The 87176-nt window shown below is 68.1% G+C and carries 81 protein-coding genes, 6 tRNA genes and 1 pseudogene; 53 read left to right on the top strand and 35 right to left on the bottom strand.

Annotation, left to right across the window (positions count from 1 at the left end):
* Positions 1 to 296: hypothetical protein (locus tag ABZV40_RS32385; RefSeq protein WP_355450069.1), on the bottom strand; the 296-nt coding region annotated here is incomplete at its 3' end.
* Between the two features lie 246 nt (positions 297 to 542).
* On the opposite strand from ABZV40_RS32385, the gene ABZV40_RS32380 reads away from it, so the two are divergent.
* Positions 543 to 9638, top strand: a complete 9096-nt coding sequence (locus ABZV40_RS32380; protein WP_355450066.1) for a hypothetical protein — start codon at positions 543 to 545, stop codon at positions 9636 to 9638.
* Between the two features lie 201 nt (positions 9639 to 9839).
* Here ABZV40_RS32380 and ABZV40_RS32375 read toward each other — a convergent pair whose 3' ends face one another.
* The 4 genes from ABZV40_RS32375 to ABZV40_RS32360 all read right to left on the bottom strand — a co-directional run bounded on the left by ABZV40_RS32375 (position 9840) and on the right by ABZV40_RS32360 (position 13251).
* Complete coding sequence (locus ABZV40_RS32375; RefSeq protein WP_355450063.1) at positions 9840 to 10904, bottom strand: hypothetical protein; 1065 nt, start codon at positions 10902 to 10904, stop codon at positions 9840 to 9842.
* Between the two features lie 50 nt (positions 10905 to 10954).
* A complete protein-coding gene (locus ABZV40_RS32370; protein WP_355450060.1) occupies positions 10955 to 12289 on the bottom strand; it encodes a cytochrome P450 in 1335 nt (444 codons plus the stop codon).
* 549 nt (positions 12290 to 12838) lie between these two features.
* Positions 12839 to 12949: an ATP-binding protein gene (locus tag ABZV40_RS32365; RefSeq protein ID WP_355450072.1), complete on the bottom strand. Its 111-nt coding sequence runs from the start codon at positions 12947 to 12949 to the stop codon at positions 12839 to 12841.
* Positions 12946 to 13251: a hypothetical protein gene (locus ABZV40_RS32360; RefSeq protein WP_355450057.1), complete on the bottom strand. Its 306-nt coding sequence runs from the start codon at positions 13249 to 13251 to the stop codon at positions 12946 to 12948. Before ABZV40_RS32360 ends, ABZV40_RS32365 begins: the two co-directional genes overlap by 4 nt.
* Before the next feature lie 298 nt (positions 13252 to 13549).
* Between ABZV40_RS32360 and ABZV40_RS32355 the strand changes: the two are divergent.
* Positions 13550 to 13783, top strand: a pseudogene (locus ABZV40_RS32355) (alpha-L-rhamnosidase N-terminal domain-containing protein); the annotation flags it as partial.
* A gap of 166 nt (positions 13784 to 13949) precedes the next feature.
* Here ABZV40_RS32355 and ABZV40_RS32350 read toward each other — a convergent pair.
* Positions 13950 to 14471, bottom strand: coding sequence for a hypothetical protein (locus ABZV40_RS32350; RefSeq protein ID WP_355450075.1), 522 nt, complete (start codon positions 14469 to 14471; stop codon positions 13950 to 13952).
* A gap of 485 nt (positions 14472 to 14956) precedes the next feature.
* On the opposite strand from ABZV40_RS32350, the gene ABZV40_RS32345 reads away from it, so the two are divergent.
* Positions 14957 to 15838, top strand: a complete 882-nt coding sequence (locus ABZV40_RS32345; protein ID WP_355450054.1) for an SAM-dependent methyltransferase — start codon at positions 14957 to 14959, stop codon at positions 15836 to 15838.
* A 205-nt stretch (positions 15839 to 16043) separates the two neighbouring features.
* Here ABZV40_RS32345 and ABZV40_RS32340 read toward each other — a convergent pair whose 3' ends face one another.
* Entirely contained in the window at positions 16044 to 18101 is a 2058-nt protein-coding gene (locus ABZV40_RS32340; RefSeq protein ID WP_355450051.1) for an Hsp70 family protein, read from the bottom strand.
* A gap of 539 nt (positions 18102 to 18640) precedes the next feature.
* Here ABZV40_RS32340 and ABZV40_RS32335 point away from each other — a divergent pair.
* Entirely contained in the window at positions 18641 to 19411 is a 771-nt protein-coding gene (locus tag ABZV40_RS32335; protein WP_355450048.1) for a discoidin domain-containing protein, read from the top strand.
* 55 nt (positions 19412 to 19466) lie between these two features.
* Here the strand turns inward: ABZV40_RS32335 and ABZV40_RS32330 are convergent, their stop codons facing one another.
* From ABZV40_RS32330 to ABZV40_RS32310, 5 genes are all read right to left on the bottom strand, one after another.
* Complete coding sequence (locus tag ABZV40_RS32330) at positions 19467 to 19856, bottom strand: hypothetical protein (protein WP_355450045.1); 390 nt, start codon at positions 19854 to 19856, stop codon at positions 19467 to 19469.
* A 459-nt stretch (positions 19857 to 20315) separates the two neighbouring features.
* Positions 20316 to 20387: transfer RNA gene (locus ABZV40_RS32325), tRNA-Val, on the bottom strand.
* A 56-nt stretch (positions 20388 to 20443) separates the two neighbouring features.
* A complete protein-coding gene (locus ABZV40_RS32320) occupies positions 20444 to 20866 on the bottom strand; it encodes a TIGR02611 family protein (protein WP_355450042.1) in 423 nt (140 codons plus the stop codon).
* 22 nt (positions 20867 to 20888) lie between these two features.
* Complete coding sequence (locus ABZV40_RS32315) at positions 20889 to 21671, bottom strand: anti-sigma factor (protein WP_355450040.1); 783 nt, start codon at positions 21669 to 21671, stop codon at positions 20889 to 20891.
* Complete coding sequence (locus tag ABZV40_RS32310; RefSeq protein WP_355450037.1) at positions 21668 to 22288, bottom strand: sigma-70 family RNA polymerase sigma factor; 621 nt, start codon at positions 22286 to 22288, stop codon at positions 21668 to 21670. Before ABZV40_RS32310 ends, ABZV40_RS32315 begins: the two co-directional genes overlap by 4 nt.
* A 256-nt stretch (positions 22289 to 22544) precedes the next feature.
* Here ABZV40_RS32310 and ABZV40_RS32305 point away from each other — a divergent pair, with 256 nt between their 5' ends.
* The 10 genes from ABZV40_RS32305 to ABZV40_RS32260 all read left to right on the top strand — a co-directional run bounded on the left by ABZV40_RS32305 (position 22545) and on the right by ABZV40_RS32260 (position 29735).
* The gene (locus ABZV40_RS32305; protein ID WP_030466274.1) at positions 22545 to 22970 is read left to right on the top strand and encodes an SsgA family sporulation/cell division regulator; all 426 of its coding nucleotides are present in this window, start codon (positions 22545 to 22547) and stop codon (positions 22968 to 22970) included.
* Between the two features lie 107 nt (positions 22971 to 23077).
* A tRNA-Gly gene (locus ABZV40_RS32300) sits at positions 23078 to 23150 on the top strand.
* A gap of 42 nt (positions 23151 to 23192) precedes the next feature.
* Positions 23193 to 23264 (top strand) — tRNA-Cys (locus ABZV40_RS32295).
* Between the two features lies 1 nt (position 23265).
* Positions 23266 to 23337: transfer RNA gene (locus tag ABZV40_RS32290), tRNA-Val, on the top strand.
* A gap of 157 nt (positions 23338 to 23494) precedes the next feature.
* A tRNA-Gly gene (locus tag ABZV40_RS32285) sits at positions 23495 to 23567 on the top strand.
* Between the two features lies 1 nt (position 23568).
* Positions 23569 to 23640 (top strand) — tRNA-Val (locus ABZV40_RS32280).
* Between the two features lie 161 nt (positions 23641 to 23801).
* Positions 23802 to 24410, top strand: a complete 609-nt coding sequence (locus ABZV40_RS32275; protein ID WP_355450033.1) for a TIR domain-containing protein — start codon at positions 23802 to 23804, stop codon at positions 24408 to 24410.
* A complete protein-coding gene (locus tag ABZV40_RS32270) occupies positions 24395 to 26035 on the top strand; it encodes an ATP/GTP-binding protein (RefSeq protein WP_355450030.1) in 1641 nt (546 codons plus the stop codon). Before ABZV40_RS32275 ends, ABZV40_RS32270 begins: the two co-directional genes overlap by 16 nt.
* 11 nt (positions 26036 to 26046) lie before the next feature.
* A complete protein-coding gene (locus ABZV40_RS32265; protein WP_355450027.1) occupies positions 26047 to 26652 on the top strand; it encodes a hypothetical protein in 606 nt (201 codons plus the stop codon).
* Positions 26649 to 29735: a DUF87 domain-containing protein gene (locus ABZV40_RS32260; RefSeq protein WP_355450024.1), complete on the top strand. Its 3087-nt coding sequence runs from the start codon at positions 26649 to 26651 to the stop codon at positions 29733 to 29735. Before ABZV40_RS32265 ends, ABZV40_RS32260 begins: the two co-directional genes overlap by 4 nt.
* A gap of 43 nt (positions 29736 to 29778) precedes the next feature.
* Here the strand turns inward: ABZV40_RS32260 and ABZV40_RS32255 are convergent, their stop codons facing one another.
* The gene (locus ABZV40_RS32255) at positions 29779 to 30399 is read right to left on the bottom strand and encodes a hypothetical protein (protein ID WP_355450021.1); all 621 of its coding nucleotides are present in this window, start codon (positions 30397 to 30399) and stop codon (positions 29779 to 29781) included.
* Positions 30400 to 30619: 220 nt separating this feature from the next.
* Between ABZV40_RS32255 and ABZV40_RS32250 the strand changes: the two genes are divergently transcribed.
* Both ABZV40_RS32250 and ABZV40_RS32245 read left to right on the top strand, forming a co-directional pair.
* Positions 30620 to 30790 carry a hypothetical protein gene (locus tag ABZV40_RS32250; RefSeq protein ID WP_355450019.1) on the top strand — a complete coding sequence of 57 codons (171 nt, stop codon included), beginning with the start codon at positions 30620 to 30622 and terminating at the stop codon, positions 30788 to 30790.
* A 102-nt stretch (positions 30791 to 30892) separates the two neighbouring features.
* On the top strand, positions 30893 to 32074 hold the full coding sequence (locus tag ABZV40_RS32245; protein WP_355450016.1) for a helix-turn-helix transcriptional regulator: 1182 nt from the start codon (positions 30893 to 30895) through the stop codon (positions 32072 to 32074).
* Here the strand turns inward: ABZV40_RS32245 and ABZV40_RS32240 are convergent.
* The gene (locus tag ABZV40_RS32240) at positions 32065 to 34947 is read right to left on the bottom strand and encodes a BTAD domain-containing putative transcriptional regulator (protein WP_355450013.1); all 2883 of its coding nucleotides are present in this window, start codon (positions 34945 to 34947) and stop codon (positions 32065 to 32067) included. The two genes, ABZV40_RS32245 and ABZV40_RS32240, sit on opposite strands and share 10 nt — an antisense overlap.
* Before the next feature lie 150 nt (positions 34948 to 35097).
* On the opposite strand from ABZV40_RS32240, the gene ABZV40_RS32235 reads away from it, so the two are divergent.
* From ABZV40_RS32235 to ABZV40_RS32195, 9 genes are all read left to right on the top strand, one after another.
* Positions 35098 to 35670, top strand: a complete 573-nt coding sequence (locus tag ABZV40_RS32235) for a hypothetical protein (protein ID WP_355450010.1) — start codon at positions 35098 to 35100, stop codon at positions 35668 to 35670.
* 88 nt (positions 35671 to 35758) lie between these two features.
* A complete protein-coding gene (locus ABZV40_RS32230; protein WP_355450007.1) occupies positions 35759 to 36697 on the top strand; it encodes a hypothetical protein in 939 nt (312 codons plus the stop codon).
* Between the two features lie 278 nt (positions 36698 to 36975).
* Positions 36976 to 38097 (top strand): extracellular solute-binding protein, encoded by a 1122-nt coding sequence (locus tag ABZV40_RS32225; protein WP_355450005.1) that lies wholly within the window; start codon positions 36976 to 36978, stop codon positions 38095 to 38097.
* Positions 38098 to 38192: 95 nt separating this feature from the next.
* Positions 38193 to 39011, top strand: a complete 819-nt coding sequence (locus ABZV40_RS32220; protein ID WP_355450002.1) for an ABC transporter permease — start codon at positions 38193 to 38195, stop codon at positions 39009 to 39011.
* A complete protein-coding gene (locus tag ABZV40_RS32215; RefSeq protein WP_355449999.1) occupies positions 38999 to 39781 on the top strand; it encodes an ABC transporter permease subunit in 783 nt (260 codons plus the stop codon). The genes ABZV40_RS32220 and ABZV40_RS32215 overlap by 13 nt, the downstream gene beginning before the upstream one ends.
* 2 nt (positions 39782 to 39783) lie before the next feature.
* Entirely contained in the window at positions 39784 to 40830 is a 1047-nt protein-coding gene (locus ABZV40_RS32210) for an ABC transporter ATP-binding protein (RefSeq protein WP_355449996.1), read from the top strand.
* Positions 40827 to 41936, top strand: a complete 1110-nt coding sequence (locus tag ABZV40_RS32205; RefSeq protein ID WP_355449994.1) for a low temperature requirement protein A — start codon at positions 40827 to 40829, stop codon at positions 41934 to 41936. Before ABZV40_RS32210 ends, ABZV40_RS32205 begins: the two co-directional genes overlap by 4 nt.
* Positions 41937 to 41943: 7 nt before the next feature.
* Positions 41944 to 42342, top strand: coding sequence for a VOC family protein (locus ABZV40_RS32200; RefSeq protein WP_355449991.1), 399 nt, complete (start codon positions 41944 to 41946; stop codon positions 42340 to 42342).
* Positions 42343 to 43503 carry an MFS transporter gene (locus tag ABZV40_RS32195; RefSeq protein WP_355449988.1) on the top strand — a complete coding sequence of 387 codons (1161 nt, stop codon included), beginning with the start codon at positions 42343 to 42345 and terminating at the stop codon, positions 43501 to 43503.
* A 27-nt stretch (positions 43504 to 43530) separates the two neighbouring features.
* Here the strand turns inward: ABZV40_RS32195 and ABZV40_RS32190 are convergent, their stop codons facing one another.
* Positions 43531 to 44259, bottom strand: a complete 729-nt coding sequence (locus ABZV40_RS32190) for a GntR family transcriptional regulator (protein ID WP_355449985.1) — start codon at positions 44257 to 44259, stop codon at positions 43531 to 43533.
* A 33-nt stretch (positions 44260 to 44292) separates the two neighbouring features.
* Positions 44293 to 44826, bottom strand: coding sequence for a UTRA domain-containing protein (locus ABZV40_RS32185; RefSeq protein WP_355449982.1), 534 nt, complete (start codon positions 44824 to 44826; stop codon positions 44293 to 44295).
* Positions 44827 to 45026: 200 nt separating this feature from the next.
* On the opposite strand from ABZV40_RS32185, the gene ABZV40_RS32180 reads away from it, so the two are divergent.
* Genes ABZV40_RS32180 through ABZV40_RS32170 form a run of 3 tightly spaced genes read left to right on the top strand, consistent with a single transcriptional unit; the run spans position 45027 to position 46681 of the window.
* The gene (locus ABZV40_RS32180) at positions 45027 to 45356 is read left to right on the top strand and encodes a hypothetical protein (RefSeq protein WP_355449979.1); all 330 of its coding nucleotides are present in this window, start codon (positions 45027 to 45029) and stop codon (positions 45354 to 45356) included.
* A gap of 42 nt (positions 45357 to 45398) precedes the next feature.
* A complete protein-coding gene (locus tag ABZV40_RS32175) occupies positions 45399 to 45794 on the top strand; it encodes a Scr1 family TA system antitoxin-like transcriptional regulator (protein WP_355449976.1) in 396 nt (131 codons plus the stop codon).
* A gap of 2 nt (positions 45795 to 45796) precedes the next feature.
* Entirely contained in the window at positions 45797 to 46681 is an 885-nt protein-coding gene (locus ABZV40_RS32170; protein ID WP_355449973.1) for a helix-turn-helix transcriptional regulator, read from the top strand.
* A gap of 135 nt (positions 46682 to 46816) precedes the next feature.
* Here ABZV40_RS32170 and ABZV40_RS32165 read toward each other — a convergent pair whose 3' ends face one another.
* Positions 46817 to 48307, bottom strand: coding sequence for a hypothetical protein (locus ABZV40_RS32165; protein WP_355449971.1), 1491 nt, complete (start codon positions 48305 to 48307; stop codon positions 46817 to 46819).
* A 92-nt stretch (positions 48308 to 48399) separates the two neighbouring features.
* Between ABZV40_RS32165 and ABZV40_RS32160 the strand changes: the two genes are divergently transcribed.
* A complete protein-coding gene (locus ABZV40_RS32160; protein WP_355449967.1) occupies positions 48400 to 48999 on the top strand; it encodes a DUF305 domain-containing protein in 600 nt (199 codons plus the stop codon).
* A 3-nt stretch (positions 49000 to 49002) separates the two neighbouring features.
* Here ABZV40_RS32160 and ABZV40_RS32155 read toward each other — a convergent pair whose 3' ends face one another.
* Positions 49003 to 49329, bottom strand: coding sequence for an antibiotic biosynthesis monooxygenase (locus ABZV40_RS32155; RefSeq protein WP_355449964.1), 327 nt, complete (start codon positions 49327 to 49329; stop codon positions 49003 to 49005).
* 79 nt (positions 49330 to 49408) lie between these two features.
* Here ABZV40_RS32155 and ABZV40_RS32150 point away from each other — a divergent pair, with 79 nt between their 5' ends.
* Positions 49409 to 49999: a helix-turn-helix domain-containing protein gene (locus ABZV40_RS32150; protein WP_355449961.1), complete on the top strand. Its 591-nt coding sequence runs from the start codon at positions 49409 to 49411 to the stop codon at positions 49997 to 49999.
* On the opposite strand, the gene ABZV40_RS32145 is transcribed toward ABZV40_RS32150, so the two are convergent.
* Both ABZV40_RS32145 and ABZV40_RS32140 read right to left on the bottom strand, forming a co-directional pair.
* On the bottom strand, positions 49992 to 50816 hold the full coding sequence (locus tag ABZV40_RS32145; protein ID WP_355449959.1) for an SDR family NAD(P)-dependent oxidoreductase: 825 nt from the start codon (positions 50814 to 50816) through the stop codon (positions 49992 to 49994). The genes ABZV40_RS32150 and ABZV40_RS32145 overlap by 8 nt on opposite strands.
* 3 nt (positions 50817 to 50819) lie before the next feature.
* The gene (locus tag ABZV40_RS32140; protein WP_355449956.1) at positions 50820 to 51728 is read right to left on the bottom strand and encodes an SDR family NAD(P)-dependent oxidoreductase; all 909 of its coding nucleotides are present in this window, start codon (positions 51726 to 51728) and stop codon (positions 50820 to 50822) included.
* Between the two features lie 71 nt (positions 51729 to 51799).
* Here ABZV40_RS32140 and ABZV40_RS32135 point away from each other — a divergent pair, with 71 nt between their 5' ends.
* The 5 genes from ABZV40_RS32135 to ABZV40_RS32115 all read left to right on the top strand — a co-directional run bounded on the left by ABZV40_RS32135 (position 51800) and on the right by ABZV40_RS32115 (position 56328).
* Positions 51800 to 52711 carry a LysR family transcriptional regulator gene (locus tag ABZV40_RS32135; protein ID WP_355449953.1) on the top strand — a complete coding sequence of 304 codons (912 nt, stop codon included), beginning with the start codon at positions 51800 to 51802 and terminating at the stop codon, positions 52709 to 52711.
* Positions 52712 to 52789: 78 nt separating this feature from the next.
* Positions 52790 to 53683, top strand: coding sequence for an ABC transporter ATP-binding protein (locus ABZV40_RS32130; RefSeq protein ID WP_355449950.1), 894 nt, complete (start codon positions 52790 to 52792; stop codon positions 53681 to 53683).
* A gap of 40 nt (positions 53684 to 53723) precedes the next feature.
* Positions 53724 to 54392, top strand: a complete 669-nt coding sequence (locus tag ABZV40_RS32125; RefSeq protein ID WP_355449947.1) for an ABC transporter permease — start codon at positions 53724 to 53726, stop codon at positions 54390 to 54392.
* 9 nt (positions 54393 to 54401) lie between these two features.
* Positions 54402 to 55556, top strand: coding sequence for a sensor histidine kinase (locus ABZV40_RS32120; RefSeq protein ID WP_355449944.1), 1155 nt, complete (start codon positions 54402 to 54404; stop codon positions 55554 to 55556).
* A 139-nt stretch (positions 55557 to 55695) separates the two neighbouring features.
* Entirely contained in the window at positions 55696 to 56328 is a 633-nt protein-coding gene (locus ABZV40_RS32115) for a response regulator transcription factor (protein WP_355449941.1), read from the top strand.
* A 66-nt stretch (positions 56329 to 56394) separates the two neighbouring features.
* Here ABZV40_RS32115 and ABZV40_RS32110 read toward each other — a convergent pair whose 3' ends face one another.
* The 9 genes from ABZV40_RS32110 to uraH form a co-directional block, all read right to left on the bottom strand.
* Positions 56395 to 56643 (bottom strand): hypothetical protein, encoded by a 249-nt coding sequence (locus ABZV40_RS32110; RefSeq protein WP_355449939.1) that lies wholly within the window; start codon positions 56641 to 56643, stop codon positions 56395 to 56397.
* Positions 56609 to 57691 carry an XdhC family protein gene (locus ABZV40_RS32105; RefSeq protein WP_355449936.1) on the bottom strand — a complete coding sequence of 361 codons (1083 nt, stop codon included), beginning with the start codon at positions 57689 to 57691 and terminating at the stop codon, positions 56609 to 56611. The genes ABZV40_RS32110 and ABZV40_RS32105 overlap by 35 nt, the downstream gene beginning before the upstream one ends.
* A 53-nt stretch (positions 57692 to 57744) precedes the next feature.
* On the bottom strand, positions 57745 to 59151 hold the full coding sequence (locus ABZV40_RS32100; protein WP_355449934.1) for an NCS2 family permease: 1407 nt from the start codon (positions 59149 to 59151) through the stop codon (positions 57745 to 57747).
* 161 nt (positions 59152 to 59312) lie between these two features.
* Complete coding sequence (locus tag ABZV40_RS32095; protein WP_355449931.1) at positions 59313 to 59774, bottom strand: nucleoside deaminase; 462 nt, start codon at positions 59772 to 59774, stop codon at positions 59313 to 59315.
* A 30-nt stretch (positions 59775 to 59804) separates the two neighbouring features.
* Positions 59805 to 61991, bottom strand: coding sequence for a molybdopterin cofactor-binding domain-containing protein (locus ABZV40_RS32090; protein ID WP_355449928.1), 2187 nt, complete (start codon positions 61989 to 61991; stop codon positions 59805 to 59807).
* Positions 61988 to 63343: an 8-oxoguanine deaminase gene (locus ABZV40_RS32085; RefSeq protein ID WP_355449925.1), complete on the bottom strand. Its 1356-nt coding sequence runs from the start codon at positions 63341 to 63343 to the stop codon at positions 61988 to 61990. Before ABZV40_RS32085 ends, ABZV40_RS32090 begins: the two co-directional genes overlap by 4 nt.
* Entirely contained in the window at positions 63340 to 63801 is a 462-nt protein-coding gene (locus tag ABZV40_RS32080; RefSeq protein WP_355449922.1) for a (2Fe-2S)-binding protein, read from the bottom strand. Before ABZV40_RS32080 ends, ABZV40_RS32085 begins: the two co-directional genes overlap by 4 nt.
* Positions 63792 to 64652, bottom strand: coding sequence for an FAD binding domain-containing protein (locus ABZV40_RS32075; protein WP_355449919.1), 861 nt, complete (start codon positions 64650 to 64652; stop codon positions 63792 to 63794). Before ABZV40_RS32075 ends, ABZV40_RS32080 begins: the two co-directional genes overlap by 10 nt.
* Positions 64653 to 64654: 2 nt before the next feature.
* Complete coding sequence (uraH, locus tag ABZV40_RS32070; protein ID WP_355449916.1) at positions 64655 to 64969, bottom strand: hydroxyisourate hydrolase; 315 nt, start codon at positions 64967 to 64969, stop codon at positions 64655 to 64657.
* A 128-nt stretch (positions 64970 to 65097) separates the two neighbouring features.
* Here uraH and ABZV40_RS32065 point away from each other — a divergent pair, with 128 nt between their 5' ends.
* From ABZV40_RS32065 to ABZV40_RS32045, 5 genes are all read left to right on the top strand, one after another.
* Positions 65098 to 66537, top strand: coding sequence for a PucR family transcriptional regulator (locus ABZV40_RS32065; RefSeq protein WP_355449913.1), 1440 nt, complete (start codon positions 65098 to 65100; stop codon positions 66535 to 66537).
* 9 nt (positions 66538 to 66546) lie between these two features.
* Positions 66547 to 66801, top strand: a complete 255-nt coding sequence (locus ABZV40_RS32060; RefSeq protein WP_355449910.1) for a hypothetical protein — start codon at positions 66547 to 66549, stop codon at positions 66799 to 66801.
* 66 nt (positions 66802 to 66867) lie between these two features.
* On the top strand, positions 66868 to 67191 hold the full coding sequence (locus ABZV40_RS32055) for a hypothetical protein (RefSeq protein WP_355449908.1): 324 nt from the start codon (positions 66868 to 66870) through the stop codon (positions 67189 to 67191).
* Positions 67192 to 67241: 50 nt separating this feature from the next.
* Positions 67242 to 67976, top strand: a complete 735-nt coding sequence (locus tag ABZV40_RS32050; RefSeq protein WP_355449905.1) for a hypothetical protein — start codon at positions 67242 to 67244, stop codon at positions 67974 to 67976.
* A 120-nt stretch (positions 67977 to 68096) separates the two neighbouring features.
* Entirely contained in the window at positions 68097 to 68939 is an 843-nt protein-coding gene (locus ABZV40_RS32045) for a helix-turn-helix transcriptional regulator (RefSeq protein ID WP_355449902.1), read from the top strand.
* Here the strand turns inward: ABZV40_RS32045 and ABZV40_RS32040 are convergent.
* On the bottom strand, positions 68876 to 69217 hold the full coding sequence (locus ABZV40_RS32040) for a TetR/AcrR family transcriptional regulator C-terminal domain-containing protein (protein ID WP_355449899.1): 342 nt from the start codon (positions 69215 to 69217) through the stop codon (positions 68876 to 68878). The genes ABZV40_RS32045 and ABZV40_RS32040 overlap by 64 nt on opposite strands.
* Here ABZV40_RS32040 and ABZV40_RS32035 point away from each other — a divergent pair.
* From ABZV40_RS32035 to ABZV40_RS32010, 6 genes are all read left to right on the top strand, one after another.
* The gene (locus tag ABZV40_RS32035; RefSeq protein ID WP_355449896.1) at positions 69216 to 69803 is read left to right on the top strand and encodes an FAD-dependent monooxygenase; all 588 of its coding nucleotides are present in this window, start codon (positions 69216 to 69218) and stop codon (positions 69801 to 69803) included. The genes ABZV40_RS32040 and ABZV40_RS32035 overlap by 2 nt on opposite strands.
* A 96-nt stretch (positions 69804 to 69899) precedes the next feature.
* Complete coding sequence (locus tag ABZV40_RS32030; protein ID WP_355449893.1) at positions 69900 to 70799, top strand: superoxide dismutase; 900 nt, start codon at positions 69900 to 69902, stop codon at positions 70797 to 70799.
* A 225-nt stretch (positions 70800 to 71024) separates the two neighbouring features.
* Entirely contained in the window at positions 71025 to 73355 is a 2331-nt protein-coding gene (locus tag ABZV40_RS32025; protein ID WP_355449891.1) for a nitrate- and nitrite sensing domain-containing protein, read from the top strand.
* Positions 73352 to 73786, top strand: coding sequence for a roadblock/LC7 domain-containing protein (locus ABZV40_RS32020; RefSeq protein WP_045312938.1), 435 nt, complete (start codon positions 73352 to 73354; stop codon positions 73784 to 73786). Before ABZV40_RS32025 ends, ABZV40_RS32020 begins: the two co-directional genes overlap by 4 nt.
* The gene (locus ABZV40_RS32015; RefSeq protein ID WP_355449888.1) at positions 73786 to 74151 is read left to right on the top strand and encodes a DUF742 domain-containing protein; all 366 of its coding nucleotides are present in this window, start codon (positions 73786 to 73788) and stop codon (positions 74149 to 74151) included. The genes ABZV40_RS32020 and ABZV40_RS32015 overlap by 1 nt, the downstream gene beginning before the upstream one ends.
* The gene (locus tag ABZV40_RS32010) at positions 74132 to 74716 is read left to right on the top strand and encodes an ATP/GTP-binding protein (RefSeq protein ID WP_355449885.1); all 585 of its coding nucleotides are present in this window, start codon (positions 74132 to 74134) and stop codon (positions 74714 to 74716) included. The genes ABZV40_RS32015 and ABZV40_RS32010 overlap by 20 nt, the downstream gene beginning before the upstream one ends.
* Positions 74717 to 74857: 141 nt before the next feature.
* On the opposite strand, the gene ABZV40_RS32005 is transcribed toward ABZV40_RS32010, so the two are convergent.
* Positions 74858 to 75565 carry a class I SAM-dependent methyltransferase gene (locus ABZV40_RS32005; protein ID WP_355449883.1) on the bottom strand — a complete coding sequence of 236 codons (708 nt, stop codon included), beginning with the start codon at positions 75563 to 75565 and terminating at the stop codon, positions 74858 to 74860.
* Between the two features lie 23 nt (positions 75566 to 75588).
* Positions 75589 to 75993, bottom strand: coding sequence for a nuclear transport factor 2 family protein (locus ABZV40_RS32000; protein WP_355449880.1), 405 nt, complete (start codon positions 75991 to 75993; stop codon positions 75589 to 75591).
* A gap of 71 nt (positions 75994 to 76064) precedes the next feature.
* Here ABZV40_RS32000 and ABZV40_RS31995 point away from each other — a divergent pair, with 71 nt between their 5' ends.
* The gene (locus ABZV40_RS31995; RefSeq protein WP_355449878.1) at positions 76065 to 76952 is read left to right on the top strand and encodes a LysR family transcriptional regulator; all 888 of its coding nucleotides are present in this window, start codon (positions 76065 to 76067) and stop codon (positions 76950 to 76952) included.
* Here the strand turns inward: ABZV40_RS31995 and ABZV40_RS31990 are convergent, their stop codons facing one another.
* From ABZV40_RS31990 to ABZV40_RS31980, 3 genes are read right to left on the bottom strand one after another with little or no spacing between them, the layout of a single operon-like run.
* On the bottom strand, positions 76953 to 77816 hold the full coding sequence (locus tag ABZV40_RS31990; protein ID WP_355449876.1) for a 3-hydroxybutyryl-CoA dehydrogenase: 864 nt from the start codon (positions 77814 to 77816) through the stop codon (positions 76953 to 76955).
* Positions 77809 to 78708, bottom strand: a complete 900-nt coding sequence (locus tag ABZV40_RS31985) for an NAD-dependent epimerase/dehydratase family protein (protein WP_355449874.1) — start codon at positions 78706 to 78708, stop codon at positions 77809 to 77811. Before ABZV40_RS31985 ends, ABZV40_RS31990 begins: the two co-directional genes overlap by 8 nt.
* Complete coding sequence (locus tag ABZV40_RS31980) at positions 78708 to 80243, bottom strand: amino acid permease (RefSeq protein WP_355449872.1); 1536 nt, start codon at positions 80241 to 80243, stop codon at positions 78708 to 78710. The genes ABZV40_RS31985 and ABZV40_RS31980 overlap by 1 nt, the downstream gene beginning before the upstream one ends.
* Before the next feature lie 125 nt (positions 80244 to 80368).
* On the opposite strand from ABZV40_RS31980, the gene ABZV40_RS31975 reads away from it, so the two are divergent.
* The 6 genes from ABZV40_RS31975 to ABZV40_RS31950 all read left to right on the top strand — a co-directional run bounded on the left by ABZV40_RS31975 (position 80369) and on the right by ABZV40_RS31950 (position 87022).
* Positions 80369 to 81709 (top strand): glutamine synthetase family protein, encoded by a 1341-nt coding sequence (locus ABZV40_RS31975; protein WP_355449869.1) that lies wholly within the window; start codon positions 80369 to 80371, stop codon positions 81707 to 81709.
* A complete protein-coding gene (locus ABZV40_RS31970; protein WP_355449866.1) occupies positions 81696 to 82388 on the top strand; it encodes a gamma-glutamyl-gamma-aminobutyrate hydrolase family protein in 693 nt (230 codons plus the stop codon). The genes ABZV40_RS31975 and ABZV40_RS31970 overlap by 14 nt, the downstream gene beginning before the upstream one ends.
* Complete coding sequence (locus ABZV40_RS31965; RefSeq protein WP_355449863.1) at positions 82385 to 83737, top strand: aldehyde dehydrogenase family protein; 1353 nt, start codon at positions 82385 to 82387, stop codon at positions 83735 to 83737. The genes ABZV40_RS31970 and ABZV40_RS31965 overlap by 4 nt, the downstream gene beginning before the upstream one ends.
* A 29-nt stretch (positions 83738 to 83766) precedes the next feature.
* Positions 83767 to 84534, top strand: coding sequence for a 3-oxoacyl-ACP reductase (locus tag ABZV40_RS31960; protein ID WP_189254840.1), 768 nt, complete (start codon positions 83767 to 83769; stop codon positions 84532 to 84534).
* Positions 84534 to 85229: a GntR family transcriptional regulator gene (locus ABZV40_RS31955; RefSeq protein WP_355449859.1), complete on the top strand. Its 696-nt coding sequence runs from the start codon at positions 84534 to 84536 to the stop codon at positions 85227 to 85229. Before ABZV40_RS31960 ends, ABZV40_RS31955 begins: the two co-directional genes overlap by 1 nt.
* Positions 85230 to 85375: 146 nt before the next feature.
* Positions 85376 to 87022, top strand: coding sequence for an AMP-binding protein (locus ABZV40_RS31950; RefSeq protein WP_355449856.1), 1647 nt, complete (start codon positions 85376 to 85378; stop codon positions 87020 to 87022).
* Positions 87023 to 87176 lie beyond the last annotated feature (154 nt).

The following is an 87176-nucleotide window of genomic DNA, read 5'->3' as shown; positions in this document are numbered from 1 at the left end:
TTGTTGGCCTTGACGGGGTCGTCCACGAGTTTGTCGCTGACGGTCGAGCTGTGTCTTCCGGTCAGGCTTTTTATCTGTTTGACAGCGGTTCCGGCCAGTATGCGGTTGTGAGTTCTGAGGCTGACTGGAAGGTGTCGGGAGCCGGAGACGGTCGGCGGTTGACTGACCAGGAGATCATCGCGCTCAGTACCGCTTACTGCGCCGCCCGTCCCGACGCCGATGTGAAACAGGTTGTAGAGGTCATTCGCGCGCGCGGTGGTATAGGCGATGACAAGAAGATACTCACCCTGGTCCATAAGGCCAAAGGGACTCAACAAAGGTCTTGTAACCGAAAGTTGGCGTCGTCCAATGCGAAGATCGACGAAGAGGCCCGGAAGTACCTTAGGAATAATCCGGATGAGACCTCCGTGCGGAGCGTTGTCCGCGCGCTTCGCGCGGTGGGGCTCAGGGGTGGAGAAAAGCGATTGACGGAATGGGTAAACGGTCTGATGTGGTGTGCGAAGGTGTCGAAGCGTTATCCGGCGGGGCCGGGGTGGAGAGGGTTGCCTGAGTATGAGAAGGCTGTTTGGCGGAACGAGGCGAGTGAGCTTGTGCGCAAGTTCGCGGTTTATCCGGTGTCGGGTGGGGTTGAGACCGAGGAGAGCGAGCGGCAGAGGGGGAATTTCGAGTTTGTGGTGGATGTGGTCGCGGAGTGGAGGGCGCGGCAGGATGCGCAGGGGTCTTTTGACGATGTGGATTGGGATGGTGTGGCTGAAGAGCTGGTGAAGATGGCGCCGTTGCCGCTGGTGCGGGAGGAGCTTGCCGGTGGTGCTGGGCCTGATGGTTCTGGTGGGCGTGTGACGGGTTCGGGGGTTGTGGGTGGTGGGTCGGAGGTGGTGGCTGCGCCGAGGGCGAAGAGGCCGAGGTTGTCGGTGCTGAGGCCGGCGGAGTGGTTGTCGGGCGAGCAGGTGCGGGTGGTGCGGGAGTTGGGGGTGGAGGTGGTGGGGGTTGGTGGTGGTGGGGATGGTTTTTTCAATGCTGTGGTGGTGGCGGTTCCGTGGCGGGTGTGGGGTGCCCGGCTGGATGGGCTGGGGTTTGAGCCTAGTGTGCTGGGGTTGCGTGAGGCGGTGGCTGGTGCTGTTGAGGAGTCGGACGAGGCGGGTGTGTCGCCGGAGATGGCGGAGGGGATTCGCACTCGTGGTTGGTGGGGGGATGGTGCTGGTGATGTTGTTCCGTCGCGGGTGTCGTCGGTGCTGGATGTTGATCTGCGTGTTGTTGGCCTTGACGGGGTCGTCCAAGGGTTCGTCGCTGACGGTCGAGCTGTGTCTTCCGGTCAGGCTTTTTATCTGTTTGACAGCGGTTCCGGCGAGTATGCGGTTGTGAGTTCTGAGGCTGACTGGAAGGTGTCGGGAGCCGGAGACGGTTCGCGGTTGACTGACCAGCAGATCATCGCGCTCAGTACCGCTTACTACGCCGCCCATCCCGACGCCGATGTGAGACAGGTTTTCGCTGTCATTCGCAGGCGCGGTGGTACGGGCGATGACAAGAAGATGCGCCCCCTGGTCCATAAGGCCAAAGGGACTCAACAAAGGCCTTATAACCGAAAGCCGCCGGCGTCGTCCAATGAGAAGATCGACGAAGAGGCCCGGAAGTACCTTAGAAATAATCCGGATGAGACCTCCGCGTGGAGCGTTGTCCAGGCGCTTCGCGCGGTAGGGCTCAGGGGTGAAGAAAAGCGATTGACGGAACGGGTAAACCGTCTGATGTGGTGTGCGGAGGTGTCGGAGCGTTATCCGGCGGGGCCGGGATGGGTGAAGTTGCCTGAGGAGGAGAAGGCTGTTTGGCGGAACGAGGCGAGTGAGCTTGTGCGCAAGTTCGCGGTTTATCCGGTGCCGGGTGGGGTTGAGACCGAGGAGAGCGGGCTGCAGAGGGGGGATTTCGAGTTTGTGGTGGATGTGGTCGCGGGGTGGAGGGCGCAGGCGAATGCGCAGGGGGTTTCTGCCGGGGTGGATTGGGATGGTGTGGCTCAAGAGCTGGTGGAGATGGCGGTGGCTGGTCAGCAGGACATTGATGCCGGTGCCGGTTCCAGCGCGGGTTCTGGTGGGGATGTGGGTGGGTGGCGTGAGGAGGCGTTGAAGCGGTATCCGGAGGGGGCGGGGTGGGAGAAGTTGTCTGATGAGGGGGTGAGGAAGTGGCGGAAGCAGGCGAGTGGGTATGTGGGCAAGTACGCGCACTATCCGGCGTTGGTGGAGTCTGAGACTGCGAAGGACAGGCGGCAGAGGGAGGGTTACGAGTTTGTGGTGGATGTGGTCGCGAAGTGGATGGTGCGGGATGGGCATGAGACTTTCGGTGAGGCGTATTGGGATGGTATGGCTCGAGAACTGGTGGGGATGGCGTTGTTGGAGGAGCGGCGCGGGGGGGTGAAGGGGGGTGCTGGGCCTGGGAGTTCTGGTGGGGGTGTGGCGGGGGCGGAGGTGGTGGGTGAGTCGTCGCGGTCGGCGGGGTCGGCGGTCGTGAGAGACGGGTCGAGCGCAGCATCCTCAGCGCCCCGGACCGGCGGGTCACCGCTCAGGGTTCCGCGCACCCCCAGCCCCCGGCGCTCCGCAAGCGCGCACAGCCGGTCCGGCTCAGAACGCCGGTCCGGTTCAGAACAGCTGCGCCGGGGTTCCCCGGCTTCGAGTGGCCGCCTGACTCCTTCATCAGGCCGACGACTTCCATCCTGGACAGCTCCGTGGGTGGATCCGGCAGACACGATCCGCATGGAGCGCGCACGGCGTTATCAGCCTGAGATGGTCGGCGACCCGGACTTCTCCGGTCTGCGCACGTCGCTGAAAGACCAGATCAAGGCTTTGAAAGAGGATGTGAAGAAGTGGGAGGCGTGGATCGACACCACGTTCTCCGATGCGAAGCTCAAGCAGCTCGGCCGTTCTCTCGACGGTGTCCTCGAGTTCAGGGATGACTTCGAGATCGGGGTCAAGACGACCGGCATCGGTCCACCGCTGGACGCCGTCGACCGCAGCGCCGACCTCAAGAACACGGAGAAGGTCGAAGAGGACAAGGACGTTTCGGCCGACCAGATCACGTCCACACCGCTGAACCCGTTGCAGGGCACCATTCCCGCCGGACCGGTGAACATCTCGTTCGCCATCCGCGGGGCCATCGGCAGCGCGTCGGAACGGCGTACAGCGACGAAGGAGACAGCGCTGGAGTCGGTCGGGGTCAGCCAAAAGGACGCCCAGGTGACCGAATCGCGGCACGACGTCCGCTACCGATTGACGATCAAGCCGCCTAAACCGTCGGAACCGGTGGAGTGGTCGAAGTTGGTCAAGATGACGTTGTCGTGGCCGACGCTTGATGACACCGCTGTCAGCGTGGCTTCGGAGAGCAGTCGGCCGAGTACTCCGCTGACACCGGTGGGATCACCGGACACGTTGGCATATCCTGACTTCACGGTCGAGACCGACGCGAGGGCGAGGGCGATTGCCCACGCCAGGTTCGAGAGCGTGCTAAAGGCACTCACGCACGTCCGGTTCGCAGGCATCGACGCCGTGTTCAGCGGGATCAAGGCGAGGCTCGATCTGAGCCCGTCGGATCCTGCGGTTGAGGCGCTCAAAGGCTGGCTGGACAGCCTCGGTGTCAAGCACGGAACCAGCCTCGTCACCGGTGGAATCGTCTCCGCCACGTTCAACTTCAGCAACCACCGGAAACCGATCAAGATCATGATCGGACGGGAAAAGCTGCCTGAGCACCACAGAAGGCACAGTTCCTCCGGCTCGGCACAAACCTCGAAGCGGTCGGTGGAGCACGTCCGATCGCTCAGCCAGGAGCACTCGGTCGCGCAGAGCGGTACTCAAGAGGCCGCCTACGACCTCGGCGTGAGCTTCGGTGAGGCCGTCGCGGAAATGCTGGGTGCGAAGCTCGAAGCCGGTCTGTCCTACGGCAGGTCGAACGAGAACCTCGCGGAACAGATGTCCGGGCTCCGGCACGAGCTCACCGAGAGCGTCACCGGCGAGTTCATCCAGGTGCCCATCGTGTTCCCGTTCGTGGTGACGACGGAGGAGGTGGGCGGCCAGAGCCACCTCGCTCCACCGGACACCGGCAGGGAGCTCCCGATCCGGCTCCACCGCCGCAGACCCAGTCCGCTGACCGCGGCGTTGCACATCGACGGTGCGGCGTTGCTGTTGCTGGCTCCTGAGGCCGCCGACGACGCGCCCGTCAGGGAAGAAGGGGATTCTTCCGGGCTGAAGGTCGAAGAGGTACCTGACTACTCGTACGGCCAAGGGCGGTTCCCCGAGCTGATCCGCGAAGGAATCATCGATCGGGTCGTGCAGGAACTCTATGCACGAGAACTCGTGTCCAGCGCGGATGACGCTCGTCTCGTCCAGCAACGGCTGCGCGGCTTCCTCAAAGACCCGAAGGCGGTCTTCGGCGGCGACCCGAAGCGTTTTCCGTTGCGCGGTATGGACAAGGACCTGTTCTTCCGCGGCACGGTCGACAAGAGTCTCGGCAGATACAAGGGAGTGGCGCCGCGCAGGGACCTGGCCGGCTTTGTCTCGGCCAGCAAGAAGATGACGATCGCGCATGACCGCCGACGTTCAGGAGGCTTCAAGATCGCTGTCGAAGGCGAGGCCGGAATCGCCGACCTCAGCGGGGAAATCGAGACGACACGCACCTACCAGCAGCGCGGCCAGCTGATAGAAGCGGTGGAGGAAGAGCAAGCGTGGACCGGGGGTGTTCCGGTGCACCTCTACGAGTTCCCAGCGGAGATCGAGGTGAGGACCGGTACGGACTGGGCTCACCTCGACGAGCCGATCGAGTGGAGGGAACAGTCGTCGGACACCCAGGAGTCGCAGTCCGCCGGCTTGAGGCCGACCATCGCGGCCAAGGTGGAGATCGCGGTTCGGCAGCGTCCAGGGAAGGAGGCGGAGATCGGTCCGCACGACGCCGAGGCCGAGACCCCCTGGATCGACGCGGACGCTCCGACGACACTCATTCCGCGCTTCCGGCGGCCGGCCGACCTGCCGAAGAGGTTCGAAGTCGACTCGGTGGTCACGATCGCGGACATGGGCTCGGAGACGGCGAACATGCTCCTCGTTCCCGAATCGAACGACCTGCAGAACAGGCTGATGGAGCTCGCGAAAATGCCGGTGCTGGGCAAGGCCCCGGTACCGCTCGGCGGAACAAGCGCGGACTACGGTGACCAGGACGCCTCGCGGAAAGCACTGGAGCACTGGACCAGCTGGCAGTCGAGGCAGGGACGTCTGGGGCTGGCTGAAGGGCCCGGTGACGAGCTGACGCTGGAGAACTACAACGACGGCGGCCGCGTGGCGAAGTTCGAGCTCGGCAGCCGGAGGATCACCGGCACGGCGAAGCTCTCCACCACCTACGGCAACGCTCGGATTCTTCGCATCGATCCCGCACACAAATTCAGCCGCACCGTGGTGACCCACACGACTCTCGAGTCAGGCGAGGAACGCCAGACGTCGCCCACCGCGACCTTCAGCGCGGGCGCCGGGCTGGGCGACGTGGCCAAGGCGCAGAGCAAGGCGGTCCTCGCGTACCAAACCGAGTCGAAGACCATCGAGACCTCCACGGTCGTCACGCGGTTGACGGTCAGCTGGGTCGAACACAGCTATCTGATCGAGTTCGACGCGCAGCACCTCTTGTCGACGTCGGCTCATCACAGCTGGACAGACCCTTTCGGTGGACACCACGACGAACCTGTGGTGGAGAAGAGCAGACGCAAGCACGTGCCGCAGGCCGTGAAACTGTGGGTTCCCGCCAGCGAGATCCCGACGATCGGGGTGCTCAGTTCGCACGACCTGGACCACAACCTGCGGCCGGAGGATCGCGAGGCTTACAGAGCTCAGAACACCGAACAGCCTGAGCCTGTGGAGGTGTCCGAGACCGCCGGCCAGGCCACCGTCGCGGACCAGCCGACTGCGGATCATTCGGCGGACCGGATCGCGGACCTGGACCTCGCGCTGGGGATACCGGAGCCGCTGCGACCGGACATGACGCTCAAGATCATGGAGGAAATGCGGGCGCAGCTGCGCGAGTACGAGCAGACGATCAAGGATGCCGGGATCCGCGGCCAGTACGCGAGGCTGCACGACGAGATGGTGCAGGCCTTCGGTACGCGACTGGAGCTCAACGGACCCACGACGCTGACCAACATGCTCAACGGCGGCGTTCCTCTGTTCGGTGAACGGTTGGGTGAATCGGGCAAGCTCGAGCAGATGATCGTGGTGCGCGCCACGCGCACCGACAGCGGACGCCTGAGCCGGCTCCGCGAGTTCGGGATCAAATCCGAGGTCACGACGATCAGGAAGAAGAACCGCGGCAGCCGTTCGAACTGGAGCAAGGCAGCCGGTGTCGCTCTGCCACCCACGATGCCCGAATGGATCGGCTCCAAGCTGACCGACGACAAGCTCACCCCCAAGGTCGCGCTGTCGGGCGAGGTGATCCGCGGGACGGAGAGCAGGTCGGTGTCGGAGCACATGGTGACCTACGAATGGTCCGGTGAGGCCGCGCGGCACAGCAACGGACTGATGATCGACGTGCAGGCGCGTCCTTGGGCACGCTCCGGTATGTATCGCAAGCACGTTCCCGGGCTGCGCCAGGACCCTGTGCACGACGTGCATGACCTTGCCGGGTTCGCGTTGCCCTCGGCGATCCAGACGTCGGTACCGTCCGTTCTGGGGCCACACCAGGCTCCGCTGGCCTCGGTGGACACTCCGCTGAGCGAGTCGACGAAGGGCGCTGAGCTTCCTGAAGACGCCACGATCCAGGCGTTGCCTTTCCAGGCCCAACAGCTCCACCAGTACCTGATCGAACTGGTTCCCGGCCTCAACGCCCGCCGCGCTTACACGCTGCTCGCCTCGACGACCTCGACCCAGCTCACCAACCACTTCACCGCGGGCTTGTCCCCTGACGGGTATGTCGTCGATGTCGGCAGCAGATCCGTCGCCACCGCGAAGATCTCCTTCGACCTGGGCAAGCGGGAACTCCTGCGCGAGATCCCGAACGCGAAAATCAACAAAGGAACGTCCACGACGAACAGCACTCACAGGCTGGACGGTCAGAAGCTGAGCGCTGATGCCGGTTTGTTCGGCGGGCCTCTTGGCAAGGGGATCGTCGAGAAGACGCTCGTCGACAAGCGCCACAAGCCTCCGGAGGGTGAACCGGTGGTCGCGAAGGCGCAACCGGGTAAGGCTTATCTCGTCAGGGCGGAACTGCTCCCGACGGTCGTGCTCGCTCATCGCGACGGCAAGATCTCTGAGCCGTTCAAGCCCGCCCCTGATGGCAGTGACGGGTTCGTGTGGCTGCAGGTGGACGAAGCGGGTGCGCGAGCACTCGGCCTGACGGTGCCCAGTGCGGAGCCGGACGCCGGTGCAGGTGCGAGCACGGCCGAAACCGGTGCGGGTCTGTTCGCCGAGCCCGTGCGGCATGTCGCCAGGCTGGCGTCGACGTACATCGGTGCGACGAGGGGCCTCGACCGCCTGGCGTTGTCACGGGAGGAGCTGACGTCATGGGTCGGTGACGTGGTCGCGATGTCGTCGAGCGCGCTGGAGCAGTTCGATCTGCTCCCAGGCACGTCAGACCTCCTGCGACAGGTCGATGGTGTCCTGCGGGCCGAGCAGGACCCCGATCTCCGCGATCGGTTGCGCACTCTGGTCAACGACGCCGTGCTCGCGGCCACGCTGGCACCTGTCCGTGATGGGGGGCAGGCCAAGGCGTCGAGCGGCGGTCATCGAGCCGTGCGGCCGATCAGCCCTGACCGGCTTGCGCAACTGCTGAGCGATCTCACCGAGCACTTCGGACGAGAGGAGAACCCCTTCACCACCGCTGGTTCGCTCGTGCACGGCATCAGCTACCAGCCCGGCTCCTCGCTGCCGGCCCGGCTGGCCGTGCTCGCGACGGTGAACCTCGACGACGCGGTCCGCCAGAAGGTGCTCCGTGATCCGCTGTTCGCCAGAGTGCTCGCGAACCCCGCGTCGGTCACGGAGGCGCTCTTCGCCTCGGCAGGACACGAGCCCAGGCACTTCCGGACCACCAGTCTCCCGGCCGCGATCAACATGGCGCTACGGGTCCAGACACCGACCATCGTTCCGATGCTGCACGCGGGGGAGGCCGTGGTGAAGGCTGTCGAGGACGGACTGGCCGGTACTTCGATCGCGTTCCGCACCCAAATCGACAGGGTGCTGGGACGTACCCAAGGACAGAGAGTGCAAGACCGGGTCATCGCCGCACGGCAGGAGTTCGCCGCCATCAGGGAGCAAGCCGAGACGATCGTCTCGCAGGCGCACCAGGATCCGGCCTCCTGGAACGAGCTGACCAGCCGGTGGTCGCGCACGATGCAGAAGCTGGCGGCGACCGACCTCACCGGTCCCCTGCTGCCCGTGCTCACACCGGAAGCCGTACCCGGCCATCCACACCTCAGTGCGATCGTCACCACACCGAGGGACGTCGACCACCCGTGGCGCCGCCACGCACGCGCGGACGTGACCGCCTACCTGGCCGCGCTCGGTACCGTGCTCGCACCTGACCCAGATGGATCGCGCTGGGGCAGCGAGTATCGCGCTGACGCCGAGAGCCTCCAGGAACAGCTGTCCAGCTGGTTGACGACAGCCCAATCCCAGTACGACTTCTGGTCGTGGCTCGCGGCGGGGGCCGGGCAGGTTCTGCAGACCGCGGGCGATGCCGTCCACATCCGAGCCGTGCGGGTCGCCGGTCGGGACGTGATCGCGGTCGGCGATCCCCGCCGGTCAGCTCAGGATCTGGTTTCACTCCCGCAGTTCAGCACGATGGCACGAAGGAAGAGCTGGACCGCAGCGGGGTCGCTGTTCGCCGGTGACCTGGCCTCTGAGCCGCACGACAAGCTGAGTCTCGATCTGGACGGCCACACCGCGGCTCGGATTGACGCGGGTGTGTTCATCGGTGCGGATCTGGACAGCGTGATCTCGAACGCGGCACGCTACCTGCCCGCTGAGAACGGGGTGTTCGGTGTCGTTCTCGACCAGGCCGGCGTGCTCGGCCCGAAGGATGTCGAAGCGGTTTTGCGTGCCGCGGGCTGGGAGCCTGACGAGGAGGTGCGGCTCTTCACGGGCACAGGTGATTCCGGAACCCTCGCGACCGAACTCGCTTCGAGGCTCCGTGTCCCCGTCAGCCGGTCCGACGGGGACCGCTGGCGCCGGCACTGGCCCGATGGGCGACAGACGGGTGGTGCCTACGGACTGGACGTGCCGGGCACTGCCGCCTCTCAGTTCGGCCTGACCGCGGCAGCACCTCGAGACTCGGTCTCAGCACCTCGCACGCGGGAAGCGGGAACGCACCTGCTCTCCCAGCTCGACGAGGTTGAAATGATCGGCAGGGCGTGGGAGAAGCTACCTGAAAGTGAAGCCACCGCTCTCATCGAGCGGGCGGAGCAGGTGGTGGCGAGGCACGTGCGGAACCCGCCGGCGGCCGGGGTCGGGACGAAGACGGATGTCGACTACGGCAAGGTCGTCCGGTTGGTGGCTTATCGCTGTTATCAGCAAGACCACGGACTGCTTGAGGGCGGAGATCCTCCGGAAGTGCTCGCCGCGCAGCTGACCAGGGAACTGGGCTTGCTCCCGCCGCGGTGGAGGCGTTCGTCAGCTGCTCGTGGGAACGACTGATCGTCCGGCCCGCTGCAGGACGTGCTCGACGCCACCGCACGCCAGTGGTTTCCGGTCAGTTCGAGTGGCCATCCGGCACACTCCTGGTGACAGCCGGTCGGCGGCTGAGCACTCTCTTGTCCTGGACGTCCGAGTCCTGATCGAGACCGACCGGGGCCGTGGGTGGCGGCGCCGGTTGCACGATGTCGGCCGTCAACCCGCTCAGGACGGAATGTCGTCCTGTCGGCTCACTCCTGTTCTCCCACCGGGTGAAAGGAGGTCGGGGACGTAGGACGGAGCGGATGGGCCGACGGCGGAGAGCTCCTCGAAGGTGCGGAATCGGTCGCTGATCTTCATCCAAGCGATCACGCCGGACATCCAGTCCCTCATGCCGTCGATGTTCGCCCACACGGCCTCGCGTTGTTCCGGCGCGATGTCCAGATCGGCGAGCAGCCGGTCGAGTTCGGATTCCTGGGCGAGGAAGTCGTTCGCCCGCGCTCTGATGCGGTCGATGACCGTGTCCTCGGCTTCCTGCGAGGTGAGCCCCTCGTGGTGGATGAGCACGGCGAGGTAGTTGCTGACGTCGCCGCGGGCGCGTTCTTTGGCTGCGGAGAACACGTCGTTGCTCCAGCAGATGACGTCGTTGGCGGCAAGCAGCAGACTCTGAAACACCGGAGCGTGGTAGATCAGGTCGGGGACCTCACTGCGGGCGGCGAACTCGCTGAGCGCGACGACGTACGGCACTGATCCCGACTGGCGCCGGATGGCCACGTAGACATCGGGAGCCGCCGGTACACCGGCCATCCGCTGCACGGACTCGAGGTGGTAGCCGTCGAAGTTGTCCCTGACCGCCGCGACGAACCGCGTGTGCCAGGCGCCCGACATGTGCGGGAAGGTGCGGCGGCACAGGTCGGCCAGCGCACGGCAGGCCGGTATGTCCGCGTCGGCATCGGAGAGGACTCCCTTGCCGTCAACGATGCGCTCGAGTCGCGCTCTGGCGTTCGCCCACTCCTCTGGGGTGTCGTAGTGGCCCTCACCCGCCTGGTCGTCCATGGACACCAGCCAGGTGATCCACCCCGCACAGACGATCAGGTCGGACAGAGCAGCAAAGGGGTACACGAACGTGCAGCCCTCGCCGATGCGGGCCAGGCTGAGGCGTTCTGCGGCCGCCGGGGTCGGGATCAGCCCCATCCGGCGCGCCCACTGCAGGTTGCGGTCCTCCACCAGCGTTGCATATGGGTTCGTGTGAGCTACGAACGGCAGGGGAATGTCGAGATGCGAACTCATGTGGGCCTCCCTCCACATCGACGCTGGAACACGGGTGAGTTGCTGGTTGGTCAGGTCCTCGCACGTGCGGTCATGACCAGGTTCCTCGGACTCATGACGAGGCTGAGGGACGGCCGTATCCGTGTTCGTGATGGTTCGAGGTGCCAGCGCGCGGTGATCGTCGCCAGCGCGATCACTCCTTCCGCCATGGCGTAGTTGTCGCCGATGCACCGTCGTGCGCCGCCTCCGAACGGAATGAGCGCCGAGCGACCTGCGTGTGAGCGGTCCGGCTCCCACCGGCCGGGGTCGAACCGATCAGGGGCGGGGTACAGGTCTGGCCGGTGGTGGATCACATACGGGCTGTAGATGATGTCCGTGCCAGCGGGGACCTGATACCCGCCCAAGATCGTGTCGCGGCTTGTCTTGCGAGTGAAGAGCCAGCCCGGCGGGTGCAGTCGCAGCGCCTCGGTGAGGACGCGGCCGGTGAGTTCCAGTTGCTGCGCCTCCTCCAAGCCCAGCGTGCGGTCATCTCGGGCGATGGCATCGACCTCACGACACAGCCGATGGTGAAGATCGGCGTCCAGGGACAGCTGGTAAAGCGACCAGGCGAGGGCATTGGCGATGGTTTCGGTGCCGGCGAAGAAGAAGGTCAGGATCTGGCCGATGATCTCCTCGTCCGACGTCCGTCGGTCCTGCCCGTCACCGAGGATGAGCATGGACAGCAGGTCCCGGTGGTCGATCTCGTCCCTCCGGTACTGCTCGATGACCTGTGCGACCAGTGCGCCGAACCCGGCCAACACCCGCGCACTCCGCCGCTTGATGCCGTTCGGCACCCTCTTGAGGAGCGGCGGTGCGAATGCTTCGAAGAGCACGTCGTCTCCCAGCACCGAGAGGTCGGCCAAGGCGTCCCGGAGAGCGGTGTTCAACGTCGGCGACGCACCGGTGAAGACGCTGGCGATCAACGCTTTCCCCGCGAACTTCAGCATCTCGTCAACCACGTCCAGTCGCTGCCCGTCACGCCAGTCGTCGATGTGCTGGACGATCTGCTCACTTGCCACCTGGGCGTAACCCCGCAATCGAGCCCTGGTGAACGCGGGCTGCAGCATGCGGCGCTGCCGACGGTGCTCCGAGTGGGGACAGGCCGCCAGGCCGTTCGCCGTCATCTCGGCGATCCTGGCGAAGATGGGACCGCCGCGATCGAACGTCGCGTCATCACGCAGGACTTCGCTGGTCAGTTGGGCGCTGCACACGACCAGAAAGGCGTTGGAGCCGATCCGAACCCTCACCAGATCGCCGTGACTGGGCAACGACGAGAGAAACCCCAGCGGATTTCGCAGAAGCGCTGGCGCATGACCGACGAGGGGAAGCGATCGAGGCGCAATCGGGATGGCCGAGCCAGAGTCCATGGTCCCTCGCACAAGCCGGTTCGCAACACCGTGAGTTCAATCGTACGCAGGCCGAAGAGCATGGTCCGGCAACGACCCCGTGTGTCAAACGGAACGCCTGAGAGACTACTACGAAGTAGCTGATGGATGCCAGGTCAGGTGTAGTCGGAATGTTGACGTCATACGCGATCGCACCGCGGCTCTGGCCCGGATCTTTCGTGCGGGTGGCGGCCTGGCTTGAGGGTGTGATCGGTGGGTGTTGTGGGTCCGCCTTTCGGTGCTCGGGATCGTTGCGGCGGCCCGTTGTCGCTCGTGGGGATGGGGTTGTGGTTGGTCAGGCCAGTCGCGGTAGGTCACGAGGCGCTGGTGAGCGGTCAGGGCCGGATCATCTCAGGGCGCGTGGGAGGCAAGCCGGAGATGGGTTGCCGGGCGTGGCGCGTCCGTCATCGTAGGCCGCGGTCCACGCGTGCGCGGGGATGCGGGCGAGGCGTGCAACGGCGTGAACCCGAGCGAGTAGCCAAGTTTCCTTCTGCGTAGCCATTTCATGAACTGTGAGTGCCGTTGGCGGCGTCAGTGCGGATGAGCACCTTGCGGCCGACGCGTCTCGGTGGACAGGTGGGTCTTGCCGGTTCCGGGCGGACCGAGGAGCACCACGTTCTCTTCGCCCGCGACGAAATTCAGCGTTCCGAGGTGTGTGATGGTCTCGCGCTTTGGTGACGGATCGTCTGCTGGGCATCGGCATCATCGCCGTGATCCATCTTCTCGAACGAGGTCCCGGCGATGACGTCGTGGCCCCGCCCCGCCGCCTCGGAGCACATCTGTGGGCGCAGGTACTCGAAGAGTCGTTGCACGAGGGCAAACGGCATCTCGCGCTCCAGCGGCGACGCGGCAGCCCAGCCGATCAGAAGCCCGTGTCCGCGTGCCGTCACGAAGGCCACTTCCAGCAGGGCGGTCTTGCCACATCCGATCGGCCCTTCCAGCACCAATGCCGCACCAGCCCCTCGGGTCGGCGTAGAGGTCAACCAGCGCCACCGGCCCCCACGTTCGCCAAGCGCTCGACCTTCCTCAGATCGGTGCTGGCCTTCAACGCCGCCAGGCACAGGGCGATGACCAGACTGGGGCCTCGAGGTCGCTCTGACCGCACTTTTCTGTCGTGCTGCTGGGCATCGGAGGCTTTCGCAACTCACAGCGAGCCGCATCGACCTTCAGCATTCCGAATCAACGAAGATCGACTTTAGAGCTGCCGATGTCAGGGTCTTCGTTCCCTCCAAGGAGCACGTCATGCGCCTGCGCAACCTTGACCTGAACCTGCTCGTGCTCCTGGCCGAACGGGCTGGACCGAGCCAGTCGACGCTGTCCACTGCCCTGACGTCCACCGACGGCGGCCGGACGACGACCATCACCGACGGTTCGTGGCGGTGGTCGGAGAGTCCTGTCACCGGCAACGATCTCTACGACGCCCGGCTGGAGGAGAAGGGGTGGGACAGGCGCCGTTTCGCCGACACGCCGACACGCTGTGCGGACCACGCAAGCTCTGTGCCCAGTGCTGATCGCGAACGACGCACCGCCGATCCAGGGCCGCGCAGGCCCTCGAAGCCACGACGATCACCCAGCAGCACGCCGGAACGCACGTCCACGACTTCGGTCAGAACATCGCAGTTCCCGCTACTCGTGAAGATCCTCACCCGGCGGGGGCCGAGGTCGTACAGGAGCCGAGTGTCGCGTGAAGCCCGGCCCACACCTCGGTCAGCCAGGCGACGGTTGGCTCGCAAGGCTTGCCCCGCACCTCACCTCGTTCGTCCGCCACAGTCGCGATCGTGGCCACGACGAGGCTGATGCACCGCAACCAAGCGTCCGCCTCATCACGTGAGTTCAGCTGGACGACTCCACCGGAGGCAGGAAGCGCGGATGCCATCAGCTGCACCTGCCGGGAAATGTCGCTCAGGCAGGAGCCCGCGGAGAAGCTGAGCACCCAGTCGGGTTCGTGCTGTCCCAACTCGAATCTCAGGATCGTGTCGATCCTGAGATCCTGGCGGAGTTCCGGGGATGGCCACAACGTTCCGTCCGGTGCTGTGATGAAAGAGCTGAGGTGGTGGTCGATCAACTTGGCCAGTCCATCGACGTAACTGCGCAATACGTCGATCTCGTATCCGCTCAGAATGCCGATGTAGGTGGAATCGCCGCAACGGTCCCAACTGATCATCGAATCTCCCTCGGGCAACTGGCGCGCCATGCTTCCGTGAAGCTAGTTTGTGCGTTCTATCGGACGTCTGCAGCCGTTGTCCGAGTATTCGGCCCGTGAGGGCAGAAATTTTGCACGAAACGTTCGCGTTCCGCCGGGCAGAGAGAGCCGGCCGGCATCTCGTCGCACGGCGCCCCGTGCGGTGACCACCATCGACCACGGCCGCCCGGAGTTGTGCGGGGCGTGGAGCGCGTACGGACCTCGCGGTCTCGTGAGTGTCGTTCAAGCAAAGGGCGGCATGGTCTGTTGACAACGTCGGCCTTCACGAAGCCTGGTGGGACACCGCGTCCGGCAGGGAATGGCGGGATGCGCCAATGCGCTGTTGTGGAGCACCACTTCGTTCATCGGCCCGTGCAGTTGTCAGGATGCCGGCACGGTGAAAATGACCGGTTTGTCGGCCGGCGAGGGCTTGTTGCCCGTTCAGACATGAATCTTTGCCCCTATATGTGTTGTGGCGACTTTTCGTGGACCTTGGTGGCAAGCTTCTGGCTGGGCGTGAAGAAAGGTTTGTGGCGGTGAGGTCGAGTCGAGTGGCGAGGGAGTTCTACTCGGTACCCGTGTGCTCCGCGCGAGTGCACGACTACCTTCTGCGCGGCTCGAACAGCTTCAGTGCCGACCGCCGCTACGCGGATTCGTTCGCCGCTGTCCAGCCCAGGGTGCGCAGGCTCCTGCGGACGGAACGGGTGTTCTGGACCAGGGCGGTCTGCTTCATGCTCGATCGCGGCATTCGGCAGTTCCTCGACCTGGGCGCCGGACTGCCCGTGCACGACGGCGAGAACGATCTCGCTCCGTTTCACGGACAGGACGATCAGGTGCGCTTCGTGCACATCGACAGCGATCCAGCGGCGGTGGCGCATGGCAGCATGCTCTTGAGCCGTCGTTCGGACAACCTCTACCTGCAGGCTGACGCCGCTGACGTCGCCCATGTGGTTTCCGCCTGCGTGCAGAGCGGTGCGATCGACGTTCGGAGACCGGTCGGAATTCTCGCGGTCGGGCTCCTGCACCTCATCCCTCCCCGGAGTCGGCCAAAAGCGCTGGTGTCGCGGTACTGCTCGGTGTTCGCTCCCGGGAGCGTCGCCGCGATCACTCACCTCACACCGCGGTTCGGGGGTGAACACCGTGCCGAGGCGGCGAGACTCATCGCGGGACCGGACCGGACGCTCTACCCCCGCAGCAGGGCTGCGGTGCAGCGGATGTTCTCGGGTCTGAAACTGGTCCAGCCCGGTCTGACGTTGCTTTCGCACCTGTGGCGGCCCGGTGTACCGGTCTCGGAGTTCGAGGGGGCACAGGTTGAAGGCTTGCTGGGCGGGCTCGCCGTGACGAACTGACGAGGACGATTCTGGTGTGGTTGAGTGCGCGCCGCTCTCGGCCATGTGCGAGGAGGGTCAGCCGCCGAGTTCACGTGGTGCATGGCAGGTGGGTGGTGCGCAGGCTCGCGAGCCTGACGGCCTCTTTCCGCGGACATCGTCGATCGCACGTCCCGGCCGGTGCTCGGTGACGATGCGCGGGCGTTCTCCGCCCCGACCGGTGGCCTCATCTCAGATCTGTGCACGGTGTGGCCGAAGTGGCCTGAGCAGCCCCCGAGGTCTCCCAGCGCACCTGCGCGAACGTCGCGTCGAAGGTGCCCTTGGTGTAGACGAGGAACGGGATGTCGACGTTGGCCGGGTCAAGGCCCTTCCCCTCGGCGGCAAAACAAGCCAAGGGGATCCTGATGGTCGTCTTCTGCCCCAAGGGCACGTTTCGCAGCACGGAGGTCGCGGTCAGGGTCGCTGCGCACGGGTAGCTGCAGTGCATGGCGATGTCGACCTCGGCGGCGGGCGGTGTCACGACCACCACGTCGAAGGCGAGCGCACCCGACTCGAGGTAGGGGCGGGCGTCCTGCCGTCCCTGCGGATGCTGCAGGTAGAACTGCCCCGGTCCGTTGCCCGTCCAGACAACCCGGCGGCCGTCAGCTTTGCCGTTCACGTCGCCCGGCTGCACCGACAACGCGGGATGCGCGGCAGTTCCTCCGGGGCTGAGCGACGTGCCCGTCCAGTCGAGCTCGGATCCGATCATGCTATGGAACGGGGCGACGTCCTGACCGTCGCGGAGGGCGACGAGCCCCCAGGGATAGCTCTGGGGCGTGACTTCCACGTTGGTGCCCGACTCGCTTTGCTGCGCTGTTCTGCCGATCTGCGTGGTGCCACGCGGCTGAGCGTTCACCAGACCACTACTCATCGCCGCTGAGGTGACCACACCACCGAGCAGCAGCACAGCGGCGGCCACCGCGGCGATCGTCAGTCTCCGGCGTCCGATCGCGGTTCCCTTGCCCTGCTGCGGTGGCGTGTGGCGGTGACCCGCGGGCGGGAGGCCGGGCCTGAAAAGCATGGGCGTACTGATGCCCGAACTCGGTGTCGCCACGGGTGCGTGGTCCGGGATGCCGCCGAGTGGGGCGGGCGTGGCCACCGCAGCGCTGGCGGACATTGACGTCACGGGTGCTGGACGAGTGCGGATCTCCTGCGTGCGGGCGGCGGCTGCGGCGCGGGTATGAGTCGCTTGTGCGCGGACGATCGCCGCAGCACCCAAAGCCACCGTGAGCTTGGGATGCAGACTTACACGCACGGGTCTGCCGAACGTTTGCGACACGGTTTGCCCGATGAGGGGAATGCGGGACGAGCCTCCGGCGAGCAGGACACCGGCAAGTTCAGCCGGGCGCAGGCCGGCGGAGGCGATCGTGCGCAGCAGCGCGTCCGTGGTGACTTCGAGGTGCGGCTTGATCAGGTCGTTGAACTCAAGACGCGTCACGAGCACGTCGCGCGGGCCGTCCGGCAGTTCCAGGTGCACGACCGCGTCCGGCTCCGTGGACAGTTCTTCCTTGGCCTGCCGACACGCCTCCCGCACAGCGGCGAGCACAGGGGTGTGGTCCGGGTCGGCGGGGTCGAGCGCGGAGACCGCTCCATCGAGCCGATCATCGAGGTGAGCCAGGAGCGACTCGTCGAAGTCGATCCCTCCGAGATGCTCGATGCCTTCCGGCGTGCCGAGGATCTCCATCCCGTACTGCCGCGCCCGCAGGATGGTGGCGTCGAACGTGCCGCCCCCGAGGTCGTAGACGGCGACGATCTCGCCTTCGCCGAGCCTGCGCTCGACCGAGTAGTGCATCGCCGCGGCTTCGGGTTCGGTGACGATCTGCACATCGCGCACACCGGCGAGGCGGGGCACCTCCTCGAAGTGCTCGCGCCGGTAGGGACCCCACACAGCGGGACACGTCAGCACCACTGCGCCTGGAGGAGAGCCTTTGACCGCGTTCGCCGTGCTGATCACGTCGCGCAGCTGCGACGCCATCAACGACGCCGGTGACCGGACCACACCACCGAGTGGGCGTGGCGTCGGGTCGGCGAGCCGGCGCTTGTGGGCATGCGAAGCCCTCAACGGGTTCACGGTGGCCTCGCGTTCGGCTTCGTCTCCGGTGAGCAGCACGCCGTTCTCGGCGGCGTAGACCACCGACGACACCGTGACGTTGCGCCCGAGTGGAATGACACGTGTGCCCGTGGCGCCGGACGCCGCGGCAGCGGTGTACGTCGTGCCCAGGTCGACGCCCAATCCGTAGGCCATGGTCAATCTCCATGAGTCGGAACGTGTTGCACCAAAGTCCGATTCAAGTGCGTGACCGCCTCATGGGCGAGACAGCGCGTATGAAGGTGTCGAGAAGACGGCCTGTTCGTGCGGACTTGCACAGCGCTTCCCGGACAGCTGCCCTTTGGGAGAGACGGGCCGTCCCGGCCGCGCCTAAAATCGCCGCGCCTGACGCTCTTCGCGCCGCTGGTCCTCGTTTCGGTTCTGACGTTCGGTTCCTGCGCCGTGCTCCTCCTGGTCGCTGCCGGCCTCGGCGGTGCCGGTGCCGCGCCGGATCCCGCGAGGTGGACTCTCATCAGCGGCACCACGACCTGAGGATCGAGACGATGGTTCTGCCCGCAAGCGCTCGCCGCTGTTGGCAGAGCCCGTTTCACTTCGCACCTGATCTGGGCAGCCGTCTGGAATGCGCCACCGGAACAGCGGGAGTGGGTGATGGCAAAGCCGGTTGGCGTCCTTGAAGTGCGCAGAAGCCGTCAACCTCGGAGGACGATGTGAACGAATGATCACGGGATCGTCCAGTGCGGACGCTTGTGATTGTGAACGACAGCCGTATCCACAGGCACAACGGCGCCGGGATCGGATTCCGCTACTGGGCGAGCGCGATCCGGCTCTCGGGAGTACGGCTGATCGTCAGACTACTGGACTCCGCCAGCAGCACCGGTGACTACGCGCGCAGCGCCGACGTCTACGTGTCCTCCGACGCGGCCGGCTGGACGAAGGTAGCTTCGGTCAGGGCGAGCGGCCAACAGATCGAGCTGGCCTCCTTCCCGACGCAGACGGCTCGCTACCTCAAGGTCGTCAACACCGGCAGCTCCGGCAACTGGTGGTCGATCGCGGAAATCGGCGTATACCACAGGACAGATCCGGATCCAGACCCGGATCCGGGTGCTCCGCTGGTACGGGACAGCTGGTCGGCAACGGCATCCAATGAAAGCCCGTGGCCCAACGACGCACTCGGCCACATCCTCGACGGCGACACCAGCTCCCGGTACAGCTCCGGGACAGGCCAGTACGACGGCATGTGGATCCAGGTGGACATGGCTCTGCCGCAGACCTTCAGCAAGGTCGAGCTGGACTCCGGCAGCAGCAGGGATGACTACGCGCGCAACGCAGACATCTACGTTTCCTCGGATGGAACCAGCTGGACGAAAGTCGCGTCCGTCGTCGGCGACGGCCAACCGGTCCAGGGGGCGTCCTTCCCGGCGCAGACGGCCCGGTACATCAAGGTCGTCAACACCGGCAGCGCCGGCAACTGGTGGTCCATCGCAGAGTTCAACGTCTACCGGTAGCAACCCACACCGAACTCCGAGCCCGGATCAGCCTTCCTGCTGACCGGGCTCGGAGTCATTTTTCGGCCTGGCGCTGCAGCAACAGGCCGATCTCCTCGTGTTGGAGTTCGGCGTCGCCGGCGGTGTTCATCATCAGCTCGCGCGCCAGATCTTGGGCGCTCACCCCAAACCGCTTCCCGGTCTCCATGACCCGCTGCCGCGTCTGCGGGTTGATTCGCTCCGCGGAAGAGTGGTAGATCGCCGCAGGCCGGGTCTGATGGAAGATCAACTGAGGGGCGGCATCGACCTGGTGGCGGAGGTCGCCATCCGGTACCGGAAGCTCGTGGCGGCGGACATCGATGCGATCTTCTGCGACCACGGTTACGGCTTCGACCGCGTGGTTACGTCGGATTCGACCGAGTCGGATCTGGTCGAGCTGGCCGGCTGAAACGTCCAACCGGCTCACACCGCTCTCCTGATCCTGAACTGAAAGTAGGTGCGGCTGCTTCATCCACTGGGTCAACGCCCCGCACGCCCTGCTTGCTCGAGGCCATTCTGTCCGGCAGACGCGGTGCCCGGCCTTGGCTTGGGGTGGTGGCCTGCAGTGCAGTTCAGTGCCGCGAAACTGTGCGTCCTGAACGTGTCGCTCCAGTCAGTGGGCAGGACTCTGGATCTGCTTGATGCAGCGGCAATTTCGCCGTGCGAGGCTGGATGCTGTGAGCGCTTGGGTGGTGGCGAAGAGGTCACCAGTGGCGCAGCGGGTGGCCAGGTTGCTGACCTGCGAATTCAAGAATCTCGGTGACAAGGCGACACGCGGATTCTGCCAGTTGGCGGAGGCGTTCTGCTCCCAGTTCGCTCCCACGTAAGGCAAAGGGTCTGTCGATGATCCTCATCGACAGACCCTTTGACCTGGTGAAACATACTGTGGGCGATACTGGGATCGAACCAGTGACCTCTTCGGTGTGAACGAAGCGCTCTCCCGCTGAGCTAAACGCCCGTGTTCTGTTGTCTTGCTGTCCCGCTCTCGCGGTGTGGCCATAGCTTACAACATCATCAACGAGAACCAAAAATCGGGCTCTGCAACCAGCTCCAGTCGATGCCGAACCAGCCGCCGACCAGCGCGAACGCGTTCAGTAGGTACAGGGTTGCCAGCACGATGGCGCAGACGCCGGCCATCACGAGGGCGCGGACCCAGACGGGCTGGCGCTTGAGCCACTCGACCCAGCGGTCGTAGTAGCGCTTGGCGAACTTCAGGACTCGGCCCGCCCACTCGAACTCCGTGGCGAGGATGGCGAGGCCCGCGAAGACCACCAGCCAGCCCGGGCCGGGGTACGGGATCATGATGATGCCCGTGATCAGCACCAGGCTGCCGATCACGCCGACGCCGATGCGGTAGGCCAGGTTCAGCGCCGGGTTGCGGTGGAACCAGTGGCGCCAGCCCTTGTGTTCGTCGGGCTTCACGTCGGGCTTGGTCATGTGTCGATCATCCTGGTGGGACTCAGGCGGGTGCAACCTGGCCTCCTGCCAGCACCTCCGAGGGCTTCGGTGGGGCTTGGCGGCCCGGTTCGAGCGACACCGCGAACGTCGTGTGCTTGTGCGCGTCGGCCGACCAGGTCAGGAGTTGCGGGTCGGTCGAGCCTGCGCGCACGTCGAACACCGCCAACGGTACCGGCGCTTTCGTACTTGCACCCCAAACCACGTAAACGTGACTCGCGTCGTTGGGCTTGAGGTTCATCGGCATCACCGCGCCGGCGGTGGGGCTCGACAGGACGACGGCCACCTCGTCGCCGGAGCCGGTGCGCAGGACCGCCCTGTTCGTCGCGGGGTCGGCGGCGAGTGAGAGGGCCCTGTTCAGCTGGTCGGAGCGCGACTGGGCGGCAGTCACCTCGGTGGACAGCTGGTTCACGCGCAGGCCCAGGTAGCCGCCGCCTGCCAGGACTGCGGCTGCTGCTGCCGCGGCCAGCAGGACGCGGCCGGTGCGGCGGCGGTGTTGCGGGCGCAGCGGGGTCGGGGCCGCGTGGCGCGGGCCGTGCGGGGTGGGCACGTCCTGCGGGATGTGTTCGATCTGTTCCATCAGCTTCGCGCGCAGGCGGGGTGGTGGCTGCTCCTGGCGGACGGCGCCGCCGATGCCCGCGAGGACCTCCTGCGTCGACCGCACCGTGCGCTGGCACGTGGGGCAGGTCGGCAGGTGGTCGCGGACCACCGCTTCCTCGTCCGGCTCCAAGGAGTGCATCGCCCAGCCGACGGCGAGCTCCTCGTGAGGGCACAACTCGCCGTTCACCGGTTTGCTCCTGTCGTCTCGCCGGTCTCGCCGGCCCACAAGTTCCCCAACGTGCCTCTGAGACGTCTGATCGCCGCGAACGTGCGCGATTTCACAGTCCCCAGTGGCACGCCTGTCAGCTTCGCCACCTCGCACTGCGTGTAGCCGCCCAGATAGGCCAGTGCGATGACTTGGCGCTGCTCTTCCGGCAGCGTGCGCAGAGCCGCTCTGACCTCGGCGCTCACCACGCTCACCAACGCTTCGTGGTCGGAGCCCTCGGCCGGTGGCGAGACGTCGTCGGTGAGGGGAACAGTTCGACGACGCTGCGTGTTCTCCTTGCGTACGGCATCCACCGCGCGGTGGTGAACGAGGGTCATCAACCAGGTGCCGAAACTTCCGCGCGTGGGGTCGAACCTGGCGGGGTGCCGCCAGAGTGCGAGGAAGGCCTCCTGGACGACGTCCTCGGCCAGTTCCGGGTCCACGCAGATGCGTCTGGCCAGCGAATATGCTGGCGTGCCGTACCTGTCGTACAGCTCACCGAACGCCGACCGATCGCCCTGTGCAAGCCTTTGCACGAGCTCGAAATCGGACGGCCGGCCGTCGCGTGACGCGGCGGATGGGCCGGGCGAGTCAGCCACCAGAGATGTCCTCACGTCCAACATTCGCGCAACAGCCGGTACCGGGTTCAGGTTAGACCCAGCAAGATGGGACTGGCTTAACGCGGGCTGACGAGCGAGGAGGACACGGAGCGCGTGCAGACGGTCGCCGTGCGCAGTCAAGCTGACCCGATGGGGTGATCTGCGTCCGATCGGCGAGCGTTCCTCGCCACATGCACGTCACAACTAAGGTGCTCGGTCGTTTCCATGACCGGGAAGGGAGAAGAGGGTAACGACGATGCGCAACGACCACGTGACGCTCCGCTCGACAGCGGTCTTCGACCTGCTGGCGCCGAGGACCCCCGCGGTCCCGGTCCAGGTGGAGCTTCGATACGACACGAAGGACCCGTACGCGGTCGTGGCCGCGTTCCGCACCGGCCGTGCCGGTTGGGTCGAGTGGGTTTTCGCCCGCGATCTGCTCGCCGACGGCCTGATCGCCGACGCCGGTGACGGCGACGTCCGGATCCGCCCCGCCGCCGACGACCCCGAGGTCGTCGTGATCGAGCTGAGCTCGCCGTCCGGCCACGCCATGTTCGAGGCGTCCGCCCAGGAACTCGCCGACTTCCTCGACCGGACCTACGACGTCGTCGTGCCGGGCAACGAGCACCTGTGGGTCAACGTCGATGAGGCGCTCACGCACCTCATCTCGAACGACCTGAGCTGAATAATCCGAGGTAGGGGGCCCGTGAACGCGGTGCGGGTACCCCCGGTGAAACCCGGTTGAACCCCTCGTATAAGGTTTGTTTCAACATCACGAAGTCAGTGATGAACGCGGATGTAGCGCAGTTGGTAGCGCATCACCTTGCCAAGGTGAGGGTCGCGAGTTCGAGTCTCGTCATCCGCTCTGTGAGTCCCCTGTGGGCATCTACTGAGGACTCATGCTCCTGGCGGAGTGGCCGAGTGGCTTAGGCAAGGGCCTGCAAAGCCCTGTACACGGGTTCGATTCCCGTCTCCGCCTCGGACGATTAGCTCAGCGGGAGAGCACTACCTTGACACGGTAGGGGTCACTGGTTCAATCCCAGTATCGTCCATGAGGATCACAGTGGGGCCAGGTGCACAACGCGCCTGGCCCCACTGCCGTTCCAGGGCCTTGCCGGCGGTCTCACCAGGCTCAAGATCAGCCGATTTGGAAGTTCCGGGGCCCGTCGGATAAAGTTCCTCTCGCACCACGGGAAACCGAGGGGCAACGCGGATGTAGCGCAGTTGGTAGCGCATCACCTTGCCAAGGTGAGGGTCGCGAGTTCGAGTCTCGTCATCCGCTCGGACGATTAGCTCAGCGGGAGAGCACTACCTTGACACGGTAGGGGTCACTGGTTCAATCCCAGTATCGTCCACTCGCCTGCAGAAGCCCTCGATCGAACCTGATCGAGGGCTTCTTGCTGTTCGCGGCCGACAGGTATCGCCCAGTTTTTGTCCAATTTTTGGTCGCAAGGGCCAAAAATGCCCACTTTTTTGTCTTTTATCGACCGGGGTCGCACCTCTACCGTTGTGCGCTGTGTCCGGCTATGAGTTCGATTTCTTCATCAGCTACAGCCGTCAGGGCAGTGTGCAGAAATGGCTGCTGAACCACTTTTACAACAAACTCGTCGAGTGCCTTGCCGACGAGTGTGCGCCCGCGCCCAAGGTGTACATGGACCGTCACATGCCGCGCGCCGTGGAGTGGTCGCACAACCTGGCGACCTCGCTGCGCCACAGCAAGATCATGATCCAGGTGATGACGCCGCACTACTTCAGGTCCGGCTGGTGCATGTCGGAGCTGGACAGTATGCGGGCACGGGAGAAGATGCTCGGGCTTGCCAGTACCGAGGTCTCCCAGGGGCTGATCTACCCCATCCTCTACTCCGACTCGGAGAACTTCCCGATCACAGAGCGGATGCGAAAATGGCACGACTTCAAGGAGTACGCGCATCCTGACCCGGTTTATCAGCAGACGGTCGACTACATCCACTTCCACAAAGAAGTGAAGAAGCTGGCGGGTGATCTCGTCGAGCTGATGGAGCAAGCTCCCGATTGGCAGCCGAACTGGCCGATTGTCGAACGCCCCGACCCGATCGTCACCCCGCGCACACCCTTACCGAGGTTCAAGCGATGTCCGGAACCGTGATCACGTTCTACTCCTACAAAGGCGGCGTCGGGCGCAGCTTCACCCTGGCCAACACGGCGGTGCTGCTCGCGCGCTGGGGTTACCGGGTGCTCGCGGTGGACTGGGACCTGGAAGCGCCCGGCCTTCATCTCTACTTCCGGCCGCACCTTTCCCAGATGCCGCCGAGTGGTGTGATCGATCTCGCACACGAGTTCATCCAGAAAGTGGAAATGCCGAGCTCGCACACCGTTCGAGTCAACGTCGAGGGCGGAGTGCTCGACCTGATCGCCGCGGGAAAAGTCGTCGACCACCGGATGGACGCCTCCTACGCGCCCCGGATGCAGGGCATCGACTGGGAGGACCTGTACGAGGACGGGTTCGCCGAGTTCCTGGAGGAACGCCGAGACGAGTGGATCGCCAAGTACGACTTCGTGCTGATCGACAGCCGTACCGGCGTCTCGGACATCGCGAGCATCTGCACCGCACAGCTGCCGGACCGGCTGGTGGTGGTGTTCACCGCCAACGACCAGAACCTCAACGACGTGGTGGACATCGCCCGTCTCGCGGACAGCGCGCGGGACCGGCTGCCCTACGACCGGCCACGCCACCAGGTGATGCCCGTGCTGTCCAGGCTGGACGGCACGGTCGAGTACAAACGGGCCGCGGAGTGGCAGAAGAAGTCCGCGAAGGTCGTCGCCCCGCTCTTCCGCAACTGGTTGGTCAAGAGCGTGCAACCCGACCTGATGCTGCGACATCTCACGGTGCCGTACGTCTCCTACTGGAGTTTCGGCGAACTGCTGCCCGTGCTGGAGGAGCAGTCCCCGTCACCGAACCAGATCTCGTTCGCGCTGGAGACGGTTGCCTCGGTGATCGCGCAGGAGTTCGACCGGACCGATCTGCTGGCGGACAACCGCGACGCCTACGTGGCCGCCGCGCGCTCGCGGCGGCGGAAGTTCGACCTGGACCTGATGGTGTCCAGTCCGAGGACGTTGTGGCGCACGAGCACCGAGCTGATCACCGAGCTGCGTCTGCTCGGGGTGAAGGTGGACAGGTCGGTCTCCGGTGATCCGGGGATTCTCGACCAGCCGGGGGACCCCGCGCAGCATCTCTGTCTCGTCATCGACGGCGGGTTGAGCCGGTGGCAGCTCACGGAGGCGGAACGGTTCGCACGTCGTGCGCTCGGGCCGGACGGTGCGCAGCGGCAGATGTTCTGCCTGGTTGCCCGCGGCACGAACCGCGACCTGCTGCCGGGGTTCCTGCGCAACCTCCAGCACCTGGAGTTCGACCAGTCGCTGCGGCCGGTGCGGGTGGCCAGGAAGCTGTACGACCTGATCAGCGCGACCCCGGCGCCGGAGACCGAGCCGGACCACGAGGCGTTGAGGGACGCCGAGGCGGCGCTGCGCGAGGTGCCGGCACAGGTGCCTTATCCCGCAAGGATCGCGCTCGTCGAGGAAGCGGTGCAGGGACTCGCCGGTGCGCTCGAAGACGGCGACATGGACCTGTTGCGCGACCGGTCGGCCGACCTGCTGCTGTTGAGCAAACCGCACCGCAACGGGACCGGGGTGGCGGTGCCCGAGCAGGTGCGCACCGAGGTGAGCGCACTGCTCGCCCGGATCGAGCGACGAATCAACGCGTTCACGGACTGAAAGGCGGCGTGATGCCGGAGAAGTACGCGACCAGCGCCAAGTCGGCACTGATGGTCATGATGCTGGCCAACCGGGAGGTGCCGAACACGGAGCTGAAGGAGACCTACAAGATCACGCTGCTGCCGAAGGACCGCGACGTGCTGAACCGCGACAAGCTCCTGGAGACGCTGAAGGAGGGGCGGCGGTTCATCCACCGGATCACCGACCGCGGCATCGATTGGTGCATGACCCACCTCGTCGAGAGCGAGCTGCCTCCTCGGGTCGGGCCGCAGGCGCGGGTGAACCAGGAGCTGTTGCGGCGCATGGTTCCGTTCCTGCGCGACCGCGGGCTGCTCGCCGAGGCGATCCGGTCGCGCGGGCTGGAGGAGCTGATCCGGCAGGTCTACCTGGAGCTGGGCGACGGCTACCAGGACTGGGTGCGGCTGGCGAAGATCCGGCCGCGGCTCGACGGCGCTGATCGCGAGGAGGTTGACGAAACCCTGCTGAAGATGGTCAAGGCCGGCACCACCCACCTGGTTCCCGACTCGAACCGCAAGGTGCTGACCGAGGCCGACCACGCGGCGGCGATCCGGATCGGCGGCGAGGACAAGCACCTCATGGCGATCGAGGAATCATGACCGAGCAACTGCGCGAGGCGCTCGCGGTCGTCCGCTTCAACTCGGCCGAGACCCCCGACGACGTGTGGCACGCCTCGCCCTTCCACATCGAGGGTCTGCACACCAGGGCTGAGCACCGCCTCCGTGCGGGCATCGCCGACGCCAGGGCCAGCGTCGGGCCGAGCATCGGTGGCCTGGTGCTGCAGGGGGAGAAGGGCGTCGGCAAGACGCACCTGCTGGGTTCGGTGCGCCGGATGGTCCAGGGGCAGGGCGGCTACTTCTTCCTCGTCGAGGTCACGTCGGGCAAGGCGTTCTGGGACGACGTCGCCGACGCCATGCGCAGTGAGCTGCGCCGGGCCAACGACGAGGGCGACATCCAGCTCACGGTGTTGCTGCGGCAGCTGTGCCTGGGCGCCGACGTGCCCGCGGAGGTCGCGCGGGCGGTGGCGGGCGAGGCGCCGCTGACGCCCGAGCACCTGCGGACGTTCCTCAGTGGACTGCGCACGGTGGACAGCCGGATCGCCGTGGAGTGCGGTGACACGATCCGCGCGCTCGTGCTGTACGCCTCGGAGCACTCGGACGTCGGCAGGTCCTACCTGAAGGGCGTGGACGAGTCGAGTGAGGAACGCAGGCGCTGGGGCCTGCCCGCCGAGTCGAACCCGTCCAGGACGCTCGTGCGGGACATCTCCCGCGTCCTCGCCATGACCGGTCCGTGCGTCATCGCCGTCGACCAGCTGGACACGCTGGTCAACAAGGGACAGGACGTGACCGGCGAGGTGGTGACGAACCCCGAGCTGGTGCAGGAGATCGCCGACATCTCGGACGGTCTGATGCAGCTGCGCGAGACGACGCGGCGGACGATCACCGTGGTCGCGTGCCTGCCCAACACGTGGAGGATGCTGAAGTCGATCGCGAGCGACACCGTGGAGGACCGGTTCACCACGACGCCGATCCTGGCCTCCATCGGCGATCCGGAGATCGGCAGGAAGCTCGTCGAGAAGTGGCTCGGTGTGATGTACCAGCGCAACGGGATCGTGCCGCCGCACTCGACGTGGCCGGTCGCGCCGAGTGCGTTCGACCCGGCGAACTGGTCTGCCCGCACGCCGCGCCAGCTGCTCAAGCGGGTGCACCAGCACGCTGAAGCGTGTTTGTACGGCGAGATCGGGGAGCTGGGCTCGTTCGACGAGCCGCAGCCGGTCGAGGTGGTGACGACGCCGGTTCCCGCCGGGCCGGAACCGGACTACATGGCCGAGTTCGACGCCAGGTTCGCGCACCTGAAGCAGACCGCCGAGATCACGGCCGCGGAGATCAGGCCGCACAACGAGGACGAGGTGCTGCCCGCGTTGCTGCTGGCCGGGTTGAAGTCGTGGATCACCGAGGTCGGCAACGACGACCTGAAGTGGCACCCGGAGCCGCATTCGGAGGACATGCGGCTGCACGCCGGCTTGCGGCTCACGGTCAACGAGGAGCTGGACACCCAGGAGCGCTGGGGACTGCGGTTCATCGCGAGCAGTCACGGCAACCGGGTGCTGCGCAAGTTGCGCGACGCCCGTGCCGCGGCCGAGGGGTCTCGCGGTGGCCGCGGCCGGCATCTGATCATCATCCGCAACGGCGCCAAGGGCTGGACCGGTGCGGTGACCCAGCGGCTCGTCGCCGAGCTGGAGAGCGCGGGCGGGCGGTGCGTCGACATCACGGACGACGACCTGCGAACGTTCAGCGCGCTCAAGGAGATCTGCGCGGTGCAGACGCATCAGCTGCTTTCCTGGCTGGTGGCGCGCAAACCCGCCAGCAGCACCACGTTCCTGCGGTCGGTGCTGCCCGACCAGGAGCGGACCGCGGCGAGTCACCAGGAGACGCGTCCGCCGCCGGAGTCGCAGCCTGAGCGCGCCGGCGAGATCGTGCTCGGGATGGACGGGGAGATCCGGATCGAGCTGGAGTCGTTGCGCAAGCACGCGATCGTGTTCGCGGGGTCCGGCAGCGGGAAGACGGTGCTGTTGCGCCGGATCGTCGAAGAGTGTGCGCTGCAAGGGGTTTCGGCCATCGTGCTGGACCCCAACAACGACCTGGCGCGGTTGGGTGACGCCTGGCCCGAGGTGCCGGGGGAGTGGCGGCCGGGGGACGAGGTGAAGGCCGCCGAGTACCTCGCGGGGACCGAGGTCGTCGTGTGGACGCCGGGGCGGGCGAGTGGGCGGCCGTTGAGTTTTCATCCGCTGCCGGACTTCGCCGAGGTGCGTGGGGACGAGGACGAGTTCGCTGCCGCGGTGGAGGCCGCGGTGGCGCGGTTGGTGCCGCACGCGCGGATTGCGAGCGGGACGAAGTTCGCGGTCAGGGCGCGGGCGGTGCTCAAGGAGGCGCTCAAGCGGTATGCGCTCGGGGATCGGCGTGACCTCAACGGGTTCGTGGAGCTGCTGGCCGAGTTGCCGGACGGGGTCAGCAAGCTGCAGTCGGCGGCGGCGACGGCGGCTGATCTCGCGGAGACGTTGCGGGCCGCGATGGTCAACGACCCGTTGCTCGGTGGGCAAGGGGAACCGAGCGATCCCGGGATGTTGCTGACGCCGTCGCCGGGCAAGCGGGCGCGGGTGTCGGTCATCAGTTTCGTCGGGTTGCCGTCGGACGAGCAGCGGCAGGGGTTCATCAGCCAGTTGCAGCTGGAGGTGTTCGCCTGGATCAAGCGGAACCCGGCGGTGGATCGGCTGCTCGGCGGGCTGATGGTGATGGACGAGGCGCAGACGATCGCGCCGTCGGGTGGGGCCACGGCCAGCACCCAGACGACGATTCTGCTGGCGTCGCAGGCTCGCAAGTACGGGTTGGGGTTGTTGCTGGCCACGCAGGCGCCCAAGGGTGTGCACAACCAGGTGACCGGCAACGCCACGACGCAGTTCTTCGGGCGGCTCAACAGTCCGGCGCAGATCGCCGCGGCCGTGGACATGGCTCGGGCCAAGGGGAGTTCGATCGCGGACATCTCGCGGTTGGAGCGCGGGCGGTTCTACGTCACCGGGGACACGTTCGGGTTCCGGCGGATGCGGGCGCCGCTGTGCCTGAGCCACCATCCGCCGAGTCCGTTGCGGCTGGAGGAAGTGATCGAGCGGGCTCGGCAGCAGTGACGACAAGGGCGGTGTCCCCGAGGGGGCACCGCCCTTTCGCATGTCAGCGCAGCATGTCCTCGATGCGTTGGCACAGCGTGGGGAACAGCTCCGCGGTGCCGCCGAGGACGACGAAGTTCACGGTCCCGTCGCCCTCGACCTGCAGGGCGTAGACCGTGTCGCCCGACCGTTCGACGCGCACGGCGACCGTGGTGTCGCCCAGGTGCACGGTGCCGGACAGGCCGCGCTTGGTGAGCTCGGGCGACGCGGCGGCGAACTGTTCGGCCAGTGCTCGCAGCAGCGGGGTCTCCGGTTGCGCGGCGGTGGGCGCGGGTGCCACCACGGCGGCGACCGACACCCGGTCCCTGCCCGCCGTTTCCGCCGCCTCGACCCTGCTCACCAGGGCGTCCACCAGTCCCTCGTCGGCACGCAGGTAGGTGACGTGCGGCGGTGACGGGACCTCGCCGGTCAGGACCGGCAGCACGTGCTCGTCACCGTTCTGCGCCAACAGTTCGTCCACAGTGGACACGAACGGGACGAGGAAGCGCACCTGAGCCTCCGGCAGGTCGGTGCCCTCCAGCACGGTCAGGCCGCGCTGCCGGCACGCCTCGGCCACCTCGCCGGCCACCGCGCGCTCCTCCTCGGCGAACGACACGGCGATGTCGTAGGTCGCGGACTCGATCACTCGAAACCTCCTCCTCGAAGACCGGCCGGTGGCCGGTCGCGCGGGCAGCATCCACGTCGGGTGTTGACCAGAAGTGGATGAGGAGTGGACGCGTTGACCACCTCGGTGGGCAACGGGAAACACCTGGTTAGGCCGTTTTCGCAGATGAATCCTCGAAGTAGCCCGCAGCACGGCGGGCGGAATTCCGAAATCAGTCTCGATTTCCTTCGGAGGATTCGCCATGTCCAAAATCGTGTCCACTTTCGTGGCCGGCCTCGGCACGCTGGTGACCGCGCTCGCCGTCGCCGCTTCCGTTTCCGGTGGTGTCGCGGCCAACGCGGACGACGCGCCGCCACCTCCCACGACCACCACCGAAACCCCGGACGGCGGCGGCAACCCGTGGTACGGCTGAGTTAGTGCAATTCGCCCCGGTCATTCGGGAGAAAGGCCGGGGCGATTGCGGTCAGCGGGTCGGGGATGGTGTACTCGGAGCACGCCGGAGCGGGAGGCAGTCGTGGCCGGAACTTTTGGTGAGCTGCTGCGCGAACACCGCATTGCCGCGGGGTTGTCGATGGGGCAGCTGGCAAAGCTGATCCATTACAGCAAGGGTTATCTCAGCAAGATCGAGAACGACGTCAAACCGCCGACGCCGACGGTGGCGCGCCTCTGCGACGGCGTGCTGGACGTCGGTGGCCTGCTGATCGAGGCCGCGGCGCTCACCTCTCCCGCGCTCGGCCGAGGTCAGGTGCTGCTCACCGGAACCGCGCTCGGTTCCGGTGAGTTCGCCGGTGGACCGCGGCCGGTGCCGGACGAGCAGGTGATCGCCGGGATGCGCACCTCGTTCGAACAGCTGCGGGGACTGGGCCTGCACACCAGCCCGATGGTCGTCCTCGAACCGCTGAAAGCCTTGCAGCACACGGTGCACGGGCTCGCTCGCGAGAACACCGGACCGGTGGGGACGACGTTGCTTCGGCTCGCCGCGCGCATCGCCGAGTACACCGGCTGGATGAGTCAGGAGGCCGGGGACGAGCAGGGCGCGCTGTGGTGGACGCGGCACGCGTCGGAACTGTCCCGCGCCGCAGGGGATCCGGACATCGCGAGCTACGCGTTCGTGCGGGAGTCCGGGCTCGCGCTCTACCGGCAGGACGCGGCCGCGACGATCAACCTGGCCCAGCAGGCGCAGTGGATCGGCCGGGCCGGTGCACGCGTTCTGGCGCTGGCCGCACGACGGGAGGCGCAGGGCCACGCGCTCGCGGGAGACCGGTACGCCGCCGAGATCGCGTTCGACCGCGCCAGGACGCTGCTGACCGCCGCCCAGCCCGACAGCCCGTACCCGGCGTTGGGTCCCAGCACGCCCGAGCCGCTGGAATTGGCCAGGGGATGGGCCTTGTGCGATCTCGGGCTCAACACTGAGGCCGTAACGGTGCTGGACCGCCAGCTCGCGCGAGTGCCGGTCACCTCACGACGTACCAGGGCGCGCTACGGCACGCGAAGAGCGCTGGCCCACGCGTTGTCGGGCGAGGTCGACGAGAGCTGCCGGACGTTCGCCGCCATGATCGACGACGTGGCGCACGTCGACTCGGCGACCATCAGGACGGATCTGCGGCAGCTGGCCAAGACCCTGGGCAGGTGGCACAACCACGGCGCGGTCCGGGAGATCTCCCCTGACCTGAAACGACTTCTGGGTCACCGCTGACCGCACGCGCAGGTCAGCTCCGCTCGTTCGGCCCGAACCTCCTCCGCCTCGCGCTGGTCGAGCTGCGCCGACAACGCCTCGGCCGCGTTCCAGTGCGGTACGGCCTCGGAATGCCGGCGCAGGGCGTGCAACACCCGTGCGACGCCGATTTCGCCGCGGGCCTGGTGCATGCGGTTGCCCGAGGCCACGTCGAGCAGTGACCGGTAGTGCCGCAGGGCCGCGGTCAGGTCGCCACCGTCGCGAGCGGTGGCGGCACGGTCGTAGAACAGCCTCGCGCGCAGGTCCGCGTCGGCCACGTCGGCGGCGGCAGCGGCGGCCAGCTCGTGGTGGTGCAGGGCTTCGCCCAGGCGGCCGGCGAGCCGGTGGGCGTCGGCGATGTTGGTCAGCGCGTACGCGGCCACGCAGGCGTCCCCGAGCTCGACCGCGATCTCGTGCGCCTCCAGGTGGTCGGGAATGGCCTCGTCCAGGAACCCGAGGTGCTGCCGGTTCGCGCCGAGGTTGTTCAACGCGTGCGCCAGACCCTGCTGGTGGCCGATCTTGCGCAGGATCTCCACCGCGGCCTCGTTCTGCCGCAACGCGACCTCGTACCGGCGGTGCTGCTCGTTGAGATAACCGAGCATGCTCAACGCGTGCGCGCGGCCGCGCAGATCTCCGCACTGCTCGTACTTCGCCAGCGCGGCCTCGAAGTGCCGCATGGCCTCGTCGTGGTCGCCGAGCGACATCGACGACATCGCGAGCATGCACAAAGCCGCGGCCTCACCCGCCACGTTGCCGAGACGGGACCACCTGCTCAGCGCCTGCTCGGCGAACCCGTGCGCCTCGGTGTGGCGGCCCAGCCGGTTGACGGAGGCGGACAGGTGCAGCAGCACGTGCGCCTGGCCGTTGTCGTCCTCCGCGTGCACGGACTCGACGGCCTCGATCCAGTCCTGGAACCGGTTCGCGGTGTTGAAGTGCCGCCAGATCAGCGCCGCCAGCCGCCACGCGTGGTCGGGTCCGGCGTGCCGGATCGCGGCCATCAGGTTGTCGCGCTCGGCGTTGATCCACGCCAACGCCTTGTCCTCGCTGGAGAACGTGAGGCCCAGCGGGCTCTCGCGGTCCACCGAGGGCTGGATGGTCCGGTCGAACGGGTAGGCGGCCCGCACGGCGTTCGCGAGCGTGACGAGGTAGAAGTCCAGCAGCCGCACCAAAGCGTCCGCCGGTGCGTGTTCCAGTGCCGCGAACTCCTTGACGGAGTCGAGCATCTGGTAGCGGTCGGGCGCGATCTCCTCCAGCAGGCAGACCTCGTGCAGGTCGTCCAGCAGCTTGCGGGTGTCGGCGACGTCGCGACCTGCGAGTGCAGCCGCGCCGACGAGATCGACGTGAGGGCCGGGCAGGTGCCCGAACAGCCGGAAGACCTCCTGCTGCCGTTCGTCGAGCAGCCGGTAGGAGGCGTGCACGGCGGCGGCACCGTCTTGCCGCCACGGCACGTTCTCGTCCATCAGGTCGAGCAGGTGCTTCAACGACCACTTGTCGTGCCTGCGCAAGGCCGCCGCTGCGATCGTGATCGGCATCGGCAGGTACCCGCAGCGCTTCACCAGTCCCGCCACGTCCGCCGGCCTGCCGCCCCGGACCGGGTCGGTGAGCCTGCGGAACAACGCCGTGGCGTCGCTCGGCGGCAGCGGGCCCAGCCGCACGTGCTCGCTGATGTCCGGCTCGCCCATCCGCCTGCTCGTCACGACGGCGAAGCAGTCGCGCGCTTCGGGCAACAGCGGCCGGATCTGGTCGGGTGAGACGGCGTTGTCCAGCACCACCAGGGTTTTCGTGCCGTACAGCTGGGACTGGTAGACCGTCACCTTGCGCCCCACGGTGTCCGGGATCTGTTCGGCCGGCACGCCCAGCTCGGTGAGCAGCTGCGTCAGCGCGTCCGACACGGACATCGGTGCCACGTTCGGTGTGAACCCGTTGAGGCGCAGCAGGATCTGGCCGTCCGGGAAGCGGTGGCGCAGGCGGTGCGCGGCCTCGACGGCCAGGCCGGTCTTGCCGACGCCGGGCGCGCCGCTGATCCACACCGCGCGGCGTTCGCCGGTGCCCGCCGCGGCGGCCTCGATCTTCTCCAGCTCGCCGGTCCGGCCGGTGAAGCCGCCCGGACGGGACGGCAGCGAGCTGACCGGCTCGCCCCGCCGCGCGCGTTCCGCGAGGTTGCGCAGCACGGTGCCGGGTTCGAGGCCGAGCTCGGCGAGTGCGGTGGTCGCGCCGTCGAAGATCTTCAGGGCGCCGACCCGGTCACCACCCGCGATCAGCGCCCTCATCAGGAGCTCCGCGTACTTCTGGTGGTCGGGCGCGGTGCGGACGGCGCGTCGCATCCGGTCCCTGGCCGACCGGTGGTCACCGACGGCCAGCTCCAGCTCGGCCAGGTCACCGAGTGCGTCGTGGTAGCTCTCGTCCGGCAGGATCACCTCGGCGCCGCCGACCCGGTCGATGTCGATGTCCTCCAGGAACCGGCCGCGCCACAACGCCACCGCCGTCCGCAACAGGTCGATGGCTCCGCGCTGGTCGTTGTCCCGCAACGCCTGGGCGGCTTCCTCGCGCAACCGGTCGAACCGCACGGTGTCGATCTGGTTCTCGTCGACGCGCAGCACGTACCCGGTGGGAGTCGTGTCGATCAACGCGTCGGTGGCCTCGAACGCCGATCGGATCCTCTTGATGTAGCTGCGCACCAGCGTCTTGCGCTCCGGCTGGTCGGGCCACACGATCTCGGTGATCCGTTCGGGTGACACGGGTTTGTTCGCGTGTAAGAGAAGCACGACGAGAATGAAGCGTTGCTGCTGGTCGCCCAAGGAAACCGAGGTGTGCTCGTGCCACGCCTCCAGCGGACCCAGCATTCGGAACTCCACGCCGTCCTCCTCGGTGTTCGAGCTTCTGTCTGGGAGGAATGTCGCGCAAGGGCCCTTTGGCGTGTCAGCGAATCAGCTTTTTGTCCACGATCGATCAACACGATTCGGTAACCGTTCTCCTTGTCACGTGTCGTGGTGAGGGGGAAACGGATGGTGCGCGAAGTGTTGCCCTGCTACGTGGTCTGCGACGTATCGCTCTCGATGGCCAACCACATCGACGAGGTCAACGCCGGAATGCGCGAGTTCCGCGGTGCGGTGCACGCCGATCGGCGGGCCGCCGTGCAGATTCGGCTCTGCGTGGTGGTTTTCGCGGAAAGCCCGCTGGTGGTGCAGCCGCTGCGGGCCGCGATCGACCCGCCGGAAACTATTACACCGCGTCAGGAATCAGGTTCCGACTTCGGCTCCGCATTCACTCTTCTGCGCGTCACCATCGAACGTGACGTGCGAAGCCTGAAAGCGCAGCGGATCCGGGTGCGCCGGCCGGTGCTGTTCTTCATCTCCGACGGCAGGGCGACCGATCCCGCGTGGCCCGCGGCGTTGGCGCAGCTCACCGCCACGGCGTCGGGCCCGGAGATGATCGCGTTCGGGCTCGGTGCCGTCGATCCGGCGACGCTGGACCGCATCGGCACCACGCGCGTCTTCCTCGGTCGTGACGGCGTCCGGGTCGGCATCGCGCTCGTCTCGTCGGTGGCCCGGACGACCCTGCGTCCGGACCACGTGTGACCGATCCACGGCGTGTCCACTTCTCGTCCACATGCCCGACGCAACCTGCCTCCGCCGCACGTGAGCACGCAAGGGGAGGAGAGCGGAGATGACGACGACGCACGCCAGACTGGTCCACGAGCTGAAGACCCTCCGGAAGGGAAGGGGTGTGCACGGACGGATCGTGGGCCGCGTTGGACCGGACCTGGCCGCCGCGTGCGGGATCACCAGGGCCGACGGCCAGTCCGCCGCGAGGCAGAAGCTGGTCACGAGGCTGACCGAGCTGGTCGAGCAGCTCCCCGACGACCTGCAGCTCGCGGCACGGGCGGCGTTCGGCCTGATCCCCGACGTCCGCCACCCGCTCTACCAGGAACGGGTGAACTGGGTGGCCGCCGAGATCGACCGCGACTCCCGCACCGTGCGCCGCCGCGTCGACGAGGCCGTCGACCAGCTGGCCGAACTGGCCGCCACGACCACGCGCCGTGCCACCGGCGGGTGGCACACCGCCGAGCTGTCCGTGGCCGTGGCGCTCGACCAGGGGCAGCCCGAGGTGCTGGAGCGCTACCAGGTCGTGGTCGACCAGGACGGCGTCGACCAGCTGGAGTTCGCCGCCGTGTTCCCCGTGCGCAGGCGCGACGTGGACGTGCACCTGCTCTACGGCGGCACGCTGCGGGACCGCTCCGCCACGCACGACCGCCCCGGCTTCACCCTGCTGCCCGCCGAGCCGCTGGCGCGCGGCGAGACCCACGACTTCGCGATCCGGTACCGGCTGCTGAGCCGTGACGTCATGCACCCGTGCGTGCTGCACGTGCCCGAACGGCCGTGCGAGGTGTTCGACCTGCGCGTGCGGTTCGAGCACGACCGCAAACGGTTGGTGCGGACGTTCGACGGGGTGCTGCAGCGGGCCGGCGCCGAGCCGAGCGGGAGCCAGCACACCCCTGACCGGGCCGGGGAGATCCACCTGCGGTTCCGGCGGCTGCTGCCGGGACTGCTGTACGGCGCCCGGTGGGGCGGGTCGGCGGTGTGCTCGGCGCGGCGTGCTTCCTGAGCGGGCGCGGTGGCCAGTTGAGACGGCTGGTCGAGGAAACCGGGCTGGTCGCTTCGGGCGGAGCGCAACCGGGACTTCGTCCACAAGCGACGGCACCTGACCACCGCACTCGTCCACGCGGACCCGGCGACCGGGCTCACCGGACGCCACCTGGACGAAGCTCGGAAAGCATTCAGTCGCAACCCGTAGGCACCCGAGAATTCACCGTAGGAGTCGAGAAGGTCTCAACCGGCGCGGCTGGCTTGACAACGAAAGCATCCCGCGCGAATCCTCCGCCTGTGCTGAAGCGAGGGAACGTCACCACGAAACTGATTGGTGTCGGCGCGTTGGTGCTGGCGGTGGCCGCCTGTGGCGCCCCGCCCGCCAAGGAGACGCAGACCACAGCCGCCGGGACCGCCAAGTCGGCGAGTGACCTCGGTGGCATGGACAAGCTGGTCGAGGCCGCCAAGAAGGAGGGGAAGCTCAACGTCATCGCGCTGCCCCCGGACTGGGCGAACTACGGTGAGATCATCAAGGCCTTCGAGGCCAAGTACGGCATCAAGGTCGACTCCGCGCAGCCGGACGCGTCCAGCCAGGAAGAGATCAACGCCGCCAAGCAGCTCAAGGGCAACGACCGCGCGCCCGACGTGTTCGACCTCGGTCTGAACGTGGCACTGGCGAACAAGGACCTGTTCGCGCCGTACAAGGTCAGCACCTGGGACGACATCGCCAAGGAGCTCAAGGACGCGGACGGCGCGTACTACGGCGACTACGGCGGCTTCATGTCGATCGGCTACGACGCCGCCAAGGTACCGGCGCCGACGAGCGTGAAGGACCTGCTCAAGCCCGAGTACAAGGGCAAGGTCGCGCTCAACGGCGACCCGACGCAGGCCGGTGCCGCGTTCAACGGTGTGGTCATGGCGTCGCTGGGCAACGGTGGTTCCGCCGACGACATCGCGCCCGGTGTCGAGTTCTTCAAGCAGCTCAAGCAGGCCGGCAACTTCCAGCCGGTCGACCCCTCGCCCGCGACGATCGAGTCCGGCCAGACGCCGGTCGTGATCGACTGGGACTACACCAACGCCGCCCAGACCGAGAAGCTCAAGGGCAAGATGGACTGGAAGGTCGTCGTCCCGGCGGAGGCCCAGCTCGGCGCCTACTACAACCAGGCGATCAGCAAGGACGCGCCGCACCCCGCGGCAGCGCGCCTGTGGCAGGAGTTCCTCTACTCCGACGAGGGCCAGAACCTCTACCTGAAGGGCATGTCCCGCCCGGTCCGCCTGGACAAGATGGGTGACAAGGCGGACAAGGCCGCGAAGGACAAGCTGCCCAAGACCGACGGCAAGCAGGTGTTCCAGACGCAGGCCCAGGCCGACAAGGCCAAGGCCGTCCTCACCGCGACCTGGGCGCAGGCCATCGGATGACCTCAGTCGCTCCCGTAGCGACGACGCCCGGCGGTTCCACTCCGAGCAGGAGTGGGGCCGCCGGTCGGCCATCTGCGGCCGCTTGGCTCGTCGCGGTGCCGTTCCTCGCGTTCGTCGGCATCTTTCTCGTCTACCCCACGATCCTGGTGCTGTTCGGTGCTTTCCAGGACTCGAACGGTGGCCTGACGCTCGACAACCTCACTACCCTGTTCACGGGTGTCGTCTTCGACGCGTTCGTGCGCAGCATCGAGCTGTCCGCGCTCACCGCGGTCATCGGCGCGGTCTTCGGCGCGCTGCTCACGTGGGCCGTCGCGGTCGGCAACCACGAGGGCATGCTGCGGCGCGTGGTCGTCGCGGCGTCCGGTGTGCTCGCCCAGTTCGGTGGTGTGCCGCTGGCGTTCGCGTTCCTCGCGACGATCGGCTTCGAGGGTCTGGTCACGAAGTTCCTGCGCGACAACGTCGGCATCGACATCTTCGCCGGCAGCGCGTGGCTGTTCGACCTGCCCGGCCTGACGCTCGTCTACACGTTCTTCCAGATCCCGTTGATGGTCATCGTGTTCCTGCCCGCGCTGGACGGTCTCCGTCCACAGTGGCGGGAAGCGAACGCGAGCCTCGGCGGCACCAGCTGGACGTACTGGCGGCACGTCGGCGGCCCGATCCTCACGCCGCCGTTCCTCGGCGCGCTGTTGCTGTTGTTCGCCAACGCCTTCAGCGCCTACGCCACGGCCGCCGCGCTCGTCTCGCAGGGCAGCCCGATCGTGCCGTTGCAGATCCGCGGCTTCCTCACCGGCGAGGTCGTGCTCGGCCAGGAGAACCTCGGCAAGGCGCTCGGCCTGGGCATGGTGATCGTCGTCAGCATCGCGATGGGCGTGAACGTGCTGCTGCAGCGGAGGGTGGCCAAGTGGGTTCGCTAGTCAAGCAGCGCGTTCTGCGCACCGTCGTCCTGCTGGTGCTGGGCATCTACTTCATCCTGCCGCTGATCGCGATGGCGGAGTTCTCGACGCGGGGCAAGGGCGGTAGCCGCAGCCTGGAGTCGTGGACGTCCATCGTCGACGACGAAGGGCTGATGGAAGCGCTCGTCAACTCGCTGCTGCTGTCGGTCACGTCAGCGGTGCTGATGCTGGTGCTGCTCGTGCCGACGATGGCGTGGATCCGGTTGCGGCTCCCGCAGCTGCAGCGGCTGGTGGAGTTCCTCTGCCTGCTGCCGTTGGCGATTCCCGCGATCGTGCTGGTGGTCGGCATGGCGCCGCTGTATGCGTGGGTGAACTACTTCCTCGGCGACTCGCCACTGACGCTGACGTTCGCCTACACGGTCCTGGTGCTGCCGTTCGCGTACCGCGCGATCGACGCCGGACTCGCCGCGATCGACCTGAAGACGCTGTCCGAAGCCGCGCGCAGCCTCGGCGCGTCGTGGTTCACGGTGCTGTGGAAGGTCGTCGTACCGAACATCCGCGTGGCACTCATCGGCGCTTCGCTGTTGAGCGTTGCATTGGTGCTCGGCGAGTTCACCATCGCGTCGCTGCTCAACTTCGACACGCTGCAGGTGCAGGTCAACCTGCTCGGCAAGCGCAACGCGGGCGTGTCCATCGCGGTGTCGCTGCTGAGCCTGCTCTTCGCGTTCGTCCTTCTGTTCGCACTTTCCTACGTCGGCCAACGGCGCCGTCAGACCGTGGTCGAGGAGTGAAAATGGGCCATCTGGAACTCAAGGGGCTGCGCAAGTCGTTCGGCGGCAACACCGCGCTGGACGGCCTCGACCTCGACCTGGCCGAGGGCGAACTGGTGTCGCTGCTCGGCCCGTCGGGCTGCGGCAAGACGACGGCGCTGCGGATCGTCGCGGGCTTCGAGACCGCCGACTCCGGCACGGTCACCGTGGGCGGCAAGGACATCACCCGCGTGCCGGCCAACAAGCGGGACATGGGCATGGTCTTCCAGGCCTACAGCCTCTTCCCGAACATGACCGCGGCGCAGAACGTCGCGTTCGGCCTGAAGATGCGCAAGGCCGACGCCAAGAAGGCCGGTGAGCTGCTGGAACTCGTCGGGCTCTCGCACCTCGGTGGCCGTTACCCGCACCAGATGTCCGGTGGCCAGCAGCAACGGGTGGCGCTGGCGCGCGCACTCGCGATCCAGCCGCGCGTGCTGCTGCTGGACGAGCCGCTGTCCGCATTGGACGCCAAGGTCCGCGTGAACCTGCGCGACGAGATCCGCCGCATCCAGACCGAGCTCGGCATGACGACGCTGTTCGTCACGCACGACCAGGAGGAGGCGCTCGCCGTCTCCGACCGGGTCGGCGTCATGTCGCACGGCCGCCTGGAGCAGCTGGACACGCCGTCCGTGGTGTACCGGGAACCGAAGACCGCGTTCGTGGCGCAGTTCGTCGGCGTCACGAACAGCATCGAGGCCAAGGCGGAAGGCGCGGCCGTGGTCGTCAACGGCGTGACCGTCGCCGCCGAGCACGACCAGCCGTCCGGCAGCGACGTGCGGGTCATCGTGCGGCCGGAGGACATCGGCGTTTCCGCGCACGACGGCGATGCCCAAGATGATTCAATACAGCGCAAGATCGTCGGAGATGTGCTGACCCAGTCGTTCCTCGGGCCGGTCACGCGGATCTCGGTCAGGGTGGGGGAGCAGGTGCTGCGGGTCGACCAGCCGTCCAACCAGGCGGCGGCCTACCAGCCCGGCACGCGGGTGGCGCTCGACCTCACCGAGTCAAGGATCATGGTGGTCGCCGGATGATCAGAAAGCTCCTCGCGCGCGACACGGCGGAGACCCACCGGGTCGCGACGCCGTTGGAGCTGTTGTTCGACCTCAGCTTCGTGGTGGCGGTCGCCCAGGCCGCCGCCTCGTTGCACCACGCCGTGTCCGAGAACCACATCGGGCACGGCGTGCTCGCGTTCTGCATGGCGTTCTTCGCGTTGTGGTTGCCGTGGCTGAACTTCACGTGGTTCGCCAGCGCGTTCGACAACGACGACACGCTGTACCGCATCATCACGATGGTCCAGATCGCCGGCGTGCTGATCATCGCGTCCGGCATCCCGCGCGTCTTCGAGCACGACGACTACCGCATCGTGGTCAGCGGGTACGTCGTCATCCGGCTCGCGATGGTCGCGCACTGGCTGAGGGCGTCGCGGGACAACCCCTCGCACAGGAACTGCACGCGCCGGTACGCCATCGGCATCGCCGGCATGCAGGTGCTCTGGGTGCTGTGGGTGGTGGTCGCCCCGCCGAGCCTGCAGCTGCCGTTGTGGGTGCTCTTCATGATCGGTGAGCTGCTGGTTCCGGTGTGGGCCGAGCGGGCCGTGGCCACCACGTGGCACCCGCACCACATCGCCGAACGGCACGGGCTCTTCACGCTGATCGTGCTCGGCGAGTCGATCCTGTCGGCCACCACGGCGTTCCAGCAGGGCTTCGACAGCGGGATCAACCTCGTCTCGCTCGCCGCCGCCGGCCTGATCATCGTCTGCTCGGTGTGGTGGATCTACTTCGAGGCGCCGACCCACCTGCACTCGATGAAGAAGGCGTTCCTGTGGGGCTACGCGCACCTGTTCATCCTCGGCTCGATCGCTGCGCTCGGTGCCGGTCTCGCGGCCGCTGTGGACTACGACCTGCACCTCTCGCACGCGCCGGGCACGGCGATCGCCGCGTTCACGACGGTGCCGCTCGCGATCTTCTTCCTGTGCGTCTGGTACGTGCAGGACTGCCCGGCGCAGGCGGGGCCGCGCAAGTACCTGCTGCCGCTCGGCTCGGTCGCGGTGCTCGCTGCGACGTTCGGACCAGCGCCGATCCACGTCACGGCGGCGATCGCGGCGGTTGTCGTGGTCCTCACACGCCTGGTGCGATGATCAGCGCATGACCACCGGTGTTCGTGAACTCCGCCTAGTCGTCACCGCCGCCGACTACGACGAGGCCCTGCGCTTCTACCGCGACGTCCTCGGCCTGGAGCAACGGGCGGCGTTCGCGTCCGACGGCGGGCGGGTCACGATCCTGGAGGCGGGCCGGGCCACGCTGGAGATCACCGACCCGCCGCACGCCGAGTTCATCGACCAGGTCGAGGTCGGTCAGCGGGTCGCCGGGCACATCCGGGTGGCGTTCGAGGTGGACGACTCCGAGCGCACCACCCGTGAGCTGGAAGCCGCGGGGGCCGAGGTGATCGCGGAACCTACGCGCACGCCGTGGAACTCGCTCAACGCCAGGCTGAAGGCGCCGGCGGGGCTGCAGCTCACGTTGTTCCAGGAGCTGGGCGAGTAGATGACGATCTCCGCTGCCGGCTACCGCGATCTCGCGAACCGGGACGTGCTCGCGTGTGCCGTGGTCACGGTCGCCGCGAAGTTACCGATGTCGATGACGCCGCTGATGATGGTGTTCCTGACCAGGGACCTGCCCGGCGGTTACGTGCTGGCGGCGTCGCTCACCGCCGTGTACGTGCTGGGGGAGCTTCTCGGCGCGGCACTGCTGGGGCTGCTGCTCGACCCGTCCCGGATGCGCGGCCAGCTCGCGGCCGGACTGGTGGTGGGGGCAGGCGCGTTCACGACGCTGGCGCTGACGACCAACGTGACGGTGCTGGTGATCGCGGCGTTCGTCGCGGGCGCCGGGCCGTCGACGACGCCGGGCGGGCTGCGCGCGATGCTGCTCGGGCTGGTGCCGGACGCGTTGGTGCCCAAGGCGATGGGCTTCGACGCCATGATCACGCAGGTGGTGTGGGCGGTGGCGCCCGCGCTGGTCACCGTGCTGGCGTTGAGCGTCGACCGGCGTGCGCCCGTCGTGGTGTCGGTCAGCCTGATCTGCGTCGCGGCGTGGCTGGTGTTCATCCTGCCGCGCGGGCACGTGACTTCCCGTTCCGCCTCGGCGAAACCCCGTGTCGTCGCGTCGGCGTGGCCGATCTACCTGGTCAGCGCGGCGGCGCTGGCGCAGCTGGCGGTCGCGGAACTGGTGCTGCCCGCGTTGCTGGAGCACCGGGGGATCGGCATCGGCTGGATCGGGCCGCTGCTCACGGGGTTCGCGGCGTGCAGTGCGCTGGGCGCGGTGCTGTACGGGCTGCGGCCGTGGCCGGGATCGTTGCGCGCCCAGGGTCTGGTGCTGCTCGTCATCACCGCGACGTGCGTCGGCGCGGTGGCGTTGTTCCCGAACCTGCCCGGGATCGCGGGCGCGTTGCTGGCGGCGGGGTTGTTCCAGTCCGGCGTGCTGGTGACGCGGAGCCTGGTGCTGCGCGAACGGCTTCCGGTCGGCGCGCACGCGGCCGGGTTCTCGATGATGTACGCGGTGACCGGCGCCGGGTACGGGTTGACGGCCGTGGTCGCCGCGTGGGCGTTGGACGTCGGGTCGCCGATCTGGGCGGTTTTCGGTGGTGTCGCGGTGACTTTGGTCCTCACAGCGGTCAGCGCGGCTGCCGAACGACGGCAGCCGCGCTGAACTGGGCCCCAACACCTCGCCGCGGCTCTATCCGGACTTGGGCTCGACCGTCTGGTGATAGAGGAGTTCGTATCGGTGCCCGCCCTTGATGAGGACGGAAGCTTCGACAGGGTGTTCGTTGTCGCTGTAGACGACCCGTAGTTGCCGGATCACCGGTGTTCCGTCAGGAAGGTCGAGTGTCTCGGCTTCCTGCACGGTCGGAGGACGCGCCGAAATCCGATCGACGAAGGCTCGCTGGGGGAATCCGAGCTCCGCGAGCACCTGGGGAGCGCCTCCGCGGATCTTCGCCGGATTGGCGAGGCTGCTGTCGGCGGCGATGTCGGTGGGGTAGTACGACGTGGACAACTCCACCGGTTGGTCGTCGTGGAAGAGGATCCTGGTGCGAGCGATGGCTGTTCCGCCCGGTTCCAGCCGCAACCCGTCGACAACGTCCGCAGGTGGCACAACGGTGTCGACGCCGAGCACCTGGTACCGCCAACGGCCTGGTTGGGGTGCAATGTATGCGGCGGCGTCGATGACGAACGGCTGCCGATCGCGGACATAGACGCCCTTGCCGACGCGGCTGTCGAGGAAGCCTTCGTCCTTCAACGCCTTGAGCGCGTGCTGAATGGTCGCGTTCGCCACACCGTACTGCGCGACGAGCTGTGCGGTGGACGGCAGTTGCGTACCTGGACTCAGATCACCACGCATGATCAGATCGCGCAGCTCCGCTGCGACCTGCTGGTGCCGGGGCCGGGTGTCACGTGCGCGGGGCAAAGCCAGCTCCTCGTTGAAGCGTCGTCAGAGCGGTCATGGCGTCAGCTCGTAACGCAACCGTCGCCCGTCGGCCACCATCGTCATCACGCTGGCTTCGACAGGAAGATCATCCTCGGTGAACAAAGTGCGCGCGAGCAGCAGCACACAGGACGGGGCATCGAGTTGCAACATCGTCCGTTCAGCTGAGGTGGCCAGGCGCGCGCTCACATCTTCGCGGACGTGGCGAGGCGGGTGACCGAGCTCGGTCAGGAGAGCTACCGCCCCGCCGGGGATCTTGCGGGGCTCAGCCAGTCGGGTGCCCCGAGCGATGGTCGCGGGATAGTACGAGTCAACGAGTTCGACAGGCTGGTCGTCGAACAGCATGACGCGGCGTCTGACGACCACCGGTTCGCCTGGCGACAAGCCGAGCATGTGGGCGATGGTTGCGCAGGCGGCCATCTCGTTCACGCTGAGCAGCTTCTGCGTTCCCGTGCCGCCATGTTCCGCCGCCTCCGCACCCCAGACGTCGCCGCGTTGGCCGCTCACGTACGGCATGGACACACTCGTCCACGGGTCGGCGTTCGTCATCGCTCGCCCTCCTGGGTCTCACGGTTGGTGGATGTCCCGCCGCTGACCTTAGTCGTAGGGCAGCAAGGTTACCGCTCCCAATCTTGTCGCCTTTCGGATATTGCAGTAAGGTTGTGCCGAGGTGCTGCACATCTGTCAAGCGGTCCGTGCTCGGTTCGGTCTCGACACCGAGTCGGCCAGAAGCTGAAGGGCGTGAAGCCATGGGCAATCTGGTTTTGTTCTCCGAGTTGCGCCGACGACTCGTGGAACACCTGGACCTGATGTCACGGATCGCCGCTGAAGGCGATGGCGCATCTGCCTTGTCGATGGCGAGGCAGGAGGTTCCGAGGCTGGTGGCAGCGTTGCGCGTGCTCGTTGACGAACATCAGCCGGACGAGAACGGCTGCTGCAAGAAGTGTCGCCGTGGACCGATCTGGCGGAGGGTGTCGTCACCCTGCCGCATGTTGCTCAACGTTCACCTCGCGGCCGAGGCGGCAACAGCGACAACGCAGGAGCGCGCGTGCTGGCGGCCGAAGCGCCACCGGGCATGAACGTCGAAGTGGATTCACGGATCAAGAACAGGTTGATGGCACATGGTGTTGGTGGCGCGAGTGATGGCGGACCAGCTGGAGCATGTGGAGGAGCTGAACGAACTGCCTGGGTTCGAATTCCGAGTAGTGGACGGTGAATCAAGGCCGTACTTCGGCCAGAGCGCTTCGTTCACGATGATGCGGTTCGTCGAGAAACGCTTCGACGGTGTCGTCCTCCTGCACACCCTGCACGGCGGTGACACCTGGCTCGAGTCCGTGGCCGAACGCGAGCCGTACGAACGCGCACTGACCGCATTCGACGGCGCTCTCAGATCCGAGCAGGAGTCCGCGTGCCGACTCGGCCACGCCTCACTACGTCTTCGGGATCCATTGCCGGGTAACGACTCTGGAGACCAGCAGCGGAATCTGCGGCTGGTTACCGCTCAGACGGGGAGGTAGTCATGCCGAAGCGGTTCTCCACCGCGCGTGGTCGCGAGTTCGGCGCCGGGCTGCGAGCAGCCATCAGGGGGGCCGGTCTGACCTCGCGCGCCGCCGCTGACATCGTGGATTGGGACGAGGCCAAGGTTTCGGACGTGGTGAACGGCAAAGGTGGCGCTACCCAGCTCGAAGTCGCCGTCCTGCTGGGCGTCTGCCGCGTGAACGCTGATGAAGTCGCCCACCTGTTGTCGCTCTACGGCGAGACCCACATCCTGGGCTGGTGGCAGCAGCACGGCAGGTGCTCGCCCATCCAACTGCGCACCGTCGTCGAACACCTGAAAGTGGCCACGACATTGATCAGCTGGCACACCCACATGGTGCCCTTGTTCCTGCAAACGACCGACTACCTGCGAGAGGTGCTACGGGCATCCTCTACTGCGCCCGCCGACGAGCTGACCAAGCGGGTACAGGCGCAGCTGGCGATGCAGGCATCGGTCCGGCGCAACGTGAGGTGCACTCACTTCATCCATGAGTTGGCGCTACACCTCAGGGTCGGTGGTGCCGAGGTGCACCTCGGGCAGCTGTTGCACCTGTTGTTCATGGCGAACCGGCCGAACGTCACGATCCGGATCGTGCCCGCGGCACACGGTGCGCATGCCGGCCTGGCAGGGCCGTTCACCCAGCTGACCTTCGCCAAATACGAGTCGTTGGTGTGGGTTCAGACCGAGAACTCCAGCCTCCTCGCCGAGGCGAAGGCCGCTGTCGACGGTTACGACACGGTGGTTCACGCGCTTGAGGAACAGAGCTTGGACGAAGCCGAGTCAACCGCGTTGATCACCCGCTTGTACGAGACCTTGCAACCTGCTCACGACGAGACGGTCACGGCGAAACGCGTTCGACTGAGCTGATTCCGCCTGGGGTATCAAGACTTACACCGACGGCAACCAGAAGGTGATCAACCGGCTCGATGGTGTGGCGGTGACTTTGTCCTCACAGCGGTCAGCGCGGCTGCCGAACGACGGCAGCCGCGCTGAGCTCGGGCGTTACCAGCGGTAGAAGTTGCCCTGCGTCTGCACGTTCAGCTCGTCCGTGCGGAAGAACTTCGCCGGGAACGTGCGCGGGTCGCGCATGTCGATCACGTCGAAGCCGCGCTGGATCTCCGACGAGTAGATGTAGCCGTTGTAGTAGTACGTGGACCACGTGCCGCCGACGACGTTGCCGGGCTGCACGCCGTACTCGTAGAAGCCGATCTCACGCGGCTTGCTGGAGTTCGTGAAGTCCCACACCGAGATGCCGCCCTGGTACCAGGACTGCACCATGATGTCCTTGCCGGGCACCGGGATCAGCGAACCGTTGTGCGCGACGCAGTTCTCCGTGTCGGCCTGCATCCGCGGGATCTTGTAGTAGGACTTGAACACGAGCTTGCGGTTCTTGCCCTTGCCCTCGATGTCGTAGATGCCGTTCGCGCCGCGGTTCGGGCCGATCTTCTCGTTGCACGTCGCCGCGCCGCCGCCACCGAGCTCGTCGGTGAAGACGACCTTGGTGCCGCTGTTGTTGAACGTGGCCGAGTGCCAGAACGCGAAGTGCGCGTCGTCCTGCACCCGGTTCAGCTCCACCAGGTTCTCCCGGTCGGAGATGTCCCACAGCACGCCGTCACCCATGCACGCGCCCGCCGCGAGGTCGAGCTGCGGGTAGACGGTGATGTCGTGGCAACCGGTGGTGGCCGAGGTGTAGCCGGTCTCGACCGTGCCGGTGTGACCGGGGTTGCCGCCGTCCGGGAACAGCACGGGCTTCTTGATCACGGAGGCCTGCGCCGGGTTGTGCACCGGAACCTTGACGATCGAGATCTTGTCGTGCGGCGGCTGGCAGTCCGGGAACGAGGCGCTGGGCGAGTAGGACGAGACGTAGAGGTAGACGCTCTTGCGGTCCTTCGCCGGCACCAGCGTGTGGGTGTGCGAACCGCAGTCGGTCTCGACGGCCGCGACGTACTTCGGGGCCTTCTTGTCGCTGATGTCGAAGACCTTGATGCCCTCCCACGACTCCTTGACGGAGGCGGGCTGCGGCACGCTGTTGCAGGAGTTGTCGTTGCGGGACGAGTCGGTCGACAGGAACAGCAGGTTCCCGTACACCGAGACGTCGTTCTGCGATCCGGGGCAGAGCACCTGGCTCACGATCTTCGGCTTCCGCGGGTTGCGGATGTCGTAGATGGTGAAGCCGTTGTAGTTGCCCAGGAACGCGTAGTTGTCCTGGAACGCGAGGTCGGTGTTTAGCGCCGAGGTGGTGTCGAACGGGGCCTGCTTGGGCAGGCTTCCCACCTTCACCATGTTGCGGCTCCGGCTGACCTCGTTCTCGCCGGGAATGCCGGTGGTGCCGTCGGCCCGCGCCTCCAACTGGGCCTGCGACAGGCCCGCTCCGTCGGCGGGAAGGTCGGGCTCGGCCAGGGCCGGTGCCGTCAACGTTGACAACGTCAGCGCGAGCGCCCCCAGAATCGCCAACGGCGCTCTGCGCCGCCGGGCCGTTGCGCGTGAAGTCACAGCTTTACCCCCTCATTACGGGTTGGTGAGGGGGAGTATGACCGTTTCGCCTTGCTAAGGGCCAGCGTCTTTCGGAGGGTATTGTCTGGTTCATGCGTTCTGGGGTCGCGGTGATTGCGCTGGTAGTGGCGTTGGCGGGCTGCACTTCCGAGCCGGAGGCCGCACCGGTCATCGCACCGGGCACACCCGGCGGGGCCGCGCAGACGCTGGCGCCCTCTGACGTTTCCGGCGCCGTCGCGGCACCGCCGAACGACGCCGATCGCCTTTACGTGGCCATGATGATCGTCCACCACGAGCAGGCGCTCGCGATGACCCGGTTCGTGCCCGACCGTGCGGAGAACGCGACGGTGAAAGGCCTGGCGGACCGCATCCGGTACAGCCAGGAGCCGGAGATCGGTGCCATGAAGCAGTGGCAGCGGGTCAACAACGACATGGGCTCGCACGGCGACCACGGTTCGATGCCCGGTATGGCCACGCAGGAGCAGTTGACCGCGCTGGGTGCCGCGCGGGGCAAGGACTTCGACCGGATGTTCCTGGACCTGATGATCAAGCACCACGAGGGTGCGATCAAGATGGCGACGGACGTGAAGTCGGCCGGTACCAACGTTCAGGTCGAGGAGATGGCGGACGACGTGATCGCCGTCCAGACCGACGAGATCAACCGGATGAAGGCCCTGCTCCCCACGCTGTGAGCACTACTCGGCGCGCTGCTGCGGCAGCACCAGGTCCTCCGCGTGCTGGAAGGTCTCGACGGCGTTGCCCGTGACGTGCCGGGCGATGCCGCGGTTGCGCTTGTGCGCCTCGCGGAACGAGTCGGACGCGACCCACGCGCGGAAGTGCTCCTCGGACTCGAACTCGTTGACCGACACGTACGGCTGGTCGTCGCGGGTCGGCTTGAGCAGCGTGCTGCGCAGCAGGCCGGGCACGCCGGGGAGGAACGTCCGCATGTTGCTGCGGAAGTGGGCCTCGAACTCCTCGGCCCGTTCGGCGGGCACGAACAGCCGGTTCGTCGCGATGAACATGAACTCTCCTTGATTCCGACGCTCTGTCGGGAACTATTCCAACACTCCGTCGGGAAAGCAAGCGCGCTACGATCCCGGTGTGCCGAGGATCAGCGCTGACACAGTGGCCGAGCACCGCGCCAACCGGTTGCGCGCCCTGCTGGACGCCGGGCGCGAGATCGTGGCGACCGAGGGAGCGGAGGCGTTGACGCTCGCGTCACTCGCCAGACGCGTGGGGCTGTCCCGGCCGAGCCTCTACGAGTACTTCCGGTCGCGCGAGGAGCTGGTCGCCGCGATCGTGTCGGACGCGCTGCCCGAGTGGGCGGACAAGCTGGAGGACGCGGTCAACAGCGCCACGTCCGTGCCGGCCAAGATCGAGGCCTATCTGCGCACCGAGCTCGCGATCATCACCGACGGCAGCCACGGGGCGGTGGTCGCGTTGTCCGCGCACGCGTTGCCCGACGCCTCACGAGAGCAGATCCGGGCCGAGCACGAACGGTTGCTCGCGCCGTTGGCCGGTGTGTTCAAGACCGCCGGGGTGCGGCGCGCGGAGCTGCGGGCGATGCTCGTGCACGCCATGGTGGAGGCGACCTCGCGGATGATCACGCCGGGCCGCACCGAGCACAACGAGGCGGTCATCCAGACGTTGCTCGACCAGGTCGTGCACGGGCTGGACCAGCGGATCAGCTGAACGGAACCACCTCGCCGGCGCGGACCAGCTCGCCGTGGTGCCCGGGTTCGACCGGGTCCTGGGCCAGGTCCAGCAGTGCGGTGGCGGCCTGCGCCGGGGTGGGGGCGGCGCTCACGTCCCACCACAGCGCGGAGGTCGGCGTGTTGATCATTCCTGGGCAGACCGAGGCGATCAGGACGCCGCGTTCCAGGTCGGCCTGGCGGCGTTGCCGCGCCAGCACGCGCACGGCCGCGACTTGGCCGATCTTCGACGGGATGTTCACGAAACCGGGCCACGCGCCCGCCTTCGCGCGACCGTCCTTCACCTCGTCGCGCCAGCGCGCGATCTGCTCGTCGATCTCGTCCAAAGTGGACGGACTGGTGAACCTGTGGTGCAGCACCGGTGCCAGGTGGTGGAGCGTGCCGAGCGAGCTCGCGACGATCAGCAGCCTGCCGTCGTCGTTCAGCATCGGTGCGAAGGCCCTGAGCAGTCTCGTGGTGCCGAAGTTGTTGACCTGGGTGTAGGTGTCGATGATCTCGCGCGGGTCGTCGCCGGGGCCGACGCGCATGACGGCGTTGCCGAACACGATGTCTATGCCGCCGTGGCGTTGCTCGATCTGCGCGGCCAGCCGGTCCGGCGCGTGGGGATCGGTGAGGTCCAGCAGCTCACCGCGGACCCTGGCGCCGCCGCCGGGCATCGACTGGACTGCGGTCGTGACGCGGTCCACGTCCCGGCCGGTGAGGTAGACGGTGTCGGTGGGCCGCAGGCGTTGTGCGAGCCCTTCGACCAGGGCGAGTCCGAGGCCTTGGGTGGCGCCGGTGACGAGTGCGACTGTCATGGGTCATGCCTTCGCGAGGAGGGTTTCGGAGTACGTCCACAGGCGGGCGGCGTTGTCCGGGTCGAGGGCGTAGCGGGCGACGCCCTGCAGCGGTGGGGCTTCGCCGCGGCGGTCGACGGTCCTGGCCTCGTTGCAGTCGGCGGGGTAGCGGCCGCCGACGCCTTCCAGCAACGGTGAGGTGGCGGCGAGGACGGAGGTCGCCGCACCCTGCTGCGGGGTCTTGAAGAGGCCGGGGTCGACGGTGCCGGTGCCGCGTCCACCGGTGTGGCGTTGGAGGTTGGTGAGGATCGCGCCCGGCATGACGGCGTTCGCGGTGATCCCGTCCTGTGCCCAGCGGCGGGTCGCCTCGACCGCGAACAGGACGTTGGCGGTCTTGCTTTGGCCGTAGGCGCCCCACGGGTCGTACGGGCGGAAGGCGTAGCTGACGTCGTCGAAGACCACCGGGGAGATCATGTGGCCGCTGGACGTGACGGCGACGATGCGGGCGCCCTCCCGTGCGAGCGCGTCGTGCAGGCCCGTGGCGAGGCTGAAGTGGCCGAGGTGGTTGGTGGCGAACTGCCATTCCCAGCCCTGCTCGGTGTAGCGCTCCGGGCAGGCCATCACGCCGGCGTTGTTGACCAGGACGTGCAGCGGGCCGTGCCAGTTCCTCGTGAACGCGTCGACGGACGCGAGGTCGGTCAGGTCGAGATGTGCGACGTGGACGTTGCCGCCGATGTCCCCGGCGGTTTTCTCGCCCGCCGCGGTGTCGCGGACGGCCAGGGTCACCTCGGCCCCGGCCCCGGCGAGGGCTCGTGCGGTCTCGACGCCGATGCTGGAGGCGGCGCCGGTCACGACGGCGCGTTTGCCGGTCAGGTCGATGCCGGCGGTGACCTCGGCGGCGGTGCTGCTGAATCCGAACTGCGTTGTGATCACGGCTTCGACGCTAGGCCCGTTCCGGGCATGCGGGTAGCGAAAGTATCTCAACCGGGGTATGCGTAGACGTCATGGCCTTCACCGATGCGTCGCTGGTCGCGCTGCGGGTGTTCCGCGAGGTGGCTGAGCGCGGGACGCTGACCGCGGCGGCCACCGCCCTGGGCTACACGCAGTCGGCGGTGTCACGGCAGATCGCGGCTTTGGAACGGGCGGCGGGAGTCGAGCTGCTGGAGCGGCGCTACGACGGCGTGCGGCTCACTGCGGCCGGGCGGCTCGTGCTGCGGCGTGCTGCCGTGGTGGTGGATCAGGTCGATGCGGGTGCCCGGGAGCTCGCGGGGTTGCCGGAGCAGGACGAGAGCACGGTGAGGCTCGGCTGGTTCGCCACGGCCGGTGCCTGGCTCGTGCCTCGGGCGTTGCTGGCGTTGGGACGCAGTCATCCCTCGATCACCGTCGTCACGCGCGAGGGGAGCACTCCGGCGTTGGTGCGCGCGCTGCGGGCGGGCACGGTGGACCTCGCGTTGATCGCGTCCGCGCCGCCGTTCCGCGCGCCCGACGACGAGACTCCCGCGCTGGTGATCGACACGCTGGCCGAACGCAGCCTGCGCGTCGCTGTCGCGGCGACGCATCCGTTGGCCCGCAACGACTTCCTCGACATCGCGGATCTGCGGGGACAGCGGTGGATCGCCGGGCCCGGCGACCAGCTGGTGATGGGGGTCTGGCCGGGGCTGGACGAACGGCCCGTCGTCGCGCACACGGCGCGCGACTGGCTGGCGAAGCTGCAGCTGGTCGCGGCGGGATTCGGCATCACGACGGTGCCCGCGGCGCTGGCGTCCGTCGTGCCCGCGGGAGTCCGGATCCTGCCGGTGCGGGGCGGGCCGGCCGAGCAGCGGCGGCTCCTGCTCGCGCGGATGCCCGGACCCGTGCCGGAGCCGGTCGCACGCCTGGCCGAGGCTGTGCGTGCCGCGGTGCTGGAGGCTGAGTAACGGCATCAACCGATCGGTTGATGCCGGTGTCGCCGCCCGATCGATGATCTTCGACCGGCGTTCGCCGAGGCTGGTCGCATGGCAATCATCGAAGTGCGCGACCTCGGGAAGAGGTACGGGCCTCGGGTCGCGGTGGACTCGGTGTCCTTCGAGGTCGCCGAAGGGGAGATCTTCGGCATCCTGGGACCGAACGGCGCCGGCAAGTCGACCACCGTCGAGTGCGTGGCCGGGTTGCGGACACCGGACCGGGGGACCGTGTCGGTGCTCGGCCGGCGTCCCGCGGACGTCCGCGCCGCGATCGGGGTGCAGCTGCAGGCGTCGGAGCTGCCGGAACGGCTGCGGGTGGGCGAGGCGTTGTCGCTGTTCTCGTCGTTCTACCCGTCGCCGGTGGACTGGTCCGAGCGGCTGGGGCTGACCCCGCACCTGCGGGCGGAGTTCGGGCGGCTGTCCGGCGGGTTGAAGCAGCGGCTGTCGATCGCGCTGGCGCTCATCGGGTCGCCGCGGGTGGCGATCCTGGACGAGCTCACGACCGGGCTGGATCCGCAGGCGCGGCGGGACACGTGGTCGGTGATCGAGGACGTGCGGTCGACGGGGGTGACGATCCTGCTCGTCGCGCACTTCATGGAGGAAGCCGCACGGCTGTGCGACCGGGTCGCGGTGTTCCGCGACGGGCGGATCGCCGCGCTGGACACGCCTTCCGGGCTGGTGTCGCGGGTGGACGGTTCGACGCGGGTCCGGTTCGTGCCCTCCGCCGCGGTGGATGTCGCGTCGCTTTCGGCGTTGCCGGAGGTCAGCGACGTGTCGTTCGCGGGGGAGCAGCTGGTGGTGAGCGGGTCGGAGAACCTGCTGCACGCGGTGACTTCCTTCTTGGCGCGCAAGCAGATCGTGGCGCGGCAACTTCGCGTCGACCAGGTTTCGCTGGACGACGCCTACGTCGAGCTGACCGGGGGTAGTGGTGTTTCGGATCATTGAGGTGGAAGCCCGGCTGTTCGTTCGCGATCGGCTGAACTCGGTGTTCGCTCTGCTCTTCCCGTCGCTGTTGCTGCTCGGGCTGGGGGCGGTTCCGGGGTTGCGGACGCCTGATCCGAAGTTCGGCGGACTTCGGTTCATCGACAGCTACATGTCGTCGATCGTCGTGTTCACCTTGGTGTTCATCGGGTTGCAGCGTCTGCCGGCGGTCGTGGCGACATATCGGGAGAAGGGCGTGTTGCGGCGACTGTCCACGACGCCCATGCACCCGGCGCGGTTGCTGGTGGGGCAGCTGGTGGTCAACTTCTGCGCGGCGATCTTGTCGGTGCTGCTCACTATCCTGGTGGGGTACGTCGTTTTCGGCGTCGACCTGCCTCACCATCCACTCGGCCTGGCGTGTGCCGTGGTGCTGGGAGGCGCTGGGACGTTCGCGCTGGGCATGGTGATCGCTTCACTGGCCCCGAACGCGCGGGCGGCCGGCGGCTGGGCGACGGTGGTGTTCATGCTGCTGATGTTCTTCGGCGGCGTGTACCTGCCGCGGTTCATGCTGCCCTCGGTGGTCCAGCAGATCGGTTCGTACTCGCCTCCCGGCGTGGAGGCGCTGCAGCAGGCGTGGCTGGGAAGCACGCCGGACTGGAGGCATCTCGCGATCATGGGGCTGGTGAGCCTCGTGGCGGGTACCGTCGCGGCGAAGACGTTCCGCTGGGAGTAGCTCGTGGACATGGCCGCGTTGGACAGGTGGGAGCGCAGGCTCGCGTTCGTCGCGAACGTGATCCCGTACTTCGTGCTGACCGTGACGACCGTGCTGTACTCGATCTTCACCGAGCAGTCGGCGCAGGACCGCTGGATCACGTACGGGGTGGTGGCGTTCGGCTACGGGTGGATGGCGTGGTGGTTCACGCTGCACCCCGCGTGGCGCGACCGCGCGGGGCTGATGGCCGTGTTCATCGGCGGCATGCTCGCGTTCTACGCGGTGCTGGCCATGCGCGAGCACTGGTTCGGCGCGGTGTCGTACGCGGTTTACATCTACGCGAGTGAGCTGCTGCGCGGCCGCTGGATGTTCCTCGTGGTGGCGCTGACGGCCGGGCTGGCGACGCTGTCGTTGTTCGGCGGCTACCCACCAGAGGGGCAGTCATCTGCCTTCTGGTTGCTGCTGCTGGTGTTCGTGGTGCTGGCCTGCGCCTTCACGTTCATCGGCCACGTGACAACCGAACAAGCCCGTCGGCGCAAGGAGCTGCTGGAGGAGAACGAGGGCCTCCACGCCCAGCTCCTGGTGCAGGCGCACGAGGCAGGCGTGCAGGACGAGCGGCACCGTCTGGCCGGTGAGATCCACGACACGCTGGCCCAGGGCCTCACGGGCATCATCACGCAACTGTCGGCGGCCTCCGAGTCCGACTGGGAGCGCCGCGTGTCCGTGGCGGCCGACCTGGCCCGCGCGAACCTGGCCGAGGCCCGCCGCTCGGTGCACGCCCTGCGCCCACCCGCGCTGGACTCCGCGGCCCTGCCCGAGGCGCTGGACGAGGTGGCGTCGGGCTGGTCCGCGGTCTACGGCGTGCCGGTGTCGGTCACCCTGACCGGCGAGGTGCGCGTGATGCACCCCGAGGTCGAGGTCGCCCTGCTGCGCATGGCCCAGGAGGCCCTGGCGAACGTGGCCAAGCACGCCGGTGCCTCCCGCGTGGGCCTGACCCTGTCCTACATGGAGGACGTGGTGACGCTCGACGTGCGCGACGACGGCGTGGGCTTCGACCTGAAGCGGCCCACGCCGGGCTTCGGGCTGCCCGCGATGCGCCACCGGGTGCACCGGCTGTCCGGCGCGTTGTTCGTGGAGTCGGAACCGGGTGGGGGCACCGCGATCTCGGCGCGGGTACCGGCATGAACGTGGTGGCGCCGACGCCGGGCGGACTCGCGCGGTCCGGCGCCGATCCAGACGCGGCAGGCACTGCGGGAGCGATGCGGAGGTTGGGGGACGTGATGGCCGTAGGCCTCGGCGACTGCGTGGGATCGCGGGTGCCCGCGTGATCCGGCTGGTGATCGTCGACGACCACCCCGTCGTCCGCGACGGCCTGCGCGGCATGCTGGCGTGCCCGGACTTCGAGGTCGTGGGCGAGGCGGCGTCCGGCGACGAGGCGGTCGCGGTCGTCGTGGCGCTGGGGCCGGACGTCGTGCTGATGGACCTGCGCATGCCGGGCTCCGACGGGCTGTCCGCGATCGAACGGCTGCGTGCCCATCCGTGCCGCGTCCTGGTGCTCACCACCTACGACACGGATCGCGACGTGTTGCCCGCGATCAAGGCGGGCGCGACCGGTTACCTGCTGAAGGACACGCCGCGCGACGAGCTGCACCGGGCGATCCGGGCCGCGCACGCGGGTGAGGCGGTGCTGTCGCCGGCGGTGGCGACGCGGTTGCTGGGGCAGGTGCGGGAGCCGGCGCTGGAGCCGTTGTCGGGGCGGGAGCTGGACGTGCTGGCGCTGGTCGCCAAGGGGTCCACGAACCGGGCGGTGGCGGCGGCGTTGTTCATCAGCGAGGCGACGGTGAAGACGCATCTGCTGCACGTCTACGCGAAGCTCGGCGTGGGCGACAGGGCGGCGGCCGTAGCGGTGGCGTACGAGCGCGGGCTGCTGCAGGGACGTGGTGGTCAGGCCCGGTGAGATCCCCCGCGGCGGGACCACTTCGGTTGGTCCCGCCGCTTGCGGCAACTCCCCCTTGCCACTCCCTCACCCCTCGTGATGAAGGAACTCGCGCCAGTCCCCGAGATACGAGATGTCCCGGATGTCACCCGATCGGAGCAACGGTTCGACGATCGCGTCGCGCAGGACGGTGGCCAGGGCGGCGCTGCCGTCCTCCAGTTCGATGACGCCGATCTCCAGCTCCGGCGGCTCGGCCGGGACGAGGTGGTCGCGCAGGACCTTCAGCGGCAGGTCGTAGAGCTCACCGACGACCGAGGCCGAGCCCGACTCGTGCATCGCCGGGAACTCGTCCCGCACCGAGAAGTACCGGTACTTGGCCGCACTGCGGGCTCGGCACACCATCGGGGTGCCCTGGAGCTGCGAGTGCAGTGGCCCGCCCCGCATGCCGCCGCCGTTGAGAAAGATCAGTGCCATGACTCTCCTGGTCTCGGTGGATGGGGGAGGACAGCGAGGACAGGGGCAGGCCGGTGCCGCCGTGCCGCAGCGCCACCAGTTCGGCGGCGATCGACACCGCGGTCTCGGCGGGACTGCGGCCGCCCAGGTCGAGCCCGATCGGGGAACGCAGCCGAGCCAGCGCGGCAGGGGGCACGCCTGCCTCGCGCAGGCGTTCCAGGCGTTCGGCGTGCGTGCGGCGGGAACCCAGGGCACCCACGAACGCCAGCGGGCGGTCCAGCGCCTCGACCAGCACCGGGATGTCGAACTTCGGGTCGTGGGTCAGCACCACGACGGCCGTGGAGGAGTCGGTGCGGGTGGAGGCGAGGTAGCGGTGCGGCCAGTCGACCACGACTTCATCAGCGGCCGGAAAGCGTTCAGGGGTGGCGAAGACCGGGCGCGCGTCGCACACCGTCACGTGGTAACCGAGGAACCGGCCGATCTCGGCGACGGCCGCGGCGTGGTCGATGGCACCGAACACCAGCAGGCGCGGTGCGGGCAGCCACGACTCGGTGAACACGCGGTCGTCGACCGAGAACCGCACCGACACCGGGTGTCCGTCCACGGAGGCCTGAAGGGCGGCGCGCAACGACGGGCTGTCCCGTTGCACCAGGACGTCCAGCGAGCCGCCGCAGGTCAGTCCGACGGCGAACGCCGTGTCGTCGGAGTAGCCGAAGGTGGCCAGTGCGGGCACCGACGTGCTGAGCACCTCGCACGCCAGGTCGTAGACCTCGGCCTCCACGCAGCCGCCGGACACGCTGCCGATCACCTGACCGTCCGGGCCGACCGCCATCGCGGCGCCCACCGGGCGTGGTGCGCTGCCCCGCACGGCCACCACCGAAGCGACCGCGAAGCGGTCCCACGAGAGCAGAGTCGTTGCCAGGTCGCGCATCGAACCTCCAGTTCGAGGGGTTCGGCCGGGTGGCCGCCCGGCCGAACCCGGCCTCACTTGCCGGTGATCACGTCCACGCCGAAGTACACGGCGAACATCAGGGCGAGGCCCGTCATCAGCCAGCCCGGCCAACGGCCCTTGCAGATGCGCAGCACGACGTAGGACAGCAGGCCCGCGCCGATGCCGTTGGTGATCGAGTAGGTGAACGGGATGATGGCCGCGGTCAGGAACACCGGGATGGTGAAGTCCGTTTCGTGCCAAGGGATTCGGCGGATCTGGGTCATCATCAGCCCGCCGATGACCACCAGCGCGGGAGCCGCCGCCTGCGCGGGCACGACGGTGGCCAGCGGGGTGAACAGCAGTGCGACCAGGAACAGACCGCCGGTGACCACCGAGGCCAGACCGGTGCGGGCGCCTTCGCCAACGCCCGCCGCCGACTCCAGGAACACCGTGTTCGGGGCCGAACCCGTGACGCCACCGGCGATCGCGCCGGCGCCGTCGACCACCAGGATCCTGCCCATGCCCTCCACGCGGCCGTCACGCGTGAGGCCCGCCTCGTCGGACACCGACGTGATGGTGCCCATGGCGTCGAAGAAACCGGACAGGACGAGGGTGAACAGGAAGATCGTCGCGGCGATGACCCCCGCCGAGACGAAGCCGCCGAACAGGTCCACCCGGCCGAACAGCCCGAAGTCCGGTGAGCCGACCAGGGACGAGGGCAGCGACGGCGTCACCAGACCCCAGCCGTGCACCTTGAACACCGAGTTCACCACAACCGCCACGACGGTGGCGACGACGATGCTGATCAGCACCGCACCGGGCACGCCGCGCGCCATCAGCACGATCATCAGCAGCAGCCCCAGGCAGAAGACCACGATCGGCCAGCCGCTCAGGTGGCCGTCGACGCCCATGCGCACCGGGACCGTGGAACCGACGGCGTCGGGCGTGCGGGTCACGAACCCCGCGGAAACCAGGCCCACCAACGCGATGTAGAGGCCGATGCCCACGGTGATCGCGATCTTCAACGGCTCGGGGATCGCGTTGATGATGCGTTCGCGCACGCCGGAGACGGCCATGAGCACGATGCACAGGCCCTCCAGCACCACCAGACCGAAGGCCTGGGCCCACGTCATGGCCGGCGCCATCTGGAACGCCACCACGCCGTTCACGCCGAGACCGGCGGCCAGTGCCAGCGGCGCGTTGCCGACGAGTCCCATGAGGACGGTCATCACGCCCGCGGCCAGCGCGGTCGCGGTGGTGATCTCGGCGATGCTGAGCTTCGCTCCGGTGATGTCGGCGGACGCGCCGAGGATCAACGGGTTCAGCAGCACGATGTACGACATCGCGACGAAAGTCGTGATACCGCCCCGTACCTCGCGGCCGAGCGTGCTGCCGCGTTCGGTGATGCGGAAGAACTGGTCGAGGGCCGAGGTCGATGTCCGGCTCCGCAACTGGGTCATGAAGGACGGCCTTTCCCATGCCGGTGGGCGCGTTCCAACGCCGGAACGCATTTGGCTACAGCTCCGGTCAGCAAGGCAGGCTTTTGGCCCCTATTGCACGGCCGGCGTTCCTACGGGGGAACACCGCCGGTGTACTGGTTGCTCGTGAACAAACACGGTCGTCAGTAGTCGATACGGGTGGCGAGGGACAACCACGCGGTGAACGGGGCGTTGTCCTCGCCTGTGGAGATCTGGTGCACGGGCAGGTCCCACTCGTCGCGGGACTTGCTGAACAGCTCGTAGAACTCGCGGTCGTCGAACCCGGCCGCGGCCGCGTCGTGGCGGTCGGCGGCGTAGACGACCCTGTCCACCCGCGCCCACAGCGCGGCGGACAGGCACAGGGGACACGGCTCGCACGAGGAGATCAGCGTGCAGCCGGTCAACTTGAAGTCACCGAGCGCCCGGCAGGCCGCGCGGATCGCGACGACCTCGGCGTGCGCGGTGGGGTCCAGCGTCGGCGTCACCTGGTTGACGCCCGTGGCGATCACGGAACCGTCGCGGACGATCATCGCGCCGAACGGGCCGCCGCCGTCGGCCACGTTGCGGGTGGCCAGGTCGATGGTGGCGAGCAGATGTGCGTTCACGGCAACAACTCCAGGGAAATCAGACACAGATCAGGTACCGGTGAGGTGTTCCGGGCGGACCGGGACGCGGGTGAGCGCCAGGCCGGTCGCCGCGCGGATCGCCGCCACGATCGCCGGGGTCGACGAGATGGTGGGCGGTTCGCCGACGCCGCGGATGCCGTACGGGGCGTGGGGATCGGCGAGTTCGAGCACGTCGATGCTCATCGGCGGCATGTCGAGCACGGTCGGGATCAGGTAGTCGGTGAACGACGGGTTGCGCACCTTGCCGCCGGAGGTCTGGATCTCCTCCATCACCGCGAGGCCGAGGCCCTGGGCGGAACCGCCCTGGATCTGGCCCACCACGGCCTGCGGGTTGAGCGCCTTGCCGACGTCCTGGGCGCAGTCCAGCGCCACGACGCGCACCAGGCCGAGCTCCACGTCCACGTCGACCACAGCGCGGTGCGCGGCGAAGCCGTACTGGACGTGCGCGTTTCCTTGTCCCGTCTCGGGATCCAACGGCTCGGTCGCGCGGTGCCGCCACTCGACGGTCTCGTCGATCACCTCGGTACCGATGTCCGTCCGGCCGTCCAAACGCGACCGAACCGCGGCGCAGGCGGCCTTCACCGCACCACCGGTCACGTACGTCTGGCGCGAGGCGGAGGTCGAACCGCCGTTGCCGATCGTGGTGTCCATCGGCAGCACGGTCACGCGTTCGATGCCGAGCTCGGTCCGCACGATCTGCTGCATGATCGTCACCAGACCTTGGCCGACCTCGCACGCGGCGGTGTGCACGGCGGCGGCCAATGAACCGTTGACCATCGACACCCGCACGCGCGCGGTCGAGTAGTCGTCGTAGCCCTCGGAGAAGCAGATGTTCTTGATGCCGACGGCATAACCGACACCCCGCACCACACCTTCGCCGTGCGTGGTGTTCGAGACACCACCGGGCAGCTCGCGGATGTCCGACGAGGTGCCGGCGGGCAACGGCTTGTCCTGCACCAGCTTCAGCAGCTGCGCGACGGGCGCCGCGGAGTCGACCACCTGACCGGTCGGCATCACGGAACCCTCGGTCATCGCGTTGCGCACCCGGATGTCCACCGGTGACATGCCCAGCGCCTCGGCCAGCTTGTCCATCTGGGACTCGTAGGCGAAACCCGCCTGCACAGCACCGAATCCGCGCATCGCACCGCACGGCGGGTTGTTCGTGTAGACGCCGTAAGCGTCGATGGTCACGTTGTCGACCTCGTACGGACCGATGCCCAACGTCGCCGCGTTCGCCACGACAGCCGGTGTCGAGGAGGCGTAGGCACCACCGTCCAGGTACATCCGAGTGCGCACGTAGACCAGCTTGCCGGTGTGGTCGGCGCCGTGCTCGTAGTACAGCACGGCCGGGTGCCGGTGCACGTGCCCGTAGAACGACTCCTCGCGGTTGTAGACCATCTTGACCGGCTTGCCGGTGTGCAACGCCAGCAGGCATGCGTGCACCTGCATCGACAGGTCCTCGCGGCCGCCGAACGCACCGCCGACGCCGGACAGCGTCAGCCGGACCTTCTCCTCGGGAAGCCCCAGCGCGGACGCCACCTGCGCGCGGTCGACGTGCAGCCACTGCGTCGCGATGTACAGGTCGACCGAACCGTCGTCGGCGGGCACGGCGAGACCGGACTCCGGACCGAGGAACGCCTGGTCCTGCATGCCGACCTCGTACCGGCCGGTGACCACGACGTCGGCGGTGACGTCCTGTGAGCCGCGCCGGATCGGTACGTGCCGCACCAGGTTCCCGCCGGGGTGCAACGGGGTGTCCTCGATCGCGGTCTCCATGTCCACCACGGGCTCCAGCACGTCGTAGACCACGACGATCTTCTTCATGGCCCGCAGCGCGGTCTCCGGGTGGTCCGCGCCGACCAGCGCGACCGGTTCGCCCTGGTAGCGCACGACGTCCACGGCCAGCACCGGCTGGTCCTTGTGCTCCAACCCGTACAGGTTCCGGCCGGGGACGTCCGAGTGGGTCAGCACCGCGTACACGCCCGGCACCTTCAGCGCCTCGGTCAGGTCCACCGACACGATCCGCGCGTACGGGTGCGGCGAACGCAGGGTCGAGCCCCAGATCATGTCCTCGTGCCACAGGTCGGACGCGTAGGCGAACTCGCCGCGCACCTTCAGGTTGCCGTCCGGGCGCTGCGGTGACGTCCCGATGCCACCCGACACCGCGGAGGTGAGTTCGGCGGGAGTGAGGGTCATCGCGCTGCCTCCTGAAGCTTGGCGCTGGCAGAACCGAGTTCCCGGGCCAGCTCGTCGGTCGACGCCGTCCGCAGAACCCCGTCCCGCACGACGACCTCGCCGCCCACGATCAACAGTTTCAACGGCGGCGGAGTGCCGAGCACCAGCGCCGCCACCGGGTCCGCGATCCCCGCGTAGTCCATTCCGGACAGGTCCCACACCGCGAGGTCCGCGACCTTGCCCGGCTCGATCGAGCCCAGCGCGTCGTCGCGGCCCAGGCACCGGGCGCCACCCATCGTGGCCATCCACAACGCCTGCCGGACGTCCAGCGCACGCGGCCCACCCCGCTGCCGGGCCTGGTGCAACGCCGCCCGCAGCTCGACGTTCAGTCCACCGTCCTCATTGGACGCGGCACCGTCGACGCCGAGCCCGACCGGGGCACCGGCGTCGAGCAGGTCCCGGACCGGCGCGATGCCGGTACCGAGCCGCCCGTTGGACGTCGGGCAGTGCGCGGACCCGGTCGAGGTCGCGCCGAGCCGCTTCACCGCGTCCGACGACAGGTGCACGGTGTGCGCGAGCCACACGTCCGGCCCCAGCCAGCCGAGCTGCTCGGCGTACTCGGTCGGCGTGCACCCGTTCTCCGCCAGGCACTGCTCTTCCTCGTCCAGCGTCTCGGCGAGGTGCGTGTGCAGCCGAACGCCGTGACGACGTGCGAGAGAAGCAGCTCCGGTCATCAGCTCACGCGACACCGAGAACGGCGAGCAGGGCCCCACAGCGACGCGCACGAGGGCATCAGGAGCTGTCGAGTGGTGGTCCCCGATCGCCTGCTCGGTCGCGACCAGCGCGGCCTCGGTGTCCTCGACCAGGTTGTCCGGCGGCAGCCCGCCGTCGGACTGCCCGCGGTCCATCGACCCGCGGATCGCCTCCAACCGGATCCCGATCCGCCGCCCGGCCGACACCAGCGCGTCGAACACGTCGCCGCCGCCGGACGGGAAGACGTAGTGGTGGTCAGCGGCCAGGGTGCAGCCCGTCAACGCCAGCTTCGCGAGCCCGGCGGACGCGGCCGCGTGCGTCACCGTGTCGTCCAGCCCGCGCCACACCGGGTACAGCGTGGTCAGCCACTCGAACAGCGTCGCGTCCTGGGCGAGCCCGCGGGTGGCCCACTGGTACAGGTGGTGGTGCGTGTTGATCAGCCCGGGCGTGACCAGGCATGACGACGCGTCGACGTACGTGTGCGACTCGTACGGACGAGGCGCGGGACCCGAACCGGCCGAAGCAATCCGTCCGTCGGAAGACACCACCACGTGACCGGACGCGTGTTCGGTTCCGGCAGGATCCACAGTGGACACCGCACAGCGGTCGAGAACGATCATCGGCGCGACGCCGCCAATCGCACGGCGTCCAGGATCTTCTCGTACCCCGTGCACCGGCACAGGTTTCCGGCGAGCGCCTCGCGGATCTCCGGGTCGGACGGCGACGGCACGCGCTCCAGCAGGTCGTGCGCCGCCACGACGAGACCGGGCGTGCAGAACCCGCACTGCACCGCGCCCGCCTCGACGAACGCCTCCTGCACCGGGTCCAGCGCGTCACCGTCGGCGAGTCCCTCGACGGTCCGCACGGAACGGTCCTGCGCCTGCCCGGCCGCGACCAGGCACGCGCACACCGGCACGTCGTCCAGGTACACCGTGCAGGACCCGCACTCGCCCTGCTCGCAGGCGTTCTTCGAACCGGGCAGCCCGAGCCGCTCACGCAGCATGAACAGCAGCGACTCGCCTTCCCACACGTCGTCGGCCTGGCGCTGCTCGCCGTTGACCGTCAGGTTCACGCGCATGCCTGCTCCCCGTCCAGAAGTTCCTGCCAGGCCCACCCGAGAGTCCGGCGAGCCATCACTGCCAAGGCGTGCCTGCGATACGCCGCCGACCCGCGCACGTCGTCGATCGGCGACGCCGCCCGCGACACGAGCTCGCCGAACTCCCGCTTCACCGAGTCCAGCAACGGCTTCGGCGAGGAGAAGTCCAGCTCGGCGGCCAGGAACTCCTCGGCCTCGTACGCCCGGCGCGGCGTGGGAGCCGCGGACCCGACCGCCGCACCGACCCGGTTCTCCTCCGGGAACAGCGAGATCGCGAACGAGCACACCGCGATCACCATGGCGTTGCGCGTGCCGACCTTGGCGAACTGTTGTGGCCCCTTGGCAGGCGCCAGGTGCACCGCCACGATCAGTTCGTCCGGCTCCAAGGCGTTCCGCTTGACCCCCAGGTAGAAGTCGACCGCCGGGATCATCCGCGTCCCGCGCACGGAGGCCACCTCGATGACCGCGTCCGACGCCAGCAGCACCGGGTGCGTGTCGCCGGCGGGTGAGGCCGCACCGAGGTTGCCGCCGACCGTGCCCCGGTTGCGGATCTGCGGCGACCCGACCGTGCGCGAGGCCATCGCGAGGCCCGGCAGCCGGTCTCCCAGCTCGTTGATGATCCGCACGTACGGCACGCCCGACCCGATCCGCAGCCCGTCGGAGTACGCCTGCAGCTCGGGGATCCGGGTGAGGTCCAGCAGCGCGGCCGGCCTGCGGTGGTCGTAGTTGAGCTCCACCATCACGTCCGTGCCGCCGGCGATCGGCACGGCGTCCGGCCGGGAGGCCTTCAGCTCCAACGCCTCCGCGAGCGTTTCCGGTCGAAGGAAGTCCATCGTCAGCTACCTCGGTAGGTGGAGTAGGCGAACGGCGACAGCAGCAGCGGCACGTGGTAGTGCTGCGCCGGATCGGAGTAGTCGAACGTGAGCACGACCTCGGGGAAGAACGGCGCGGCCTGCGAGGTGTCGAAGACCAGCCGGTAGATCCCCGCTTCCAGGCCATCACCCCATCCGGTGATCCGGCCGTCGGCGTTCGTCTCGGCGGAGCTCACCTCGGTCCCGTCGCGGCGCTGCAGCGACACGGTGATGCCCGCGAACGGCCTGCCGCGTGCCGCGTCCAGCACGTGCGTGGAGATCGTCACTCGCCCTCCCATCTGGTTGTGAGCCAGTACACAGACCTGATGTGTCCCTGAGCTACGGCCGGATTACATGAATCAGCAGGCTCCTACACGTAACGAATTTGTGCTTTCCTACAAACACGAATGGACGAAAGTGACCTCCCATGTTGCTGCTGCGGACGTTGCTGCAGATGCCGGAACTGCGCCTGAGCCTGCGCACCGGTGACGACCAGCTGGACCGCACGGTCACCCGCGTGTACGGAACGGAGCTGCCCGACCCCAGCCGGTACCTGTCCGGCGGGGAGCTCGTGCTGTCGGGCCTGCTCTGGCACCACGGCCCGCAGGACTCCGAGACGTTCGTCCGCTCGCTCGCCACGGCCCGCGTCGCCGGTCTGGCGGCCAGCGAGACCGAGAACCGCGCGTTGCCCGCCGACCTCGTCGACGCCTGCGCACGCCACCACGTGCCGCTGCTGGAGGTGCCGGTCGACCTGTCGTTCGCGACGATCACCGAGCGCGTGTCGATGGAACTGGTCGGGCTGTCCCGGCACCGGCGTCTGCTGAACGTCGTCGCGGAGGGCTCCGGCCTGCCCGCGTTGTTGCTGGCGGGCGGGCACGAGCTGGGTGCGCCGTGCTGGGTCCTGTCGACGACCGGCCGGGTGGTGGCCGGCGGCGAGCTGCCCGACCGGGTGGCGCTGGTGAAGGAGTTCCTGCAGGCCGACCGGTTGCCGAAGACGGTCAGGGGCGTGACCCTCGTGCCCGTCTCCGAACGCGGCGGCACCCGGCTCACCAGCTGGATCCTCGTCGTGGGCGGGGAACCGCAGCAGGAGGCCGCCGCCGAGCTCGCGTCGCTCGTGGCGCTGGAACGGCTCCGGCAGGCGCAGGGCCGTCAGATCGAGAACCGGACCGCAGGCCCGTTGGTCACCGCGGTGCTGGCCGGATCCCCGGACGTCGAGTCACGGCTGGCGGCGGCCGGCCTGGAGAACGCCCGGCTGCGGGTGATCAGCGCGGTGACCTCCGACCAGCGGACCGATCTCGCGGCCGCGGTGCTGGAGGAAGCCCTGCCCGCCGCGCTCGTCACGCCGGTCGGCGACACCGTCTACGCGATCGCCAGGGCAGGCGACTCGGTGCCGGACGACGTGCGCGAAGCGATGCGCGTGATGGAGCCGGGCCTCGGTTCCTCACGGGTGCTCGCCGGAATCAGCTCGCCCGTCGGGTCGCGCGGGCTGCGGGGCGCGGCGGAGGAGGCCACGCACGCGCGGCAGCTCGGCGAACGGCGGGGCGGCCGCACGTGTGTGGTGGCGGGCGAGGAGATCGCGCTGCACCAACTGCTGCTCGCGGGCGTGCCGGAGGAGTTGCGGGCGTCGTTGCGGCGACGGCTCCTCGGGCCGGTGCTGGACTACGACGCCGAGCACGGGACGGACCTGATCGGCACGTTGAAGGTGTTCCTGGACTGCTCCGGTTCGTGGACCGCGGCCGCGGGGAAGCTGCACGTCCACGTGAACACGTTGCGGTACCGGGTGGGCCGGGTCGAGGAGCTGCTCGGCGTGGACCTGGGCGAGTTCGAGGCGCGCGTGGACCTCTTCCTGGCGTTGCAGACGGGGTAGCTTGGACGAGTGCCCGAGCGTCGGCCGATCGAACGCATCGCGGCGGACCTCCGCCGGGTACGCAGGACGCTCGCGAACTTCGAGCCCGGCACGTCGGCGGTCAAGAAGATCGCCGCCCGCCAGGCCTACGACGCGTTGCTCGTGCAGGCCTGCGACGCGCTGGAGGTCGAGCACCGGTTGCACCTCCTGCCGGAAGGCATGGATCGGAGCATCGAACGGCTGCGGCTGGAAGAGCGCCTGCGGGAGCGCGGGTTGTCAGTCTGACGGCTGATGCGGCTTGCGCCTTCAGGCTGATGTCCTCGCACGCTGCTGTTTCTTACCGTTTCGGCCATGAAGACCGCCGTCTTACTCGTGGGCCTGCTGCTGGCCGGGGGCGCCGGCTGCGCGGCACGGCCCGAAATCCGCGTGGTGGTCGAGGGAACGGGCACGACCGACCGGCTCACCTACTCGTTCCCCGGCGAGGAGGAACGCACCCTGCGCAACCCCGATCTGCCGTTCGAACGCATCGGAGCGCGCAAAGGGCGGATCGTCATCCGGCTGGAGGGCGTGCACGGCGAGCTCACGTGCAAGATCATCGTCAACGGGCGGCAGGTGAAGTCCGCGACTTCCCGAATGGGTGCGGCGCTGTCGTGCGATCACTCGACGGCCGCCTGACGCAAGAAGGGGAAAGCCCGTAGCTTCAACGTGTTGGGGAGGTACGGGTGATGAGTGACGTTCTGACCAGGGCCGCCACCGCGGCGATCCGCTACCGGACCGGGGTGCCGCCGCAGTTGCGGCCACCGGCGGCGCCGCGGCACTTCGTCGGCAGGGGCGACGAGCTCGCGGCCGTCCGGGCGGGCGGGGTGACGGTGGTGAGCGGGCCCGGCGGGGTGGGGAAGACCGCGCTGGCGCTCAAGTGGTTGCAGGACAGGGGATCCGGTGACCAGCTCTACGTCGACCTGGCCGTGCGCGAGCCGCTCGGCGATCTGCTGAGGGCGTTCGGGCTGAGTGACGTGGAGGTTGACGAAAGTGTGGCGTTGTTCCGCAGCCTGACCGCACGTCGGCAGTTCACCCTGTTGCTGGACAACGCGGACTCGGCCGAGCAGGTGACGCCGCTGCTGCCCGCGTCCGGCACCGTGCTCGTGACGAGTCGTTCGAAGCTGAACCTCCCGCAGGCGCAGGAGATCCACCTCGAACCGCTCGCCGACGACGGCCGCCTCGAAGAGCTGCTCGATCTGTCCTATGTGGAGCTTCCGGAACGGCAGGCGCGGCTCTACCGGCTGTGCGCGTGGCAGCCGGACACGTTCGGTGTCCCGGTGGCGGCGGCGATCGCCGGGGAACCGGAGTGCGACGTCGAGGACGCGCTGGACGACCTGGTCGAGAAGTCGTTGCTGACGGAGGTCGGCGACGCGTTCAGGTTCCATGAGCTCGTGCGTGCCCATGCGCGCACAAAACGCTAACAATGCAAATTGTGCGTTCAACGCCATAGGTCCGCGATAAACGGGAAACTCACCCGTTAAAGGGTTGTCCACAGCGGGTGGTCCCATTCGGTAATCCGAATTGGTCATATCCTTCGCGTCATGCCGAAGGATTTCCGGGCCACCGCGCTCGAGCGCGCTGTCGGGCGGCGGTTGGCTGGGTGGCGGGCGGAGCGGGAGCTCAGCCTCACCGAGGCCGGCCAGCGCGTGGGTTTCAGCAGCGCCAAGTTGTCGATGATGGAGAACGCGGTGCAGCCGTCGGCGGCGGTGGACATCATGGCGCTGGGTTACGTGTACAAGGTGCCGACCGCGGAATGGCAGTCCGTGGTGTTGCAGGCGCAGTACGCGGAACGGTTGCGCAGGCGCACGCACAACTGCGATGTGGGTTTTGATCCGGCGGCGGACTTCGCGAATCTGGTGTTCGAGTCGACGTTGCTGCGGGTGTTCACGACGGATCTGGTGCCTTCGGTGTTTCAGCTGTCGGGTTACACGCAGGCGGCGTTGCAGAGCGATGACCCGGTGCGGACGGCGCGGCTGGCGATGGCGCGGGAGGCGTGGTCGTCGCGGTTGGCGGACAAGGATCCGTTGGTGGTGCAGGCGGTGTTCCCGGAGGCGGTGCTGCGGCAGGTGGTGGGTGGGCCGCGGGTGATGAAGGCGCAGCTGTTGCACCTGATGGAGGTGAGTGAGCATCCGGCGGTGAGCGTGCAGGTGGTGCCGCGTGGTGCGGGGGCGTATCCGGCGATGGGGTCGCCGTTCACGTTGCTGAGCTTTCCGCATCGTCAGCACAACGACGTGGCGTATCTGGAGACGTTCCTGCGGGGTGAGTACGTGGAGGAGCCGGGGCTGACCGAGTTGTGCGCGCAGCGGTTCGCGGGGTTGTGTCAGGTCGCGCTGGATCCGGGTGAGTCGCTGGAGCTCATCGCCGAGGCCGCCGCCGAGCTGTAGGGCAGGTGGGCGGCCAGACCGTCCAGCACCCGGTCCAGCCCCGCCTCGAACCCCCGGTCCTGGCGGTCGGGGGAGTGGGGGGTCTCGGCCTCGATGATCACTCTGGTGAACCTCGGGTAGAGGCCGCTGTTCATGATCGTCGGACCGTACTCGCCCTGTTGTTCCACCCACTGCTCGTGGCTCAGGCCCGACCGCCTGGCCGCCTCCTGGTCGCCGAGCTCGCCCAGCACGTGGCCGAGCACGAACGCCGACAGCGTCAGCTCCATCCACCAGGGCATGAACCTCGGCCTCGGCGACGCGGCCAACCTCGGGTGGAAGCTCGCCCTGGTCGCGCGCGGCGTGGCACCGGACTCGCTGCTCGACACCTACACGGCCGAGCGGCATCCCATTGGTGCGTGGGTGCAGAAGTGGAGCATGGCGCAGACCGCGCTCAGTACGGCGCGAGGTCCGCGCGCGGACGCGTTGCGCGAGGTGATGGCCGACCTGCTCGACACTCCCGACGGCGCGACCTACGTGGTGTCGATGATCGGCGGCGGCTGGCAGCACTACGACCTGCCCGGTGATCACCCGCTCGTCGGCCGCCGGGTGCCTGACCTGCCGCTCGACGACGGCACCACCCTGACGGCGTGCTTCTGCGACGGACGGGCGGTGCTGCTCGACGTGGACTCGGGTGCCGCCGCGGTCGCCGCGCCGTGGAGCGATCGGGTCCGGGTGGTGACCGCGCTGCCGGTCGCGTTCCCGGACCAGCCGATGGCCGCGCTGGTCCGCCCGGACGGCTACCTCGCATGGGTCGCGTTCGGCGAGACCGACGGTCTCCATGCGGCGTCGACCGCCTGGCTCGGCCCGCCCGCTGAGCTGTGGTGATGTCGGATTCCTGAGAAAACTCCGGTTCCACCGCCGACTGGAGAAGGATCGGAAGGTGCTCCCGATCCGGGACATCCACTCTGGTTAGGAGGCGGCATGTACCGCAGGTTCGGTGTCCTGCTCGCGGCGGTCCTGGGCGTCACGCTCACCGCCGCGGCGCCGGCCACCGCAGACGCGTCCACACACTTCCCGACGGAGTTCTCCCTGCCCAACGGGTGGCAACCCGAAGGCATCGCGATCAGTGGCACCACGGCCTACTTCGGGTCGCGGGCCGACGGGTCGATCTACGCGGCGGACCTGCGCACCGGCCGCGGCGCGGTGCTCGCCAAGGGGCCGGGCACGCCGTCGCTCGGCATGAAGGTCGATGCGCGCAAGAGACTGTGGGTCGCCGGTGGTGTTGGCGGCGACGCACGCGTCTACGACACCCGCACCGGCGCGTTGCTGGCCAAGTTCCAGTTCGCGACGGCGGACACGTTCGTCAACGACGTGGTGCTGACGGACCGGTCGGCGTGGTTCACCGACTCGCGCAAGGCGGTGCTTTACGAGGTGCCGTTGAACCTCAAGCCGTTCCGGACTCTTCCGCTCACCGGTGATCTTGTCGTGACACCTGGCGCGACGAACCTCAACGGCATCGTCACCGGGTTCGACGGCACGTTGATCTCCGTGCAGAGCAACACCGGCAAGCTCTTTCGTATTGATGTTCGTACCGGGCAGACGACCGGCATCAATTTGAGTGGTCAAACACTTGTCAATGGTGACGGTCTGTTGCGCGAGGGACGGCAGTTGTACGTGGTGCAAAACAGGCTGAACAAAGTCGCGCGATACACGCTCGGCCGTGACGGGGCGACACTCGCCGCGGAACGCACGGACCCGCGGTTCGACGTCCCGACGACGGTCGCGGCGTTCGGCAAGCGCCTCTACCTGCCGAATGCCCGGTTCAGCACCCCGCCCGCGCCGGACACGACCTACACCGTGGTCGCTGTCGAACGCCCGTAGAACTCCAGCCGCGGAACTAGCCCGTCCGGGGGTTCCTACATACCAAGAACCCCCGGACCGGGTGTTGCAGGGCTCACTCGACTGGGTAGCCTGCCAACCGCGTACTGCGTGTGATCGCTGTCATTGGGTAACGATGATCTCCACTTGTTACCGTATTGCAGCCGAAGGAGTGACTCGGGTTACCCGCAGCGCTAGCCGTGGGACACAGGAGACCGTGAGAGCGCTGTGAACGAGAAGAGCGGTTACACACCGACCAACTACCGGACCATTCGGTCGCGGTTGGCCGGAGTGGTCGTCGTGCCCAGTGTCGTGTTGCTGGTCATGTGGGCCGTTTTCTCCTCTTACACCGTTTTCGACGCTTTCTACATGCGCTCGATCGCGTCGAGCGTGCGGGACATGGCGTCCCCGTCGGCGGAGGCGTTCGCGGGACTGCAGAAGGAACGTCAGCTGAGCCTCGTGCTGCTGAGCAAGGCGCCCGGCGTCGACGTGGCCGCGCTGAAGACGCAGCAGGGGCAGACCGACGAGTCGCTGCGCAAGATGAAAGACGTGTTCGCGGAACTTTCGGGCAATTCGCCGCAGGACGTCGTCGACCGCGTGAACGTGCTGAACGCCCTGCTGAACGAGCTGCCGCAGCAGCGCGGCCAGGTCGAGGCCCGCACCGCGAACCCGCAGGCGGTCTACGACTACTACAACAGCCTCATGGACGCGGGCGTCGCGCTCTTCAGCCACCAGGCGCGCCTCGTGCCGGACGCGGAGGCCGGGCAGGCCAACCTGCAGGCCGTGTCTATCTTCCAGGCGGCCGACTGGATGTCCCGCGGCGCCACGATCGGCTCACGCGGGCTGCTCAACGGCAAGTTCACCCCGGCCGAACGCGTCGAGTTCGCCAAGCTCGTCGGCGCCTATCACGCCAGTGTCGACGCCACGATCCCGTTCTCGCTGCAGGAGCCGCGCAGCCAGTACGACGCGCTGCGCACGAGCTCGGAGTACCGGGCGTTGCTCGATCTCGAGGGCCGGATCATCAACGGCGACATGTCGGTCACCGAGCAGCAGTGGCGCGCGGCGGCCGGTCCGGTGCACGAGAAGCTCGTGCGGATCGCGGCCCAGCAGGCGCAGGACGGCGCGGTCCTCGGCCTCGACAAGGCCAACAGCCGGTTCACCGCCGTGCTGATCGGCAGCCTCATCGCGTTGCTCGCGGTCGTCGTCGGCATCGTGCTGGCGCTGCGCATCTCGAACCGGCTCGTGTCGAGGGCCCTGGTCACGCGGCTGGCGTCGTTGCGAGAGGACACGCTGCGGCTCGCGCAGGAACGGCTGCCGCACATCGTGGCGCGGCTGCGCGGCGGCGAGCAGGTGGACATCCACCGCGACATGCCGCCGTTGGACTACGGCAACGACGAGATCGGCCAGGTCGCCGACGCGTTCAACACCGCCCAGTACACGGCCGTCGCGGCCGCGGTGAAGGAGACGCAGGCCCGTGAGGGCGTCAACCGGGTCTTCCTCGACATCGCGCACCGCAACCAGGGGCTCGTGCACCGGCAGCTCAAGATCCTCGACAAGCTGGAACGCGAGGAGGAGAACCCCGACCAGCTCGACTCGCTCTTCCAGCTCGACCACCTGGCGACGCGGGCCCGCCGCAACGCGGAGAACCTGATCATCCTCGCCGGCGAGCAGCCGGGCAGGCAGTGGCGCAAGCCGGTGCGGCTGAGCGACGTCATCCGCGCCGCGGTCGCCGAGACCGAGCAGTACGTGCGGGTCAAGGTCAACCCGGTGCCCGACCGCGCGCTCGTCGGTGTCGCCGTCGCCGACACCATCCACCTGCTCGCGGAGCTCGTCGACAACGCGACGGCGTTCTCGTCACCGCGGTCCGAGGTGATCATCCACTCGAGCGCCGTGCCGCACGGCATCGTGATCGAGATCGAGGACCACGGGCTCGGCATGACGCAGGAGGAACGCCTGCAGGCCAACGCGAAGCTCTCCAACCCGCCGGACTTCGAGACGATGGCGTTCCGCGGCGAGTCCCGCCTCGGCCTCTTCGTCGTCGCCAGGCTCGCCGCGCGCCGGGGCATCAAGGTGGAGCTGCGCGACTCGCCCTACGGCGGCACGGTCGCGCTGTGCGTGCTGCCGCCGAACATCGTCGCCCCGCACAACACCGCGGGCGACATCACCGAGACCACGCAGATGCCGGTGCGGTCGTTCCACGACCAGCACCACGGTCACGTCGAGGAACACCCGAGCTTCCCGGTGACGCTCGCACCCGAGGTGCGGGAGGCACTGAACGCAACGGCCGCCCCAGCCGTTTCCGCAACAGATGCATCGGTGGACGTACCACCCCCCGTGGTGACTCCTCAGGACGGGAAGGCACCCCTTCCCCGCAGGAAGAAGCGGCAGAACCTCGCGCCGCAGCTCATGCAGTCCGCGGAGGAGATGCCACACGCCGAACCGGTGACCGGCGAAAGGCCGGCCGAGCGGATCCGAGACGGGCTCGCCGCGTTCCAGCGCGGCACCCGCGACGCCCGGCTGACCGACGACTGGAGATCAGAAGGAGCCCCCTCGTCATGAAGGACAACACCAGCCAGCACGGCGAACTGAACTGGCTGCTGGAAGACCTCATCCAGCGCGTGGTCGGCGCCCGTCACGCGGTCGTGCTGTCGGCGGACGGACTCCTGCTCGGCCGCTCGGCCGGGCTCTCCCGCGACGACTCCGAACACCTCTCGGCGATGGCGTCGGCGTTCCAGTCGCTGGCCCGCGGCACCGGGCGGCACTTCGGCGGCGGCGCCGTGCGGCAGACCATCGTCGAGATGGAGCACGCCTACCTGTTCGTGACGGCCGCCGGGCACGGCGCCTGCCTGGCCGTGCTGGGCGAGGAGGACGCCGACATGGGCATGATCGCGTACGAGATGAACATGCTGGTCAAGCGAGTGGGCACCTACCTCTCGTCGGCCCCGCGCGCAGAACAGGCGACCGTGCCCACGGCACGCGAGTCACGCTGATGACCGCGCGGGAGGACTGGTGGTACGACGAGGCCGCGGGGCCGCTGGTGCGGCCCTACGCCATGGTGCGCGGCCGCACCCGGCCGAACGCGCCTGACCTCCACCTCGTGACGCAGGTCCGGGCCTCCTCGGTTGCGTCCGACCAGACGTCGCTGACGGTCGAACATCGCGAGATCATGGCGCTGTGCGCACGCCCCCTGTCGGTCGCCGAGGTCGCCGCGTACCTCGACGTGCCGCTCGTGGTGGTGAAGGTCCTGCTGTCGGACCTCATCGAGCGAGGCGACGTGCTCGTGCACAACTCCTCCCCCCAGATTCCCGACCGGAATCTCCTGCAGGCCGTACTGGATGGTGTTCGTGGGATCTGACGACCAGCTGACCGTGCCGACCGCGGTCAAGATCGTCATCGCGGGCGGGTTCGGCACCGGCAAGACCACCATGGTCGCGTCGGTCTCCGAGATCCCGCCGCTGCGCACCGAGGAACTGCTCACCGAGGCCGGCGTGCACGTCGACGACCTCGCCGGTGTCGAGGGCAAGGACACCACCACCGTCGCCCTCGACTTCGGCCGCATCACCATCAACACGACCGTCGTGCTGTACCTCTTCGGCACGCCGGGGCAGAACCGGTTCTGGTTCATGTGGGACGAGCTCGCCACCGGGGCGATCGGCGCGGTCGTGCTGGTGGACACGCGGCGGCTGGACTCGTCGTTCCCCTCGATCGACTTCTTCGAGCACCGCGGGATCCCGTTCGTGGTGGCGGTGAACTGCTTCGACGGGTCGCAGCTCTACACGGTGGACGAGGTGCGGCACGCGTTGGACCTCGACGACTCGATCCCGGTGGTGCTGTGCGATGCGCGGGACCGCGAGTCGTCGAAGGCCGTGCTGGTCGGGCTGATCCAGCACTCGATGAACCGGCTGGAAGCCGCGGTCTGAGCACCTGGCCGGAAGTTCTGCCTGTCACGCGAGCCCGAGCGCGGCGCGCCTGGTGCTCGATGAAGGGCTCCTTCATCCACGTGAGGTGGAGGAAGGAGCCCTTCATCGACAGCGGACGTGGCGGCGGCTGGAAGCCGCGGGCTAAGCCGTCAGCACGAAGAACAGGAAGCTCGGGCTGGTCGTGAGCGCGCGGTAGTCCTCCGGGAACTTCTCGCGCGCCTCCGGCACCGGCAGCGGCTCGGCGATCTCGGTGATGGCGAACCCGGCCGCGGTGAAGGCGCCGGTCATCGCGTGCAGCGGCCGGTTCCAGAACGACATCAGCACCGGCTCGCCGCCGTGGTCCCACTCCTCGGTCCAGTTGTAGGCCTCGAAGTAGTTGGTCCGGCGGCCTTCCGCGCGGTGGATCATGTGCACGGCGAACGGGTGGTCGACCGAGACGAGCAGGCGGCCGCCCGGCTTGAGGATCCGCCTCAGCTCGGCCAGCGGTGGCGCCCAGTCCTCCAGGTAGTGCAGCACCAGCGAGATGATCACGTCGTCGAACTCGGCGTCGGCGTAGGGCAGCGGGGCGGCGAGGTCGGCGACGCGCAGGTCGGCATCCGGAACGCGACGGCGAGCCACGTCCAGCATGCCGGGACTCAGGTCGAAGCCGCTCACCTCCGCACCCCGTTCGCGCAGCTCGGCGAGCAACGGGCCGGAGCCGCAGCCGGCGTCGAGGACCCGCCTGCCCGTCACGTCCCCGGCGAGAGCCAGCATCGCGGGGCGCTCGTAGTAGGCGTTGTAGATGCCGTCCTGGTTCGACTCGGGGTACGCCTCGGCGAGCCGGTCGTAGTCGTTCGTCACCCCAGACATGTGATCAATACAAGCACAGCCGCTCAGGCCGCCGGGCGGTCCAGCACCCGCTCCACGAGCGCCGTGTCGCAGTGCTCGACCAGCTCGGTGATCTTCCCGTCCGCCATGCGCAGGATGAAGCAGTACGTCTGCTCGTACCGCTCGCCCCGCGTCGTCGTGCCGTGGCCGCGGGCCTGGACCACCACGCGGTCGTCCTCGGCCAGGACGAGGTCGGCTTCGCAGCGGTAGTCGGTGAACTGGGCCATCAACGGCCGCAGCAGGCCGCCGAGCGCGACCCGTTTCGGTCCCCAGGTGCCCGACCACGACCAGCCGCCGGGGAACACCCAGCGGAAGTCGTCCGCCATCGCCTCGCTCAGCGCGGTGGTGTTGCCCGAGGCCATCTGGTCGAAGACGGCCTGGATCTGCTTCTTGTTCTCGGCTGCTCCCATGCCGATCACGCTAGGAGCGGGCGAGCTATGCGACAAACGACAGTCTCGCATGTGTGGTATCAGTTTCACGCATGGGTGAGTTCACGGTCGTCGGGCTGCGGGTGGTGCGGGAAGCGGGCCGCCACGGGTCGTTCTCCCACGCGGCCGAACGGCTGGGGTACACGCAGTCGGCCGTGTCGCGGCAGATCGCGCTCATGGAGCAGGCGGCCGGGCAGGTCCTGTTCGAACGGCAGGCGCGCGGGGTGCGGTTGACCGACGCCGGGCGGGTCGTCGTCCGGCACGCCGAGGTGGTGCTGGGGGAGTTGGACGCCGCCCAGCAGCAGTTGCAGGACATGGCCGCGCGGCCGGCCGGGCGGTTGCGGGTCGGGGCGTTCTCCACGGCGATGGCGGTGCTGGTGCCGCACGCCATCGCGGCGCTGAGCAAGGCGACGCGCGTGACGTTGCGCGAGGGGCTGAGCCCCGGTCTCGTGAAAGCCGTGGCGCGCGGGCGGCTGGACCTCGCCGTCGTCACCGGGGTCGTGCCGCCGGAGGGGGTCGAGGTGACGCCGCTGCTGGAGGACCCGTTGTTCGTCGCGACCTCGCTCGGGCACCCGTTCGCCGGGCAGCCGAGTGTCACGGGTGAGGCGTTGCGGGGGCAGCGGTGGATCGCGGGCAGTGCCGAGCCGGGCACGACGTTGCTCGGTGCGTGGGCCGGTGAGGAGCCGGAGATCGCCTACGTGGCACGGGACTGGGTGGCGAAGCTGGGCCTGGTCTCGGCAGGGCTGGGGGTCACGGTCGTGCCGGGACTGGTCGTGCCGGCGCTGCCGCCGTCGGTCGCCGTCACGCGCATCGACGACCCGGCGGCGGTGCGCGTCACGGCGGTCGCCTGCCGCCGGGCGCACCGGCCTACCGAGGCGTTCGCCGAGCTGCTCAGGGACGCCGCCGCCGAACTGGCCGTGCTGGTCCGGCGGCGGCCCTGATCACTTCGCGTAGTTGTGGAACCCGCGCCCGGACTTCTTGCCCAGCAGGCCCGCGTCCACCATGCGCAGCAGCAACGGCGGCGGCGAGTACAGGGGCTCCTTGAACTCGTCGTACATCGACTCGGCGATGGCCTTCGTGGTGTCGAGGCCGATCAGGTCGGTGAGGCGCAGCGGGCCCATCGGGTGGGCGCAGCCGAGCACCATGCCGTTGTCGATGTCGTCGGCGGAGGCGAAACCGGACTCCAGCATGCGGATCGCCGACAGCAGGTACGGGATCAGCAGCGCGTTGACGACGAAGCCGGCGCGGTCCTGCGAGCGGATGACCTCCTTGCCCAGCGTGGCGCGCACGAACGCCTCCGCGCGGACCTGGGTGGTGGCGCCGGTCAGCAGGGACGGCACGATCTCGACCAGCTTCAGCACCGGCACCGGGTTGAAGAAGTGCACGCCGATGACCTGCTCGGGACGGCCGGTGGCCATGCCCAGCTTCATGATCGGGATGGACGACGTGTTGGACGCGAAGATGGCGTCCTCGTCCTTCACGACCTTGTCGAGCGCGGCGAAGACGTCGGTCTTGATCTGCTCGTTCTCGGCGACCGCCTCGACCACGAACTGACGGTCGGCGAACTCGCCGATGTCGGTCGTGAACCGGATGCGCCCCAGCGCGGCGTCGCGGTCGGCCTCGCTGAGCTTGCCCGCCTTCACGCCTCTGGCCAGCGACGAGGCGATCCGCCCCTGCGCCGCCTCGGCCGCGCTCGCGTTGACCTCGGCGACGATGACGTCGAGGCCGGCGCGGGCGCTCACCTCGGCGATTCCGGAGCCCATGAGGCCGGAACCGACGACTCCCACACGTTGAATGTCACTCACAACGCCCGATCCTGCCACGAACTGCTCGAAGCTCGGTGCCGAGCCGGTCCAGGGTCTCGGCGACGGTGGTGGCGTAGTCGCCGGCCGGGCGGTAGCCGAGCGCGGTGGCGGCGGAGGTGTCGAGGACGAACCCGCGGTGCCACGGGTGGCGGCCGAGCTTGTCGTGGTCCAGCAGGATCTCCCGCCAGTCGTGGCCGAAGTGCCGCGCGATGATCCGGGAGATCTCCAGGCCGTTCGGGGCGTCCGGGTCCGCGGCGTTGAGAACGCGCTGTCCCGGCCGGGCGGCGACCGTCTCGATGAGCGCGGCGATGTTGGCCGCGGCCGTCGGGTGGTCGACGCCTTCGCCTCTGGATGCCAGCAGCACCACCGGATGCCGGGCGAGGACGCGCTCGACGAAGTACTTCTCCAGCGGGCGCTTGTTGCCGACTCCGTGCACTTTGGACGGTCGTAGCACGGTGATCGGCAGTCCGCTGTCCAGCACCGTGTGCTCGGCGGCGACCTTGTTGGCGCCGTAGCCCTCGCGGGTCTGGTAGTCCATGTCACCGGGCGCCATCGTCGGCTGGTCCTCGGTGACCGGGCCGGCGAACCGCGGCGGCTCGGCGGAGTTGACGTGCCGGCCCTCGTCGTCGACGTAGACGGCCTTGGCGGAGATCATCACGGTCGAGGTCGCGTTGCGGGCCAGCGGAAGCAGCGTTCTGGCGTGCGCGGCCGTGTAGCAGAGGCAGTCGACCAGGAGGTCGGCTCCGTCGCCCAGCGCGCGAGCCAGTGCCCGGGGGTCTTCTCGGTTCACCTCACGACCGGGGGCGTCGACGGTCCACCCGCTCGCACGCAGGCGCCGGGCGGCGGCACGGCCGATGAGGCCCGTGCCGCCGAGGATCAGTGCGCGTGGCATCAGATCGAGTCCAGCTCCCGCTCGATCGCCGCCAGTTCCTCCGGCGTGCCCTGGACCTTGGGGCCGGTGAACCACTTCCGCGCCGACGCGAGCCACCAGATCCCGGCGAACCCGAGCACGACCAGCACCGCGATCGGCGTGTAGTTGAACGTCTTCGCCGTCACCGGATACGCCTGCGGCAGCATGAACAGCACGGTGATGAACACGACCCAGAGGACCGCCACCACACCGATCGGCTTGCTCCACCGGCCGAGGTGCCACGGCCCGCGCTCGAACCGCTCGCCCTGCAGCAGCCGCAACAGGGTCGGCAGCACGTAGGCGATGTAGAGGCCGATCACCGCGATCGACGTGACCGCCGCGTACGCCGTCGCGTTCCACAGGTACGGCAGGCCGAGCACGAACGCGCCGCCCGCGGCCAGCCAGATCGCGTTCGTGGGTGTGCGGGTGCGCTTGTTGATCTTGTGCCAGATCGAGGACGCCGGCAGCGCGCCGTCACGCGAGAAGGCGTAGATCATCCGCGAGTTCGCGGTCACCGAGGACATGCCGCAGAACAGCTGCGCGCCGATCGCGATGAGCAGCAGCAGCTTGCCGCCGGTCACGCCCAGCGCGTCGATGAAGATCTGCGCCGGCGGCACGCCGGTCGCGCTGTTGATCGCGCCGTCGTAGTCGCGGATGGCGAACGTGATGCCGACGAGCAGCACCCAGCCCGCGATCAGCGAGACCACGATCGACATCACGATGCCGCGCGGGCCGCTGCGGGCCGCGTCGTGCGTCTCCTCCGTCATGTGCGCCGAGGCGTCGTAACCGGTGAAGGTGTACTGCGCCAGCAGAAGTCCGAGCAGGCCGACGTAGAACGCCGACGGCCAGCCGGTGTTGTTGACGAACGTCGTGAAGACGTAGGAGGCGGACTGGTGCTCGGACGGAAGGATCACCAACGCCCCGACGATGACCACCACGCCGATGATGTGCCACCACACGCTGACGTCGTTCAGCAGTGCCACGAGCCGCACGCCGAACGTGTTGAGCAACCCGTGCAGCACCAGCACGATGCCGAAGATCAGGATGGTGTTCGGCGGCGTGGCGGCGAAACCGAACTGCAGGTCCAGGAACGCGTTGATGAAGAACGCCGCGCCGAAGTCGATGCCCGCCGTCACCGCGACCTGGCCGAGGAAGTTGAACCAGCCGGTGAACCACGACCAGGCGGCGCCGTTGCTCGGTGCGAGCTTGGCCGCCCAGTAGTACAGCCCGCCCGCGGTCGGGTAGCTGGAGCAGACCTCCGCCATCGCGAGGCCGACGATCAGGGTCATCAGGCCGACGAACGGCCAGCCCCACACGATCAGCGCCGGACCGCCGGTGTTCATGCCGAAGCCGTACAGGGTCAGGCAGCCGGACAGGATGGAGATGATCGTGAAGGACACGGCGAAGTTGGAGAACCCGGACATGGTCCGGGCCAGCTCCTGTGCGTAGCCGAGCTCGTGGAGTCGTTGTTCGTCTGCGGAGAGCGAGGTGGCGGGACTGTCTGCTTCGTGACTCATCGGCGTCCTCCTCTTTTGGACTCCGTCCAGTCCATTAGACGGTGGTGAAGGGTGGCGCGCATCACCTGATGGTGTCAAGATGGTGCGGCCAATGGCTCGCAGACATACCTTTGGAGGAACGCGGGATGCTGACCGTCGAGGAGTTGCGCGAGGCCGTGGACACCGGTGAGATCGACACCGTCCTGGTCGCGATCGTGGACATGCAGGGTCGTCTGCAGGGCAAGCGGTGCGCGGCGCGGTACTTCCTCGACGAGGTGCTCGGGCACGCCGCGGAGGGCTGCAACTACCTGCTGGCCGTCGACGTCGAGATGAACCCGGTCAGCGGCTTCGAGATGTCCAGCTGGGAGCGCGGGTACGGCGACTTCGTGATGAAGCCCGACGTCTCGACGCTGCGGCGCGTGCCGTGGCAGGAGGGCACCGCGCTCGTCATGTGCGACCTCGTCTGGGAGAACGGCGACCCGGTCGTCGCCTCACCGCGGCAGATCCTGCGCAGGCAGCTCGACCGGCTGGCCGCGCTCGGCCTGGAGTGCTACGTCGGCACCGAGCTGGAGTTCATCGTCTTCGACGACACCTACGAGCAGGCGTGGAACGCCGGCTACCGCAACCTCACGCCGTCGAACCAGTACAACGTCGACTACTCGTTGCTGGGCACCGCGCGTGTCGAACCGTTGCTGCGGGCCATCCGCAACGGCATGACGGGCGCGGGCATGGTCGTCGAGTCGGCCAAGGGCGAGTGCAACCCCGGCCAGCACGAGATCGCGTTCCGCTACACGACGGCGCTGCGGACGTGCGACCAGCACGCCATCTACAAGAACGGCGCCAAGGAGATCGCGGCGCAGCAGGGCAAGTCGCTCACGTTCATGGCGAAGTACAACGAACGCGAGGGCAACTCCTGCCACATCCACCTCTCCGTGCGCTCGAAGGACGGCGAGCCCGTGTTCGCCGAGGGGCACGGCATGTCGGAGCTGATGCAGCACTTCCTCGCCGGCCAGCTGGCCGCGCTGCGCGAGCTCACCTACTTCTTCGCGCCGAACATCAACTCCTACAAGCGTTTCGTGAAGGGGTCGTTCGCGCCGACGGCGGTGGCGTGGGGCCGGGACAACCGCACGTGCGCGCTGCGCGTGGTCGGCCACGGGCAGTCGCTCCGGTTCGAGAACCGGGTGCCCGGTGGTGACGTGAACCCGTACCTCGCGGTGGCGGCGTTGATCGCGGCAGGGCTGCACGGCGTGGAGAACAAGCTCGCGCTGGAGGACGAGTTCGTCGGCAACGCCTACGCGTCGGACCGGCCGACCGTGCCTACGACGCTGCGCGAGGCGGCCGAGCTGCTGGCGGCCAGTGAGCTCGCCCGGGAGGCGTTCGGCAAGGATGTCGTCGACCACTACCTGAACGCGGCCAGGGTCGAGCTCGACGCGTTCGACGCGGCGATCACGGACTGGGAGAAGGTACGCGGGTTTGAGCGCCTCTAAGCCACTCATCGGCATCAGCACGTACCTGGAGCGCACGCGCTTCGGCCACTGGGACGTGGAGGCCGCGGTGCTCTACCGCGGTTACCTCGACTGCGTGGTGCGGGCCGGCGGCAACCCGGTCATGCTGCCCCCGGTCGGCACCTGGACCGCCGAGACGATCGGCTTCCTCGACGGGCTGGTGATCGCGGGCGGCGCCGACGTCGACCCCGCCGCCTACGGTGCCGAGCCGCACCCGAAGACCGGTGAACCGCGCCGCGACCGCGACGACGCCGAGTTCGCGCTCGTCGCCGCCGCGCTGAAGCTCGACCTGCCGGTGCTCGGCGTGTGCCGGGGCATGCAGGTGCTCAACGTGGCGCTGGGCGGCACGCTGCACCAGCACATCGAGGGCCACAACCCGGCGCCGGGCGTGTTCGAGCACACCGGCATCGCGGTGGACCCCGGCACGCGGCTGCACGCGATCCTGGGCGACCGCACCGACGTGCAGTGCCATCACCACCAGTCGCTGGACCGGGTCGCGGACGGCCTGCGGGTGACCGCGCGGGCGTCCGACGGCACGGTCGAGGCCGTGGAGCTGGAAGGCGCGCGGTTCGTCGTCGGCGTGCAGTCGCACCCGGAGCAGGACATCGAAGACCTGAGGCTGTTCGAGGCTCTCGTGGACGCGGCAAGGAGAAGCGCGTGACCTTTGACGTCATCAACCCCGCCACCGAGAAGGTCGTGCGGACCGTTGCGCACACCTCTCCCGAAGAGACGGACGCGGCGATCGTCCGGGCGCAGCGGGCGTTCGAGAGCTGGCGGAACGTCGCTCCCGGCGACCGCGGGCGGTTGCTGCGGAAGTTCGCGGAGCTCGTCGACGCGCACAGCGAGGAGCTGGCACGGCTGGAGGTCGAGAACTCCGGCCACACCATCGGCAACGCGCGCTGGGAGGCCGGGAACGTCCGCGACGTCCTGCACTACTACGCGGCCGCCCCGGAACGGTTGTTCGGCAAGCAGATCCCGGTGCCCGGCGGCCTGGACGTCACGTTCCACGAGCCGCTCGGCGTCGTCGGCGTGATCGTGCCGTGGAACTTCCCGATGCCGATCGCCGGGTGGGGCTTCGCGCCCGCTCTCGCGGCCGGCAACACGGTGGTGCTGAAGCCCGCCGAGCTCACGCCGCTGACCGCGATCCGGCTCGGTGAGCTGGCCCTGGAAGCCGGGATTCCCGAGGGCGTGTTCCAGGTGCTGCCGGGCAAGGGCAGCGTCGTCGGCAACCGGTTCGTCACGCACCCGTTGGTGCGCAAGGTCGTCTTCACCGGGTCGACGGGTGTCGGCAAGCAGATCATGGCGGGCTGCGCGGACCAGGTGAAGCGCGTGACGCTGGAGCTGGGCGGCAAGTCGGCGAACATCGTGTTCGCGGACTCGGACCTGGAGCAGGCGGCCGCGACCGCGCCGTACGGGGTGTTCGACAACGCCGGGCAGGACTGCTGCGCTCGCTCGCGGATCCTCGTGCAGGCGAGCGTCTACGACCGGTTCATGGAACTGCTGGAGCCCGCGGTCAAGGGCGTGAAGGTCGGCGAGCCCGGCGACGACGCCACCGAGATGGGGCCGCTCATCTCCGCGGCGCACCTCGGCAAGGTCGCGTCTTACGTACCAGACGACGCCCCGGTGGCGTTCCGGGGAAGCGCCCCGGACGGACCGGGGTTCTGGTTCCCGCCGACGGTTCTCACGCCGTCTCCCGGCGACCGCACGGTCACCGAGGAGATCTTCGGACCGGTCGTGGTCGTGCTGCCGTTCACCGACGAGGCCGACGCGATCAGGATCGCGAACGACTCCGAGTACGGGCTGTCCGGTTCGATCTGGACGCGGGACGTCGGCCGCGCCATCCGGGTGTCGCGCGCGGTCGAGGCCGGAAATCTGTCTGTCAACTCGCATTCGTCCGTTCGCTACTGGACGCCGTTCGGCGGCGTGAAGCAGTCCGGGCTCGGCCGTGAGCTCGGTCCGGACGCGCTCGACAGCTTCACCGAAGTCAAGAACGTCTTCATCGCTACGTGAACCTGAAACACACACGAGGAGATTCAGAAATGGTGCAGCGACTCGAGGGCCGCGTGGCCGTCGTGACGGGTGGCGGCAGCGGCATCGGACTCGCGACCGTGCGCAGGTTCGCGAGCGAGGGCGCGAAGGTCGTCGTCGCCGATCTCGACCCGGCGACCGGCAAGGCGGCTGCGGACGAGGTCGGCGGGCTGTTCGTCCAGGTCGACGTGACCGACGAGGAACAGGTCAAAGCGCTTTTCCAGACCACTGTGGACACCTACGGCAAGTTGGACATCGCGTTCAACAACGCCGGCATCTCGCCGCCCGACGACGACTCGATCCTGACGACGGGCATCGAGGCGTGGGAGCGCGTCCAGAAGGTGAACCTCACGTCGGTTTATTTGTGTTGCAAGTACGCCATCCCGCACATGCAGGCCAACGGCAAGGGTTCCATCATCAACACGGCGTCGTTCGTGGCGACGATGGGCGCGGCGACGTCGCAGATCTCCTACACGGCGTCGAAGGGCGGCGTGCTGGCGATGTCCCGCGAGCTCGGCGTGCAGTTCGCGCGCGAGGGCATCCGGGTGAATGCGCTTTCCCCCGGGCCGGTCAACACTCCGTTGCTGCGGGAGCTGTTCGCGAAGGACCCCGAGCGGGCCGCACGGCGTCTCGTCCACGTCCCGCTGGGCCGGTTCGCCGAACCTGAGGAAATCGCCGCCGCGGTCGCGTTTCTGGCCTCCGACGACTCGTCGTTCATGACCGCGTCGAACTTCCTGGTGGACGGCGGCATCGCCGGCGCGTACGTGACACCGCTCTAATGGAACACGCGGAGGAGGCGTTGTTCCGCCCCGTGCGGGCGGGCAACGCTTTCGAAGAGACCGTCGAACGGCTCATGCAGGCCATCCGGCTCGGCGTCGTCGTGCCGGGTGAGCGGCTGCCGTCCGAACGGGAGCTGGCCACCCGGCTCGGCGTGAGCCGGGTGACCGTGCGCGAGGCCATCAGATCGTTGCAGGAGAACAACTACGTCGAGTCCCGCAGGGGGCGCTACGGCGGCACGTTCGTCAACGACGTGATCCCGAAGTCCGCGCCCGGCAAGGAGTTCGGCGACATCCACGACGTGCTCACGCTGCGGAAAGTCCTGGAGACCGGTGCCGCGGAGACCGCGGCGGGCCGGTCGCTCGGCCCGGCCGAACGCCGCGGCCTGCGTGCGCGGCTGGAAGAGGCGTCGACCGCGTCGCTGGTGGAGTACCGGCGCAAGGACTCGCGGCTGCACCTGGCGATCGCCGAGGCCACCGGGTCCGCGGCGCTCACCGCGGCCGTGGCGGACTCCAGGATGCGGGTGAACGAGCTGCTCGACACCATCCCGCTGCTCGAGCCGAACCTCGCCCACTCCAACGCCCAGCACGAGCGCATCATCACCTCCATTTTGGACGGAGACCCGGCCTCGGCGAGGCAGGCGATGGCGGAGCACCTCGACGGCACGGCGTCGTTGCTGCGAGGTTTTTTGGTCTGAGCGAGCAGACTCCCGTAACATGAAAACGTTTACAGGTCCGATTGTCGCGTTGTCATGCACATTCCGCATGGAACAACTCTTGGCGTGGGGCTTGCGGACAGTTACCGTCCGAATACCTCGGGGACTTGCAGCGCGAGGAGCTGTTGATGCCAGGGTTGCGCAAGGTGTTTCGCGACGCCGTGGGCCGGGTGCACTCACTCCGTGTCTTGTCCGCCGCGGGCATGGTGAGTCTCACGAACTTCAAGATGTCCGTGCAGGCGTTGAAAGAGGTCAAGGTCTGGGGGCCGAACGTCACGGCGCTGCGCCGTGCCGTCCGGCTGAACCCGGACGGTGTCGCGGTCGTCGACGAACGAGGTTCGGTGACCTACCGGCAGCTGGACCGGCGTTCCACCGCGATCGCACAGGGACTGCGCGCGCTGGGGGTGCAGCACACGCACGTCGTCGCCGTGATGTGCCGCAACCACCGCGGAATGGTGGAAACCCTGCTGGCGTGCGCGAAGCTCGGCGTGCGCGCGTTGCTGGTGAACACCGGGTTCGGTGCTCCCGTCGTTCTCGATCTCCTGCAACGTGAACGCGCGATGGTCGTCATTCACGACGAGGAGTTCACGCCGCTGTTCCACCAGCTGCCGCCGTCGATCCCGCGGTGGCTCGCGTGGTCGCGCGACGGCCTGGACCGGCGCACGCCGACACTCGACCAGCTGGTGGCGAAGGCGCCGCGCGGGGAGCTGGAACCGCCGCGCGAGCCGGGCATCGTCATCCAGCTGACGTCCGGCACGACCGGCACGCCGAAGGGCACCTACCGCGAGATCAAGTCGGTGCTGACGGCGTCGGACTTCCTGGACCGCATCCCGATGCGGGCGGGGGAGTCGACGTTCATCGCCGCCCCGATCTTCCACGCGGTCGGCTACTCGCATCTGACGCTCGCGTTGTCGCTGGGCTCGCGCGCGGTGCTGCAACGGCGGTTCGACCCGCGCCGGACGCTGTGGTCGGTGCAGGGCCAGCGGTGCACGACGATCGTGCTGGTGCCGACGATGCTGCAGCGGATCATGGAGCTCGACCGGTCCGTGCTGGACTCGTTCGACCTGCGGCACCTGCGGGTGGTGTTCTGCTCGGGCGCGACACTCCCGCCGGACCTGGTCGAGCGCACGATGGCCGCGCTGGGGCCGGTGCTCTACAACCTCTACGGCTCCACGGAGGTCGCGGTCGCCACCGTCGCCACGCCGCAGGACCTGGCCGCCGCACCGTCGTGCGTGGGCATGCCACCGCACAACTGCATCGTGAGGTTGTACGACGACAACGGAAACCGCATCACGCGTTCCTTCGTTACGGGCCGCATCTTCGTGCGCGGCTCGTTGACCGTCGACGGCTACACGGACGGAACGCACAAGGACAGCATCGACGGCCTGGTGTCCACCGGAGACCTCGGCCACTTCGACCCCGCCGGGCGCCTGTACTTCGACGGCCGCGAGGACGACATGATCGTGTCCGGCGGCGAGAACGTGTACCCGGTCGAGGTGGAGAACCTGCTGATGACCCACTACCGCGTGCGCGACGCGGCGGTGCTCGGCGTGCCGGACCCCGAGTACGGGCAACGGTTGCGCGCCTTCGTGGTGCCGGTGGCGGGGGCGCGGATCGACGTGGTGGAGCTGCGCGAGTTCGTGCGGACCCGGTTGGCGCGGCACAAGGTCCCGCGCGAGGTCGTGGTGGTGCCGCAGCTGCCGCGCAACGCGACCGGGAAGGTGCTGCGGCGACAGCTGCTGTCGATCCGGCTGGGGCCGCAGCACTCCCAGTGATCCGGGCGGAACGCACGCCTCCGCGGAACGAGGGGGATTATTCCCGCGGAGGCGTGCGTTCCTGGCTTTCGGGGAGCGCACGACGGGGGTCGTGGGGGGGGGGGGGAGTAACGCGCGTGGGGCGCGCGGGGGGCGGGGTGGAGGGCGCCGTGCG

It is taken from the genome of Lentzea sp. NPDC004782 (assembly GCF_040609115.1).
Taxonomy (GTDB): Bacteria; Actinomycetota; Actinomycetes; order Mycobacteriales; family Pseudonocardiaceae; genus Lentzea.
This window is presented reverse-complemented; position numbering and strand designations above follow the sequence as displayed.

What these genes read in the sequence shown, in the direction of transcription:
- ABZV40_RS32375 (WP_355450063.1), bottom strand. Translation starts at nt 10,904, where the DNA reads ATGAGTTCGCATCTCGACATTCCCCTGCCGTTCGTAGCTCACACGAAC.
- ABZV40_RS32370 (WP_355450060.1), bottom strand. Translation starts at nt 12,289, where the DNA reads ATGGACTCTGGCTCGGCCATCCCGATTGCGCCTCGATCGCTTCCCCTC.
- ABZV40_RS32350 (WP_355450075.1), bottom strand. Translation starts at nt 14,471, where the DNA reads ATGATCAGTTGGGACCGTTGCGGCGATTCCACCTACATCGGCATTCTG.
- ABZV40_RS32340 (WP_355450051.1), bottom strand. Translation starts at nt 18,101, where the DNA reads ATGGCCTACGGATTGGGCGTCGACCTGGGCACGACGTACACCGCTGCC.
- ABZV40_RS32320 (WP_355450042.1), bottom strand. Translation starts at nt 20,866, where the DNA reads ATGACCAAGCCCGACGTGAAGCCCGACGAACACAAGGGCTGGCGCCAC.
- ABZV40_RS32305 (WP_030466274.1), top strand. Translation starts at nt 22,545, where the DNA reads ATGCGCAACGACCACGTGACGCTCCGCTCGACAGCGGTCTTCGACCTG.
- ABZV40_RS32270 (WP_355450030.1), top strand. Translation starts at nt 24,395, where the DNA reads ATGTCCGGAACCGTGATCACGTTCTACTCCTACAAAGGCGGCGTCGGG.
- ABZV40_RS32265 (WP_355450027.1), top strand. Translation starts at nt 26,047, where the DNA reads ATGCCGGAGAAGTACGCGACCAGCGCCAAGTCGGCACTGATGGTCATG.
- ABZV40_RS32260 (WP_355450024.1), top strand. Translation starts at nt 26,649, where the DNA reads ATGACCGAGCAACTGCGCGAGGCGCTCGCGGTCGTCCGCTTCAACTCG.
- ABZV40_RS32250 (WP_355450019.1), top strand. Translation starts at nt 30,620, where the DNA reads ATGTCCAAAATCGTGTCCACTTTCGTGGCCGGCCTCGGCACGCTGGTG.
- ABZV40_RS32235 (WP_355450010.1), top strand. Translation starts at nt 35,098, where the DNA reads ATGGTGCGCGAAGTGTTGCCCTGCTACGTGGTCTGCGACGTATCGCTC.
- ABZV40_RS32230 (WP_355450007.1), top strand. Translation starts at nt 35,759, where the DNA reads ATGACGACGACGCACGCCAGACTGGTCCACGAGCTGAAGACCCTCCGG.
- ABZV40_RS32210 (WP_355449996.1), top strand. Translation starts at nt 39,784, where the DNA reads ATGGGCCATCTGGAACTCAAGGGGCTGCGCAAGTCGTTCGGCGGCAAC.
- ABZV40_RS32205 (WP_355449994.1), top strand. Translation starts at nt 40,827, where the DNA reads ATGATCAGAAAGCTCCTCGCGCGCGACACGGCGGAGACCCACCGGGTC.
- ABZV40_RS32200 (WP_355449991.1), top strand. Translation starts at nt 41,944, where the DNA reads ATGACCACCGGTGTTCGTGAACTCCGCCTAGTCGTCACCGCCGCCGAC.
- ABZV40_RS32195 (WP_355449988.1), top strand. Translation starts at nt 42,343, where the DNA reads ATGACGATCTCCGCTGCCGGCTACCGCGATCTCGCGAACCGGGACGTG.
- ABZV40_RS32185 (WP_355449982.1), bottom strand. Translation starts at nt 44,826, where the DNA reads ATGACGAACGCCGACCCGTGGACGAGTGTGTCCATGCCGTACGTGAGC.
- ABZV40_RS32180 (WP_355449979.1), top strand. Translation starts at nt 45,027, where the DNA reads ATGGGCAATCTGGTTTTGTTCTCCGAGTTGCGCCGACGACTCGTGGAA.
- ABZV40_RS32175 (WP_355449976.1), top strand. Translation starts at nt 45,399, where the DNA reads ATGGTGTTGGTGGCGCGAGTGATGGCGGACCAGCTGGAGCATGTGGAG.
- ABZV40_RS32170 (WP_355449973.1), top strand. Translation starts at nt 45,797, where the DNA reads ATGCCGAAGCGGTTCTCCACCGCGCGTGGTCGCGAGTTCGGCGCCGGG.
- ABZV40_RS32160 (WP_355449967.1), top strand. Translation starts at nt 48,400, where the DNA reads ATGCGTTCTGGGGTCGCGGTGATTGCGCTGGTAGTGGCGTTGGCGGGC.
- ABZV40_RS32155 (WP_355449964.1), bottom strand. Translation starts at nt 49,329, where the DNA reads ATGTTCATCGCGACGAACCGGCTGTTCGTGCCCGCCGAACGGGCCGAG.
- ABZV40_RS32145 (WP_355449959.1), bottom strand. Translation starts at nt 50,816, where the DNA reads ATGACAGTCGCACTCGTCACCGGCGCCACCCAAGGCCTCGGACTCGCC.
- ABZV40_RS32135 (WP_355449953.1), top strand. Translation starts at nt 51,800, where the DNA reads ATGGCCTTCACCGATGCGTCGCTGGTCGCGCTGCGGGTGTTCCGCGAG.
- ABZV40_RS32130 (WP_355449950.1), top strand. Translation starts at nt 52,790, where the DNA reads ATGGCAATCATCGAAGTGCGCGACCTCGGGAAGAGGTACGGGCCTCGG.
- ABZV40_RS32120 (WP_355449944.1), top strand. Translation starts at nt 54,402, where the DNA reads ATGGCCGCGTTGGACAGGTGGGAGCGCAGGCTCGCGTTCGTCGCGAAC.
- ABZV40_RS32110 (WP_355449939.1), bottom strand. Translation starts at nt 56,643, where the DNA reads ATGCACGAGTCGGGCTCGGCCTCGGTCGTCGGTGAGCTCTACGACCTG.
- ABZV40_RS32105 (WP_355449936.1), bottom strand. Translation starts at nt 57,691, where the DNA reads ATGCGCGACCTGGCAACGACTCTGCTCTCGTGGGACCGCTTCGCGGTC.
- ABZV40_RS32100 (WP_355449934.1), bottom strand. Translation starts at nt 59,151, where the DNA reads ATGACCCAGTTGCGGAGCCGGACATCGACCTCGGCCCTCGACCAGTTC.
- ABZV40_RS32090 (WP_355449928.1), bottom strand. Translation starts at nt 61,991, where the DNA reads ATGACCCTCACTCCCGCCGAACTCACCTCCGCGGTGTCGGGTGGCATC.
- ABZV40_RS32085 (WP_355449925.1), bottom strand. Translation starts at nt 63,343, where the DNA reads ATGATCGTTCTCGACCGCTGTGCGGTGTCCACTGTGGATCCTGCCGGA.
- ABZV40_RS32080 (WP_355449922.1), bottom strand. Translation starts at nt 63,801, where the DNA reads ATGCGCGTGAACCTGACGGTCAACGGCGAGCAGCGCCAGGCCGACGAC.
- ABZV40_RS32075 (WP_355449919.1), bottom strand. Translation starts at nt 64,652, where the DNA reads ATGGACTTCCTTCGACCGGAAACGCTCGCGGAGGCGTTGGAGCTGAAG.
- uraH (WP_355449916.1), bottom strand. Translation starts at nt 64,969, where the DNA reads ATGGGAGGGCGAGTGACGATCTCCACGCACGTGCTGGACGCGGCACGC.
- ABZV40_RS32065 (WP_355449913.1), top strand. Translation starts at nt 65,098, where the DNA reads ATGTTGCTGCTGCGGACGTTGCTGCAGATGCCGGAACTGCGCCTGAGC.
- ABZV40_RS32055 (WP_355449908.1), top strand. Translation starts at nt 66,868, where the DNA reads ATGAAGACCGCCGTCTTACTCGTGGGCCTGCTGCTGGCCGGGGGCGCC.
- ABZV40_RS32050 (WP_355449905.1), top strand. Translation starts at nt 67,242, where the DNA reads ATGAGTGACGTTCTGACCAGGGCCGCCACCGCGGCGATCCGCTACCGG.
- ABZV40_RS32045 (WP_355449902.1), top strand. Translation starts at nt 68,097, where the DNA reads ATGCCGAAGGATTTCCGGGCCACCGCGCTCGAGCGCGCTGTCGGGCGG.
- ABZV40_RS32035 (WP_355449896.1), top strand. Translation starts at nt 69,216, where the DNA reads ATGAACCTCGGCCTCGGCGACGCGGCCAACCTCGGGTGGAAGCTCGCC.
- ABZV40_RS32040 (WP_355449899.1), bottom strand. Translation starts at nt 69,217, where the DNA reads ATGCCCTGGTGGATGGAGCTGACGCTGTCGGCGTTCGTGCTCGGCCAC.
- ABZV40_RS32030 (WP_355449893.1), top strand. Translation starts at nt 69,900, where the DNA reads ATGTACCGCAGGTTCGGTGTCCTGCTCGCGGCGGTCCTGGGCGTCACG.
- ABZV40_RS32020 (WP_045312938.1), top strand. Translation starts at nt 73,352, where the DNA reads ATGAAGGACAACACCAGCCAGCACGGCGAACTGAACTGGCTGCTGGAA.
- ABZV40_RS32015 (WP_355449888.1), top strand. Translation starts at nt 73,786, where the DNA reads ATGACCGCGCGGGAGGACTGGTGGTACGACGAGGCCGCGGGGCCGCTG.
- ABZV40_RS32010 (WP_355449885.1), top strand. Translation starts at nt 74,132, where the DNA reads ATGGTGTTCGTGGGATCTGACGACCAGCTGACCGTGCCGACCGCGGTC.
- ABZV40_RS32005 (WP_355449883.1), bottom strand. Translation starts at nt 75,565, where the DNA reads ATGTCTGGGGTGACGAACGACTACGACCGGCTCGCCGAGGCGTACCCC.
- ABZV40_RS32000 (WP_355449880.1), bottom strand. Translation starts at nt 75,993, where the DNA reads ATGGGAGCAGCCGAGAACAAGAAGCAGATCCAGGCCGTCTTCGACCAG.
- ABZV40_RS31995 (WP_355449878.1), top strand. Translation starts at nt 76,065, where the DNA reads ATGGGTGAGTTCACGGTCGTCGGGCTGCGGGTGGTGCGGGAAGCGGGC.
- ABZV40_RS31985 (WP_355449874.1), bottom strand. Translation starts at nt 78,708, where the DNA reads ATGCCACGCGCACTGATCCTCGGCGGCACGGGCCTCATCGGCCGTGCC.
- ABZV40_RS31980 (WP_355449872.1), bottom strand. Translation starts at nt 80,243, where the DNA reads ATGAGTCACGAAGCAGACAGTCCCGCCACCTCGCTCTCCGCAGACGAA.
- ABZV40_RS31975 (WP_355449869.1), top strand. Translation starts at nt 80,369, where the DNA reads ATGCTGACCGTCGAGGAGTTGCGCGAGGCCGTGGACACCGGTGAGATC.
- ABZV40_RS31960 (WP_189254840.1), top strand. Translation starts at nt 83,767, where the DNA reads ATGGTGCAGCGACTCGAGGGCCGCGTGGCCGTCGTGACGGGTGGCGGC.
- ABZV40_RS31955 (WP_355449859.1), top strand. Translation starts at nt 84,534, where the DNA reads ATGGAACACGCGGAGGAGGCGTTGTTCCGCCCCGTGCGGGCGGGCAAC.
- ABZV40_RS31950 (WP_355449856.1), top strand. Translation starts at nt 85,376, where the DNA reads ATGCCAGGGTTGCGCAAGGTGTTTCGCGACGCCGTGGGCCGGGTGCAC.